Raw genomic sequence first — 115,343 nt, forward strand, 5'->3', positions numbered from 1 at the left:
AAAAACAACTAATCTTTTTATCAACTTCAGGGGGTCAGTTTGAAATGGCCGCAGGGGGTCACATTGGTCTGGCGAATGGGGGTCACATTAAGCCGGTAGCAGGGGGTCAATTTGAGTGGATTTTCCAATTAGTTTAAGGCTTTTAACCAAAAACATCTTGCAATGGCAGACAATCCAATTTACCGTGACGGGCGTGATGATACACGCATCAATCTTAACCAAGCGCATGAGGTGCGTTACTGGACAGGAAAGTGGGGTATAACAGAAACAGTACTGCGTGCTGCTGTAGCAGCAGTTGGGGTGTTGGTGAAGGATGTGGAAGCATGGTTACGCAGAAACGGGCATGTTTAATAAGGGGAAGAAAGAAGTAAGAAAAAATAATGTGTGAATCCCGTGTCTCTTGCGGAAGATCCTTGGCAGAAAGAAATGACGATTTTCAAGCAGCATTAAAACTGAATGTACTGAACAGCTACCTGATCGGTTAACCACACCCCGTTATCGGATAAGAAGAAGGAATAACCATCGGTTTGCATTGTGCTCTATAATTGTTCAGCCTGCTGCAGCGTGCCGACCAGGAATGGGTGAGGAGTGGCAAATGGTTTCAGAATTCGGTCAGACCGGTAAACCGGGCCGACCGGGAAGCGTTCAGCCGGCTGGTACATACTTCTATTTTTGAGCTATGGTTATTTACTCTGCGCTCTAAAAAAACTCCGCAACATTTCTTCATGCAGCTGAAGAAGGTCAACGCTGTTATAAGCTATCCATGCATCGTTTAACCGGTGGTACAGTTCGGTAGCATTCAGATCGGGAAATAATTTGTAATCGAATTTGGGTGTGTGCAAACTAACATAGCCGGGATAGAAATAGGTTTTGTGCTGTTGTATTGCTTCATCGAGTTTCAGCAATACCAATGTTTTTCCCAGGCTGTATTTTTTATAAGCAGGATCGTACATGTTGAGGATACCCATGGTTGTGGTTTCCCCTTCATCGTAACAACCTGCAGCAATCAGTTTGCCTTCATGACGGATACTGATCATTTTCGTTGCAAATACCGATTCAGTTTTGTCGCCCAATAAATACCCCTGAATGGTTTCACTCATGTCAAAATTGATTGCACTGCGGTAACAGGTAAATAGCTGTTCCAGTTCATCCGTTATTTGTAAAGGCTCTATTGTTATGGAAAAGTCTGCAATTGCTTTGAGCAGTTTCCTGCTTTTGTTGCTGTGTTGATAGTCTGCTAAACGGTAACGCAACCAGAACACAGCAAGAAAATCATTTTCTTTTGTAATAAGATCGGTGGTGATCAACATCTGCTGTATACGGTACCAGCCTTTGCTGAGATAAACATCAAGCAACGCAGGATCGATGGACGCAGGGTAAAAATGTTGGTAGTAGATCATACAGGTAAATCAAAACTCCGGCTGTAAGATACTTCATACCATGTTTTGCAGAAGAGTAAACATTACATACCTGTATCAATATCCAGCAGCAGTGTTACCTGTTCCTTATCCTGCAACACATAGTCACCGGTGTTCAAACAAAACTCTTTTAGGTTGTGTATACTGCCTGGCTTCACAGTTGTTATGGGTTGCAGCTGGTAACTGTAGCCGGCCTCATCACCAGGGGTAAGTAACAAACAATCGGGGCTGGCAGCTGTTTGCGAACGGTCGATGATACGCCAGCCGATGTTGAGTGGTGGCTGGTTGGGATCGTTGCTTTGTACTTGTTTACTAAGAACCAACGCATCTACATACGCTCCATGCATTAATAATTTTAGTTCGGGGGTTGTGGCGGTAAGTTGAACAATGAGCAGCATAATAAATTTTTTATGCTACGAAACTAAACAGGCACTTTGCAGTGTATTTGCGGAGTAGAAAGAAACAAGGAACAAGAACCAAAATCCAAAATTCAAGGCACAAGGAAGATGACACAAGGCGGAAGGCAGAAGAAAATCAAAATCCAAAACAAAGCCCAAAAAGCAAGGGGCAAGAGCATACTGCGTGCTAAAACTTCGGAGCATCAAAAGAACAGGTAACCGGCAATCGCAAATAAAAGTGCTGTAACTATTTTAGATGGCATCGCAACTTTTTAAGCTGCACATTCGTCAATATATACAGGTAAAAGAAGAAACCTTTTTTAATAAGAAGGCTGGTTTGAAATGTGCTGTTCGCAGCACATTTTTGTGCGTTTGCACTTCCAGTAAGCAAGTATGATCCTGATTAATTATCTATTCCATAAGCATCGCCGCATTAAAACAACTCTTTTGTTTTACAGGGCGGTCTTGTTTTTAATACCGTATCCTGTTTTTTATTTATTAGCTGTTAGCGGCCACATGGTCAACACAACAATTACTCAACCCAAATACACATTTACTATGCATACTCATCATTAACAATCAGCAATACCTGTTTAGTGCTTTATAAAAATGTCTTTGTCCTTATGAATGCTGCCTTTGCAAACGAAAAACATGCACTGTCTTGACGATTTTCTTTGCCTATAAGTTTCGTCGTAAAACTGTCATACAAAGAAGAATGAAAAAAAAGGAAACCGAAGGCGACCCTAACACTGAGATTGGCGTCTTAATTAAACAAAGCATAGCGGGCGACGATAAATCCTTTAAAACCCTGTACGATCGTATTGCCGGAAAAATGTACAGTCTTTGCCTGCGGTATATCAAAAACCAGGAAGATGCAAACGATGCATTCCAGGATGGATGCACCCGGCTTTACGCCAATTTAAAAAATTACAGATCGGATGGTGTGTTTGAAGGATGGGTACGCCGCATTTTTGTAACAACCTGTCTCGACCATTTAAAGAAAAAAGAACTGCAGCTTGTGGAGATAGATGAACAGGCACCTGTAAAATCGTCGGACCTGTCGGCTGTTTCCCGTCTCGAGCTGTCGGATCTTTTTCATAAGATCAAACAACTGCCCGATGGGCAACGGGTAATATTTAACCTTTACATGGTGGAAGGGTATAGTCATAAAGAAATTGCTGCTATGCTGAATATTTCAGAAAGCGGAAGTAAATCACAGTTTCACAGAGCCAAGCTGTCGCTAAAGCATATTTTGTCGAATGAGCAAGACGCCAACTGATATTTTCAAACAACTTCAGCAATACGAAGTAACCGTTCCTGCAAACTTGTGGGAACAGCTTCGTATTGCATTGTTTGAACAGGATGAACAAAGCAGTCTGCATAAACTGCAAATGCTCGAAGTGCCTCCTCCCGATCATTTGTTTGAACAGGTAATGGAAGAAGTTGAAGACCTGCGTTTGAAAGAGGAAACAAGTAAGCTTACTCAGTTTGAGCTTGCGCCACCTGTATTACTTTACGATCGGCTTAAACAGAAACAACAGCCTGCAACTGTATGGACATTATTCAATTATAAACGTAGATTCTTTTATTATGCAGCAGCGATCCTGTTGTTCATGCTTGCTGTGGCCATAGCATTTCGTATAAGTTTTACAAAAGAGAAAACGGATGCAACAGCAGATGCTCCCAAACAAAACCAATCGGTTTCTCCTGTAAGCGATACAGCTACAGTAGTAACAACACCGGTACAAACAAAGACAGCTGTTGCGGCAAATAAACGGACCGTTTACTTAAATAGTGGAATAAAAGAAAAGTTCTATATGGATGTGCCTTCTGTTTTTATTGGAAGAAGGCGGGTGCCTGTTTATAACAATGATCTTTTGTTTTCATTTACATCCATGTCGTTTTCAGAGGGACGTTCTGTATTTAAAGAAAAGAACAAACCTGTAATTGTGAAAGTGGATGACTACACCAACATCCGGGTGTCGGATTTTATGAGTAAGCAATTGAGTGATGTATTTAGAACAAAACGAAACGGGAAACCTGCACATGCAGCAAAAAGAGCAAAAGCCCGAATTAATAACTGGCAAAAGGCCGATCGGAAAGCGTTTGATAAGAGTAAAACAAAAAGTCCGCATGATATTATTGATCTTACTGAAACAATTTTTTAAACTGCAAAGATCTGTTTGTGTGCTGCTGTTTTTTGCAGTTGCAGGAGTATGTATACCTGTATATGCCCAGGAGAGTAATGCGGTGCAGTTGAAGGGCACAGGTCGTGTATCAACATTAACCATTACCTACGAACTGCAAATTGCATCTGCAAAAAAGCGGGGGCATGCAGAGAGTTATAATGGCAGCATTAAAACCATTTTTATTCAGGATGGAAAAGTGCGCAACAGGCTTGTAGCGCTGATGCGTATACAGAGTTTGTTTTATTTTCAATCGGCTATACAAGGTGCAGATACCATTATCAGCGTAAAGGAAACAGGCAAGGATCGGATTGTAAACAGGTTTTCAAATACCGAGTGGGATGATCTTAACAGGAAGTACCGGAACAAACGGCTTGCGTTTTTCTCCGACTCGATACTGATCTTGAACTATACCTGTTACAGAGCTGTTGTTTCATTAAGTGATGGGAAAGAAATTACGGTCTTTTATACAACAGCTATACAAAACGAAATGCTGCAACTTACAGAGCCAGCCTTTGCCGGTATTCCCGGTGTTGTGTTGCAATACACTTATCAAAACAAAGAAGCAACTGTTGTTTATAAGGCTACCAATGTTACTACAGATGCAATTGACCCTGCAGTATTTCAATTACCTGCAGCAAAATAAAATCAACACATTTTTGTGTAACATAAAAGAGGGACCGTAAAGAATTACAGTCCCTTCACTCTTTGCATAGGTAGCACTAAAATGAAAACCAAATTCGAGTCTCAAAAAAATCTTTGAATAAACATTACCCTTTTTAAAGACGATCCGATAAAACAAAAAGTTGCGGTTCGTTATCAAAAAGAAGGATTGTAATGAAACTGAAGAATACAATTACATGTATGCAGTTATAACAGCAACTTTTGCATTGTTGCGGTCGTCTATATTTATTAAAGCACTTTCAAAAAATACTGCAAACAACAGCATGTGTCAATGGAGAAATTTATTGTGTGTTTAAAACGAAATGGTCTTTTCCAGTTTAAGCTGGTAAACGAACAGGAGCAAACACTGCTTGCAAGTTTAAGCTATACACATAAACAAACATGTTTGAATGATATTGAAATGTTACGATCCGGCTTTGATTTCACAAACCGGTATTTTGTAACCGAAGTAGCGGCAAATAAATTTTGCTTTGCGCTTTTAAAGAGTGATATAGAGTTGTTGGCAGTAAGCAAAGAATTTACATCCGAATCGGATTGCGAAAACTATATCAAAAGAATGCAGGAAACAGTAAGCGGCATGATCATCGATGAACAGATCCATTAGATAATTTTGATGTTGGTCGACCGACCAACTATAGTCAATCATTCACTCAATATCTTCTTTATAGTTTCCAACGCAAACGCAACTTCTTCCTCAGTTGTAAACCTCCCCAGGCTGAACCGGATACTTCCACCGGCAGCTTCATCATTTATTCCCATTGCTTTTAATACATGCGAAGGTTCTGCAAGTGCACTGCTGCAGGCCGAACCTGATGACAGCGCCAGTTGTTGGTTTAAACGGGCAATCAGTTGGTTTGCTCCCGGAATGGTAAAAGAGAGATTTGCAACATGCGGCAAAAGAAAACTACGGCTACCGCTTAACGTACAGGAACCTGTTTGCAGTAAACCATCGAGCAGTTGATTGCGGACTGTTGTGAGTCGCCCGGATTCTGTTTGCATCAAACCGCCTGCGAGTGCACAGGCTTTACCCAACCCAACAATGCCAGGTACATTGAGTGTGCCGCTGCGCAACCCTTTTTCATGACCACCACCATAAATAAGCGGAGTTAGTTTTACACGGGGATTTCTTCTTCGCACATACAATGCGCCAACTCCTTTTGGTCCGTAGATCTTGTGTGCTGATAGAGCCAGAAGATCGATACCATCCGCTTGCACATCTACCGGAACTTTGCCTACAGCTTGTGTTGCATCGCAGAAAAAAAGCACTTGTTTTTCTTTTGCCATTGCCCCGATTGATCGGATAGGAAACAATACACCTGTTTCGTTATTGGCAAACATGCCTGCAATTAAAATGGTATCAGGTCTGATGCTTTGATTCAGCAAATCCAGATCGGGGCGACCGTTGCTGTTTACCGGCAAATAGCTGATGTCTGCACCCTGCTTTTCAAGTGCCGCACAGGTATCCAGCACAGCTTTGTGTTCGGTTTGCCAGGTGATGATATGCTTGCCCTTATTGGTATACGTATGAAATACAGCTTGTATGGCCAGGTTGATGGCTTCTGTAGCGCCTGAGGTAAACACAATTTCAGAAGCATCGGCTTTTAACAGCTGGGCTACCTGTTCTCTTGCAATACTTATAGCCTCGTCTGCCTCCCAGCCATAGCGATGGGTTTTGCTGGCGGCATTCCCAAACCGGGTAGTAAACCAAGGCAACATGGCTTCCAACACCTGCGGATCGCAGGGGGTAGTTGCATTGTAATCGAGATATACAGGTAATTGAAGCATCTAACTATCTGCAAGTTACGCTATTCTTCAAACCGCTATATCCTGAGCGGCTTGCCCTCCCTTACGAAGTGAAGGAGAGAGTTGAAGGGTGAGCGTTAACTGAATCTTTTCACCCGATGCAGGCAGATTCTTGCCCCATCAGGCGGCTATTTTAACAAATCGGCCCCGGCGAAACAGCCTAACTTTGCCGCACTTCACCACCCATCAGGCTATAGAAACCCTTAGTTTCCCAATTCTTCTGCTGCGAGAGATACTATTAAATTTAAAAAATCGTTACCGGCTATGAGTTTGGTGAAAAGAATCAAATTATTATTTTTACGTATCCTTTATCCGACAAAAACCTATTCTATGAAGCTATTACGTACCAACGTACTCTACATCGTTATTACCGCCATTATTACTTTACAAATTCCTATTGCTATTGCCGGTAACAGTCCCGAAGCCGGTACTTTACAATACTATACCGACAACAACAAAGCCGCCGAGCCGGTAGCTCCTGCGCTTAGTGCGGAGGAAATGTTGCTGGCTACCGCCGACAGCATTTATGATACACTGCATTTACTCAATGCAGGTTTGGAGGAAGAAGCATTTGAACAGGCTTATAAAGGCTATTTCAAATTAAAGGAGCTGGGGCAGATCAGTAAAACAGATGTGTTGACCATTGCCGATTTCTCAAAACCATCTTCTGCAAAGCGTTTGTTTGTGCTGGATATGGAAGAAGGGAAGATCCTTTTTCAAACACTGGTAGCCCATGGCCGTAACAGCGGCTTGATCTATGCCAAAGAGTTTTCGAATAAACCCGAATCGAACAAAAGCAGCCTTGGTTTTTACCGCACTTTACAATCGTATTATGGCGAAAAAGGTTATGCCATGCGTTTAGAGGGATTAGAGAGAGGCATCAACGACAAAGCATTTGAACGTGCAATTGTATTTCACGGTTCCGATTATGTAACCAACAGTTTTCTGCAAAGCAATGGTTACCTGGGCCGCAGCCTGGGTTGTCCCGCAGTGCCTATGCAACAGACAAAGCCCATCATCAATACCATTAAAAACGGAAGCCTTTTGTTCATTTATCACCCGAACGAGCAATACAAAACAAAATCAACCATATTAAACAGCTGACGCTGTAAATCATTAACCTGTTAAGATTCGGAATTTCTGATGATGATAAACCCTGGCTTTTGCCGGGGTTTATTTTTAATACACGATCATCCATGCAACAAACTGAATCAATGCACCGGCGATAAGCCCTACTGTTATTTCGGCTTGTTTATGATCGCTAACCAGTAAGCGGCTGGTGCAGGTAATACCTGTAATGAGTATGGCCAGCAGCAGTGGCAGTACATCATCGAGCAGGTTGCCAAACAAAAGCAGCAGAAAAAAACTAAACATACCCCCAACACCCGTTGCATGCATGCTCACTTTTATATAATTGTTGATGAGGAGCGAAGCTGATGCTGCAATAAATGCACTTAATAAAAATGCTCTCAGTGGTAATGGGTCGTTCAGTTGTTTGGACACATAATAACTCCAGAAGAAAAAGGTAATACAAGCTACATAAGGTATAATGCGGTCTTTTTGTGTACGCAGTTGAATTGATTGGATAAAGCCCAGCCCTTTTAACAACAACACTGTAACAAGCGGCAGAAAAATGCTGGTGCTGAATACACGCAGAAAAACAGTAATGCGCATATCCTGCTCCATGCCCACAAACACATTATTGTTTCTGTACAGCAGGAATAATACAACCCATGCAATAACAAATACGGGATGAAATAGGTAAGAGAAAAATACAGCGAACGCTTTTACAACAGGATTGATCTTGCCATCTTTTACATCAAGATTCCCTTCTTCTGTAACCACCAGTTGTTCCATAACAGCTTATAATTGTTTACGCAAACGGGCAACAGGTATATTCAGTTGCTCACGGTATTTCGCTACCGTACGTCGTGCAATATTATAGCCTTTTTCCTGAAGTAATTCGGTTAAACGTTCATCGCTGAGGGGTTTGCGTTTTTCTTCTGCTTCCACCAGGTCGAAGAGGATCTTTTTTACCTCACGGGTTGATACCTCTTCACCGCTTTCTGTACTCAGCGATTCACTGAAGAAGAACTTCAATCGGTAAGTACCAAACTCTGTTTGCACAAACTTACTGTTGGCAACACGGCTTACGGTGGAGATGTCGAGATCGGTCTTTTCAGCAATATCTTTTAAGATCATAGGCCTCAGGTTGGTTTCATCGCCTGTGAGGAAAAACTCTTCCTGGTGCTGCATAATGGCACTCATGGTATGCAGTAATGTATTTTGCCGTTGCTTGATGGCATCAATAAACCATTTGGCCGCATCAATCTTTTGTTTGATGAAGAGTACGGCTTCTTTCTGACGCTTGTCTTTTTTGCTGCCACGGTCATATTCTTTCAACATATCCCTGTATCCTTCACTGATGCGCAGATCAGGGGCATTGCGGGAGTTGAGTGTTAACTCCAGTTTGCCATTATTGTTCAGTATAAAGAAGTCGGGAACGATATAGGTTTCGGCTTTGTTCACCTCGCCTACATTACCACCCGGTTTAGGATTCAATTTAATGATTTGCTGAATAATGGCTTTGAGGTCTTCATCTGTAAGCGACAGACTCCTTTGTATTTTCTCGTAATGTTTTTTCGTAAACTCGTCGAAGTATTTTTCAAGAATTACAATAGCCTGTTCAAGATCTTTTGATGAATTGTTTTTTTGTTTGTGCCTTAATTGAATAAGCAAACATTCCTGCAGATCTCTTGCACAAATACCGGGCGGGTCGAATTGTTGAATAAGCAGTATGATGTCTTCCACTTCCTGTTCAGAAGAGTCGATGTTTTGACGAAAAGCCAGGTCGTTTACAATTGCACTGTTTTCACGACGGAGATAACCATCATCATCAATACTTCCCACAATCTGTTCTGCAATAACACTTCTTTTTTCATCGAGTTTTAACATGCCCAGCTGTTGCAATAGCAATTCGTAAAAACTGGTCTCCAGTTTAACCGGAGTTGTTTTCTGTTCTTCATGATCGCCGTAGTTATCATCACGTGTGCGGTAATCGGCAATATCATCATCACTATCGCTTACATATTCAGCTATATCAATATTCTCGTATTCATCTTCGCTTCCATCCAGATCATAATCTTCTTCATCTGAAGAATCGAACTCATCTTTTGGTTCTTCCATAGCCTGGTCATCGTTCTCTTCGTTCGATTGCTCAAGAGCGGGGTTTTCTTCCAGTTCTTCTTTGATTCGTTCTTCAAGATTGGCCGTAGGTACCTGGAGCAACTTCATTAGTTGAATTTGCTGAGGCGATAATTTTTGCAGTAATTTTTGATGTAGTCCCTGACTCAGTGCCATTTTCTCAATACATTTAGGTGTACAATGCAAATTTCGTATGGCTAAATTAGGGAAAAATTACACCCGTTTTAAAAATTGGAACAATTTTTGCTGTTTGGCTGCTGCCTGCCTGCTGAATCTTCCCAATTCAACTTCGCAAACAATTGATTCTGTTAAACTTAAAGCAAGTGTAAATAATCAGTCAGATTTTAAATACTTTAACAGTTCACTGCCTCTATTACCGATAAACAACGCAATCGGCAAAAAAGTTCAAATAAATTTTGGCAGTCCTTTTTCGCACTGGGGCTTTATATGCGTGGGTGAGTATAAACTGGAACAGAAAACAGGTATTCCATTCCGTTTCCGGCTTGGTTCGCTTGAATATGTAAACAAACTCGAAGGGAAACGATAAACTTATACCTCACTTAATTTTAAAAAGGCCAGGTGATTTTGCACGGCCCTGACATCTGTGAAACTATAAGCATCACCTAAGGCAAGTTTATGTTCGGTATTTGTTTGTTCGGGATAGAGTTCAATACGGTTAAGAATAGTTTGAAGCTTCTCTGCTGATAATAATTGGTTCACTTTTACACTGCCTGTTTTAATAAGATCCACCAAATGGCCTTCAATTGTTCCGGCGGTAAGATTTCTCAAGGTTGCAATCTCAGTAATGGATTTGCCTTCGGTAAAATAAGTGAGGGTAGTGGTCTTCGTATCAACTTTCGCTTCCGTTGATTTTTCTTTTCGTTCTCTTTTTGGTGCTGCTTTTTTTGCTTCGATATTGGTTGTAAGATTGTGCTCTTCGCAGTAATCAATTACTAATTCCAATATTTCATCGCCATATTTATCAACCTTGGCTTTACCAAACCCTGAAAGTAACAGAAGATGTTCTTTTGTAAATGGCAGGTAGGTACAAATATCCTGCAGGCTGTGGCTGTTCGCCAGCATATAAATGGGCAAACTGTTTTCGTCGCAAATACGATCACGCCATTCTTTTAACTGGAAATACAGTTCCGGGTTTGTAATGCCGGTAGCTGTTTGTTTTTTATTGGCAGCATAACTGCTAAGATTAGCCCTTGTTGTAACCAGGTTTAATTTATGTTTCAGGTGTTGCGTAATACCAAAAGGTTGTTTACACGACTGTAAAAAATAAATTTCTGTATGTAATATAACATATAAGTTGTTGAGCTGTTCGTTCACTTCATCGGCTGCCGTTTTGTGTTCGGTTATAAGCGGATGTTGTTTCAGTTGCTGCTGCAATTCTTCCAGGCGGGGAATAAAATAATTGCCGGCATCCTGCACCCGCTTTTGTAATGGTGCATTTTCTTCTACCAACGGATGTTGTTTGCTGAGTTCATTTAACTGCAGCAAAAACTTTTGTGCAACAATGCATAGTTGCTGCAGTTGTTGTTGCCAATTGCTGATCCAGGTTTCGGCTTCTTCATTTAAATCGAACTTATGTTTGCTGATGCTTTGCTGCAATTGTTTTGTTGCAACATTTGTTTGTGGAAAGGAGAATAATTCTTCGAGCAACTGTTGTACAAATACTTTTCGGGCTTCTTCGAAACGTTGTGGCAACGAACCCTTTGGCAATAATGCTTTCTGTCCGTCTACTACCTGTTGATTACTGAAGATGACTGAAGGTTGAATTTTCGATAACAATACTATTCCATCCAGACTTGTACAACGACTCAATGCCACATACACTTGTCCGCTGGTGAACGAAAGCCCTGCATCGATCATTACTTTTTCAAACGTCAATCCCTGGCTTTTGTGAATGGTGATGGCCCATGCCAAACGCAGCGGATACTGTTCAAACGTACCCAATACATCCTGCTCTAGTTTACCATCGGTTCGGTTAAGCGTATAACGTGAATGATCCCAGGTTTCTTTTTGCACACGGATGTTTTCGTTACCGCAACGGACAATGATTTCATCATCGGTTAAAGAATGCACAACACCGATCTTGCCATTAAAGAAGCGACGGCCAACCGTATCATTCTTTAAAAACATCACCTGTGCACCTTCACGCAGTACCAATTCGGCATCGGCAGGATAACTGTTCTCAGGAAAGTCGCCCTCAATTTTTGCAGTGTATGTATAGGGTGGAGCAGTTAAACGTTGCAGCTGCTGACGATTGATGAGCTCTGCCTGGTTATTATGCGATGTGAGTGTAATGTATGTTTCATCACGATCGGGTTGAAAGCCGGGTATGTAGCGTTCATTTAATATTTCCAGGTCTTCAGCATCGAGTTGATTGTTGCGCACTTTATTGAGCAGTTTTACAAACAACTCTTCTTTTTGCCGGTAGATTGTGGTTAGCTCAATCAACAAAGGCATTTGTTCCTGTATCACTTTACTATCAAAAAAGAAAGTAGAACTGTAGTATTCCTGCAGCACCTGCCATTCCTGGTTTTGAGCAACAGGCGGTAACTGAAACAGATCGCCAATAAACAAAACCTGCACACCACCAAACGGAACAGCATGTTGCCAGCGCACACTCCGCAGAATGGTATCGATCGCATCCATCACATCGCAACGCACCATACTTACTTCATCAATTACCAACACTTCCATTTTACGTAACAGCTGCAGCCGTTGTTTGTTGTAACGGATCTTTGCAAGCAGCTCCTGTTTACCGGCATTGGTTGGTAAGAAAGGATGAAAGGGCAAATGAAATAAACTGTGCAACGTAACGCCACCTGCATTAATAGCTGCCACACCGGTTGGCGCTGCCACAATGGTATTTTTGGCTGTATGCTCTTTGAGGTATTTTAGAAAAGTGGTTTTGCCTGTACCAGCTTTGCCGGTAAGAAAAATACTTTCCTGTGTTTCGGTTACAAAACGATAAGCCAGTTCAAACCGTTCGTTGCGTTCCACAGATTGCATAATCTATAAATTAATAAATAAGACGTTTGTAATTAAGCGATGTTCCGCCAAAGTTAACAACCAGGCCTAATTTCATTCCGGAAGCTTTTAAATAATTAAGTGTTTGCGCCACAGCAGAATCGGCAATACCATCTTTATTCACTTTAACTTCTACAAGAAATTTCTCATGAATGGTAAAGTCTGTATTAAACGTTCGGTTTAATTGCTTCCCTTTATATAATACGACTAATTTGTTTTCACGTACATATTTTATTCCTCTTTCCAGAAACTCAATTTCCATAGCGTCTTTATACACTACTTCCTGAAAGCCAAAGCCAAGAGTTTTGTAAACTTCAAGGCAAACGCCAATAATCTGGTATACTTCCGTTTTGTATATAATCCCTGTCATAAAATTTGTTTAACAATGCCACGAAATGCACAAAAGGACACGAATTTGTTTCGTGTAATTCGTGCATTTCGTGGTCAAATAATTATGCGGTAGTTTTTTCTCCCAACATCAACAACTCATTCACCTGTACTTCACAGATGTATTTTTTATTCCCTTCTTTATCGTTGTAACTGCGGTTGATGAGTTTGCCTTCCACTAAAATTTCTTTGCCTTTCGCTAAATATTTTTCAGCAAGCTCAGCTACCTTACCCCAGGCCACCAACGTATGCCATTGTGTTTCGGTTATTTTTTCACCTTTAGCGTTGCGATAGCTTTCGCTGGTTGCTAAACTGAAACGGGCCATTTTCTTACCACTTTCCAATGTTTTTACTTCGGGAGCATTACCCAGGTTACCGATCAGCTGCACTTTGTTTTTTACTGCGTACATAGTTTTGAAATTTGCCGCCTGATTCTGCTGCAGGCGAGGTTTTAAAATTTGTTATCTCAGTCGAACAGTTTGTCCCGTCGACAGAACAAAGTTGTTACAGCAACAAAGCCTTATTCGGTTTTTAACCGTTTCTACCCGAAGCTAAACGTGTATAAACGTTTGCACACGGATAAATTAATTGTATCTTATCCTGCAAAAGCTTTACTATGACTGCATCTGACAGCAAAACCTGCCTGGCCTGTGGCAAAGCATTAAAAGGAAGAATTGATAAGAAGTTCTGCGATGATTATTGCCGCAACAACTACAACAATCTGCAAAAAGCAAAAGGCAATTACAGCAGCTTTGTACGCAATATCAACAACACATTGCTGAAGAACAGAAAGATCATGGAAAGTATTTTGCCCGATGCAGAAGAAACTGCCAAAGCAACAAAAGACAAACTGCAGCGCATGGGTTTTCATTTCAAGTACTTCACACACCTGTACACAACTAAAGGTGGTAAAACGTATTTCTATTGTTACGATTATGGCTATCTGCCACTCGAAAACGAATGGTATTTGATTGTAAAGAAAAAAGAAGAGTAACGCTTATCGTTTGATAGCTGATTCACGCACCTGCAGTTCGGGTGTAAGCACACGTTTTTCAAACTCTTTTACAGGCCGTTTACTTTCCACCAATTGCAATAAAAGATCGGTAGCAGCTTTTCCCATTTCTTCGGCGGGTTGGCGAATAACAGTAAGCGGAGGGTCAACCAGCTCGGCAATATCGTAATTGGAAAAGCCGATCATACCCAGCTCGTCCGGTATTGAAATGCCACGGCGTTTCACTGTTCGTAAACAGTTTGTAGTTAATTTATCGCTGGTGGTAAGAATGGCATCGGGTTTTTGTTTTAACGTAAGCAACTTGTTTACGGCTTCTTCCACTTCCGAAAAAATCATTCCGCCATAATAACAATGCTGCACATATTCTTTACTGTATTCCAATCCGTGTGCTTTTAATGCATCGTTATAGCCGGCTAAACGTTCGGAAGTGATCGATAAAAATTCTGAACCGGCTAATGCTGCAATACGTTTATATCCGTTTTTGATGAGGTGTTCTGTTGCATCGTAAGCACCACGATAATTATCAACAATCACTTTATGTGTATTGATCTCTTCGGTTATACGATCGAACAACACAATAGGCATACCCCGATCGTGCAATGCTTTAATATGGCTTAGATCGGTTGTTTCTGTTGCGAGTGAAATAATTAAACCATCAACCGAACGGGAAGAAAGAAACTGCAGATCCACTACTTCCCGATCGTAACTTTCGTGGCTTTGCGATACAATTACATTGTAACCTCTGTCGTAAGCTATTGATTCAATACCATTGATCACCTGCGAAAAGAAACTGTTGGCAATTTCGCATACCACCACACCAATTGAACGGCTGCGTTTTTCTTTTAAACTTAACGCAATGGGATTGGGTTTGTAGTTGAGCTTTTCTGCACACTCCAAAACAAGTTGTTTTGTTTCGGCACTGATCTCGTGACTGTCACGCAGCGCACGTGAAATCGTGGAGGTAGAAAGCCCTAATGCCTTTGCAATATCTTTAATGGTGACAGCTTCAAACTTCATATAAACAATCTTGCGTTAAAGATAGCTGATTAAAATCTTACTTACTAAACGGCCTTGTGATGATTTTGTATAACCGATTGTTAATCATTAAAAAGCAAAATACAGACAGCACAGGACAGTTGCGGAAAAATGGCATCGTTCTCGGGAACGATTGCGTAAATAAACCCCTTTACAAGCCTTTAGGATTCGTTAAAAACAGAGTAGACTTGTTTTGTTAAACGAACGGATTTGCTTGTGTTGAACGTAGTTCAGAAGATGCTTTTACAACGGCCATTAAATAGTTAACGATTCAAAACAATCACCAAAACATTCAACTTTTTTATTGCATCCCCTTGCAGTAAAAGTCTATTGATTATTTTAAAACTAAACACAGTATGAAACAGTTTTTCTCTCTGTTTTTGCTTTGCATGTGTTGTACGATTGCATTTGCCCAAAACCGCCAGATAAAAGGAAAGGTTACGGACGAAACCGGTGCCGGTTTAGCAGGTGTAAGTGTATTGCTGAGTGGAGCCAACAACGGTGTGCAAACAGATGCCAATGGTAATTTTTCTATTACTGCGCCGGGTACAGGTGCTGTAACATTAACCATCAGTTATTCGGGTTACAAACAACAAACAGTTAAAACCGATGGCAAATCGGAACTAAACATCAGTCTTGAAAAAGATGTTACAGCATTAGAAGATGTGGTGGTAATTGGTTATGGAACAATTAAACGTAAAGATCTTACGGGTACTGTTTCATCAATTGGTGCGAATGAATTATCAAAGATCCCGGTTTCAAGTGCAGCCGAAGCAATTACGGGTCGCTTACCTGGTGTACAGGTAACATCTGTTGATGGTGCACCCGGTGCTGAAATCGTCATTCGTGTACGTGGTGGTGGTTCGGTTACACAGGATAACTCGCCGCTTTATATTGTTGATGGTTTTCCTGTTAACAACATTAATGATATTGCCCCCTCCGATATTGCGAGCATCGACATCTTGAAAGATGCGGCTACAACAGCGATCTACGGTGCACGTGGTGCGAACGGTGTTGTTATTATTTCTACCAAAAATGCAAAGGCGGGTAAAACAACGATTACGTTTAACTCGTTTGGTACTGCACGCACTTTACCCCGCCAGCTCGAAGTTTTATCGCCTTACGAATTTGTATTGGCCAACTATGAGTATGCACGTTTGCAAAACCAAACAACAGTTGATGGTTTCACCAAATACTTTGGTGCTTATGAAGATCTTGAATTGTATAAATATCAGAAGGGTACCAACTGGCAAAAGGAGTTATTTGGTAAGCCGGTGTATTCGCAACAACATAATCTTGGTATTACAGGGGGTACTGCTAAAACAAAATTCAGTTTAAGTGCAACCAACAATACCGATCAGGGTTTAATGCAGGGATCGGGCTACCAACGCAACTACCTCAACTTTAAATTAAACCATGAAGTTGCAAAGAATTTAAAGCTCGACTATTCCTCCCGTTTTGTACATACTGTAACTGATGGTGCAGGTTCATCCGGTTCATCGAATTTCCGTATTGGAGATGCCATCACTACACGCCCTGTAAATGGTATTGCCGATTTTATCCAGATCGATCCAAATCCGGGTGGTACAGATGATGATTACGAACAGTTCCTGAAGAGTCTCATCAGCCCAACCCAACTGCTTGCACAGGATTACCGTAAGCGTGTGGCACATACATTAAATATGAATGCTGCTGCAACATGGAACATCATTCCAAGTCTTATCTATCGCACAGAGTTTGGTATGGATCTTACATTCGGTCAGCTGAAGCGTTATTACGGTCCGTTAACTTCTGTTTCACGTAACGAAGGAAGTAATTTGCCAATGGGCGAAATTACAAACTCCAATGCACGTAGCTTCCGTTGGGCAAATACACTTACATATAAAAAAGAAATTGGTAAGCACGATTTTACTGTGCTTGGCGGACAGGAGATCAATATCCTCAACAAAGGATTTTCTGAATATACACGTGCAAAACTGTTTGTTGAAAATACAAGCCCTGAACGCATGTTTGCCAATATGCAATTGGGTACAACAGACAGACATACAACCAATATTGCAGCCGGACAAAAACTTGCTTCTTTCTTCGGACGTATCAACTATCAATACGATTCACGTTACCTGCTTACGCTTACACTTCGTGCAGATGCCTCAACCAAATTTTCGCCAGAAAAACAATGGGGCTACTTTCCTGCTGCTGCGTTTGCATGGCGTGTGTCGAGAGAAAACTTCATGAGCAATATTAAGTGGATTGATGATCTGAAATTCCGCATCAGCTACGGTGCTGCAGGTAACGACCGCATTGCCGATAATATCTGGCGTGTACTCTTCCAGGCAAGTGATAACAGAACAATTGGGTTTGGTGATGTTGCCAACCCTTATTATACCTACGCAACAAGCTCATTGCCCAACCCGTTTGTACAATGGGAAACAAATATTACCCGTAACACAGGTCTTGATTTTACATTGTTTAAACAACGCTTAACCGGTGCGTTAGATTTTTACTGGAACAGTGCAAAAAATCTGCTGGTATTAACAGATATTCCGCAAAACACAGGTTTCAGTACACAGCAACAAAACATCGGTCAAACATCAAACAAAGGTGTTGAGCTTGGTTTAAATGCTTCAATTATTCAAAAAAGAGATTTTCAACTGAATGCTACATTCAACATTGGTTTCAATAAAGCAAAAATTGACAACCTTGGCGGCCCTTCAGAAAAATCATTGCAATCGAACTGGGCAAGTACCGATCTGAAACAACAGGACGATTACCGTGTTTATGTTGGACAAACAATTGGTTTAATGTATGGCTATGTAACAGATGGCTGGTACACAGCAGACGATTTTGCATCGTATAACCCAATTACAAGAACATATACACTTAAAGCAGGTGTACCAACTGTTGGTTCTTTACTGGGTGGTGTAATTGGTGTGCGCCCCGGTACAATGAAGTTGAAAGACCTCGACAGCAATGGTGTTATCAACGCTTCCGATCGTAAAGTAATTGGCAGTGCCTTACCAAAATACTCAGGTGGTTTTGGTTTAAGTGCTACCATTAAAAACTTCGACATCAGTGCATACTTCAATTTTGTTGTAGGTAACGATGTGTACAACACAGGTAAAATTTCATTCAACCAGTTTTACCGTACCAACTATGGCAACATGCTGAATACTGTTAATTCTGATAACCGTTATAAATACATTGATGCATCAGGTAACCTTGTAACAGATCTTACAGAATTGAGCAAGTTAAATGCAAATGCAAAAATCTGGTCGCCATTTTCATTTGGTAATGCTACACCTGTGTTTCATTCATGGGCTGTGGAAAATGGATCGTTCCTTCGTTTAAATACATTAACGGTTGGGTACTCATTACCAAAACGTATTACATCGGTTGTACACATGACCAAAGTGCGTGTATATGCAACTGTTTACAACGCATTCCTCTGGACAAAATATTCCGGTTACGATCCTGAAGTGAGTTCTACAAGAAGCGATGGCTATTCACAATTAACTCCCGGTGTTGATTATTCGGCCTATCCTAAGAGCCGCAACTTTACAGCGGGTATTAACGTAACATTTTAAAGCAATTGCCATGAAAAAAATATATTTCATTTTATTATTAATAGCAATTACTTCGCTGCAGTCGTGCAAGAAGTTTTTAACGGCCGATTCGCCTTCGTTAACCGATCTTGAGTATGTATTTAATACAGAAGCCGATGCAAAAAAAGCGGTGAATTCGGTTTATGCATTGTTTAATCAGGATGCATTTACTTCACGTCTTTCCAATAATTTTTCGGGCAACTCCGATATTGAATGTGGTGGTGTTTCTGCATCGCCCGATAACTCACGCCGTGACATTTGGTCGTTTGAATGTACACCTGCCAATGGCGATTTGTTAACAGTATGGAACAATGGTTACAATGCCATTAACCGTGCCAACGAATGTGAAAAGGGTTTGAAAGAAGTATCGTTGGTAAAAGATCCTACGAACAAAGTATTTAATAACCTGCTTGGCGAAACAAGAGCATTGCGTGCTCTTTGGTTTTATTGGTTAATGAATCACTGGGGTGATGTTCCGTTTAAAACAACTCCTTCACGTGCGGGTGATAATTTTTATTTAGGAAGAACAGGAAGAGATACCATACTTACATTCCTGATCAATGATCTGATTGAAATAGAACCCAAAATGTCGTGGGCAGATGAACTTGATTTTGGTATCGAGCGCATCAACCGTGAGTTTGTAATTGGAATGATAGCACGTTTATCGTTAATGCGTGGTGGTTACTGGTTATATCCTGATAAAACCATGAAGCGTAAAGACGATTATTTGAAGTATTACGAGATAGCAAATACATATACGAAGAAACTGATGGATCTGAAGCCCCGTGCTCTTCCTGATTATGCAACTGTTTTCCAAAACGTAAACAAATACATCAAACCATTAAACAGCGATGTGTTGTACGAAGTAGCGTTTCATCCCGGTTTTGGTGATGTGGGTTGGAACCATGGTATAAGAGTAGATGCAGGTACACATCCATACGGTTCGGGTTCAAACTATTTGTCTTTGCCCATCACGTATTATCACTCGTTCGATACAACTGACAAACGCTTACCGGTTTCCTGTTTTCTTGTTTATTACGATAAAGATCTTATTCAGCAACCTGCAGGTGCAACTTCTGTTGCTCCGGGTAAATGGAACAGGTTATTGGTGCCAACACCACTGGGAGCATCTACTGCAAAGGGTACAGGCATTAACTGGCCGTTGATGCGCTATTCCGACATTTTATTAATGTTTGCTGAAAGTGAAAACGAATTGAACGGACCAACTGCCGCTGCACAAAATGCGTTGCGTTTGGTACGTCAGCGTGCATTTTCTGAAAGCTTGTGGAGCGATAAAGTAACTGCTTACATTACTACTGCAGCTGCAGGCAAGCAAACTTTCTTCGATGCTATTGTAAACGAGCGTGCATGGGAATTTGGCGGTGAATGTTTACGCAAATATGATCTTGCCCGTTGGAACCTCTATGGGAAAAAAGTAGCAGATGCAAGAAATGCATTGATTCAAATGGGTATTGATGGTACCACAAACACAGGTACATATGCCAACTTACCAGACTATATGTATTATAAGAAAAGTGCCAACGGTGTAATTACCTGGTTAAACTTATACAGAAGACCGGCAGTGGAACCTCCTGTAAAAGATGTGCCTACAGTTGGCAGTAACCCCGATGGTTATACACGTATTGCATGGACCAGATCGATGTACAACACAACTACCAGCGGCCCGGCAAACTTTCCGCTTTGGACCTGGAGAGGTTATTCCGATTATACAGGTGCTACAGCTGTACGTTATATTTTGCCTTTACATAGTTCGGTTGTAACAAGCAGCCTTGGTGCACTGCAAAATCAATATGGGTACTAATTAAACTGATTGGCCATTCTAAAAAAACAGCAATGAAAAAATTACTTTTTATATCACTGGCTGCAACATTGGTATTCATCGCTTGTAAAAAAGTGGAAGACCTTGGTGAAGCGCCACGTTTATTCCGACCTGTTATTAAAGATGCCTTGCTGTCGGAAGGTAACTGGATAAAGGTATCGTGGCAGCCCATTAAAGGTGCAGCATCGTACACAGCAGAAATAAGTGTAGATAGTTTTAAAACAGTTGCAGGAAGAATAACAACTGATACCAATGTGCATGTGTTTGAAAATCTTTATTGGGAAAAATTATACCAGGTAAGGGTGAAAGCAGTTGCAGCAGATACATCGCACAACTCGAAGTTTGCCGATCTGGGTGCAATTAAAACAGCACGTTTTCCTACCATCTTAAACATACCGTCTCTCAGCGAAGTAAATGATAACTCAGTAAAAGTTAGCTGGACAACAAGTGGAGCAGCAGTAACAGAAGTAAAGATCTTACTTGCTGCCGATAGTTCTGTTGTAAAAACTGCAACCATGAATGGTACCGATGTAGCAAACGCCTACAAACTTGTTTCCGGGTTGAATGCATCAACTGCTTATATCATTTTTCTGTATAGTGGTACAACAGTTCGTGGTTGGGCAAACTTTACAACCAAGGCAGCCTTAACGGGTGCGTTAATTGATCTTCGCAATATTACCGGTGTGCCAAGTTTGTTAATTGATACCATTCCTGATATTGCATCGGGTAGTATTATCTTACTGAAACGTGGTGAAACTTATAATATCAGTACATCCCTCAGCCTTAATAAAACGCTCACCTTTATGGCAGGCGATGATTTGTTGAACCCGGCAAAACCAATCATCTTAATGCCATCAAATTTCAATATTGCATCAGGTGCAGTAATTGACTCTATCGTATTTAATGATGTGGTGTTGCGTGGTACTGATTATGCATCGAAATATGTATTCAATATCAATGCTGCCTGTACCATTGGCAAAATACGTTTTGAAAACTGCGTTGCAGAAATTTTCAGAGGTGTACTTCGTGCCCAAAGTCAGCCGGTTATTATCACAAATCTGGAAATGAATAATTGCATTGTTGACAGCATTTCTAATTACGGAGTATTTAATATTGATGTAGCAACAAGCCGTGCGGACTATATTAAAATAACGAACAGTACTATTTATAAAGCAGAAAAAGTTATCACAAGTCGTAACAACTCCATTGCTGTTTTAGTAGAAAACTGTACGTTCAACGAGGCACCTGCAGGTAACAGCTCTTCATATTATATCGATTACAGTACGTCCGGTACCAATAACGTAACAAACGGTATTACTGTAAATAATTGCATTTTTGGAATTGGAAAAAACAGTTCGGGTGCATACACTGTACGAGATGTGCGTGCAAATGCGGCTACAATAATCAATACAAGTAATAACTTTCGTACTTCCGATCATTTGTCGGCAGGTAATGATTTTCCGAGTATCACAACGTTAGGAATATCTGCAGCACAATTATGGCAAGACCCTGCTGCGGGCAATTTCAAAATAATTAATACTTCCTTCACCGGCAGAAGTAACTCAGGTGATCCACGCTGGAGATTGTAAGCATCATTGAAGAAAAACCATAAAACGCCGCAGCAATTGTTGCGGCGTTTTCCCCAAAATCTGTTGTTAACGAAAATGCTGCCGGTATGATTAATACCGATAAGAATGTTATTGTAAAAATTGATTCAACAGAAAGACGCAGTTAATGAAAACAAAACAGGTTACACTTGCACTTGCAGTATTGCTGCAGTTTGCAACCGGTGCATGTGCACAAACAAAACAGGTAACAGGCAACAATACAACAGCTATCGCTTTCCCCGGTGCCGAAGGCTATGGCAAATACACAACCGGTGGTCGTGGTGGAAAAGTGATGGTCGTTACTAATCTCAACGATAATGGCGCAGGTAGTTTTCGTGAAGCTGCTGAAGCAAAAGGCAAACGTATTGTTGTGTTTGCTGTTTCAGGAACCATTCATCTCGAAACCAAATTATTTATTAAAGGCGACATCACTGTTGCCGGGCAAACTGCTCCCGGTGATGGCATTTGTTTTGCTGATCAGCCGGTGAGTTTAGCTGGTGATAACATTATTGTGCGTTACATACGTGTACGCATGGGCGATAAATATCAGCGACAAAAAGGAATGGTGGATGGTAGCGGTGGCGATGATGCATTTGGCGCTTCGGGCCGCAAGCATATCATCATCGATCATTGTTCGTTCAGCTGGAGTACTGATGAAGTATGTTCTGTTTACAAAGGCGATAGCACTACATTACAATGGAATATCATTACCGAACCACTCAATTACTCTTATCATTTTGAAACAGGTGATAAGGATTGGGAACATCATGGCTATGGTGGTATCTGGGGCGGACAGCATTTATCAGCACATCATAACCTGTTTGCACATTGTGTAAGTCGCAATCCACGCTTCAATGGCGCACGACTTGGTGCTGATGCAGAGTTTGTTGATTTCAGAAACAATCTTATCTACAACTGGCAGGGCAATAATGTGTATGGTGGTGAAGGTGGCACTTACAATATGGTGAATAATTATTATCGCTATGGCCCCTCCACAAACAAAAACGTTCGCTTTCGTATTGTGAATCCTTCCAAACTGGATAAACAACCATACGGACAATTTTATGTAGAAGGGAATTTTGTTGAGGATGCACCCGATGTAACAAAGAATAATGTTGCTGGTGTACACATTGATCCGAAAGGAACAGAAGAAGAAAAGAAAACAGTTGTACAAACAAAAGCATTCCCAACAGATGCTATTCCTGTACAAAGTGCAGAAGATGCCTACAAAGCAATTCTGTTGCAAGTGGGTGCTTCGTACAAACGTGATACAATGGATGCACGCATCATCAACAACGTCATTAACCGTACCGGAGCGATCATTGATGTGCAGGGGCACTACCCACATCATTCAGCTTTTGAAATCACCACGAATGCATGGCCCGTTTTAAAATCCGTACCTGTGCTAACCGATACTGATAAAGATGGTATGCCTGATGAATGGGAAAAAAAGAATGGATTAAATGCAAATGATGCTGGCGATGCAAGTACAAACAAGCTGCATCAGCATTATACCAATATTGAAGTTTACATCAACAGTTTAGTTAAGTAACATGAAGAAGATTATTGTATGTATGGCACTGCCACTGTTTGCATTGGTGCTGCCGCCAAAAAAGAAGATCAAAGTTTTTATTGCAGGCGATTCTACTGCAAGCATTAAAGATGTAAAAGCGTTTCCTGAAAACGGCTGGGGAATGCCCTTTGTTTATTTCTGGGATTCAACTGTAACTGTGGTGAACAAAGCAAAGAACGGCAGAAGTACATCTTCGTTTCAAACAGAAGGTTTGTGGAAGCAGATCATGGATGAAGCAGGCGAAGGCGATTATGTATTCATCCAGTTTGGACATAACGATGAAGTGCCCACCAAGAAAACGGCTACTACTCCTGAACAGTTTAAAAACAATCTCAAAAAGTTTATAACAGAAACAAGAGAGAAGAAAGCAATTCCTGTGTTACTCACTTCAATGGCCAGAAGAAAATTCGACAGCACAGGTAAGATCGTTGGTACACACGATGAGTATATGAAGATTACAAGAGCAGTTGCCGCAGAAGAAAAAGCTATACTCTTTGACATGGATGTATTGACGCAACAGCTCTATCAACAATTCGGGCCTGAAAATTCTGCATGGTTGTTTCTGCAATTAAAACCCGGCGAACACCCCAATCATCCGCAGGGTAAAGATGACAACACACACTTTAATGAATTTGGTGCAAGACAGGTTGCACAGTTGGTATTAAAAGAGATCCGTTCGCAATTGCCGGAACTCGCATCAAGAATTGTAAATACAAAAGAATAACTACTGCCAAATGAAACTGCTTGTTAATGCTTGCTTGCCAAAACGTATTGTAACTATTTTTTCAATGCTGCTGTGCATGTGTACCATGTATGCACAACAGATTGCTTTTCCCGGTGCTGAAGGTGCCGGTCGTTTTACTTCCGGTGGACGGGGAACGGTAAGTGTTCCAACAACTGTATTTGAAGTAACGAATCTCAACGATGATGGCAGTGTTGGTACGTTGCGTTATGCTGTAAATCAAACAGCAACACATCGTACGGTTGTGTTTCGTGTATCGGGCACCATTCATCTTACATCAAAACTTAACATTCGTGCAAATACAACCATTGCGGGACAAACTGCTCCCGGTGATGGTATTTGTTTAGCTGATTATCCCGTAGTGATCAGTGGCGATAATGTGATCATGCGTTATATCCGTTGTCGTATGGGTGATAAAAATCAGTTGAAAACATCACCTGCAAATTGCGGTGTGCCTGTTGCGCCATTCACTGCAGCCTGTATGCCGTTGGATGGAAGTGGTGGCGATGATGCATTGGGTAATCTCGGCAATAAAAATATCATCATCGATCATTGCAGTGTAAGCTGGAGCAGCGATGAAGCGTTGACGGTTTACCGTGGTGACAGTGTAACGATGCAGTGGAATATTATTTCCGAGCCGTTGAACTATTCTTATCATTTCGAAACGGGTGATACTGATTTTGAAAATCATGGTTACGGTGGCATCTGGGGTTCCTTGCATGGAAGTTTTCATCATAACCTTATTGCACATTGCCGCAACCGTAATCCACGTTTTGCAGGTAACAGCACTTATCCAGCAGGTTCTGTTGAAAGTGCTGACTTTCGTAATAACGTTTTATACAACTGGGGCATCAATACGATTTATGGTGGCGATGGCGGACAATACAATCTTGTAAACAACTATTACAAGTACGGTCCTAACACCAGCAGTGGTGTGCGTTACAGAATTGTGGGTGTTGACAGTACTGCAGAGTTTGGTTATGCAAAATATTTTCTTTCGGGTAACTATGTAGATGGTTCAACAACCAATACCAATAATAACTGGCTTGGTGCAAGTATGAATACCGGTGTTGTGGCCGATACGGTGAAATCAAAATCAACATCCGCATTTTTATCTGCTTACTTACCAGTAACAACACACACTGCACAGGAAGCGTATGAATTGGTATTGCAATATGCAGGCGCCAGTTTAAAGCGTGATACATTGGATGCACGTGTTGCTAATGATGTACGCAACCGTACAGGAAAAATTATTGATGTGCAGGGTGGCTTTCCACACGGCACGCCGTATGCAAGCACCTTAAATGCATGGCCAACGTTGAGTTCAACAGCAGCGCCAACCGATACCGATCATGATGGTATGCCTGATGCATGGGAAACAGCCAATAGTTTAAATCCGAACGATGCAAGTGATCGTGGCATTTTTGCAGCGAACAATTATACCAACTTAGAAAATTATCTCAACTCTATCCTTGAATCGCAACAGAATAATACCCCCACCATTTATTCTTCCGCATCATTCACTGCATTTGCACAAACAATCGGCTCGCCTTCAACCTCACAATCATTTACAGTTTCAGCATTGAATCTTACAGCAGCGTTAAACATTACAGCACCTGCATCCTACGAAGTGTCATTGAATAATACAGCATGGGGCAATAACGTATCACTCACACCAAACAGCGGTGTTGTTGGTTCCACTACCATTTATGTTCGTTTGAACGCAACAACCGCAGGATCTTATGTAGGGAATATTGTTGGAACAAGTACAGGCGCAACAAACATGTCGGTTGCAGTAACAGGTACAGCATCACAAAATTTACAGGATGCTGCCATTGGCTATTTCCCCAATATTGATGGTGGTTTTGAAAACCAAACTGTGGGCACTTATTCAACTGTTACCTCACACACATCAGCAACCAATTGGGAAGTATCTGCTGCATGGGATATTAAAACCGGTGATGCACGCACAGGTAATAAGATCATGTATTACAAACAGGCAAGCACCAGTGTAAAGTATATGTTCTCACCGGTGCTGAGCAATCCGGCACTAAGTCAGAATACAGATTATGTGATTCAGTTTTGGTATAAACCTGTTGGAACATTAAGTGCAGCAACTGTATTAACAGGTTCAGCAACGCTTGTTGGAGCAACCGGCGGAACAGGTACTTCGTTAACAACAGCAACTGCTACATTAGATGCATCTACTCCGCAAGACTGGCAATTGTTTACAGGCACATTAAAAACAGCGGCCACAACTCCAACGAGTACTTACTTCGGAATGAAAATTTCAAATCCGCAGTCGCCCTATTTTTATATTGATGATTATGTAGCGTATCCCGGCACTGCAGTTGATAATACTGCACCCGATGCAGTTACAAATCTTGCAGCAGTTGGTTCTCCAACTGCTGTTGCATTAACATGGTCGGCTCCGGCAACAGGTATTGATAACGGTGGTTATTTGATTGTTAGAAGTACAGTGAGTGCAGCGCCTTCTTTAAATACAAAAGGTGTGTATGCAGCCGGCAATACCATTGGTGCTGATTACACTGTTTTATATACCGGAACAAGTACATCGTTTAATGATGGTACGGTTACTACTGGCGCAACTTATTATTATCATGTGTTCACTGCTGATAAAGCCTTTAACTATGCACCTGTTGCAACAATATCAGCACTTGCAAATAATTCAAACACCCCAACCATTCTTGCAACTGCAAGCTTTACCAATTTCACACAAACAATTGGTTCAGCATCAGCAGTGCAAAAAGCAACAGTAAGCGGAACAAATCTTACAGGTGATGTTACGGTTACAGCCCCATCAAACTACGAAGTGTCTTTGAACGGAACCACCTGGACAAGCAGTGTTACATTATCTCCTTCATCAGGAACAATTGCCGCAACAGAAATTTCTGTTCGGTTAAATGCAGCAAGTGCAGGTATCTACAACGGCAACATTACTGTTGCAGGTGGTGGCGCTACTTCAAAAAACTTAGCTGTAAACGGTGTTGCATCAAATCCTGTTGTTACACCAGCGTATGATGTGCTCGTTGCAAAAGATGGTTCAGGAAATTATACATCGGTACAGGCTGCCATCACTGCAGCACCAACAAACCGCACAACACCGTGGAGAATTTTTATTAAGAAAGGAAAGTATGTGGAAACAGTTGTCATTCCATCAAACAAACCATTCATGCAGTTGATGGGTGAGAACATGGCGGAGACAATTATTTCTTACGATAACTATTCAGGCAAAGTAAATCCTGCAGGTGGTACCTATGGCACATCAACATGCGGCACTATGATCATTAATGCAGCGGATGTGATGTTGATGAACCTTTCTGTTGAAAATGCAACGGGTTATGGTATCAATGCCAACGCAATTGTTCCGGCACCGGGCGATGGTCCGCAGGCAGTTGCTGTGTACACTACATCAGACAGAGTTGTATTCTTCAATGTTCGTATGAACAGTGGGCAGGATACTTACTACGGTGGTAACAACAGGGGTACACGGGTGTATATGAAGAACAGTTATATTGATGGTAATACTGATTTCATTTTTGGATCATCTACGATCATCTTCGATACTTGTGTGATATATCCCCGTACACGTTTGGATAATGGTAGCGGTGGTTTTGTAACGGCAGCGAATACAAAACTTGAATCGGGTTATGGTTATGTGTTCCGAGATTGTAAGCTCACGAAAAACCGTGGCATTACATTCTATACATTAGGCCGCCCATGGCAGAACGATGCAGGCACAGCCGATGCATCAAAGTCACGCAACAAAACGGTATTCCTGAATTCATTTATGGGTTCATCAATTAAACCCGAAGGTTGGAGTGCATGGGATGCAGGTACCAACACATCATACATTACCTATGCAGAATACAATACAAAAAATTATGATGGCACAGTGAAAGATGTAAGCGGTCGTGTAAACTGGAGTAAACAATTAACTGCAGGCGAAGCGGCAAAGTATTACAATAACGATACAGTATTTGTGAATGCGAACACTCCGGTAATGGCAACATGGAATCCATACAGCACATGGCCCGAACTGAACAATACATTTGTTCCGGAGTTATCTGCATCAAACCTTATTGCACGCAAACCCAACGTTACATCCGCAACAGTGAATGTAACATGGAATATTACATGGCCGATGTCGGGCATTAAATGCGAATTGTACAGAAGTGCAGATAAACAGAATTTCAGTTTGATCGATACACAACACAGCAGTGAAGATTCTGCAGCCAACTTCAGCTTTGCAGATGTTGCACCTGCCGCAGGAACAAGTTATTATTATATTGTACGTTTATCGAAAACAGGATTTACAACTACCACTTCTGATACTGCTTTTGTATCGAGCAAACCAACCATTACTGTAACAGGTGCTTTGTCCGATTTCTTACAGGGAATCGGTACGCCATCAACCACACAAACTTTTTTAGTTTCAGGTTTGAATATCATCGACAGTATTAAAATTGCGCCGCCTGTTAACTATGAAGTATCGGCCAATGGCGGTACTACCTGGTATAACAATGCAACGCCGTTAGGATTGAAACCAACAAGCGGAACAGTTGCGAGTACAACCATCACACTTCGTTTAAACGGAACTGTCGTTGGCACTTACAACGATAATATTATTCACAGCGGTACATTGGCCGATACAGTGAAACTTGCAGTGAGAGGAACAATTCAATCACAAGCGGTACAGATCTCAAGTGTGTTGCAACACTGGCCGTTTACACAAAACAACCAGGACAGTGCAGCCATCCGTTCAGCAGCTGTTATTGCAAGCGCTCCAACATTCAACAAATTTGCAGTGTCTGATGGTGTAACAGTTGCGGGTTTGTTGTCTTACTCATTAACACGTGGACAAGCATTTGCAGCAACTGCAGATGGTTACTGGACAACTGCATCAGGCGGGCCCGGTGGTAATTTAAACCGAACAAACTACCAGCAATTCACTATTACTGCCAATGCAGGTTATACTGCAAGGGTTGATAGTATGTTATTCAATCATGCATTTTATGCAACCAGCAGTAATACAAAAATTGCTGTTGTGTACTCACGCAGCGGATTTACAACTGATTCTGTTGAGGTAACCGGCTATGAATTTGCTACGGGAAAAACAGTGGCACAGGATAACAATGGTCCATCAATTGTAAATCGCTTTCCACTGAATGGTTCAACAGGTGTAACGTTAACCGAAGGACAAACGCTGAGCATTCGTCTTTACTATAGCTGCGGAAGCACAAGCGCAGGCAGGTACTTGCAATTGAAAGATTTTATTGTAAAAGGAATTCCAACGCAGAATGTTCCTACATCTGTGATTGATAATCTTGCAGCACGTGGGTTTGCATTATATCCAAACCCTGCAAGCAGCAGTGTGATCATTAAGCATCCACGTAGTGGCAGCAATACAAGTATTGCGTTGTATTCATTACTTGGAGTGAAAATAGCGGAGTGGAAAGCAACGCCGAATACAACACAAACGTCTGTGGATGTACAGGCTTTACCACAAGGCCAGTATTTTATTCATTATAATTCCGGAAAAGAGAAAGCCGTTTTAAAATGCATCGTAGTACATTAGTTGGTATGAAAAATTTATTGTTGATCGCTTTGATCTTTACTTGCCATTTCGCTATTGCACAAACAGCCAATCCGCAACAGTATAAATATGTGTTCACTGTAGCGAAAGATGGCAGTGGCGAATTCAAATACATACAGGATGCCATTGATGCCATGCGTGTTTACCCGTTGGCATCGATCACATTGTATATTAAGAATGGTGTGTACAATGAAAAGATCGAGATCCCTGCCACCAATACTGATGTAACATTTATTGGCGAAAGTGTAGAGAAGACGATCATTACCTTCAACGATTATTCAGGAAGAGGAAAGCACACCACCTTTACTTCGTACACTGCAAAAGTTTCGGGCAACCGGTTTTATGCCGAGAACATTACGTTCGCCAACAGTGCAGGTCCTGTAGGACAAGCTGTGGCTTTGTATGTTGATGCTGATAAAGCCGTATTCAAAAACTGCAAGTTCCTCGGCAACCAGGATACCATTTTTGCAGCAGGCGAAAACTCACGTCAATTATTTCTTGATTGTTATATTGAAGGAACAACCGATTTTATTTTTGGTCCATCAACAGCAGTGTTTCAAGGTTGCACTATCCGCTCCAAAACAAATTCCTACATCACTGCTGCAAGTACCACTCCGGGTAAAAAGTTTGGCTATGTGTTTATTGATTGTAAGATCGTGGCGGATTCATCAGTAACGAAGACAATGCTTGGTCGTCCTTGGCGTGCACATGCAAAAACGGTGTTCATCCGTTGCGAAATGCCTAAACAAATTGCACCTGAAGGCTGGAGCAACTGGAGTAATCCAGCCAATGAACAAACTGCATTCTATGCCGAATATAAATGCACAGGCGAAGGTGCAGCAACTGATAAGCGTGTTGCATGGAGCAAACAGCTGAGCGATAAAGAAGCAAGAGAGTACACACTCGATAATATTTTTTCTAATAACAGTCTGGTGAAAGATGAAAGTGGATGGTTTATGCAATTGCGCAGCAAGGCATTTGAATGGCCGGAGCTAAAAAAACAATAGGGAAAAGACAACGGGCAAATAAAAATGAAAAAGTCATTTTACATAGCATGTTTTTTACTGTTGAATTTGTTTGCAAAAGCGCAGGAGTTTATTCCCTTGTGGCCTGCAGGAAAAATGCCCAACTACAATGGCAAAAAAGTAACCGACAGTTTGTTCAACGAGCGCATTTGGCGTGTGGCAACACCGGGCATGTATAGCTTTCTTGTTCCGAAAGCTGAGAACAAAGGCACAGCCATTCTCATTGTTCCCGGTGGTGGTTACGAACGCTTATCATATATCTATAACGGATTCAATTTTGCAAAGTGGTACAACAGCATTGGTGTAAATGTATTTGTGCTCATTCATCGTTTGCCGCATCAGCAGGATCTTATCAATAAACAAATTGGTCCGGTGCAGGATGCACAACGGGCCATGCGTATCATTCGTGCAAATGCTGCACTATGGAATATCAAAACAGATAAAATTGGTGTGATGGGTGTTAGTGCCGGTGGTCATGTGGCAAGCACACTTGGTACACATGCAAAAGATGAAAGTACTATCAATGATTCATTAACGGCTCACAGTTTTCGTCCCGATTTTATGGTACTGCTCTCTCCTGTTATAACAATGGGTGAATTTGCACATCCCGGCAGCAAGAAAAATTTTCTGGGTGCAGATACAACGAAGGCCAATATCCAGAATTATTCTGGTGAATTGCAGGTGAGTTCCTTCACACCTCCAACATTTTTGGTGCATGCACAAAACGATAGTACTGTGAAGGCGCAGAACAGTGTATTGTTTTACAATGAATTACTCAATAAAAAGATCAATGCAAGTCTGCATATCTTTCCACAAGGTGGACATGGAATACGATTGGATGACAATCCCGGATCAACCGATCAGTGGATGAATTTGCTGGAAGCGTGGTTAAAAGAAATGAATTTTATCATCCCTATTCCGTTTAAATAAAATGCATACACACAAGATCATATTCATTTGCTTGCTTGGATTAGCACCACTTGCATTGGTTGCACAAAAACCTGTGCCGGTGAAGCCACGCATTCTTATCAGTACAGATATTGGTGGCACCGATCCCGACGATAATCAATCGATCACACATTTTCTCATGTACAGTCACCTGTTTCAAACAGAAGGATTAATTTCTTCACCTTCTTACGGACAAGGAAACAAACGGGAATTATTACGCATGATCGATCTGTATGAAAAAGATCTTCCTCTTTTACAAAAACATCAACAAGGATATCCTTCGCCTGCTTCATTAAAAGCAGTTTGCAAACAAGGAAGATTAGGCGCTGCTCCGTTTAAAGGATATTCAACTGCTACCGAAGGATCAGATTGGATCATTAAGTGCGCAAAGAAGAAAAGCACACAACCACTTTGGATACTTGTGTGGGGTGGATTAGAAGATGTAGCACAAGCCTTGCATGATGCACCGGAAATTCAAACCAACATTAAAGTGTATTGGATCGGTGGACCAAACAAAAAATGGAGCGCCAACAGCTATGCATACATTGTTGCAAATTTTCCCAACCTCTGGTTTATAGAAACCAACAGTTCATACTATGGCTTCTTTTCTGATAATGTGCCGGATAGTTTGCATAACAAAAACTATTATGATCGTTTTATTAAAGCTGCGGGATTTTTAGGGAAAGACTTCAAACAATATTATAAAGGAAACATCAAGATGGGCGATACACCTTCTTTACTTTACATGATGGATGGTGATCCAAATGATGCATCTAAAGAAAGTTGGGGAGGCAGTTTTGAAAAATTTACACATAGTCCGAGAATTGTATTTAGCCGCAACACAACACTTGCAGATACGGTTACAGTCTATTCGGTGATTGAATTACATTTCAAAGGACCCGTTATTAATATCCCTGCTGATTCAAGTTGCTTTACCATGAGTGTGAAAGCCAAGATCGGTGAACAAAAATGGGCCGGTTATTATTTAGGCAATGGCGATTATGCAGTAAGATATTGTCCCAAACAAACAGAAACGATAACTTACAACATCACATCAGATGTGAAAGGTTTTGCAGAGCAAAGCGGACAATTTGTAGTGGATAATATTTGGCCGGGCAAACCCCGTTCAACCGATTATCAATTAGGCGCAAACTGGTTCACTGATCGTGGTAATCCTGAACTTTTTGATGAGATCTATCAAGGAGGGCAAACAGTATTGAAATGGAGAACTGAAATTTTATTAGATTGGGCAAAGCGTTGGTCGTGGCTACAGGAAAATTAAACCGTTAAAAATATTTTATGAAGAAACTGATTTTATTGATGGCAATTTTTACAGGCTTAAAAACGTATGCGCAAACAGAAATGCCTTTGTATACTGCTGCGGTTCCCAATTCAAAACCCGCACCGAATAAAGAAAAAGCAGAAACAAGGGACAATGTTACACGCATTTCAAAAGTGAGTGTTCCAACCCTTACCGTTTACAAACCTGCAAACCCGAATGGTATGTCGGTGATCATTTGCCCAGGCGGTGGTTATGGTATTTTAGCATTTGATAAAGAAGGAACACGTGTTGCAGAAGAAATGAACAAGTGGGGCATCACTGCATTTGTGTTGAAATACCGTTTGCCTGATGATACAACCAATATCGATCGCAGCATTGCTCCGCTCATGGATGCACAGCAAGCCATTCGTTTGGTGCGCAACAAAGCAACTGAATGGGGATTGAAAAAAGATAAGATAGGCATCATGGGTTTTTCAGCAGGCGGACATTTAGCTTCAACTGCTGCAACACATTTCAGCAGCAATGCAGATGTTACAAACAAAGACACAAGTTCTGTTCGTCCTGATTTTGCAGTGTTGATCTATCCTGTCATCAGTTTCGATAGTACCATTACACACAAAGGATCAAGAAATAATTTAGTGGGTGCAACTGCGTCGGCCGAACAAATCAAACTCTATTCAAACGAATTGCAGGTAACAGCAAAAACGCCTCCCTCCTTTTTAGTGCATGCAGGCGATGATGGTTCTGTAGTTGTTGAGAACAGTATCCGTTATTACCAGGCTTGTATAAAATATAAAGTGTCTGTTGAAATGCATCTCTATCCAAAAGGCGGACATGGTTTTGCTATGTACAATAAAACAACAACTGATAATTGGATGGAGCGATTGAAAAATTGGTTAACAACATTGAACTAACAATTGTGTTTTTGTTTGGTGTTACCTTGTAAGCAAAATAGAAACAGATGCAACCGATCAATACAGCAATATGTTCTTTCGGCATGAGTGGATGGGTGTTTCATGCGCCGTTCATTACTGCGCATCCCGGCTTTAATTTTTATGGCGTGTGGGAACGAACAAAAAACCTGGCGCAGGAAAAATATCCATCGGTAAAAACATTCCGCACACTGGAAGAAATGCTGGCTGATGAAAACATTGAATTAGTGGTCGTGAATACTCCCAATGTTACGCATTACGATTATGTGAAGCAGGCATTGTTGGCGGGTAAACATGTGGTGTGTGAAAAACCATTTACTGTTGAAGTAAGTGAAGCAGAAGAGTTGATTGCATTAGCGGCTGAAAAAAATCTGAAGCTTTCTGTTTTCCAAAACAGAAGATACGACAGTGATTATAAAACCATCAAGTCTGTTCTCGATCAAAAGTTGTTAGGCAATATTGTAGAAGCAGAATTTCATTTCGATCGGTATAAAGAAGAGATCAGTCCCAAAGCACACAAAGAAGTACCAATGAAAGGCACAGGTGCCTTGTACGATCTTGGTTCGCATCTCATTGACCAGGCATTGCAGTTGTTTGGTAAACCAACAGCAGTGTTTGCTGATATCGCCATCATACGACCGGTATCGTTGGTAGATGATTATTTCGAGATACTCTTATACTATCCATCATCAAGAGTACGCATCAAAGGCAGTTACCAGGTACGTGAAGCATTACCCGGTTATGTGTTGCATGGCAGCAAGGGTTCGTTCATCAAGCCAAAGACAGATATGCAGGAAGCGCAACTGCAGGCCCATATGTTGCCAACCGATGTGGCTTATGGCATCGAACCTGAAAGTGAAAATGGTTTGCTGCATACAGAGGCAGATGGAAAGATCATCAACGAAAAAATTCCTTCGCTAACAGGAAATTATACAGCGTATTACGAAGGCATTTATCAAGCCATCCGTAACAATGCGCCTTTGCCTGTAACAGCAGAACAGGGAACAGATGTAATACGGATTATTGAAGCAGCATTTAAAAGTAACGACGAAAAAAGAGTGATAACATTATGAAGTTAATAGCAGTAGTTGGGTTTGTATTGACAGGCATTTGTGCATCGGCACAAACAGTTTCGAATGTTTGGGTAAGCGATCAGAAAAATGGTACGTATAAAAATCCGGTAATAGATGCAGATTACAGCGATCCCGATGCTATTCGTGTAGGCGATGATTTTTATATGGTCTCTTCATCGTTCACACATATTCCCGGCTTACCTATTCTTCATTCAAAAGATTTGGTGAATTGGAAATTGATCGGTCATGCATTGAAACGTCAGCCACCATTCGATCATTTTTCAACAGTGCAACATGGTGGTGGTGTGTGGGCTCCAGCGATCCGTTATTACAACAACGAATTTTATATCTATTATCCCGATCCTGACTTTGGCATTTATGTAACGAAAGCAAAAAATATCACAGGTCCATGGACAGAGCCTGTTCTTATTGAAACAGGAAAAGGTTTGATAGATCCTTGTCCGTTGTGGGATACTGATGGTAAAGTTTATCTCGTACATGCATACGCTGGTAGTCGTGCAGGTTTCAAATCGATCATTGTTGTAAAAGAACTCAATAAAGAAGGAACAAAAGTGATTGGCGATCCGGTGTTGGTGTTCGATGGTCATGCAACAGATCCTACATTGGAAGGACCGAAGTTTTATAAACGCAATGGCTACTATTACATTTTTGCTCCGGCGGGTGGTGTTGCCACAGGTTGGCAATTAGTAATGCGTTCAAAAAATGTATATGGACCTTATGAACGTAAAGTGGTGATGGATCAAGGCTCATCGCCGGTAAATGGTCCGCACCAAGGTGCATGGGTAAACACACAAACAGGTGAAGATTGGTTTTTGCATTTCCAGGATAAAGATGCGTATGGACGTGTGGTGCATCTGCAACCCATGACATGGAAAAATGATTGGCCGGTGATTGGTATTGATAAAGACGGCGATGGAAAAGGTGAACCGGTAATGGTTTATAAAAAACCAAATGTTGGAAAAGCATATCCTGTTGCAACAGTTGCCGACAGCGATGAATTCAATACACCCAAACTTGGTTTGCAATGGCAGTGGCAGGCCAACCCGCAACAGGGCTGGGCATTTCCAACTGCAGAAGGCGTGTTGCGTTTGTTCTCTGCGTTGTTGCCCGATAGTATTAAACTGGCATGGGATTATCCCAACCTGCTGGCACAAAAATTCCCGACAGAGGAATTTACAGCCACAACAAAAATCTCCTTTCAACCCAAACATGAAAAAGAACGTTTTGGCTTGATGATACATGGCGCCAGTTATGCATACATCTCTATAGAAAAAAGAGCCGATGGAAACTACATCAGCTTTGTGAAATGTGTGGATGCAGACAGGAAGGGAAAGGAAACAGTGCAGGATGGTGAAAAACTGAAGAGTAAGGATATTTATTTGCGTGTGCAGGTGCGTCAAAAAGCTGTTTGCACATTCAGTTACAGCGAAGATGGAACAAACTTTAAAACGATCGGTGAATCGCTAACTGCAAAACCCGGTCGTTGGGTGGGTGCAAAAATTGGTTTCTTCTTTAACCGCAGTAACAAGACAAACGATGCTGGTGTGGTGGATATTGATTGGTTCCGCATCGAAAAATAAGGGTTCGTAAAAAATATAATTGCCATATGGAAAGAAGATCATTTGTAAAATACACTGCAGCAGCAGGCGCATCGCTTATGCTGCACCCGTTTACTTCAATCGCCTCATCAAAGCCCGGACAAAAAATAAAACTTGCACTTGTTGGTACAGGTTCACGTGGCAGCAGCCTCTGGGGTAAAACCATTCTCACCGAATTTAAAGATGTGTGCGAATTTGTTGGCTTGTGCGATATCAATCCAGGCCGTGTGGCGTATGTAAAACAATACATGGGTGTAACCTGTCCTACTTTCACCAGCATTGATGCCATGTTGAAAGCGGTAAAAGCCGATTACATTATTGTAACAACAGTTGACGCTACACACGATGAAATGATTATAAAATCCCTCAACGCAGGGTTTAATGTTATTACTGAAAAACCAATGACAACCGACGAAGATAAATGTCGGAAGATCTTAGAAGCAGAGAAGAAAACCGGAAAAAAAGTAACTGTTGCTTTTAACTATCGCCACAGTGTACACGCTATGCAGTTGAAAGAATTGCTGGCAGCTAATCGTGTTGGAAAGATCACTTCTGTTGATTTTAATTGGTACCTCAATGTGCATCACGGAGCCGATTATTTCCGTCGCTGGCATGGCCGTATGAACAAAGGCGGCTCCTTATGGGTGCATAAGGCAACACATCATTTCGATCTGCTCAACTGGTGGCTTAACAGTGAACCGGTTGAAGTAAGTGCTTATGGTTCATTGGAACATTATGGAAAGAACAATGAGTTCCGTGGTACAAAATGCCGTGGTTGTGAACACAAACCCAATTGCAAATTCTATTGGGACATTACCAGCAACAAACAAAATGTAAATCTCTATGTAAACAACGAACAGCACGATGGTTATATCCGTGATGGTTGTGTGTGGAGCAATGAGATCGACATTTTTGATAAGATGAGTGCACAGATCATTTATGCAAATGGCGTAACGGTTAACTATTCACTCACAACTTATTCCCCTTATGAAGGCTGGCAGATTGCTTTCAATGGTAAGAAGGGACGCATTGAAACATGGGAAGACATTCCTTACCTGCAAAAAACAAAGGTGGATGAAGAGAAACGTCATGCTATTGAAATGAGCAATGCCGATGATGCTATTGCAGGTGAAGCAAATGAAATACTTGCCTGGGATAATTTCGGTAAAGATTTTGAAGTGTACACCACAGCAAAGATCCGTGGCGGGCATGGTGGTGGCGATATTCGTATGCAACGCAGAATGTTTACCAACACCAACGACAATCCACACCATGTAATGGCCGGAACAAGAGAAGGCGCCATGAGCATACTCATTGGTATTGCTGCAAGAAAGAGCATTGCCTTAAAACGTCCGGTAAAAATTTCTGAATTAACCGATCTTGTGCCCAAAGCAAACAGACACGAAGTATGAAACAGTTAATCCTATCAGTATTACTAACAATTGTTCTTGGTTTTAACAGTATAGCGCAATCAAAGCAAGAAACAGCAGTTGCTAATGCAGTTGAAAAACTCCGCCTGGCAATGATCAGTGGTAACGAAGCTGAGTTGCGTGCTGTTACAAGTGATAAACTCAGCTACGGACATTCAGGAGGTTTGGTCGAAAACCAAGAGCAGTTTCTTGAAAAATTCAAAACCGGTGCTTCCGATTTTGTAACCATTGAGCTAAAGAATCAAACCATTTCTGTCAGTGGAAAAGTGGCTATTGTCCGTCATGAACTACACGGCACCAACAATGATAATAACAAACCCGGCGAAGTGCATTTACGCATTTTGCTGGTGTTTGAAAAGAGCGGCAAAGAATGGAAAATGCTTGCCCGGCAGGCGGTTAAAATTACACCGTAAATAACCCGTTTGCTCGGTAACGATTGCGTAAATAAACCCCTCCCCGAGGGGACATAACCTTGTCTATCAAGGTTAACTTGTGGCCTGTTTCAAAAACAACGAACAAGTATGCTGTCATTTAAAAAAATATCTTCTCTTGCCGTTCTGTTGCTTGCAGCATTTGCATCAACAGCACAGTGGAATAAAAAACTACCGGTTGTTATTTCACCTAAGTTCAAAAAAGATACAGTCAGCATTGTAAAGTTTGGAGCGGTTCCCGATGGTAATAAACTTAACACAAAAGCCATCAACAATGCCATTGAAACATTGGCAAAAAAAGGTGGCGGGGTTGTATTGGTGCCCGCCGGTTTGTGGTTAACAGGCCCCATTGTTTTAAAGAGCAACATTAATCTCCATGTTGCAGCGAGTGCTACTTTGTTGTTTACTGCCGATAAATCGCAATACCCATTGGTAAAAGCAAACTGGGAAGGCTTAGCGCAAATGCGTAACCAATCGCCCATTTCTGCTACAGATGCAAGTAACATAGCCATTACAGGTAAAGGTATTATTGATGGTAATGGAGATGTTTGGCGTTCGGTAAAAAGCGATAAGCTTACGGCAACACAATGGAAAAACTTAGTAGCATCAGGTGGTGTGGTAAGTGAAGATAAAAAAACATGGTACCCTTCCGAAGCTTTTATGAAAGCGAGTAAAGGGCCAGCCAATCCCGGACAAATCACTCCTGAGCGTGATGCTGCTTATTACGAAAGCATCAAAGACTTTTTACGTCCCAATCTTTTTTTGGTTACCAACTGCAAATACATTTTGCTGGAGGGTGTCACCTTTCAAAATTCAGCTGCATGGTGTTTACATCCGCTGATGAGTGAGCATTTAACTGTTCGCAATGTATTTGTAAAAAACCCATGGTATGCACAAAATGGGGATGGTATTGATGTGGAAAGCTGCAGCAATGTGCTTATCGAAAATTCAACATTTGATGTAGGTGATGATGCGTTGTGTATGAAGAGCGGTCGTGATGCCGATGGTCGTAAACGTGGTATGCCAACACAAAATGTCATCATCCGTAACTGTACCGTTTATGCATCGCATGGTGGCTTTGTAATTGGCAGCGAAATGAGTGGTGGTGCACGCAACATGTACATCAGCAACTGCACATTTATTGGAACCGATATTGGTTTGCGTTTTAAAACAACCCGTGGTCGTGGTGGTGTGGTAGAGAATATCTTCATCAAAGACATTTACATGAAAGATATTCCTGCAGAAGCTATTTTGTTCGATATGTATTACATGGCTAAAGATCCTGTTGCGTTGGCAGGTGAAAAAAGAGAGTTGCCAAAAGTGGAGTTTAAACCGGTTGATGAAACAACTCCTGTGTTTAAAAACTTCCATATCAGCAATGTGTATTGCAATGGCGCAGCCAAAGGAATTTTTCTGCGTGGTGTACCCGAAATGCATGTAAAAGATATTGTACTGGAAAATATGGTACTGCAGGCCGATAAAGGAATTGATGTGCAGGAAGCAAGCAATATCACATTCCGCAACATCACCATCATTCCAACTAATACAAATCCTGTTGTGGATGTTATCAACAGCGATAATCTTGTATTCGATAACCTCAAGTATAAAGATGGCAGCGAGGTACTGTTTCGTGCAGGTGGCGAACGCACAAAAAATATTCTTGTAAAAAATACCGATGCATCAAAAGCAAAAGAGAAACTGGTAGTAGAGTTTGGAACCGATGCAAAGGAAATTAAATTATAATACTTGCCAAACAGATAAAAAAGGAACATGAAATGAGCCGAAAAAAACAGTCAATTTATTACCATACAGTAATGAATATTTTTTGGGCGAATAACATGTGGCAAAAAGCAAACTAAAAAATGCACATGAAAAAACTGACCTTACTTGTATTACTGGCTATAGCCCTGCAGTCGTCTGCACAAACAAAATGGAGCGAAAAGGTTGCCGCAACAGTTGATAAGATATGGCCCGACAGCTTACCTATTGGCAGCCGCACAAAATGGAGTTACGATATGGGTGTGGTGTTGAAAGGTTTTGAAAGTTTGTGGATGCGTACAGGTAATGTTGCGTACTATAACTCGCTCAAAAACCGCATGGACTATTTTGTGCAGAACGATGGTAGTATTAAAGGTTACGAGCTTGAAGAATACAATATCGATCATGTAAACAACGGCAAGCTGGTGTTAATGCTCTACCGCATCACCGGTGCGGAAAAGTATAAGAAAGCAGCAATGCATCTGCGTGATCAGTTGCGTACACATCCCCGTACAAAAGAAGGCGGTTTCTGGCATAAGAAAATTTACACCAATCAAATGTGGCTCGATGGTTTGTACATGGGTGCTCCGTTCTATGCAGAGTATGCCATGCTCTTTCACGAAGACACAGCCTTTAACGATATTGCCAACCAGTTTATCTGGATGGAAAAAAATGCACGTGATCCAAAAACAGGATTGATCTATCATGCGTGGGATGAAAGCAAAGAGCAACAATGGGCCAATAAAACAACCGGTACATCACCACACTTCTGGGCAAGAGCAATGGGTTGGTATTCTGATGCATTGGTGGATGCATTGGATTATTTTCCAGCTGATCATCCAAAACGCAAAGACCTGATCGCAATTCTCAACCGTTTGGTCAATGCCATCGAAAAGCAGCAAGATCCAACAACAGGTTTGTGGTACGACGTAATGAATTATAACGGTCCCGGTAAAGAAAAAAATTATTTTGAAGCATCGGCTTCGTCACAATTTGTATATGCAATAGCAAAAGGTGTACGCAAAGGTTATTTGCCTGCTGCTAAACTTGCTATTGCAAAGAAAGGCTACGATGGTATTGTAAAGCGTTTCATTAAAGAAGAAAACGGACAAACCAATTTACATGGTACAGTAAAAGTATCAGGACTTGGTGGCAAGCCTTACCGTGATGGCAGCTTTGCTTATTACATGAGCGAAGATGTAATTGTAAACGATGCAAAAGGTGTTGGTGCATTTTTATTAGCTGCGGGAGAAATGGAACAGTTGCCAACACAGGCAGTTGGTAAAGGCAAAACTGTTTTACTCGATCGCTGGTTTAACAGTGAGAAGAAAAAAGATGCAGGTGGCGAAATGAGCTACTGGCATTATACATGGGAAGAAAGAAGTCATGGTGGTTATTATACATGGGGGACTATTTTTGAAAGTTATGGTGCAACCTTAAAATCATTGGATGTTGCGCCAACAGCAAGTAACCTCAGCAAAGCTTCGGTATATATTATTGTTGATCCTGATCATGTGCGTGATAATCCTAACCCGAATTATGTTACTGCAACAGATGTAACAGCAATCAGCAATTGGGTAAATGCAGGTGGTGTGTTGATTTTATTGGCAAACGACAGCAACAATTGCGATCTGAAACATTTCAATCTGCTGGCACAAAAGTTTGGAGTAACCTTTACAGATAACAGTCTGAACATGGTGAAGAATGATACCTATGTTCAAGGCGAAGTTTTACCCGGCGCTAACAACCCTGTTTTCAAAACAACAAAAAAAATGTTCCTGAAAGAGATCAGTGAACTAAATGTAAAAGCTCCTGCAAAAGCAATTGTAACAAAAGACGGTGCAGCCATCATCGCTGTTGCAAAATATGGCAAAGGAACCGTGTTTAGTGTTGGTGATCCATGGATCTATAACGAGTATATCGACAACCGGAAATTGTTACCGGCCGATTTTGAAAATTATAAAGCAGCAGAAGATCTTGCAAAATGGCTGCTGCAAACTGCAACGAAGAAGTGACGGCGTTTCTACGATATGGCTGGATGGGTTTAATGTTCCTGTGTAGTATAACTATACAGGCGCAAAAAAAGATTATTGTCGACGCAAAAGGTAAAGGCGATTTTAAAACCATACAAGGTGCAATCAACAGTTTAAGTGATTCGGCTGCAACAGCCCGGATCATTTTTATTAAGAAGGGTGTTTACAAAGAGAAACTCTACATCGAAAAACACAATATTGTTTTTGAAGGCGAAGACAAAGCTTCAACTGTTATTACTGCAGCTATTGCAAGAGATGAATGGCGTTGCGAACACAACGACGATTGGGGCGTAGCAACAATGAACGTAAGCGGTAACGACATCACCCTTAAAAATCTCAGCATCAACAATACCTACGGTTTCGACTATGTGCAGGATCGTGTGGTCAACTGTCCGCAGGATACCATCAACAAACAAAAAACCATTTCACGTAACAGTCACCAGATGGCGTTGCGTACCATGCATTGTACAAGGTTAAAAGCCGTCAACTGTCATTTCAAAGCCTACGCAGGCGATACCGTAAGTCCTTGGGAAGTGGAGAATGGTTTGTGGTATTTTAAAGATTGTGTAATGGAAGGTGGTGTTGATTTTTATTGTCCTCGTGGATGGGCATGGGCCGAGAACTGTGAGTTTGTAGCACTCACCGGCAGTGCTGCTATCTGGCATGATGGATCGAGAAACAAAGATTCAAAAACAGTATTGCTCAATTGTCGCTTCAAAGGTTATGATGGTTTTTTACTGGGCCGCTATCATCGTGATGCACAGTTTTATCTCATCAACTGTTTGTTTGCCGATAACATGAAAGATGCTGCTATATACAAAGCAGGAGCAAACAATCTGCAATGGGGCGAACGGATTTTTTATTACAACTGTATACGCAAAGCCGGCAATTACCGCTGGTTTGCCAATAATATTTCGAAGGATTTAGTTGATATGATCACAGTGCAATGGGTTTTCGGCAATCGCTGGAAACCGATTGCATCCTAACAAACCATAAAACAGGCATCGGTGCAAACCGGTGTAGCAAAACAATCGATAACGTTATGCAATTAACGAGAGAAGCGTGCAAACAATTGCAATCAAAAACCGGTCTGCAGGTTCCTGCCGATCATTTATTGGAACTGCCTGAAAAAGTTCTGCAGTTTGGTACCGGCGTATTGCTGCGAGCATTACCGGATTATTTTATTGACAAAGCCAATAAACAAGGCATCTTTAACGGGCGCATTGTTGTAGTAAAGTCAACCGAAAGCGACAGCACCGCATTTGATATGCAAAACGGATTGTACACAGTTTGTGTACGGGGTATTGAAAGCGGCAAAAGCGTTGAAGAGAATATCATTAACGCATCTGTAAGCCGTGTATTGAGTGCAAAAAGTGAATGGCAGATCATTTTGAAATGTGCGTACAATCCCGATCTGAAAGTTGTGATCTCGAACACAACAGAAGTAGGTATCCAGTTAGTGGAAGATAATATCCAGGCCGACCCGCCAATTTCATTTCCCGGAAAATTATTGGCGTTTTTATACGAACGTTTTAAAGCGTTTGGCGGTACACCCGAAAGCGGACTGGTGATTGTTCCTACCGAACTCATTACCGACAACGGCACCAAACTCGAAAGCATTGTACTGGAGCTTGCACATCTTAATAAACTCGAATTTGCATTTATTGAATGGCTGGAGCAACACAATACTTTTTGCAATTCGTTGGTAGATCGTATTGTGCCGGGCAAACCCAATGCAGCCGAACTAAAAAAACTGGAAGATGAATTAGGTTATGCCGATAATCTTTTAACCATGAGCGAAGTGTTTCGCCTCTGGGCTATTGAAGGTGATGAAAAAGTAAAAGAAACATTATCGTTTGCACAGGTTGATACTGCAGTGGTAATTACTCCCGACATTACTTTGTTTAAAGAGTTGAAATTACGTTTGCTCAACGGCACACATACCTTCAACTGTGGCATTTCATTTTTAGGTGGTTTTAATATTACACGTGAGGTAGTGCAGGACGATGTATTTGGGCGTTTTACAAAAGAGTTGATGCACAAAGAAATTGCGCCATCCATTCCCTTCGATATTCCGGTAAAACAAAAAGAAGATTTTGCCAACAGTACGTTCGATCGCTTTTGTAATCCGGCAATCGATCACCAACTGTTGAGTATTACTGTGCAGTACACATCAAAAATGAAGATGCGTAATCTGCCGCTTATTCAACGTCATTACGAATTAAGCAGCAATGCGCCTTTGCGTATGGCTGCAGGTTTTGCGGCTTTCCTGCTATTTATGAAAGTAACACGTAAAGACGGGAATAAATACTTTGGTGAACGTGATGGCGTAGAGTATGAAATTAAAGACGATAGTGCTGCTTACTTCTACGAAGTATGGCAACAGCACGAAGCTGCTGCAGTACCTGCAGTAGTTATGCAAAACACCGCATTGTGGGAAGTGGATCTTACAGCATATCCAGGTTTCTTACGTGCCGTTGAAGAGCAGCTGAACAGCATGCTTACCAAAGGTGTTGCACAAACCGTAGCCGAACTGGAACAGGCAAGTGTAACGTTGTAATTGTTCATCGCTGCAGTAATGCAGCATTAGCTAAAAGGAAACAAACACATGAAACAGTTTTTGAACGAAGATTTTTTACTGCAAAGTAAAACAGCACAGCGTCTCTATCACGAGTACGCAAAGCAAATGCCTATCATCGATTATCATAACCATTTGTTACCCGACCAGGTGGCAAACAATATCAACTTTGAAAATCTTACACAAGTATGGTTGTATGGCGATCACTACAAATGGAGAGCCATGCGTACCAATGGTGTGAATGAAAATTTTATTACCGGTACTGCAAGTGATTGGGAAAAGTTTGAACAATGGGCTGCTACTGTTCCTTACACGTTACGTAATCCATTATATCATTGGACGCATCTTGAACTGCAACGCTATTTCAACATCAACGAAGTATTGAATGCAGACAGTGCTAAACGTATTTATGAGGATGCCACTGCACAATTACAGCATGCATCGCACAATGTGCAGGGTTTGTTGCAAAAGATGAATGTAAAACTCATTTGCACAACAGATGATCCTGTTGATGATCTGAAATACCATCAGCAACACAGGGCACAAGGTGGCTTCACCAAAATGAATCCTGCTTTTCGTCCCGATAAAGCAATGAATGTAGATGATACCATCAGCTTCAACAATTATCTCACCTTATTGGAAAAAGCTGCTGATACTTCTATCAGCACCTTCAACGATTATTTAGCAGCGTTGAAAAAGCGTCATGATTATTTTGCAGAAAATGGTTGTGCTGTTTCTGATCATGGGTTGGAAGAGATCTATGCAGAAGATTATACACAAACAGAGATCGTTGGCATTTTTGCACAGGTACGCAGTGGCGGCAACTTAACACTCGAAGAAAAGAAAAAATTCAAGAGTGCCATGCTGGTGATCTTTGCTGAATGGGATCATGAAAAAGGTTGGGTGCAACAATATCATCTTGGTGCATTGCGTAATAACAATAGTCGTATGTTAAAGCAATTAGGCCCTGATACTGGCTGGGACAGCATCGGCGATTTTTCACAGGCACGTGCTTTATCAAAATTCCTGAATCGTTTAGATACAAATGATAAACTGGCGAAGACCATTATTTACAATTTGAATCCTGCCGATAATGAATTGTTCGCAACCATGATCGGTAACTTCAACGATGGTTCTGTTGCAGGTAAAGTGCAATGGGGCAGCGGCTGGTGGTTCCTCGATCAGAAAGATGGTATGATCAAACAAATCAACGCACTCAGCAACATGGGCTTGCTCAGTCGCTTTGTTGGTATGTTAACCGATAGCCGTAGTTTCCTTTCGTTCCCACGCCACGAATATTTCCGTCGCATACTTTGTAATATGTATGGCGAAGAAGTAGAGAATGGTGAATTGCCGAACGATATTGATCTTATTGGTAAAACCATTCAGGATATTTGCTACAACAACGCAAAAGAATATTTCAATTTGCAGCATCTCGATGCTGTACAAACAGCAACTACTAATAAACTATAATTAAGAACAAAATGCAAACATTGGATCTATTTAATCTCGCAGGTAAAACCGCAGTAGTAACAGGTTGCGATACCGGTTTAGGTATGGGTATGGCAACAGCTTTGGCCGAAGCCGGTGCAGACATCATCGGCGCATCAATCGTTGAAGATTACAGCGATGTAAAAGCTGCAGTTGAAGCTACGGGAAGAAAATTCACCTATCACCGTGTTGATATTTCAAACAGAGAAGCATTGTATGCTTTCATCAATAAAGTAAAAGCAGAAAACGAACGCATCGATATTCTTGTAAACAACGCCGGTATCATTATGCGTAAACCTGCTGCTGAACATCCTGATGAATATTGGGATAAAGTGGTTGACATTAACCTCAACGCACAATTCATCCTCGGTCGTGAGTTTGGAAAACATATGATTGAAAAAGGCGGTGGTAAGATTATCTTTACCTGTTCGTTGCTGAGCTTCCAGGGTGGTATTAATGTACCTGGGTACACTGCAACAAAATCTGCCGTTGCCGGTTTGGTGCGTGCATTTGGTAATGAGTGGGGAAGCAAAGGTGTTTGTGTAAATGGTATTGCTCCCGGTTATATCGCAACCAATAACACACAGGCTTTGCGTGAAGATGCAGACAGAAGCAAAGCAATTCTTGAACGTATTCCTGTTGGTCGCTGGGGTGTACCTGCCGACTTTAAAGGACCGGTTACTTTCCTTGCATCATCAGCATCAGATTATGTAAACGGAACTGTGTTGTTTGTTGATGGTGGATGGATGGCACGTTAATACAAGCCGATAGTTAATAGTAATTAGTCATTAGTAATAAGAAAGACATGGCAACGAAAAAAATAAAAGCTCCGGCAGTTCAATTAAAAGATTACAACAGCAACACTTACATGGATGGCGATATGGAAGTTCGTTTTGCTGTTGGGCCGGAAGAAACAAAAGGCTTCAATACACAACAACTCATCGATAATTTTTTGGTGAAGGATCTCATGGTGGCCGATAAATTGAAACTCGTGTATTCGCATTATGATCGTGTGATCATTGGTGGTGCAGTACCGGTTGCAAAAGCGATCACACTCAGCAATCATCCCGAATTAAGAGCGGAATATTTTTTAGAAAGAAGAGAACTCGGCATCATCAATATTGGTGGTAAAGGAACAATTACTGCTGATGGTAAGAAGTATGATCTCGAAAAACTTTCTTGTCTCTACCTCGGTAAAGGAACACAGAAAGTAAGTTTTGCTTCAGCATCGAAGAAGAATCCTGCTGTGTTTTATTTATTGTCGGCTCCTGCACATGCAACCTATCCAAATACATTGTACACAAAAGAACAGGCATCACCTGTTGAGTTGGGTGCAGTTGAAACAGCAAATAAACGTACTGTTTATAAATACATTCACCTCGATGGTTTAAAAAGCTGTCAGTTGGTAATGGGTTTAACGGTGCTTGCGCCAGGTAGTGTATGGAATTCTATTCCACCACACACACATACACGTCGTATGGAAGTGTATTTATACTTCGATTTACCCGAAGGACAACGTTTGTTCCACTTCATGGGCAACCCGATGGAAACACGTCATTTGGTTATGACCAACAACGAAGCGGTGATCTCTGCTCCATGGAGCACACACTACGGTTGTGGTACTACCAACTATGGTTTCATTTGGGGAATGGCAGGTGAAAATTTAGTGTACACCGATATGGATCCTGCTCCTGTTCCAACATTGAAATAGGTTATGAGTAAAGTGCTGTGTTTTGGTGAATTATTACTTCGATTACCGCCTGCCGACGGAGGTGAATGGTTGCGTGCCAACCAGGTGCCTGTGTTTGTTGGTGGTGCCGAATTAAATGTAGCCACTGCACTCGCTACCTGGCAAATGCCGGTAAAGTATTGCACAGCATTACCCGATAATATCATTACACGTGATATTATTTCTTTCCTGCAAACAAAGAACATCGATACATCACCCATCATTCTTTCAGGTGAACGCATTGGTTTGTACTATTTGAAAGAAGGTGCGGACATGAAGAGTGAAGAGAATGTATTCGATCGCAAATATTCATCCTTCTCTACACTGAGTATTGGCGTGGTGAACTGGGATGAAATTTTGAAAGATGTAAGCTGGTTTCATTTCAGTGCTATTGCACCTGCAGTAAGTGAAAAAGCAGCAGCGCTTTGTTTAGAAGCAGTGAAGGCAGCATCGCAACGCAACATTACCATTTCAGTTGATCTGAATTATCGTTCACTGTTGTGGAAGTATGGCAAGAAGCCCTGGGAAATTATGCCCGGTCTTGTAAAATATTGCGATGTGATCATGGGTAATGTATGGGCTGCAGAAACTTTGCTTGGCGTTTCTGTTGATGACAAACTGTTGGAGCCTCGCAGCAAAGAAGTGTTTCTGCAACATGCTACTTACACAGCAAAGCAGTTGTTCGATCGTTTTGCAAACTGTAAGTGGGTTGCCAATACATTTCGATTTGATGCTGATGCGGGTAACATTCGTTACTATGCTGCACTCAATACAAAAACAGAACAGGCAGTTAGTCCGGTGTTTGCAACAGATGCTGTTGTTGACAAAGTAGGCAGTGGCGATTGTTTTATGGCAGGCCTCATCTACGGATTAAAATCGCAACAGGCATTGCAGGATGTCATTGGTTTTGCAGCCGCTGCTGCATTTGCCAAGCTGCACGAAAAAGGCGATTCAACACGAAACACAGTAGAACATATTCAACAAGTAAAAACAACATTCGAAACAAAACAAGTATCAATTATTTAATCGTTAATAATTAAACCAATCTATATGTCGAAAAAAGTAGTAACACTCGGAGAGATTATGTTGCGTCTGTCAACTCCCGATTTCAAACGTTTTGTACAAGCCGATACATTTGATATCACTTACGGTGGTGGAGAAGCAAACGTATCTGCTGCATTGTGTAACTATGGTTTGAATGGAACATTTGTTTCGAAAGTGCCTAACAATCCAATCGGTCAATCGGCCATTAATCATTTACGTCGTTATGGTGTAGATACACAGTTTGTAGCAAGAGGTGGTGATCGTTTAGGTATCTACTTCCTCGAAACAGGTGCATCAATGCGTGCATCGCAAGTAGTGTACGATCGTGCAGGTGCATCAATTGCAGAAGTGGAAGCAAGCGAATTTGATTGGGATAAAATTTTTGATGGTGCTGACTGGTTTCACACAACCGGTATCACACCTGCATTGAGCGATAAAGCGGCTGCTTTAACAGAAGCTGCATTGAAAGCTGCAAAAGCAAAAGGCATTACAACAAGTATCGATCTCAACTACCGCAAAAAATTGTGGAGCAAAGAAAAAGCGCAAAAGGTAATGACGCATCTCTGCCAATGGGTTGATGTTTGTATCGGTAACGAAGAAGATGCGGAAACAACACTTGGCTTTAAACCCGGTGATACAGATGTTACAAAAGGTGAGCTTCACCTCGATGGCTTCCAGGATATCATGAAGCAGATGGTGGCGAAGTTTAATTTTAAATATGTTGCCTCATCACTCCGTGAAAGCTACAGTGCAAGTGATAATGGCTGGAGTGCATTGGTGTATGATGGTAAAGAATTCTATCACACAAAAAAATACAATGTACGTATTGTTGATCGTGTAGGTAGTGGCGATTCATTTGCAAGTGGTTTGATCTACGGTTTGGTAACCGGTATGCCAATGGGCGAAGCTGCTGAATTTGGTGTGGCTGCAAGTGCATTGAAACATACCATTCCGGGTGACCTCAACCACGCAACATTAGGTGATGTAAAAGACCTGATGAAAGGCGACGGCAGCGGACGGGTACAGAGATAATCAGTAATGAGTGATGAATGATGAGGGGTCGCTACTCATTATTCATCACTCATCATTCATTCATATAATTCACAACGATGATCATAGATACAATTCAGAATGCACACAAATACTTCAGCGTACACCCGTTGTTCGCAAAAGCATTTGAATACATTCAACAAACCGACCTGGCAAATGCTGCCGATGGTAAGAGTGATATTGCTGAAGGTTTAAAAGCCATCATCAGCAATGCACCCGGTAAAACAAAAGAAACCAGCTTACAGAAATTTGAATGTCATAACAAAAACATCGACATTCAGCTTTGCATTAAAGGTGTTGAAACCATTGGCTGGAAGCCAAGAGAAAAATGTGTTACACCCAAAGGTGAATACAACGATGAAAAGGATGTGTTGTTTTACGATGATGCACCCGATATGTATTTCCAATTAACCGATGGACAGTTTGCGATCTTCTTTCCTGAAGATGTGCATGCACCGATGATCGGCGAAGGCGAGATCAAGAAATTAGTAATTAAAGTAAAAATCTAATGACTGGCCCCGACATTCATGTCGGGATAAAAAATAAACACAATGAGCAATACACAAAAAATAACAGATGCTATTGTAGCACAGGGTATTCTTCCTTTGTATTTCAATCCAAGCGAAGAAGTAAGCCTTGATGTGTTGAAAGCAATTTACAAAGCAGGCATTAAAGCAGTGGAGTACACCAACCGTGGCGATGCTGCATTGGCCAACTTCACCAAAATGGTGCAACTGCGTAATGCAGAAATGCCCGGTTTATTATTGGGCGTTGGTACCATCAAGAACATGCAACATGCAACAGATTATATGGCTGCTGGTGCCGACTTTTTAGTAAGTCCCGGGTTCGTGCCTGATGTTGCAGCGTATTGCGTAGCCAATGATATTTTCTATGCTCCCGGTTGTATGACACCGAGCGAAATCATTGCTGCAGAAAATGCAGGTGTTAAATTCATCAAATTATTCCCCGGTAATATGCTGGGTACAGAGTTTTTAACGACAATAAAGGATATCTTCCCTAAATTATTGTTTATGCCAACCGGTGGCGTTGATACAACAAAAGAAAGTATCGAAAGCTGGTACAAAGCTGGTGTATGTGCAGTAGGTATGGGCAGCAAACTCATCAGCAAAAAATTAATGGAAGCAAAAGATTATGCAACCATTGAAACAGCAACAAAACAGGTGCTTGAAGTAATTCAGGCAGTGAAGGCTTGATTTACGTATCCACATAAAGCTTGTATATGATCAAAAAAATGTCGAATTACAGATGGAGCATCGTAGCACTCCTGTTTGTAGCAACTACTATCAATTACTTAGACAGACAGGTGTTGTCTTTAACCTGGGATGAATTCATTAAACCTGAATTTCACTGGAATGAAGATCACTACGGTACCATCACCTCCATATTCTCCATTGTGTATGCTGTTTCTATGTTGTTCGCAGGTCGGTTTATCGATTGGATGGGCACAAAGAAAGGTTTCCTTTGGGCAATTGGCGTTTGGTCTGTTGGTGCTTGTATACATGCCTTGTGTGGTGTTGTAACCGAGCAATATGTTGGCTTGCATACAGCTGCGGAATTGACGCAGGCAGTAGGAGATACTGCAGTAGTTATTTCTACAGTAAGTATGTACGCTTTTATTGTTGCACGTATTGTATTGGCCATTGGTGAAGCGGGCAACTTTCCTGCAGCGATTAAAGTAACTGCAGAATATTTTCCAAAGAAAGACCGTGCATTTGCTACCAGTATTTTCAATGCAGGTGCATCTGTAGGTGCGTTGTTGGCGCCACTGAGCATTCCGCCTTTGGCTAAAGCCACCAGTTGGGAAATGGCCTTCATTATCATTGGTGCTTTGGGTTTTGTATGGATGGCTTTTTGGGTATTCATGTATAAAAAGCCGGAAGAACATCCCAAAGTAAATGCTGAGGAACTGGCATACATTCTTTCCGACAAAGATGAAAATGGTGATGCTGAAAAAGCAGAAGACCCCAACAAGAAGAAAGTAACGCTTGGCGATTGTTTCAAGTACAAACAAACCTGGTCGTTTGCGGTTGGTAAGTTCATGACGGATGGTGTATGGTGGTTCTTTCTTTTCTGGACACCTTCTTATCTCAATACACAGTTTGGTATCAAAACATCGCAGGGATTGGGTATCGCACTGGTATTTACGTTATATGCCATTACGATGTTGTCGATTTTGGGCGGCAAGTTACCTTCCATCATCATTCGCAAAACGGGACAAAACCCATACGCAGCCCGTATGAAATCGATGCTCATTTTTGCCTTCATTCCATTGCTCGTATTGTTGGCCCAACCATTAGGTACAATTTCACCATGGTTGCCGGTTATCATGATAGGTTTGGGAGGCGCAGCGCATCAATCCTGGTCGGCAAATATCTTTTCTACAGTGGGTGATATGTTTCCAAAATCGGCCATAGCAACCGTTACAGGTATTGGTGGTATGGCTGGCGGACTTGGTTCCATGCTCTTACAAAAATCTGCCGGTAAACTATTTGTATATGCAGGTGAAACGAATCTGCAGTTTTTAGGGTTTGAGGGTAAGCCGGCCGGCTATTTTATTATCTTCTGTTTTTGTGCATTTGCTTATTTAATTGGCTGGGTTATTATGAAGAGCCTTGTGCCGAAGTATAAGCTTATTACTGATCTGTAAGCTAAAAGATAAACTCAATAATGTAAAGTTGCCAACCTGAGCCTGTTGAAGGATCGGGTTGGCAACTTTTTTTATGTGCCTGTTCACTCCGCAAATACACTGCAAAGTGAGTTTGTTCTTTTACATTCTAAAGAACAAACAATGCAACAGCTTTCATTTCCTTTCAGCAATAAATGTTACTTCAGTATTTGCGAAGGCAACCGCAGTTATGCCCCTGTTGAAGCAGAAGAAGCCGTAACAGCAGCTGAAATTTATCAATCGCTCAACTACCGCAGCCAACACCAGTTCCGCAAGCCAATGGTGTTGCACTTTCCGGGAGTTGATCAACAGAGTGCTGTTTGGTTTGGGTATAGTTTTGATGTGGAAGTGATTTTGGTTGATGCAACCGGCACCATCAGCAAAACCTTTGTTATGCCGAAGCGGAGAGAAGGTGATGCATTGTTTGTGCAGTTCTTTATTGATTGTGCATACGCCGTTCTTGTGCCGGTTGGTTTTTGCAGAAAATGGAATATCCGTGAGCGGCAGCATGCCGTGAAACTTACTTCGTTTGCCTTTCTGCAAAAACAAAAAATCGGTTAATTCGTTTAAAGCTGCATGAAGTATATGCGTTTTGTAGTTGTGTTTCTTTTGTTGTTGCCGTTGCCGGCCTTAACAGCACCTTCTTACACGCTTACAGGAAAAGCAGTTCGTATTGTTGATGGCGATACGTTTGATCTCTTGGTTGATAAAACCACCTATCGTATTCGCCTGGCAGGTATTGATGCGCCGGAAAAAGGACAGGATTTTGGAAATGCATCGAAACAACTGCTGGGTACTTTGTGCAAAGATGAACTGCTTACCGTTGTTGTAACCGATACCGATCGTAACAAACGGAAAATTGCCGAAGTGTATACTTCAAAAAAAGTATGGATCAACAAAGAAATGATTGCAAAAGGTATGGCCTGGCATTTTGTAAAATACTCCGCCAATAAAGAGCTTGCTGCTGCAGAACAACAGGCCCGCAAAAATAAAGTTGGCCTATGGAATGCAAGCAATGCAGTTGCACCGTGGGAGTGGAGAAAGAAGCGCCGTGGCTGACAGATTAAAAGTACGGTTTACGAAATTAGAAGTACGAGCCTGTTATCTAACAAATTAATAATACCCGATTGCTTTCTGTAATTCTTCTTTCATTCTTTTTTTAAGCGATGCGGGTTTTACAACTTTCATTTCGTTACAGATACTCAACATCTGATGAATAAATTCTTCGTTGATCGTTACCTGCAATTCTATCACCGATTTTTCTTTTCCTTCCTTAATAAGGGTTTGTGTATGGTGCATGGGACTCACCTTTAACATGCGTGCTGCAGGACCGAACACTTCCAGTACAATTTTTTCAGGAGGCTTTGAGCCTTCCATAATTCCGGTAGAGTATTGATAGAAATGATCTGCATTAAACGCACGGCGATACTTAAATGCTTTTGCACCTTTTTCCATACTTGTAATACGGTCGAGTGCATAGGTGGTAAAGTTGTTGTGTTTGTTCGTCCAACCGATCAAATACCATTTGTTGCGTACCTCCTTTAATAAATATGGTTCCAGCTCATGCGTACGAGTTTCGTTCTTATAAATGTTGAAGTAAGTAAATGTTACAGGCAGCCGGTTTACAATTGCTTCGTACAATGGTTTGATCCAGTCCTTACCGTTTTGTGTAACCGGTTTTTCAAACTGTACATATTGGTTAATGAAAGGGTCTTCCAGGTTTGCAGAGAGTGATAAGCGTGTGTTGATCTTTTCAATGGCTTCTTTTAAGTTTTCAAATAAAGGCACATCAGCAAACAAACTGAGTGTGTGTGCGGCACTACGCAATGCTTCACTTTCATCTTCGTTCAAACCCACTGCGTCAATGCTGTAAGTCTCATCTTCATAATAATAACCTTTATGTAACCGATGATATTTAATAGGGGCGAAGTAACCAAGTCCGGCATCATCACGCATGGCGATGAGATCTTTTTCTATTGTTGAAACAGAAAGATCATCGGCCATATCGCCGTATAACTCTTCCATACATCGCTGACGGATGAATTCTTTGGTGGGATATTTATGTTGACGGTTACGCAAACAACGATCGATGATGCGGTAACGGATGGCTGCACTTTTATTTGCTGGCATGTTACAAAGTTGCAGGAAGCATCTGCAATTTCAAACAGTAATATCAGCAGATTGAGGTCGCACAATCAGGAAAGCGTATTTTTCGAATTAATTTCAATATTTATTGTTTTTCAATAAATATTTATTTAATTTTGATTTTGTAATCAAATCATACAACTATGCCTGTTACAACAAAACGCATGCTTAGCATTTTACATGTGCTTTCGTGGATCATCTTTATTGGAGTTTGTATTGAAGCAGGAGCCATCCTGTTCAATATTGTGTTTTCGCTCTTTATTAATCCTTTATGGGCCGACACATTTGGAGGTATGGGCGATTTATCGGAGCTGTTAAAGTACGATCGTGGTTATTTCTTTGTCATTACTTTTCTTATGCTGATAGTAGCATTGTTGAGATCTGTCATGTTTTATGTGATCATAAAAATCTTTTTAGATAAAACGCTAAGTCTGTCGCAGCCCTTTAATTCTGCAGTTGTTCGTTTTATTCAACAGGTTGCTTATCTCGCATTGGGAATTGGTTTGTTTTCCGGCCTGGCAGTTAAGTATGCAAAATGGCTGGCACAAAAAGAAGTGGTATTGCCCGATGCTGAATCGTTACATGTAGCAGGAGCCGATGTGTGGCTATTTATGGGAGTGATTTTATTAGTAATTGCACATATTATTACAAGAGGAATTGAAATGCAAACAGAAAACGAATTAACAGTTTAAGTCATGGCAATAATTGTAAATCTTGATGTAATGATGGCCAAACGCAAAATGAGCTTGAATGAATTGTCGGATAAAGTAGGGTTAACGCTGGCCAACTTATCAATACTTAAAACAGGAAAAGCAAAAGCCATCCGATTCAGCACATTAGAAGCTATTTGTAAAGTGCTCGATTGCCAACCCGGTGATATACTGGAGTATAGAGCTGAATAATTTTTCTACTGATTTGGCATAAATAAAAAACCTCGCAGAAATTGCGAGGTTTTTTTGCTCCCCCTTCAGGACTTGAACCTGAGACCCTCTGATTAACAGTCAGATGCTCTAACCAACTGAGCTAAGGAGGAATGTTTTCCCTTTCGGGGATGCAAAAATAGGGGAATTTGCTTTTTTGTTTGTTATTCGAACGAACTTTTTTTTATTTAAAAAAGCTGAAAAAAGAATTTTCTTCCAGGCCTATGTAAATACCATCCTCTCTTTTTTCTATCGGATAAGTTTTAAGATAGTAACCTTCACCACTAACATTGCGCCCGTTACTTAAATTAAATTTATACCTGTGCAGCGGACAAACAATATTTCCTGTGGCATCAAGAAATCCATCGGCCAAATGCCCACCTGCATGCGGACACTTATGCGCACAGGCAAACACTTCTTCATTATGCTTCGCCACACAAATGGTTTTACCCTTTACTACAATTTCGCAGAGTTTGTTTTCTTCCCAAAGAAAATCATCAACGCTTTCTGCAATTTTATGCCAGGTATATTTTTTTTCCGCAGGCATTAATACAGATATTCGGTTTTATAGGGATAACGTATTCTGTAAAGCTGTCGAACGTTTTCAAGAATTTGCGTACGCAGTTCGTTCAGGTTTCTTTTTTCAGTAGCAGACACAAATACACATTGCCCCTGTGTTTCATTTTCCCAACGTTCTTTCAGTTCCTGTAAAATGGTTTCTTTTATTTCATCTTCCAGCCATTCGTCGAAATGCTTTTGCTCGTACAGATCCATTTTGTTGAAGATCGTAACCACGGGTTTGTCGTGGCACTTCAGATCCTGCAAGGTTTTGTTTACAACCGACATATGATCTTCATACTGCGGATGCGAAATATCTACCACATGCAACAACACATCACTTTCACGAACCTCATCGAGTGTACTTTTAAAACTTTCAACCAAATGGTGGGGCAGTTTGCGAATAAACCCAACCGTATCACTTAAAAGAAAAGGCGTGTTTTCAAACACTACTTTACTGGTAGTGGTGTCGAGCGTTGCAAAAAGTTTGTTTTCGGCAAATACATCACGCTTGCTTAAAATATTCATCAATGTACTCTTGCCTACGTTGGTATAACCAACTAATGCCACACGAATAAACTCGCCTCTGTCTTTCCGTTGCGTGAAAGCCTGTTTATCTATTTCAGCCAAACGTTTACGGAGCAATGCAATTTTATCTTTTACTATACGACGGTCGGTTTCAATCTCTGTTTCACCCGGACCTCTTGTACCTACACCACCACCTTGCCGTTCAAGGTGTTTCCACATTCCTTTCAATCGTGGTAAAATGTATTGGTATTGTGCAAGCTCAACCTGTGTTTTAGCTTGTGCGGTTTTTGCACGACGTGCAAAAATGTCGAGGATAAGATCACTTCGGTCAATGGTGTAAATACCCAGTTCTTTTTCAATATTCATAATCTGGGCACCTGTAAGCTCATCATCAAAAATTACCAATGTAATATTTCGCTCCTGTACATAGGTTTTAATTTCCTGCAGCTTACCCTTGCCCACAAATGTTTTGCTATCGGGGTGAGAGAGTTTTTGCATGAACCGTTTTATTGTAACAGCGCCTGCTGTTTCAGCTAAAAAAGTAAGTTCATCCAGGTACTCTTCTACCTGTAAATCTGTTTGTCCTTTTTGAACCACACCAACAATAACGGCACGTTCTTCCTGTTGTATCTCCTGTTTACGATCAATCACTTTGTATAAAATTCAGTGGGCAAAGGTAATTAAGTTGGCGGGTATGCCTAACAAAAAAGCCCCTGCATGTGCAGAGGCTTTGCTTATCGGAAAAATAAAATTATAACCCGGTTAATGTAATACCCACAGTCATCGGACGGATCATGTTTGGTCCCTGGCCTTCTTTGATCATATCGTTTAACTGGTACTGTCCAAAAATTCCGAAGTTGCCAAACCCGATTCTTGCAGTTGCTGCAAGGCGCAGGTTGTTGAAATTCTTACGGTCTTTTTCTTTTAATGTATAAGCAGTATTACCTGCTGCATCTTGTGTAAATCTTGTTTTGTCGGTAGCGCTGATCAAGGTACCCACCTTCATACCCAAAGCAAATTTGAGACTTTTGTTAGGGTTAGCAGGATCAACCATAAAACGAAGCTCAACCGGAGCCTCTAAATAAACAGTAGCCAGTTTGATTGACTTGTATTTATTGGCAGTGTCTTTACCCGTGTTCTTTGCAAAGCTGAAACCGTTGCTGTTTACAATATTAAGATTACGGCCTGCATTTCTATTAAAGAACATGTTGTCGGCTCCTACACCTGCACCTAAACCAACGCTGAAACGTGGATCTGTCTTAAACGGAAAGTCGAAGGAGAAATAAGCATTTATCGAACGGGCGAAACCTGCCGTTGCAATAGTATCCGGTTTCTGGAGCCAGTTTAAATAACCTACCTGGAAAATAAGATGATCTTTTGGACGATTGCCAAGATTTACTTTCGACCAATCTTTCTTTTTCTTCTTTTCTGTTTCCTGTGCGTTTACAGCAGCAACAGAAACAGCAATTAACATGAACAGTAATAGTTTCTTCATAATTGTAAAGAGGCAAATGTATCTGCTTATCGGTTAAGCAAAGGTTAAAGCCGTTATTAAAAAAATTGCCGGGAAGAAACTAAGGCGGGAAGTATTGCTGTTGCTTTCCGTCTTCCTGTCTTACCGGCATCTTTGTTTGTGGATCCTGTAGGATTTGAACCTACGACCCTCTGATTATGAGTCAGATGCTCTAACCGTCTGAGCTAAGGATCCGGCCTTTTGGGCGGGGGCAAAGATAGAAAAATCGATGTATCGGAAGTGGATTATTTATCAGCTAATTTTTTATGCCATAAAATCCGTTTACGAAATACTGCAGCCGATACATTTTCTTTGCAGCATGCAAACAGTAAAAGCAATCATCTTCGATTTGGGTGGCGTATTGCTCGATATCGATTTCCGTTTAACAGAAAAAGCATTTGCACATTTGGGTGTAAGCAATTTTACAAGCCTTTTCAATCAGTTTCATAGCAATGCGCTGTTTAAAAAACTGGAAACAGGTGTGGACGAAGAATTGTTTTACGACGAATTTCGAACAGAAACAGGCTTATCCTTAACAGATGAGCAGATACGTGATGCATGGAATGCATTGTTACTTGATTTTAGGTTGGAAAGCCTGGCAGTTTTACCAGTACTGCGCAGCAAATACCAACTCTATCTTTTAAGCAACACCAACGAAATTCATTTGCAGGAGTTTCAACGCAGGTATGCATTGTTGGGAAAAGATGAAAATTTTGATGCTTTGTTTGATGCAGCCTATTATTCGCACCGCATTGGTGAACGCAAACCAAATGCATCTGCTTTTGAATATGTTTTAAATAAACACAGGCTCGATCCTGCCACTACTTTATTTATTGATGATAGTATTAATAATATTGAAGCTGCTGCTGCATTAGGTATTCAAACAGTGCATCTTTTGCCTGGCATGAAAGTGGAAGAATTGGGTTTGTAAAAATCCAAAATTCAATGCCTAAAGTCCAAAACCAATAAATTTCATTAGGGATTTAATCTTGGTTTTTGGGTTTTGATACTTGGACTTTCCTCTTATGCCTTGTTCCTTGATTCTTGTCTGTTACTTCACTTCTTCAAAATCTATATAATCGCCTTCTTTTGCTTTGGGCGATTCCTTAACAGGTTCGGGGCGTTGCGGGTTAAAACCGTTTTGTTGCTCCTGCATGCGGTTTTGAAATTCGCTCATTTTACTCCGCATTTCACGTGTAGCTCTCGAAACGGGTATAATAAAGTTGAAAATGAATCGGTATAAAAAGTAAAGCAATATGCCGAAAAGCAAATAACGTATCATACTGCAAAGATAAACGAATACCCGGGCCGCTTTTGTGAAGAATCCCCTAAAGACCCCTTAGCAACAACTAAAAATAATTTTTCATTTCATCTGCATTATGCTACTTTTGCACCGGATAAAAGAAGCAGCAGAAGGGAACGGATACGTTCCCTTCTTTATTTCACCTACATGAACTTAGAACAAAAAGCAGCAAACATCAGGCAAATGGCCGAAGAACTCATTAGCAAAGATGCTGATGCCTTCCTGGTAGATATAAAACTGAAACCGGGAAATAATATCCAGGTTTTTGTTGATGGCGATGCTGGGATGCCCATTAGCCGCTGTATTGCGTATAACAGAGCATTATACAAGCAAATTGAAGAAGCGGCAATGTTTAACGAAGGCGATTTTTCGCTCGAAGTATCATCACCGGGATTGGAAGAACCGTTGAAACTTACCCGCCAGTATCTGAAAAATATCGGTCGCCCTGTAGAAGTACTATTAAAAGATGGCCGTAAAGTAAATGGAAAGCTGCTTGCAGCTGGCGAAACAGAAGTAACGGTAGAAGAAACAAGGGGAAAAGGTAAAAAGCAGGAAGTGTTGCAACATACACTTGCGTATGCAGATATTAAATCAACTAAAATTCAAATTGTATTTAACTGATTTCGGTTGCAAACATTGAAAACAACCGTTGTATTTAAAAAACAGAGTTATGGCAAGTATCAATCTTATTGAGAGTTTCCAGGAGTTTAAGGATGCGGAAAATATTGACCGCCCCACGATGATGAAGGTGCTGGAAGATGTGTTTAAAACCCTGCTTCGTAAAAAATACGGAAGCGATGATAACTTCGACGTGATTGTGAATACCGAAAAAGGTGACTTGGAAATCATGCGTCGTCGTACAATCGTGGAAGACGGACAGGTGGAAGATCCCCTGGCGCAGATTGCATACAGCGATGCTGTTAAGATTGAACCCGATTATGAAGTAGGCGAAGAGTTATATGAAGATGTGGATATTCACGATTTTGGCCGTAGAGCTATCCTTGCAGCCAAGCAAACACTCGCAAGCCGCATTGGCGATTTAAAGAAAAATGTACTCGTAAAAAAATACGGCGATCGCATTGGCGAAATCATTTCTGCAGAAGTTTACCAGGTATGGAAGAAAGAAGTGTTGTTGTTAGATGAAGAAGGTAACGAACTGTTATTGCCCAAAAGCGAACAGATTCCGCAGGATTATTTCAAAAAAGGCGAAAACATCCGTGCTGTTATTAAAAAAGTTGAATTAAAAAATAATGCACCCGTAATCATTTTATCAAGAACAAGTCCGTTGTTCCTTGCTAAATTGCTCGAAATTGAGGTGCCTGAAATTTTTGATGGCTTGATCGTAATCCGCAAAATCGTTCGTGAACCGGGCGAAAGAGCAAAAGTAGCTGTAGAAAGCTTCGACGATCGTATTGATCCGGTGGGTGCCTGCGTTGGTATGAAAGGTAGCCGTATACACGGTATTGTTCGTGAGCTGAAGAATGAGAACATTGATGTAATTAATTTTACAAACAACATCAATCTGCTTATTCAGCGTTCATTAACCCCTGCAAAAATTACCAGCATGGATATTGATCAGGATGGTAAACATGCAGAAGTATACCTCAAACCCGACCAGGTATCGCTTGCAATTGGTAAGCGTGGTGTAAACATTAAACTTGCCTGCGAGTTAACAGGCTTTGAAATTGATGTTTACCGTGATACAGAAGAAGAAACCAACGAATTCGATATCGATCTGGATGAATTTACAGATGAGATTGATGGTTGGGTAATTGATGAGTTGAAGCGTATTGGTTGCGATACTGCACGCAGCGTACTTGATCTTACAACCGAAGAGCTGGAACGCCGTACAGATCTGGAAAAAGAAACCATTGAAGAAGTGCGCAGGGTGTTGAAGGAAGAGTTTGAAAAAGAATAACCTTTACAGGTTATCGCAATAAGATTTATTTAAACAATTAAACAAGTTGTTCCCTTCATAAATAGCAGATGCAGGGAAAGAAATTATGTCAGAAAGTAATACACCACGTTTAATGGCCGCTGCCAAAGAGTTTAATATTGGTAAGGATACCCTTATCGACTTTTTGGCCGCAAAAGGTTTCAGTAAAGACGACTTAAAACCTACTGCAAAACTTACAGAAGCAATGTATCGTGCTTTGCAGTCGGAATTCTCATCTGATAAACTGGCGAAAGCAAAAAGTGATCAGATCGAAATTCCAAAAGGCGGTATGTCTGATCTGAAGAAGAAAAAGGAAGAAGAGGAAGTTTCTTTCAAAAAAGAAATTACAAAGAAGAAAGACGAACCAAAGGTAGAAGAAGTAAAACCTGTTACACCGGAAGAACAACAGCCGGTGGTAGCAGAAGAGGTAAAACCGGTAGTGGTAGAAGAGAAGCCGCCTGTAGTTGTTGTTGAAGAAACAAAAACAGAAGCAGCGCCGATAGTGGAAGAGAAAGCGGTTGCCAACGAACCTGAGGTAACGAAAATTGAAGCGCCGGAAGTAGAAGGTCCAAAGATCATTGCCAAAATTGATCTGGATAAAATTGATTCTTCTACCAAACCAAAGAAGATTGAAAAGCGCAAGCCAGAAGCTGAGTCGAGAATTGAAATAGTGAAGAAAGAAGAAGTGGTTGCAGAACAACCTGCACCGCAACCGGTAGCAGAGCAACAAGAATCTGCAGAAGACGAAGAAGTTGTTATCGAAAACATCAAGGCAGACAAACTGGAAGGTCCGAAAATTCTCGGCAAAATTGATTTGCCGGTTAATCCCGATACAAGACCTAAGCCCGCATCTGATAAAGAGAAGCGTAAACGTAAGCGTATTCCTATCGATAAAAAAGGATCGCAACCTGCGCAAGGCGAAGGACAACAAGGTGGTGGCGGACATCATCAGGGCGGTGGTTTCCAAAACCGTGGCGGACAACAACATGGCGGTGGCAATCAGCAACGCAGAGGTCCGGGTGGTCCTAACCAGGGCGGTAACAGAAACGATCGTGGGCGCATACAGGTTAAGCGTGAAGATAAAGTCATCGACGAAAAAGAAATTCAGGAAAAGTTGCGTGAAACGCAGGCGAAACTTGCCGGCCAGGGTGGTCGTGGTAAGAGCCTGAAAGCGAAGTACCGTAAGCTGAAGCGTGATGAAATGGCTGATAATATGAACGACGGTGCAGAAGATAACAAGCTGCAGGTAACCGAGTTCGTAAGTGCGGCAGAGTTGGCAAGCTTAATGGATGTTTCTGCAACCGATGTTGTGGCAAAATGTTTTGGTTTGGGTATGATGGTTTCTATCAACCAGCGTCTCGATGCCGAAGTAATTGAACTTGTTGCCGGTGAATTTGGTTTTGAAGTTGAGTTCATCGATATGGAAAAGCAGGCCGAAATGGAGGAAGAAGAAGAAGTGGATGATGTGGACAGTCTGCAGCCACGTGCGCCGATTGTAACCATCATGGGTCACGTAGATCATGGTAAAACTTCATTGCTCGATTATATCCGTAATGCGAATGTAGTGTCAGGTGAAGCGGGTGGTATTACCCAGCACATCGGTGCTTACGAAGTAAAAACAGAAAGTGGCAAAAAGATCACCTTCCTCGATACACCTGGTCACGAAGCGTTTACAGCGATGCGTGCACGTGGTGCGAAGGTTACAGATATTGCTGTAATTGTGGTAGCGGCAGATGATGCGGTGATGCCACAAACAAAAGAAGCGATCAGCCACGCTCAGGCAGCCGGTGTGCCAATGATTTTTGCGGTTAACAAAATCGATAAAGATGGGGCTAATCCGCAAAAGATCTACGAACAATTATCGCAAATGAACATTCTTGTAGAAGAGTGGGGCGGTAAATTCCAAAGCCAGGAACTCTCTGCGAAAAAGGGATTGAACGTTGATAAATTGCTCGAAAAAATATTGCTCGAAGCTGAGTTGCTTGAACTGAAAGCAAACCCTGACCGTGAGGCAACGGGTTCCATTATTGAAGCATCGCTTGATAAAGGCCGTGGTTATGTGGCAACAGCACTGGTATTGAACGGAACATTATCGCAGGGCGATCTTATCGTATCGGGCCAATACTATGGTCGTGTAAAAGCCATGTTTAACGAACGTAATCAACGTATCGAGAAAGCAGGTCCATCATCACCTGTGCAGATACTTGGTTTAAATGGTGCGCCACAGGCAGGTGAAAAATTAAGAATGTACGAAGATGAGGCTGAAGCAAAAGAAATTGCAGGCCGTCGTGCACAGATCCTCCGTGAGCAAGGTATCCGCACCAAGAAACATATTACACTCGATGAAATCGGTCGTCGTTTGGCACTCGGTAACTTTAAAGAACTCAACCTCATCATCAAAGGTGACGTGGACGGTTCGGTTGAAGCCCTTACCGATTCGTTGCAGAAACTTTCAACTGAAGAAATTGCGGTGAATGTGGTACATCGTGCAGTTGGTCAGATATCTGAGGCCGATGTTACATTGGCAAGTGCATCAGATGCCATCCTTATCGGCTTTAACGTTCGTCCTTCTTTACAGGCAAGCCGTTTAGCAGAACAGGAAGGTGTTGAGATCAAGAACTACTCCATCATCTATAACGCTATTGAAGAAGTGAAGAGTGCGATGGAAGGTTTACTTGAACCAAAGATCACAGAGAAAGAAGTTGCCACAGTTGAAATTCGTGAAGTGTACAAATTCGATAAAGCAACTGTTGCCGGTTGTTATGTACTGGAAGGTAAGCTGAAGCGTGATGCGAAGATCCGCCTATTCCGTGATGGTGTATTGGTGTACCCACGTACAGAAGGTGGTTTTGCAGAGTTGGGTAGTTTAAAACGTTTTAAAGACGATGCAAAAGAAGTTGCTTCAAATATGGAGTGTGGTTTAACCATTAAGAACTTTGCTGATTTGAACGTTGGCGATACCCTCGTTGCTTTTGAACAGGAAGAAGTAAAACGCACACTGTAAAAGCTTAAAGTATAGAAACAGAATGTTAAAACAGAGATGACTGTGTACACACTACAGTCATCTCTGTTACTTTTGACCCTCATCTTTTCTAACATGAAAAAAGTATTAACGGTTATAGCAGTATTAATTGCCTTTGCTGTACAGGCACAGGTAAAGAAAGTTACTGCCGATAAAATTATTGCAGTTGTTGGCGATCGTATTGTATTAAAATCCGATATCGATAACCAGATCAATGATGCAAAAAGTAAAGAATACGAGCTGCCTCCCGACGCCCCTTGCTATTTAATGCAACAGCTGGTAATTAATAAAATGCTGGCTATCCAGGCAGAAAAGGACTCATTGCCGGTAAGTGATGAAGAAATTGAAGCGGACTTAGATAACCGTATCCGTTATTTTATTCAGCAGTATGGTTCTAAAGAAGTGATTGAGCAGATCACAGGGAAAACGATTTACCAGTTTCGTGAAGAAATGAGAGATCCGATTCGTGAAAACAAACTGGCTACAGCCATGCGTGGTAAAATTGTAGAGAATGTAAAAATTACTCCTACAGAAGTGCGTGCATATTTTAATAAGATACCAAAAGATAGCCTGGCGTTTTATGAAACAGAATTAGAGATCGGCGAAATTGTAGTTTATCCGAAAGCCGGTCGTGAAATGGAAGAATATGCACAGGAAGAGTTGAAAGAGTTTAAACGCCAGATCGAAGCAGGAACAAAGAAAATGGAATTTCTTGCATCGCAGTACAGCGATGATCCCGGTGCAAAAGAAAATGCAGGTATGTATGTGTTGAACCGTGGCGACAACCAATGGGATCCTACTTTTTATAACACAGCCATGAGCTTGAAGGAAGGGCAGATTTCACGCATTATCAAATCAAAATACGGTTACCATATTATCCAGTGTTTATCCCGTAATGGCGATGAAGTAACAGTTCGCCATATTCTTAAGATACCACGTATTAACGAACCGGATATTAAAGATGCTATCAATAAACTTGATACAGTTCGTGCAAAGCTTATTACAGGTTCAATGAAATTTGGTGAGGCTGTAAACAAATATTCTGATGATGATAATTCGAAGTTTACTGCAGGGATGATGCGTGGTAAAGATGGTACTTCTATTATTACTATTGATGAATTGGATAAGGATATGGTTCCTTTACTGGAAAAATTAAAACCCGGTGATTATTCACAACCGGTTACGTTTACTGATCCGCAGGGAAAAAAAGGTGTGCGTTTAATTTACCTCGTAAGCCGTACAGCTCCTCATCGTGAAAACATAACCGACGATTATAGTAAAATTGCCGGACGTGCATTAGAAGAAAAAAAGGAAAAGGAGCTGGAAAAATGGTTTCTGAAAAACTCCAAAACCTTTTATGTGCAGATCGAAGGCGAATACCGCAGCTGTTCCACCATCAAAGCCATTCTTGGTGAGACTGTAAAAAACTAAAGAAATGTTATAAACCATCCCTCCGCCAGCCGGAGGGATTTTTGTATTTGGAAAATTGCATGTATGTACATATATTTGCATAGTGAAATTAGAACAAGCCATACAAAGCACAAATTTCAAAAACGAAAATCATAAAGCAGTGTTGAATGTATTATATACTGCCTGGTGGTTAAAAACCATTATGAGCAGAGAATTGAAGCAGTTTGGGCTTACGCATGAGCAGTATAATGTGTTACGGATATTAAAAGGAAAGTCACCGGAAGAAATGTGTGTAAAGGATATTGCAGGGCGCATGATTGAAAAAAGCTCAAATGTGCCACGTATCATTGACCGATTGGTATTAAAGAAGCTGGTAAAACGTACAACCGATGCAAACGATAAGCGCCACACCGTAATGTCGCTTACAGCTGCAGGCTTAAACATTCTTGAGTTGAGTACACAGCGAATTAATGCTGTTTTTGAACAAAACGTTCACCTTGCTGAAACAGATGCAGCCCGTTTGAACGAGTTGCTTGAAATTATCAGACAAAAAGAGAGTTGATATTTTTTTAAACAAATGCATGTATGTACATGCAATATAAAAGGAGTAAGTATGAAAAAGGTATTACACAAAGCAGGAACTAGAGGCCACGCAAATCATGGATGGCTTAACAGTTACCACAGCTTTAGTTTTGCCGGTTATTACAATCCGGAGCGTATACATTTTGGCGCATTACGAGTATTGAACGATGATACAGTTGCCGCAGGTATGGGCTTTGGAACACACCCGCATGATAACATGGAAATTATTTCTATTCCGTTAAGCGGCGATCTGAAGCATAAAGACAGCATGGGTAACGAAGCTGTAATTAAACAAGGCGATATACAGGTTATGAGCGCCGGTACAGGTATTGCCCACAGCGAAATGAATGCCCGTAAAGATCAGGAGGTAAAGTTTTTGCAGATATGGGTGTTTCCTAATAAACGAAATGTAGAACCCCGTTACGGACAGATTACAATTGATGAAAGCAAAACAAAAAACAATCTGCTGCAGATATTAAGTCCCGACGCAAATGATGAGGGTGTGTGGATCCACCAGGATGCCTGGTTTAGCCTTGGCAATCTTGAAAAAGGATTTTCTGCAGAATACAAACTCAAATCTACCAACAACGGCGTGTATGCTTTTGTTCTTGAAGGCGATGTAACCATTAATGGTGAAGCACTCAATAAAAGAGATGGTCTCGCCATAAGCGAAACAGATACACTGAGCATTAAAGCCGATACCGATGCGAAATTATTATTGATGGAAGTACCTATGTTGAACTAAAAGAAGTAAACAAGTTTTTTAAAAAATAAAATCTAAACACAATGGCAACGTACAAAATCGATGCAGCACACAGCGACATTATTTTTAAAGTAAAACACCTGATGATTACAACAGTAACAGGACAGTTTAAAACATTCGATGCTACTTTAACAACAGATAAAGATGATTTTTCTGATGCAGTAGTAACATTTACAGCAGACATTAACAGCGTAGATACCCGCAACGAACAGCGTGATGGTCACTTGAAGAGTGATGATTTCTTTGCTGCAGAAAAATATCCAGAGTTAAAGTTTGTTTCTTCATCTGTAAGCAAAACAGGCGATGGCCTGGTATTGAAAGGTGATCTTACTATCCGTGATGTAACCAAGCCGATTGAATTGAAAGCCGATTACAATGGTGTAGTGGTAGATCCATGGGGTCAGACAAAAATAGGTTTTGAAGCAGAAGGCAAAATCAAACGTAAAGAATTTGGTTTAGGCTGGGATGCTGTAACTGAAGCAGGTGGTGTTGTGGTAAGTGATGATGTAAAACTGCAATTCCATGTTCAGTTTGTAAAGCAATAACAAATGCAATCGTAAAAAAGGAAATTGTATGAAACAGATCAAGTACATCAGGAGAGCGGCTCCCCCTCATATGGTAGGAGATGGTTTTAAAGTAAGGACTTTTATTTCGTCGGCGATGTGGAAAGACATGAGCCCTTTCCTGATGCTTGATTACATAGAGCCCACAAATTATTTACCAACCGATCATCCACGTGGTGTGGATGTACACCCGCACAAAGGATTTGAAACGGTAAGTATTTTATGGGAAGGTGCTCTTGCACACGAAGACAGCAGCGGCGGCAAAGGAAAATTATTTGCCGGCGATGTTCAATGGATGACCGCAGGAGCAGGTATTCTCCACAAAGAATTTCATGAAGAAGAGTTTAGTAAAAAAGGTGGTGTATTGCACGGTGCTCAGCTTTGGGTAAATCTTCCTGCAAAAAATAAATCAACAGCACCTGCCTACCAGGATATAAGTTCAACCAATATTCCTGAAATAGCATTGCCTGATGAAAAAGGAAAAATCAGGATCATTGCCGGAACAATGAATGGCGTAAAGGGGCCGGCAAACACATTTACCCGCATCAATATTTTTGATGCACATGTACATGCAAACGCCGATTTTGAATTCAACGTAACAGAAGGAGATCATACCACCGTACTTGTTTTAAAAGGAACAGCATTGGTAAATGATGATAAAACAGTAAGGGAAGGCGATATGTTGATCTTCGACAATGCCGGAGAAAGCATTCGGGTACAAACAAATAACGAAACACATTTGTTATTGTTGAGTGGAGAACCAATTAACGAACCGGTGGCAGCCTATGGTCCTTTTGTAATGAATACACAACAGGAAATTATAGACGCAATCGATGATTTTAATGCCGGTAAATTCGGCCATCTCAATTAAAGAGGTGTTATTTTTGATCTTTATTTTGAAACAGCGGAAACAGAAGCGGGGAACCATATTATGAATATTGAAATTATTACAGGAAGTCCCAGAGAAAACAGCGTTACCAATCGTGTAGCCTTATTCCTGAAACAACTTCTCGAAAAAAATACTACACACACCGTAAATATTATTGATGTGCGGGAGTGGGATCTTCCACTTTTACAGGACGTATTTGTATCGGTAGATGCAACTCCGGAGCAATTTAAACCCTTAAGCAAACGGATGTTCGCAGCCAATGCTTTTATTCTGTTAACACCGGAATACAATGGCAGTTATACGCCGGCAATGAAAAACCTGCTCGACCATTATCCCAAACAAACGCACAAAGCATTTGGAATTGTTACGGCAAGTCCCGGCCCTTTGGGCGGTATACGTGCAACACAACAAATGCAATTGCTTATTAATGCCTTATTTGGTATAGCAAGTCCTTATATGTTGGTTGTGGGTGGTGTGGATAAGAAATTTGATGAACAGGGAAACCTTACAGATCAATCGTTTCAGAAAAATATTGATGTTTTTGTAAGAGAGTTTTTATGGCTTGCAGAAAGTCTTTATCCTGAAACGGTGCTTAATTAATGCAGGAATGTAGCAACAGGTTCTTACCTTTGCGCCTTCCACAACCGTAGTTAAATAGCGGTTGATTTCTGATACAATAATCATGAGCGACGAAATAAAACACGAGTGCGGCTTGGCCTTCATTCGTTTACGCAAACCCTTCTCTCATTACCAGAAACAATATGGCTCGGTGCTGTATGGCCTTAACAAGCTGTACCTCCTTATGGAAAAGCAGCACAACCGTGGGCAGGATGGTGCCGGTATTGCAGCAGTAAAGCTGGATGTAGAACCGGGTTATCCTTTCCTCCACCGTTTACGCAGCAGTGCGCCGCAACCAATTGCCGATTTGTTTTTTAAAGTTGGGCAGGAAGTGCAGGAGCTGGAAAAATATCAACCCGATATTAAGCAGCATGCAGGGTTAATGAAAGGTCATTTGCCGTTTTTAGGTGAGTTGATGTTGGGACATCTTCGTTATGGTACACAGGGTAAAAACAATGTAGAGTTTTGTCATCCGTTTATTAAGCGTAACACCAACACAGCCCGTAACCTTGCACTTGCAGGTAATTTTAATCTTGTAAATACAGATGAACTTTTCGGATTGGTGAATATTGATCCGGGTGAGTTTCAGCGCCAGAGTGATTTAGCAGCGATGATGGAAGTGGTGCATCATTTTCTTGTAAAAGAAGATGAGATCAATCCAAACAATCCATCGGTATTGAATGTGCTGAAGAAAGCTACTCCTTTGTTTGATGGTGGTTATACCATTGGTGGTATGACGGGTAACGGAGCCAGCTTTGTAATGCGTGATGCACACGGTATCCGTCCGGCATATTATTATATCGACGAAGAAGTAATTGTTGCAGCAAGTGAACGTGCAGCTATCCGTACAACATTTAATGTTGGCGAAAACGAAGTGCTGGAGTTAATGCCTGGTCAGGCATTGATTGTTGAGTCGAATGGCCATTATCATATTGAACAGGTAATTGAACCGAAAGAAAGAAGAGCCTGCTCGTTCGAACGGATCTACTTCAGCCGTGGCAGCGATGAAAAAATTTATCGTGAGCGTATTACACTTGGTTATAAACTCAGCAAACGTATTCTTGAGAATATCAACTACGATTTAAAGAATACCATTTTCTCTTACATTCCAAACACGGCCGAAGTTGCATTCTTTGGTTTGGTAAAAGGAATGGAAGACTATCTCAACCAGATCAAAGTACAACGTATTATGAGCTGGGGTAACGATTTTGATGAAGAGAAGTTGAACGAGATGGTTACCCGTAAGATTCGCCAGGAGAAAATTGCGATTAAGGATGTGAAGCTGCGTACGTTTATTACAGAAGACAGCAGCCGTAACGAAATGGTGCAACACGTTTACGATGTTACGTATGGTACTGTTCGCAGAGGAGAAGATACCTTGGTAGTAATTGATGATTCAATTGTACGAGGAACAACATTGAAGGAAAGTATTGTACGAATGTTGGGTCGCCTTGGGCCAAAGAAAATCATTATTGTATCAAGTGCTCCGCAAATACGTTATCCGGATTGTTACGGTATTGATATGAGTAAGCTTGGAGACTTTGTTGCGTTTCGTGCAGCAATTGAATTGCTGAAAGAACGTGGAATGGACGATGTAATTGCAGAAGCACATAGCACCATTAAAGAGCTGCAGCGCAACAATCAACTGCATACCGAAAATATTGTACGTAGAATATACAAGCCCTTTACAACAGAAGAGATCAGCGATAAAATTGCACAACTTATTACACCGGCAGGTTTTACAACTCCTGTGCAGGTAATTTATCAGAACATCGAAGATTTGCATGCAAGCTGCCCTACCAACACAGGCGATTGGTATTTTACAGGTAACTATCCAACGCCGGGAGGTAACAGAGTTTGTAACAAAGCACTGTTGAATTACCTCGATGGAAAAAATGTTCGGGGTTATTAAAATAATCTCAACTTTTTTTGAGTTTGGTAAAATTATTGTTGAGTAATACGCACCCGTCTTTAAAATCAGAATATCAAGCCGGAAAAATACTGAAGAGAGAACCATCTGTTACAACAGGTGGTTTTTTTATTGCAGTTGAATAACTACTTTCAACCTATGAAATCGTTATTTCTTATACGTCATGCAAAAAGCAGCTGGGATAGTCCCGATCAAAACGATTTTGATCGTCCGTTAAATGCAAGAGGTATTAAGGATGCGCCGGTAATGGCGAAAAAACTTGTGGATAGAAATGTACAGATCGATGCATTTTTCAGCAGCCCGGCTCTAAGGGCTAAGCAAACATGCGAGTACTTTATAAAAGCATTTGGAAAACAGAAAGAAGAAATAAAGTTTCTGTCGCAGCTTTATTTAGCGGAAGCTTCTGTTTTTGAAGAAACAATTCTCTTGCTCGATAATAAACTTGATGCGGTTGCTGTTTTTTCGCATAACAATGGTATTACTGAGTTTGCTAACCAGTTAACCAATGCAAAAATTGATAACATGCCAACCTGCTGCATTTTTGCTGTTAAAGTTGAAGCTGATGACTGGAGCAAATTTGCTAAAGCAAAAAAAACGTTCTGGTTTGTAGACTATCCCAAACTGATAAGTTAATTAAGCTACAGCTTTGTGAACTGTAACTCTTTGGTAGGATTTGTTTTATTGTTTTGAAATAAAACCTGGCGATAAGTAAGCAGCTTATTGAACCAAAGATGACTTATATCGGATAGTTCCTGTTCGGTACTGGTTATTTTAATTTCAAAATTATCGGCACGTGGATCTTCGTTCCATGTGCCTGCAAAGGTTTGCGTTCCGTTACTTACATCTACTGTTTTATCTGCATTAAAACGAAACTGCCATCCTGTATAAAGAAAAGTATTGTTGCTGTTGTTTTGTTTGTAGAGAGAGATGCGCCACACTCCATCTGTAAGAATACTTTGGAGAGGTGGAGTATCTTGCGGTTTTCTGCAGGAGCCGCATAGTGCCATTAATAACAAAAACGGCAAAAGTTTTTTCATGGTGAATTCAGGTTTCGGTAATGTGAAGATATAAACGTTTTTTATACCGTTTAAGTACGTAATAAAAAAGGTTGCCGATTTCCGGCAACCTTTTTTATTTGAATAAGCTGGCATTATTATTTTATTCCATACTTATACTTATAACGTTCATTGAGTTGTTTGTGTTTATCGTCGAGGCTTGGTTGGCGGCCCTGAATAAACACTGCAGTGATAATGCTCGTCTTCATATCGAGAATATCGCCTTCAGAAATAACAATATTTGCGTCTTTACCTACTTCGAGTGAGCCTGTAATATTATCAATGCCAAGGATCTTTGCAGCATTCAACGTAATTGCAGTAAGTGCTTGTTCTTTTGTAATACCATAAGCAGCGGCAGTACCTGCGTTGAAAGAAAGATTACGTCCTCTTGTTTGGCCATCTTCATCATTAATAGCATACAACACACCTGCAACCTGTAAATAAGTAGCCGATTTGTAAGGAAGATCCACATCGTCATCTGTCATGGTAGGCAATGCATGACGTTGTGCAAGAATAACCGCAATGTTATTTTGTTTCAGCAGATCTGCAATTTGCCAGCTTTCACTACCGCCCACAATTACTACATCAAAACCAAACTCTTTTGCAAAGTCAATTGCAATGAGCATTTCTTTCACCACATCGCAATGAACAAACAGTTTTTGTTTTTTCTCAAACAACGCTTTTGTTGCTTCGTATTTGAGGTTTGTTTTACTGTGCGATGTTTCTTTGAAATAAGCTTTTGCTTCACGAAAAAATGCTTTAATACTTTCTACTTCTGCTAACGCTTCTTTCACTCTGTCTGCACTGCTTCTTGTATCGGCACCACCGCCAAAACCACCGAAGCGTGTTGGGCGAGGTAATAACGAAGGCATGTTCATGTGCATTTGTCCATCGGCTTTGTAAATGGCATCTTCCCAGTTCCATGCATCGAGTTGCACAACTGTAGATGAACCACTGATGGTGCCACCCTGAGGTATAATGTTGGCAAACAGGATACCGTTGCTGCGCAATGTGCCGATCACTTTTGAATCGGTATTATAAGCAACAATAGAACGGATGTTTGGATTGTACAAGCCCAACTCTGTATGATCGATGGTTGCACGTACGCTGTTTACTTCAACTAAACCAAGTTGTGAAGTTGAAAGAATTAAACCGGGATACACATGCTTGCCTTTGGCGTCAATTACTTTGCCTGTACCGGCAGGAGCAGTTTGACCAATTGCTTTGATCTTTCCGTTTTCGAATGTGATAAATCCGTTGCTGATTACTGTACCATTACCCACATGAATTGTAGCATTGGTAATGGTAATTGTTTCGGTTTGTGCTTTTGCCGGGTAAACTGTTTCCTGCGCCATTGCAAGAACGCTTACCAGTAAAAGTTGTATGCTTAGAATTATTTTCTTCATTGCAGTAAGTTTTATTGGTTGCTGTTTTGATTAAGTTCATCGGCATCTACTACCAGTAAACCATGACTGTGGTTGTGATCGGAACAGGTATGCATAATTTCCATACTTGGTGCAAATGGAACTGTTGGCATGCCCATACGTTTTTCACCAATCATTTTTGCCATTAAACGGGCACGTTCTTTTGCAATATCCAAACGCAGTTGCTTATCTTTTTCACGATCGTAATAAACAATACCATCAACAATTGTTTTTTCTGCTTTTGCATAAATGCTCAGCGGATGATCGCTCCACAAAACAATGTCTGCATCTTTACCAACTTTAATGCTGCCGACTCTGTCATCAACACGCAGCATTTTTGCAGGATTGAGTGTAACCATTTTCAGCGCATCTTCTTCGCTCATGCCGCCATATTTTACGCTCTTTGCAGCTTCATGATTAAGATGGCGTGCCATTTCAGCATCATCAGAATTGATGGCAACATTAATACCTACTTGCTGCATAATGCTTGCGTTGTATGGAATAGCATCTACCACTTCCATTTTGTAATTCCACCAGTCGCTGAAAGTAGAAGCATTAGCACCGTGTGCTTTCATTTTATCGGCTACTTTATAACCTTCGAGAATATGTGTGAAGGTGTTTAAGGTAAATCCGAATTTATCTGCAACACGGAGAATGTCTGTGATCTCACTTTGTACATAAGAGTGACAAGTGATAAAACGTTTTTTGTTGAGAATTTCAACCAATGCATCTAACTCAAGATCACGACGGGGAGCTGTTGCTTTTGGATTTTTCTTTTTCTCTTCATCATATTTCTTCCAGCTTGCTTCGTAATCTCTTGCACGGGTAAACGCATCAATCAATACCTGGCTTACACCCATACGTGAATCGGGGAAGCGATTGTTTTGTTGCGATGAAGAGCGCTTAACGTTTTCGCCCAATGCAAATTTGATATAGCCTGGCCAGTTCTGGAATTTCAAACCTTCATCATTGGCACCCCAACGGAGTTTGATCAACTGTGTTTGTCCGCCAATGGTATTTGCAGAACCATGTAAGATGTGCGATGATGTAACACCACCGCTTAATTGACGGTAGATATTAATGTCCTCCGGATTGAGGTTATCGGTAATACGCACTTCCGATGTTACACTTTGTCCGCCTTCGTTAATAGAAGCAGCAGCAATATGCGAATGTTCATCAATAATACCTGCAGTAACATGTTTGCCTGTACCATCAATTACTTTCGCACCTGCATCGCTTAAGTTTTTACCAACAGCAGCTATCTTGCCATTTTTGATCAACACATCGGTGTTTTGCAAAACACCCTCTTTTTCATTGGTCCAAACTGTTGCATTTTTAATTAAGATGGTTTCCTGTTTCGGCATTTCGGTATAACCATAACCATTGAAAGGATATGTTACTGCACCGATTTTAACCGGAGGTTTGCTGCGGGTACTGTCGGGCTTAACGGTTGTTTCTTTACTGTAAACCGCAGTCCATGTAAAGCGACCACCATTTACATCATCACCAACACCACTCCATAAATTATCGTTTGCAATACCACTTAAGCGAATATTATTACGGCTGCCTTTTGCTTCGGGAAAGTTGAGGCGAACCTGCTTACCATCAAATGTAAAGCGACCGGTAAGCGTATCTTTTCCGATAACACTTGCAGTTGTACTGTTCTTTACATCGAGTACAAATGTTTTTGTGCCACCGGGTGTGTTAATCGTTAAGTTGTAAATGCCTTTTACATCATTCCACAACTCATCCTTTACACTGTACTTTTCACCTTGTACCCAGTTTTGATAGATGGTTGTTTTTTCGGCGAAAACAGGACCTGAAGTAATAAGGAAGTTGGCAATTTTACCTGCTTCTAAGCTACCCACAACATCATACATACCTAATACTGTTGCAGGAGTTTTTGTTAACGCTTCCAATGCTTTGCTTTCGCTTAAACCATATTCAATTGCTTTGCGAAGATTGGTAAGAAACTGGCGGGCATCACGCAGGTCGGAAGTAGTAAGCACAAAACTGATACCTGCTTTTTCAAACATCGCTGCATTTGCCGGTGCCATTTCCCAATGTTTCATATCGGTAAGCGAAACAAAACGTGCATCAAGCGGATCTTCAATATCCATTGCAGCCGGATAGTTTAATGGCAGAATGAATGTTGCTTTTGTACCAGCCATTTCTGCTACACGTTGGTATTCGTTACCACCTGCTTTCATAATATATTGCACACCAAATTCATCGCCTATTTTATCGGCACGAACAACAGCCCATTTATCATTTGCTTCAAAAATCTGCGGAAGTGTTTGCTGTTCGTTCCAGAAGCGCAGCGAAAGATTTACACCCTCTGCTGCCGGATTGTTTTTATACCATTGTGCATCGAGATATGTTTGACGCAACAATGAAATACTGCCCATGATAGAACCGGGATACGATTGTGTAGATGTTCCTTTGTTGAAGGAATAATGTGCAGATGCTTTTTCTTTAAGTACAGTTTTGTTTTCTTTTGAATCGGAGAGTGAAACAAATACACCTGTACCACGTGCAATACCATCACGCTGGTGTGTAAGTGCTGCACCAAAGCCGCTTTCACGTAAAGCTTTTGCCTTAACATTATCGCCTGCAAAAATGCGTACGCCCTGTACATCGGTACGAATGGCCTGGTTCCAGCCATATGCGCCTTTTTGATTTGAGGTAATTTGTGCAGGAGCATTAAAGTTAAATCCACCCTGTGTACGTTGTGCAACAGGCATGCCGTACTCCGCATACAGATCAATAAACGAAGGATAAATGAATTTGCCTTTACAATCAATAATCATTGCATCGGCAGGAATAGTTAATGCTGCACCAACTGCTGTGATCTTTCCATCACGAACAATCATGGTGGCGTTACTGATGCTGGTAGCTGCATCCTTTACAATTGTTGCGTTGGTAAATGCGTAGCAACTTGCTTTAGGTTCGGCTACGCCGTTTACAGGAAATGTTTCCTGTGCCCTGGTTGTTATTGTAAGCAACAACAGCCAGGCAAAGAGGACCTTTTTTCTCATGCTGTGATTTAGTTTATTAGCCGTTAAGGTAGTTTAAATGAACAAACGGGCGCAAAAGTTTGGATGAATGGATTTATTTAATGTTAATCATACACTTAAACAATCGTTAGCAATAAAATACTTTTATCCGTTTCGTTTTTTTCCAGTTATTTAGCAACAGGCTGTTTAATTACGGAAATACAGATTATTGAAAAACCGTAAGTGTTACCGCAGCTTAATAGGATTTTGTACTACAATACCGATAGGTGTTTTAGTTTAATTTTGAACTATCCAATATTAATGAACAGAATCGCCCAAATACCCGCCATTTTTCAAGAAAGCCGTCAGTTATATTATGTACTGATTGGGCTGGATGGTTATTATGCTGCTGTTAATTCTTGCTTTGCAGAAAAATTTCAGTTGAGTCAAGGGCTTATTTCAACAATACATGCTTTCGAAACTATTCATCCGGCAGATCATGCAGATTGTTCTGCTGTAATCGAAAACTGTACACAACATCCGGGCAAAACATTTCCGATTGTATTGCGCAAATTCATTCCGCTTAGTGGTTTCATTTATACAAAATGGGAGTTTACATGTATTAATTCCGATAATGAACAGCAGATACAATGTATTGGCTTCGATTTTTCCGGCCACATAGAAAAAACAAATGAGTTTGCAGTTGTACATTCTGCAACAGATGGTAAAAAAGAAATGCTTGCACACATGCTAAGCAATAGTGTGGATGTGTTTATTCTTGTAAACAGGGAAAATGAAATACTGTATTGCTCGCCTAATATAGAGCAGGTATTGGGTTATAACGATGAAGAGTTGCTCGGTAAAAGCGGATTTGAAATGCTGCATCCGGATGATATTCCTTCTGCGTTAGCCATTTTTGAAGCAGAGCTTCTTAACCCTGGCAAAAACAAATCGGTCGATCTTCGATTCAGAAAAAAAGATGGCGCATGGTTATGGGCAGAAACAAAAGGCAAAAACCTTTTTGGCAATCCGCATATTCGTGCTATGCTCATCAACCTGAATGATATTTCAATAAGAAAGCAATCGGAAGAAGCAGTAAAGCTGAGTGAGGAACGCTACAAAGCATTTTTTAATAATCTCTCGTTACCGTTACTGGTTATTAGCCAGGATCACCAACAAATACTGGATGTAAACAAGAAAGCTTTAGACCGTTATGGTTACACAGCAGAAGAATTTAAGAACATCAACATCCGCAATTTATTTACACAGGAAGTTACCTGCGAAGAGCTAAGCGATATTTATGCTAATAATACAGTAGTTGAACATTGTACCAAAGATGGCGAACTTATTCTGGTACGTATTTCACGCCACGAAGTAGCATACGCAACAACAAATGGTTACTTATTGCAGATAACGGATGTAACTGAAACATATCGTACGCAACAGGAAAACGAATTAGGGTTTGAAATTTCTGATATCTTAATTCAGCCAAGACCATTAAAAGAGAATCTGCAATTGGCATTGCAAAAGTTGCGGAAATTTACAAAGTGGGATTTGTGCGAATTCTGGCTTCCGAGTTACGATGGTGTTTATCTTAAAAGTGAAGTGGTTGATTATGCAGATAACCTGGATAAGCAGGCAATGGAAGAATATTTTGTTGCTACAAAACAGTTCGACTTTCCGATACTTGACTATGTTGAACCGGAACAAATAAGTGCACTTAAACCTTATTGGATTGAAGACCTTTCAAAATCGAGTTTGGAGTTTAAGCGGTTTAAACAAATGCAAAATTGCGGTTTGCAAACAAGTTTAATTATTCCTGTTGTAAACGAAAACAAAGTGACTTGCTGTTTAGCGCTCATGAGTCGTAGTTTAAAAAGCTATAACAGGCATGAGCTTAACCTCATTAATACAATGGCCAATTTGTTTGGAGCCGAAGTATCGAAGCAGGTGAACAGCTCTATGCTCAACAATTTCTTTCTTATCAGCAGAGATATTCTCACAATTGCAGGAATGGATGGACGATATATTCGTGTAAACCCTGCCTTTGTAGAATTTAGCGGATATACTGCAGAAGAAGCTAAATCTATTCACCCGTTAAGCTATGTGCATGATTTTGACAAGCCCGCAGTTTACAACAAACTGTTAGAGCTTAGCGAAGGCAAGAGTATTGATTATTTTGAGAACAGAATTGTTACCAAAGACGGAAAAACAAAATGGCTTGCATGGACTGCAACACCACTCATTGATGAAGGTATTGTAATAGCATCGCACAGGGATATTACATCGCAAAAAGAAATGATTGAAGCCCTGGCGGTAAGTAACGAACGATACCAATATGTGAAACGGGCTACCAACGAAGCTATTTGGGATTTTGATCTTAAGAAAAATGTTATACTTAGAAGTGGTGGTTACAAACAACTCTTCGACTACGATCCGGATAGCGAACATACCAGCCTTGATTTCTGGGAATCGAAATTACACCCCGAAGACAGGGAAAGAGTAAAGGGGCAACTGCATAGCTTTCTGAGCCAATCGATCAGTGACCAATGGGAATGCGAATACCGTTTTCTGAAAAATGATGGTTCTTACGCTTATGTTAGCGATAAAGGATTCAAAATTCACGACCGGGATGGTATGCCCATTCGTTTTGTTGGTGCTATGCAGGATATTACCGAACAAAAATTATTTGCCGAAAAATTACGACTCAGTAACGAGCGATATATGCTGGTTGCAAATGCAACAAGAGAAGCCATTTGGGATATGGATTTTGAAACTCAGGGCATTACCTGGAGCGATGGCTACAGGGTTTTGTTTGGCCATGGCTTTGAAGATGCAGATGCAGACAAAGATTTTTGGGAGGCAAATATTCACCCCGATGACAGGCGTTATGTTACCGAAAGTTTCAGCCGATTTTTAACAGAACACAACACCCCTTACTGGGAATGTGAGTACAGGTTTCAAAAAAAGGACGGTTCGTTTTCAAATGTGTCAGATAAGTGTTATCTTATATACGATAACGAGGGCAAGCCAATTCGTGTAGTAGGTGCAATGCAGGATATAACACGACAAAAAAACCTTGAAAAAGAAATAATTGAAAAGGAACGTAGCCGGCAAAACCAGATTGCACAGGCTGCAGTATTTGCACAGGAAAAAGAACGTGCAGAAATTGGTAAAGAGCTGCACGATAATATCGGACAGTTACTTACTACAACAAAGCTCTACCTCGAAATGCTGAAGAATAACCAGGAAAACCAGGAAGTTCTTATCGATCGCAGTACTAACCACATTAATTCGATTATAGGGGAGGTGAGAAATCTTTCCAGATCCCTTGTTCCGCATAGTTTGAAAGATCTTGGACTTATTGCATCAATAAACGATTTGATTGATAGTTTCAGACTGTTAGGAACGTTTGATGTTGAGTTAATTTCATCTGACGAAGTAGAAGAAATAACCAATAACACGGTGCAGCTAACGATCTATCGCATTATTCAGGAAACACTGAACAATATTGTACGACATGCAGAAGCAACACATGTATTGGTAAAGCTTACTATCTCGAGTAATCAAGTGTTACTCTATGTTGAAGATGACGGTAATGGCTTCGATTTGCAGAACATTAAAAAAGGGCAAGGCATTGTGAACATTAAAAGCCGTGCAGAATTACACGAAGGAACCACAGAAATAATTACAAATCCAGGGCAAGGGTGCAAATTATCCGTGCTTATTCCAATAACTAAAAACTAAAAAAAACTACACTATCATGGAAAAGATTACTGTCTTAATTGCAGATGATCATAAGCTGATCAGAGAAACATGGACCTTTATTTTAAACAGTGATCCACGATTCTCGGTTGTTGCCCAGTGCAGTAACGGGGAAGAAGCAATTCTTTTGGCGCAAAAACTCCGCCCAAAAATTGCTATGCTCGATATTAATATGGCACCTATAAACGGTATGGAAGCTACGGAGCAGATTCGCAAATTTTCGCCCACAACAAAAATTATCGGTGTATCCATGCACTCACAACCGGCATATGTTAAAAAGCTTCTCAAGCTTGGAGCAATGGGTTATGTAACCAAAAACTCGCCTCAGCAGGAAATGTTTGATGCTATTGTTGCGGTAAGCGAAGGCAAACGTTACATCTGTGCAGAAGTAAAAACAATTTTGAGCGAACAGATTTTTGAAGAAGAAAGTTCGGGTGCTAATACGCTATCAGCACGTGAACTGGATGTAATCAAATACATTAAACAAGGTCTTTCGTCGAAAGAGATTTCTGCAGAGCTGAGCATTTCTTTAAAAACGGTTGAGGTACACAGACACAATATTCTCAAGAAGCTGAACTTAAAGAACAGTGCTGCGTTGGTGAATTACATCAACTCTTCGGGCCTGGTAATTTAATCGGCATTGCCTTTTCGGTAATATCGCTGGATTGTTTTTCTTTGCAGTAAATCTGTAAAAAAGCATTCCATGGCAATCCGCATTTTTATTACCGGAGGCACGTTCGATAAAGAGTATAACGAAATAACCGGTAAGCTATATTTCAACGATACACATATGCACGACCTGCTTGATATGGGCAGGTGCCGTGTGCCTGTTGAAATTCGTACATTAATGATGATCGACAGCCTTGAAATGACCGATCACGACCGTGGGCTTATTGTGCACCAGTGTGCCAATGCCGATGAAGATCGTATTGTAATTACACATGGTACCGATACCATGAGCGAAACAGCAAGCATTATTGCCCAAAAGATCAGCAACAAAACCATTGTACTTACAGGTGCAATGATTCCTATTAAATTTGGTAGCAGCGATGGCCTTTTTAACCTTGGAAGCGCCATTGCATTTGCACAAACCTTACCGCACGGAGTTTATGTTGCTATGAACGGGCGCTACTTTCATGCCGACAATGTGCGTAAAAACAAACAAACCGGCATGTTTGAAGAATTGAAATAAACCCGCTTCTTTATTTTTTCTCTTCTAAAGTTGGGTAGGTAATACCTAACTGTTCCAGGTAACTGTTGTATTTCGAGGGATCGTAGTAAAATGCTTTCAGCTTTGGCCGAAACAGTTGCATGATCTCTGTATTTAAAAACACAGCAGGCCTTGTATCTGCATCTACAAACGATTTATACTTCACATCTTTTGTTTGTACGTTGTTATGATAGGTCCACGCATCGGCAATGATCTTTGGATTGGTAAGCATATCAATTAAAGTAGCAGCAACCGTTTTACTTCCTGCAACCACACCTTTGTGTGCTATGGGCGTAGCCATGGCAATACCATCTACCCAACTATGACCGGGTGTGCCGGGTATATTACTTGGAAACCGTAATACAACTGTTGGTACATTCCATGCAATATCTGCAATATCATCGCTGCCGCCACCCATCGAAAACTGAACCGGTCCGTACAATGTATCAAGTTTAACAGCTAAGCCGTCAATAGGGTTGCCACGGAAATCTTTCTTTGGTGCGCCACTCATTTTCTGTACAGCTCTTGCAAGTGCCTGGTCGTCGGTGCTCCATGTTGGTAAGCCAACAGTTTGAATGTTTTTATACATAGCTTCGGCAATGGCTTTGTTAAAATGACCGGGCCATGCTGTACCAAGCAAACGATGTTTAACAGTTGTATTCGTCATCATTGCTGCACCGTTGGCAATGCGTATACCATCATCATACATGGCTTTAATATCTTCGTATGTACGTTCACGAAAGTAATACCATACTGCAGCTTTCGACGGTACAACGTTTGGCTGATCGCCTCCATCGGTAACAACATAGTGCGAACGTTGAGTGGGCTTTAAATGTTCCCGTTTATAATTCCAGCCGATGTTCATTAACTCCACAGCATCTAATGCACTCTTTGCACGCCATGGTGCACCTGCTGCATGTGCAGCGCTTCCTTCAAACATAAATTCAACAGACACCAGTCCGTTATTACCTGCATCGCCCCAGCTTACGCCTAAATTATTTCCAACGTGTGTAAAAATGCAGGCATCAACATTTTTAAAATAGCCATCACGTATGTACCATGCTTTACTACCCACCAATTCTTCGGCAACTCCCGGCCATAGCATCAACGTGCCCGGTAATTTTTCACGCTCCATAATTTTCTTTACTTCTATAGCGGAAAGAATAAGCAAAGGCAAACCGGAATTATGCCCTTCGCCATGTCCAGGTGCATCTTCTACAATGGGCGATTTAAAAGCAACACCTGGTTTCTGCGAAGCTTTGGGTATACAATCTACATCACTGCCCAATGCAATAAACGGTTTGCCATTTCCCCAGCTCGCTGTCCATGCAGTAGGCATACCTGCAATACCACGTTGAATGGTAAAACCATTTTCTTCCAGAATTTTTGTGAGGTAGGCTGCTGTTTCTGTTTCATGAAAACCAAGTTCGGAAAAGCTGAACACCATATCAACCATTACCTGCGCATCTTTTGCACGGCTATCAATTGCTTTGATCACTTCTTTTTTCCAGAGTTCGGCTTTGGGATTAACGATGGGTTTTGTTTGTGCAAGAACCTGCACACAAAAAAGCGATAGCATTACTGCTGAAAAAATTCTCATGCTGTTAAGTTTTGGTTGAAGGATACAGGAAGTTAGTATAAAATTGAATGCATTTAACTTGAAGCAGGAATTGTTACATTTGGTTCAATCTATTTTTTATGAACCGTGTTGACCGACTGCTGGGTATCATCACCACTTTACAATCGAAGAAATTTGTTACTGCAGAAAAAATTGCAGCTAAGTACAACATCAGTGTCCGTACGGTTTACAGAGATATGAAAGCTATTGCTGAGCAGGGCATACCTGTAAGCTTTGAGCAACATCGTGGTTATTTTTTAGTGGAAGGTTTTTTTCTACCGCCGGTAAGTTTTACCAATGAAGAAGCCAATGCGTTGTTGTTAATGCAAACAGTAGTTGAACGTTTTGCCGATAAATCTATTCTTATAAACTACAATGCTGCATTGGATAAAGTAAAGGCAGTTATGCGTCATTCACAAAAAGAAAAACTGGAACGGCTACAGCAACAAACAAAGTTTCAAACATCTCATCCCGGCTATACCGATTTTGAACATCTTTCTGTTTTGCAAACAGCAATTTCATCTAAAACAAAACTCCTTCTTGATTACAAGAATAACAACAATGAGGTAAGCAAAAGGGAAGTAGAACCCATCGGTCTTATTTTTTATGCTTACAACTGGCATTTGGCCGCATGGTGCCATATGCGTAACGATTACCGTGATTTTCGTGTTTCACGGATATTAAAAGTGAAAGACACAGGAATGGCTTTTTCAAAGAACGATCATATCGATATTAACGATTACATGAAGCAGCTGCCGGTTAATTATTAATTTTTTTACTGGCAAAAAGTACACTGCCATAGGGTTGTCAGTGGGCGGTTGTTTTTTTGAATTCTAAAAACAATCAGCTATGAATCTTACACAAATGCTCCTTAAAGAAATGGAGCAGGAAATTGCTACAACACGTAAAATGCTTGCACTGGTTCCAAACGATAAGTTCGACTGGAAACCACATGAAAAGAGTATGAGTATGAAAAGCCTTGCCATACATATTGCAGAAATACCCGGCTGGCCCGAACATATTCTTGAACACGAAGTGCTCGACTTTGCAGCACAACCTTACACACCTGCTGCAGTAAGCAATAACAAAGAATTGCTGAACCTGCTCGAAACATCGTACAACAAAGGAAGAACCTTAATGGAGAAAACAGATGATGATACACTTGTAAACAAACACTGGAAAATGTGTATGGGCGAAACCTTACTGGCCGACTTAACAAAGTATGAAGCCATTCGTCATGCGTTTGCGCAAACAACACATCACCGTGCACAGCTAGGCGTTTACCTGCGGTTGAATAATATTCCTATACCGGGCAGTTATGGCCCAAGTGCCGACGATCAAAGTTTTTAATTGTTGATTTAGCAAGTGCTGTGCTGTAGTTAATACGGCATGGCACTTTTAATGCAGCATATGTTGCATGCCCATTTCTTTGTGCTTGCCTTCTACCCCTGCAAAAAAAGTAAGGATCTGTTTAAAATCATTTGCTTCATCGGCCGATGGATAAATTAACGGCCCCATAATTACTTCCCGTTTTGTAAAATCAAACCCAACTAACTGTATTGGTACATTTGCTTCTTTGGCTATATAATAAAAACCGGTGCGTAGTTTATCTACTTTCTTTCTTGTTCCTTCTGGGCTCATGGCAATGCGAAACACAGCATGCTCGTTAAATTTATCGGCCACTTGCTTTACTAACCCATGCGATGAAGAACGATCGACAGGTGTACCGCCAATTGCACGAAAGAACCAGCCAAAAGCTCCATCGAATAACTCTTTTTTACCAAGAAAATAGGCATGTTTAATCGGGATAATATAGCGTGCTGCTATTCCAACCACAATATCCCATGCGCTGGTGTGCGGCCCAACTGCCAATACCATCTTTGGTATGTCATTCCTAAATGTGCCGGTAACTTTCCATCCTTTCAACTTCCACCAAAGCGAAGTAATCCATCCTGCCATGTGTTAGGTTTAAGACAAAAAGGTAATACCATTTAAGCAGGCAACAAAAAATTATCTGTTTATTACAAATATGACTTAATACACATAATTAGTGTTTAAAGGAATAACTGACACAGATTGGGCAGCACACTTATATTCATCATTCACTAAAAAACAGTTTAGTCTTTACTTGCGAACGAATTACAGGATATTAAGTTTGTTTAACTAAAACTAAATTAAGATGATTGCCCCCGACAAAACCGAGTTTAAAGAGTGGGTCCTTAAAATGCAGGATCATTTTCAACCCGAAAAAATACATTGGTGCAGCGGTTCGCAGGAAGAGTACGATGCACTTTGCCAGCAACTGGTTGATAAGGGTACATTTATTAAGCTCAACGAAGAAAAACGACCCAACAGTTATGCTTGCTTCAGCGATCCCAGCGATGTTGCCCGTGTGGAAGATCGTACTTATATCTGCAGCCGCAGAAAAGAAGATGCCGGTCCTACCAACAACTGGATGGATCCAAATCAAATGAAAGCGTTGCTCGAAGGCTTAACCAAAGGAAGTATGAAAGGAAGAACCATGTATGTAATTCCTTTTTGCATGGGACCTGTTGGTTCATCCCTATCACGTTATGGCGTGCAGATTACCGATAGCGAATATGTTGTAATTAACATGCGTATTATGACCCGTATGGGCGACCAGGTAATGCCGTTCATTGACGATTCGTTTGTAAAATGCGTACATACTTTAGGTGCACCTTTACAAGAAGGACAACCGGATGTTAAATGGCCTTGTAACCCGCACGAAAAATACATTACACATTTTCCCGAAGAACGATTGATTATTTCTTACGGCAGCGGCTATGGTGGCAATGCATTGCTGGGTAAAAAGTGTTTTGCATTACGAATTGCCAGTGTTATGGGTCGTGATGAAGGATGGCTTGCAGAGCACATGCTTATACTTGGTGTTGAATCGCCTGAAAAAGAAAAAAGTTATATCGCTGCCGCTTTCCCAAGCGCATGTGGTAAAACCAACTTTGCAATGATGATTCCTCCACAAGGTTTAAACGGATGGAAAGTAACTACTGTTGGTGATGATATTGCGTGGATACACAAAGGAGAAGATGGACGACTTTACGCCATCAATCCCGAAGCAGGTTATTTTGGTGTTGCACCCGGCACAAACCGGAAAACAAACCCCAATGCAATGGACAGCATCCGTGCCAATACCATTTTTACCAACGTAGGTATTACACCCGATGGCGATGTATGGTGGGAGGGTATGAGCAAAGAAGCTCCGGAAGGTTTGATTGACTGGACAGGAAATGTTTACGATAAAGCAAGCGGCAAACCTGCAGCGCATCCGAACGCACGCTTTACTGCACCTGCTTATCAAAATCCTGTAATTGATTCTGACTGGGATAATGCAGAAGGTGTACCGATTACTGCCTTTGTATTTGGTGGCAGAAGAAGTTCTGCAGTGCCATTGGTGTACCAATCTTTCAACTGGAACTTTGGTGTGTACCTCGCAGCAACGATGGGTAGCGAAATGACAGCTGCTGCGTTTGGAGAGCTAGGTAAAGTACGTCGTGATCCGTTTGCAATGTTACCGTTCCTTGGTTATCACCTCGGCGATTATTTTAACCATTGGTTACAGTTTGGTCGTGATTTGCCTAATGCACCACGCATCTTTGGTGTTAACTGGTTCCGTAAAAATGAGAAAGGAGAATTTGCATGGCCCGGCTTTGGTGAAAACATGCGTGTACTCAAATGGATCGTACAACGTAGTAAAGGCGAAGCAAGTGCTGTTGAATGTCCTATCGGCTGGCGCCCACGCTATCGTGATCTGGACTGGAATGGTATGGAAGAATTATGCAAAGATGAATTTAATAATATCATGCATGTTGAACGTGAGTTGTGGAAGAAAGAATTGTTAGGGCACGAAGAGTTATTTGAAAAAGCATATGATCGTTTACCCAAAGAGTTTTTCTTTATGCGTGAACTGTTGCTGAGTGCATTGTGGCGCAGTCCGGATGATGTAAAACTTGCTCCCGAGCATCATTGATTGTTGCTTTTGATTGAGGGATGATTAAAAAGAGCCGCTGTTGCGTAGCGGCTCTTTGTTTTACTATACTTATACAGTTTTTAAAAGTACATCAAAGTTTAAGTTTTAAACCGCCGTTAATTACAAATCCATCGAGTGGTGCATACACATCACGGAAAACAGGATAGTTAACAGAACCTGTGTAAATACTGTCGAAACGTGTTTGCCTTGCATCAAGAAAGTTTTCGAAGTTGATGTACAGCGAAAATTTTTCCCATAAACGTTCAACCATAAAACCACAGATCCAGTAAGGTTTACCAGTGCTGCCATCGCTGAGTAACTGTTTGTCGAAATAATAACCTTCCAGTCCGGCTTTCCATTTTTCTTCTATTTCATACATCAACACTGCATTAATACGGTTGCGTGCGGTTAATGGATTAGTACGCTTTACACTGCCTTCATGAATTTCAGTATCGGTAAACGTATAGCCAAGAAAGAGCTTAAAATCTTCGTACCCGATTTTGATGTTGGTTTCAATACCTCTTGTATCAATATGCCCGCTGCTGTTTACAAACTTGTAGCCATTACCGGTATTCTGTAACAGCAAAGGTTTATCAATACGGGTATAAAAAAATAATTGATTGATGCTGAAACTTACTTCATCAAACAGTTTTGTTTTATAGTTTACATCTGCATTAAAGCCATAGCTTTTTTCAGGTTTGTTGGATGCGTCAATACCCAAAACCTGGCGGTATTGCAAACGCTCACTTTCTTCGGTGAAAATGGTTGGGGCTTTATAACCCAATCCACCACCAATGCGTGAACTGAAAGAAGCAAATGGTTTAAACAAAACAGCAACACGGGGCAGAAAAGCAAAACCATAATTATTTACATGATCGCCACGGATGCCACTTTCAATATGCAGCCATTCTTTTGCTTTAAATGTGTTTTGCACAAACACACCAATCGTGTTTTGTTTGAAATTGCGTGACGGAAAATTGATTAGTCCGAGATCTTTAAAATTTTCGTTCCATAAATTAATACCAGCAATCCATTCTGTTGTTGTGCGGGTATGAACATAATTGGCTTCGGTAAAACTGTTTAGCTGACGCCCCCAAAAATAATAACCCGGCGATCCTATTGAGCGGTTGAAATAACTTACACTTTGTTTAATTGTAAAATGGTTTGTTTCGTTAAATGCATGATCGAGCGAAAACTGTGTTGAATAGCGTTGCGAACTATTTTCTTCATAATACCTGTTGGCAGTTTCGGTTTTTATATAATCCATATTGCCACCCAGCCGTTCTTCTGCAACTGCATTTAACCCCAATACAATTTTTGTTTTGTTCGATGGATAAAAAAACAACCGTGGATTAACTGTGTACCGTTGAAATTTTGGAATAGCCGAGAGATTGATTTTTGCAGGATCATATGCTGCATTACTGTTTCGAGAAGTAAAAATGGTGATACCAAATTTGTTGAAACGTTTGCCATAAAAGAGGTTTGCATCAAGTCCGCCTGCAGTTGTACCGTTGAGATGAATTTTAAAATCTCTTTCTGCTGTTGGAGTTTTTGAAATAAGATTTACCAATCCTGCAATAGCACCACCACCATACAAGGTAGATGCAGAGCCTTTGATTACTTCTACTTGTTTAAGATCGAGTGGTGCAATCTGTAATAAACCCAAACCACCTGCTGCACCATTGTACAAAGGAAAACCATCTTTGAGTATTTGCGTATAACGGCCATCCAGGCCCTGAATGCGGATAGATGCATTGGCAGATGTTGCAGATGTTTGCTGTGTTTGAATACCGGTGCTTTCGGTAAGTAACATGCGGATGTCGCCGGGTTTCATATTGCTTTTTTCATCGAGTTCTTCACCTGCAATAAACTCCACACGGGTAGGTATGTTTTGAAATGTTCTTGTGCTGCGGGTGGAGGTAATGATGATCTCTTCTTCTTCCTCTTCCTCCGGTTCAAGAAATACAACAAACGGTTCGTTGTTTTGAAGCGGAACAGTAATGTTGGTCTGTTGTGTTGCATAACCAATATGCGACACTTCTGCTTTGTAAGTTCCGGGTTGAAGATTTTTGAATGTAACAAAGCCGCTGCTGTCGGTTACCGAAGTGCGTTGTGCAAGCTGTACGGTAGCTGCAGATAGCGCCTCTTTTGTTTGTTTATCTTTTACTATAATAGATAAGGTATGTTGTGCCATACTGCTGTTGCTGATGCATACAAACAACAACAGCAAAAAAACTTTTTGCATAATTTATATTGAAATGTTGAGTTAAGAAATAATAAGAAGGCTTAACTCAATTGCGGCGGTTGCCAGATAGGGCGGTAGATTTCGGAAATAGATAGAGTTTGTATAACGGGATGGTGAACTGCAAACTGTACCGGGCTTTTAATTTGAACACAATTGCAGGTACGCATCATCTGCACACCACAACAGGCACAGGAACAAAACGGCGGACAGTCATCTTCACAATTATCATCTGCCGGCGTTTGTGCAACAGCTGCAGTTTTTATTTCTTTACCCAATGAGAAAACATCTTCCGGGCATGGAAACATGCTCAGCAGTAAAATGTAAATGGTAAGAACTGTGGTAAACAATTTCACAATGCAAAACTAATAACTGCATCATCATTCTGAGAAATTATTACTGTTGCCATGTTGCAAAAAATAATATTAATTGCAGCAATTAAAGCAGTAAGCGTTTAATAGCTTGTTACACATTATATGCGTCAATTCTATTTATTTTATATATTGGTCTTGCGTATGAAGTTTTTCAAAACCCAACTCCTCCGGATATCTGCTGTATTTTTTTTAGGCATTTATTGCGCTGCAATGGTACAGGCGCAAAATGTGTTAAGTAGCCTTGCGCAAATAGAAAAAGCAGTTGCCGATCCGTCGCAAGAATTTAATACCATTATACACAATACCTGCAATACTGTTGTTAAAAACGAAAACTGGCAGCTTACTTTAAATAAGTTGGAATCTCAAACAAACAACCATATTTCCCGGGCACTTTTTTTTACAATAAAAGCAACCTCTCTTTATTTATACAATACACAACCAGCTACAGTAGAATTAGAGCCCAGAGTAAAAGCCGACGCAAAACCTGAAATTTTAGCGCTGCATATGAAGGCAATGAACGAAGCCTATCTGTCGGGCAACGACAGGTTAATTGCACAGATCAGTTTGTATTACGGTCAACGATGCTATGTTATGAAAGAACTTGAATTGGCTGTTACATATACAATGAATGGGTTAGAATTGAATGAGAAACTGAATATCAGCAATAGTCCTGTTGATTACATGGTTGTAGGAGAAATTTTGTACAGAATAAAAGAGTATCAAAAAAGTATAGCGCATAGTTTAAAAGCCTTTTACACCTGGCAAGCCATGGGTAATACAAAGGATACCTTGCGCATGATGTGGAGCAGCAATACGGCAGCCATTGCTTATCAACGGCAACAGAAGTACGATTCTGCTTTTTTATGGCATAAGAAGTCCATGCAATTGGCAAATGAATTACATCACGATATCTGGAAAGGAATCATCTGCGGTAACATGGGACAGATTTATTATGAACAAAAAAAGTATGACACTGCACTATCACTTTTGGAAAACGATTACATCATCAGTAAAAGAGAAGGACTTTATGATAATGCAGCTAATTCATTACAATGGGCAGCACGCACACATCTCCAGATGGGTAATACCGCAGCAGCATTGGAACAGGTACGTGCAGCATTTGCATTATTGAGAAGAACTTTTGATGCACACTATTTCCGAAACGCCTGTTATACTGCAACAGAAGTGTTTAAAGCTGTCGGCATGTACGATAGTGCGTTCTATTACAATACACGTTATTCGACTTTAAACGACTCGCTTGAAAAAGTAATTGCAGTAAGCGGTATTGCTGTTTCCAGGGCAAGAGCAAACGATGAAAAAAGCAAGTACCATATTCAATCATTGCAGAAAGAAAAGCAAACACAATTGCTTCAGCGAAATATCTTAATTGCAGCTGTTGTATTGTTAGGCATCCTGGGTTTTTTATTTATCAGCCGTCAACGCCTTAAGGCAAAGCTCCAACTGGAAAGGATGGAAGAGGAAAAGAAACAGATGGAGAAGGAAATTGCCGTTGCAACCGAACAGTTGAAAATGTTTACCGAAAATATTGTTGAAAAAACCAATCTTATTTCCAAACTGGAAGAGCAAATTAAAGATGAGGGAATATCTGCCGAAAGACAATTACTCATGAACGAGTTGAGCAGGCAAACCATATTAACAGAAGTCGACTGGTTGAAGTTTAAAGAACTCTTTGAAAAGATTTATCCTGCTTTCTTTCAGCAGTTGAAACAAAAGGCTGCAGATATTACATTGGCCGAACAGCGTATGGCTGCTCTTACACGCCTGCAACTAACCAGCAGGCAAATGGCAGCAATGCTGGATATTTCTGTTGATAGTGTACATAAAACAAGGCAGCGGTTACGGCAAAGATTTCAATTGGAAGCCGGTGCAAATCTTGAAAAGTACATTGCCGAAATATAGTGGCTCATGCTGCGGACAGGCCACGGTAGAAGTTTGTGTTCACTCAGATTTTTTGTTGTCACCATATAATAGTTTATTCTGTGCAAATATTTTTTCAATAAACAGGTAAACCGTTGAACAGGCATTTTCTGTTGATCAGATTCGGGTATTCTTTTAAGGCCCCTGTGCATATCAGTTGATAATTCCATCTCCATTACTCACCGCTTTTCTTATTTTAGCTGGTTATATGCCCCCACGAAAAATCATTGATCACATCCTCCTGCTTATAATTTGTATTATAACCTGTGTAATGGTGTCGGCCCAGAACAAACTTGGTCTCGACCCTGCTAAATGGGCGTACGAATTAAGCAAAAAAGAGCTTACGGAAGTGAACAGCATGGGAAGCCTCAGCCTTCAGTTAATGGAAACCGATTCGGTAAAAGCACTTCATTTTTTAGATGCCGTAGAAAGATCAGCCAATGCAAAAGGATATTTTTTTACTGCTCACTTCTGTATGGTAAAAGCTAAATTTCTTTACGATAAGTGTATTATGCAGGACAGCACCCGAAGTAAACAACCGGGAGATGTTAACAGGATCGCCGATCAAATGCGAAAGCTTTTTGTAACAGCACTTGATGCAGCTTATCATACCGAAGATGATAAAACAATTGGGTGGGTGAGTTTTTATTCTGCAAAAACAATGCGCAAACTCGGCGAAACCAGTTGGGCAGTAATGTATTCAAAAAACGGAGTGGACCTGTTTGAAAAAATTGGCTACGAAGTAGAACCCACAGTATATACCGATCTTGCCGATTTACTCCTTTATGTAAAGGAATACGACCAGTGCATCAGGTATGCTGAAAAAGGAATTGCAGGATGGGCAAAAGTGCAGGACGATAATGTATTTATAAATACAAAAACATACAAAATCAGGGCATATAACATACCTGGTGTGGCGCACTACGAAAAGCAGCAGTACGATTCTGCCTTTTATTATTATCAAAACGCATTAACACTTGCAAAACGCTACAACGATACTTTATGGACGGCAATACTCCTGGGCAACATTGGTAAACTTATGTTTACACAAAACAGATACGATTCTGCCTACGCATTGTTTGTTAACGATTATAAAAACAGCAAGCAAAAAGGAGCGTACGATAATGCCGCCAATGCTGCACAATGGGCTGCAAGAGCTAACCTGGCAATGGGTAATAAAATTGTTGCTTTAAATGAAGCGAGAGATGCCTTGAAGCTTTTGCGCTTTCATCCGAATGATATCTATTTACGAAATACCTGCTATACACTAACACAGGTGCATCGTGCTTTGAATAATTACGACAGTGCTTTTTATTACAACGAGCTGTACAATAAGCTAAATGATTCGCTCGAAAGAGAAGCCGTTATTAACAGCCTTGCAATTTCTAAGGCAAGGTTAAATGATGAGGTGAGCCGCTACAATATTCAAAAAATAAACAAAGAGAAAAAAGAACAGTTTTTTATCCGTAACGTTTTAATAGCAGCAATAATCGGTTTGTTTTTAATTGTGCTTTTGATTATTAACAGGGGATGGCTGAAACAGAAAATAGCTGTTGAAAAAGCGCAGCGTGAAAAAAAGATGATGGAGCAGGAGATGCTTTCAGCAAAAGAACAAATGAACAGCTTTACCAGCCATATCATTGAAAAAACAAACCTTATCGAAAAACTTGAATTACAGATCGCAAGTCGCCAGGCTACAGAAGAACAAACCACCGTTATTGCAGAATTAATACAGTACACAATATTAACCGAAGACGACTGGATTAAATTCAGATTATTGTTTGAAAAGATTTTCCCGCAGTTTTTTCAAACCCTTAAACAAACAGTTGCAGAAATAACAGTGGCCGAGCAGCGTATGGCTGCACTAATCCGCTTACAGTTAACAACCAAACAAATGTCTGCCATGCTGGGCATTTCGATAGATAGCGTACACAAAACAAGGCAGCGGTTACGCCAGCGGTTGAAGTTGAATAGTGAAATAAACCTCGAAGAATACATCGCTTCTGTTTAAACAGGGATATGTTTCTCTCCAACTAAAGTCAATGTTTTTTTAGTACCAGCTTTTCGCTTGTACATAAATCTTTGCGTTACTACTCAAGTATCAAAGCCGGTTTTTTAACAGGCTTCCTGTTTTTTGCTGTCAAAACTTAACGTCATGCAAATGTTCGCCTAACAGCATTAACTCATTGAATATAAAAGACAATTTCAAGCCTGTCCGGTCTTTGTCCGGTATACTGTCAGCCGTTTGTACGGGTGACTGTCAGCGCTTTGTCGCTTCAAATACTTGTACATGCCTCTTGTTACAGGCTACCTTGGTACAATTATTTTTTCATTTGAAACTGCATGTATGAGAAAGAAAGACTGGACCATTGCTGTATTGATTGTAACTGTCCTGCTCCTCATACTCCTAGTGTATTTCATTTTCGAAAAAAGAATTGAGGCCATAACCGATAAGATCAACTGACAGTAGCCTGTATCCTGGATAAGCCACCCACTTTTCTTAATCATCAAAGCTAAATGTATGTACAAGGCTAAAACTATCTGCCCTGATTTTTTCTTTAAACAGCGTTTATATGTTAAACCGCTCTTAGCAATACTACTGATAGGTAGTGGTATTGCCGCTTTTGCCGGGCTGTATGCAAACCCGGGAACAAACCTGTTTCAGTTTATTGAAACGAAAAGCATTTTTAGTGTAGCAACGGATAATGCAACAGCAGATACGATCGGTAAGCTGAAGGCAACAAATATTACTGCAACAGGAGTAACGCTTAGCTGGGAAAAATCAGCAGCAACAGAAAAGTATACGGTAACGATCTATAAGAAGGGAGTAAAAATAATCAGCAGCAACACGTCTTCATCTACAACAAATATTACCGGGCTTGAAGCAGCTACTTCTTACCAATGGGATGTAGCCGATATGTTTGGAAATAGCAAGTCGTCTATGCATTCGTTTACAACAACTGTAAGTGCAGATGTTGTTAATGATGGAGATGCAATTGGTTTACTGGCGGAGCCTGGTGACCCTATTGGTGGAGAATGCGGATCGAACCCGGTTTATAATTATTATATCGACAAAGATGGAGATGGATATGGTGATGTAAATGCAACGGCGATTAGCCGATGTCTTCAAAGCGTAAACGGATACAGTCGGAATAAATTGGATTGTAATGATAACAATGCAGCAGTAAAACCCGGGGCAACAGAAATTTGCGACGGTATTGATAATAATTGTGATGGTGTAACAGATGGACCTGATGCACAATTAATAACTTTTTACCTTGATGCTGATGAAGATGGATTTGGTACTTCAACTGTAACAAGTCAAAGTTGTACTCAACCTGCAGGTTTTGTAACTAACTCTGCAGATTGTAACGATAGTGATCCGGGTGTTAATCCGAATGCGGTAGAAGTTTGCGATGGAAAAGATAATGATTGTGATGGGCAAACAGATGAAAATTTAACTGCAGTATGGTACAGAGATGCAGATGCCGATGGTTTTGGAGATCCCGGTATTATAACGAATGCCTGTTCTAAACCTGCAGGGTATGTAGCAAACGATGATGATTGTGATGACGGGGACAGCAATATTAACCCGCAAACAATTTGGTACAAAGACACTGATAATGACCGTTATACTGATGGTACAACTATTGTAAGCTGTACAAAACCTCAAGTGGCAATAGGACAGGATGCTTTTGGAAATCCCATTTTTGACAACTATGTACTCAGAACACAATTAATTGGCCCATCACTGGCACTGGATTGTAATGACAATAATGTGCTTGACTTTCCCGGAGCAACAGGCTCTTCCTGTCTTGTAACATGTCCTGCAACTACTATCATATATGTAAAAGCAGATGCAACCGGCAGCGGTAATGGTTCAAGCTGGGCAAATGCATTAACAAAATTGCAGGATGCTTTATTCCAGGCTTGTCCGGGCATAACACAAATTTGGGTGGCCAAAGGAACATATTACCCCGATGAAGGTGGCGGTAAAAGCAATAATGATCGCAATGCTTCATTTACTCTAAAAAATAACGTGGCCATTTATGGAGGTTTTGCCGGCACTGAAACACAAATTAGTCAGCGGAATGTTTTACTCAACAAAACAATATTGAGTGGAGATGTCGATAAAAACGATGGCGTTAATTTCAGTAATAACAGCGGAAACAGCTTTCATGTAATTGCCAACATAAACAATGCACTCAACAATTCTGCATTGCTGGATGGCTTTACTGTATCTGGGGGCAATGCCAATTCAACAAGTAATATACCTGCAAATCAGAAGAACGGCGGAGGTATGTTAAACATTCATGCATCACCCACAATAAAAAATTGCGTGTTTACAGCAAACACAACACAATATAACGGCGGCGGTATGTTCAATGAAGGAGGGCAACCAATTATTACTGGTTGTACGTTTTCCGCAAACAATGCTTTGGTTAACGGTGCCGGTATCTATAATACAGGCAATGAAAACTGGAAGATTTCAAATAGCAGGTTCATTGCAAATGCCAATGGAGGTATTTATAATTTGGGTGATTTATATGTAGTGAATACTGAGTTTTCAAGGAACACAGGAACAGGATTTGAAAACGGGCAAGTGGGAGTTGATAAGGCTTACGGTAAAATTGTGAATTGCGTTTTCAGTTTAAATGGTATCTCTTTAGCGAACAACTATAGCAATATTGAAATTTATAATTCAATTTCAGATAAGTTGTTTATAAATAATTCGGGTCCCGATGCTGAAAATCCTTTGGATCCGGTTTATGTATTCACTGTTCGTTATTCACTTGCTCCCGGTATTGGTGGCAGTAATAATAATCTGTCTGCAAATCCATTGTTTGTAGATGCTGCAAACGATAATCTGCAATTGCAAACAGGTTCACCTGCTATTGATGCAGGGTTAACTAGTGCAAATACAGAACCAACAGATTTGGCCAATAATGCACGCATCATCGGCACAATAGATATGGGTGCTTATGAGTTTGGTTCTAAACCATGTCCTCCGGGAAATATTCTGTACGTAAACAAAAATGCAACAGGTGCCAACAATGGAACTTCGTGGGCCGATGCCTATATAAGTCTCCAGGATGCGCTTGGCAACACCTGCTCGCAGGTTACACAAATATGGGTGGCAAAAGGCACGTATTATCCCGATGAAGGAGCAGGTGTAACCAACAACAACAGAAGCGCTTCATTTGTAATGAAAAATAATATTGCTGTTTATGGTGGTTTTGCCGGCACAGAAACCAGCCTCAGCCAACGTAACTGGAATACAAATGCAACTGTGTTAAGTGGCGATATTGATCAAAATGATGCTCCATCAATTGCTACAGCCAACCTGTTATCCGAAACAAGCAGAAGTAATAACAGTTACCATGTAATACGCAACAGCTTTACAACCGATAATCCGTTAACGAATACAGCTGTGCTCGATGGATTTGTAATAACAGGTGGAAACGCCAGCGGAACGAATCCGGATAATGCAGGTGCAGGTATGTACAATTCATATGCTTCACCTGTTGTAAAAAATTGTTTGTTTACCCGCAACGCAGCAAATGGAGGAGGCGGTATTTATAATCAATATGCTTCTTCAACAATTGTTCAATGCATTTTTACTAATAATTATGCTACTAACCTCGGGGCAGGCATCAACAACTTCAATGTTACAGCTGCACTTACCATAACAGGCTGCACATTTAATGCAAACACAGCATATAGTGGTGGCGGTATCGGAAATGCATTTGCCACACCTGTTATTACTAATTGCATCGTCTTTGGAAATACTACAAATTTCAATACAGGTATTTTCGATCAATCAGCTGCCAGCAATACAACTTACAGTATTGTAGAAAGTAACAGCGGCGTGTTTCCGGGTACAGGCAACCTCAATGTAAACCCATTATTTGTAAATGCAGCTGCGGGCAACTTACGTCTTCAGCAAACTTCACCTGCAATCAATAAAGGAAATGATGCTGCTAATAATGAGTCGGTAGATTTTGATGGTAATGCACGTGTTGTAGATGTAATTGATATGGGAGCATATGAATACATTGTACAGTCCGGATGCTCGCCTGTAAGTGTAACAAGCAACAGCTTAACCGCTTTACAAATAAACGGATGCGGAACAGCTGCAATAGCAACAGTTAGTTTTTCATACAGCACAGCAGCAACTACATTAACCCAGGCGCAATACAATGCGCTTAACTTACCAATTGAAGAAGGAAGTTGTGATATAGCAAAAGTGACGTATACGGATGTGATCGATCAAAACCTCAGCGCAGAAGGTAAATGGGTAGTTATAAGAACATTTACAATAACAGACATTAACAGTGCAAAAGCTACTGTAACACAACAAATCACTGTTGAAGATAATGCTGCCCCAACTGTTATTACCCAAAACATAACAGTTAATTTATTACCGGGGGGTAAAGTAACAATTACACCGCAACAGGTGAATAATGGCTCTAACAGCACATGCGGCATTCAGTCTTATAGCTTAAGTAAAACCGATTTTTATTGTAGCAATGTAGGACCCAATACCGTTACACTTACTGTAACGGGTGTTAATGGTAAATCGGCAACGGGTACTGCTGTTGTAACAGTAGCAGATAATGTATTGCCTATTGTAATTACAAAAAATATAACTGCACAAATAGGTGCTTCCGGAATTGTTACTATTGCAGACAGAGATGTAGACAATGGTTCTTACGATCCTTGCGGCCTTGTTTCTTATGAACTCGATAAAACAAGCTTTAACTGCAGCAACATTGGATCCAACACAGTAACACTTACAGTAAAAGATGCCAATGGTAACACAGCTTCGGGCACAGCCATTGTAACAGTAGAAGATAAAACAGCACCCATTATAATAACAAAGAACATTACCGTACAGTTAGCCGATAATGGAACCGTTACTGTTGCAGACAGAGATGTAGACGACGGTTCTTACGATCCTTGCGGTCTTGTTTCCTATAAACTAGATCGCACCGATTTTTCATGTCTTGATTTGGGTGATAATACAGTTACGCTTACGGTAAAAGATGCCAATGGTAACGAGGCTTCTAAAACAGCAATCATAACAGTACAGGGAACAGGTGGCAGAAGCTGGGTTATTGACAATGACGGTGATGGCTATTATACCAATGCTGTGCTTTTCCAATGTGGTGTTCCCTCAGGATATGTGCTTTTAACTAATCAGCTTCCCGGCGATTGTAACGATAACAACGCTGCAATAAATCCTGCTACTGTTTGGTATAAGGATGCAGATAATGATGGCTACAGTGATGGTGCCACAGTTACAGCTTGTACACGACCTGCAAACTATAAGCTTGCATCAGAATTAACAGCAACAAGTGGCGATTGTAATGATAGTGATGCGGCAGTGCATGCAGGTGCAACATGGTACCTGGATGCAGACGGTGATGGTTACGCAGCTTCATCTGTTTTATCATGCACTGCTATGGGAACAGGTTATACCAAAACAGTGCTGCCTTTAGGCGATTGCGATGATGCAAATGCAGCCATTAATCCTGCTACTAAATGGTATATCGATGTTGATAACGACGGATATCCGGGTCAGATGTCAGCTACACAATGTACCCGCCCTTCGTTTATGTATGCACCATTCCTTTATTCAACCGGTAAACTGGCATCAGAATTAAAAAGCCTAACACCGGATTGCAATGATATGAATGCGGGCTCATTCCCCACAACCTATTATAAGGACTATGACAATGATGGCTTCAGTGATGGTACCTCTGCAGAAAATTGTTCGTTCAGTCCGTATCCATATTACAAACTGCCATCACAGCTAAGATCAATTCAGGGAGATTGTGATGATAACAATGCTGCAATCAACCCGCAAACAATATGGTTAAAAGATGAGGACAATGATGGCTTTACAGATGGAACAACTAAGCAGCAGTGTACACAACCGCAGTATTATAAACTTGCATCCGTATTTTCAGGAAAGCCGTTAGATTGTGATGATAACAATGCATCCATCGATCCGCAAACAACATGGTATAAAGACACTGACGATGATGATTACAGCGATGGTACTACCAGGACACAATGCCAAAGACCAGCAGGATACAAACTGTCTTCAGAACTGAAAGCAGGATTGGATTGTAATGATGCAGATAATACTATCAATCCGCAGACAGTATGGTATAAAGATGAAGACAATGATGGTTACAGTGATGGTACAACCAAAACACAATGTACACAACCGGCCGGCTATAAATCAGCTGCAAACTTAACAGCTACAGCAGGTGATTGTGATGATACAAACAGTGTACTGAACCCGGCTACCGTTTGGTACGAAGACAGGGACGGTGATGGTTATCCGAGTGGTCGTACAGCAGCAGGTTGCTTATCGCCGAAGTTTTATTACGGCGGAATATTTGAACTGAGTAAGTTTACTTATGGCGTTCTCCAATCTGAGTTGATCAGCTTAACGGAAGATTGTGACGATGCCAGTGCTGATAACAACCCGGGAGTTATTTGGTATAAGGATGCAGATAACGATGGCTTTAGCGACGGTACAACACAACAAGGTTGTTACCAGCCATCGGGTTATAAACGCCAGGGTACAGTAGCGCCGGGCGGCGATTGTAATGATGAAGTTGCGGCAATTAATCCCACAACCAAATGGTATCCCGATCTGGATAACGACAGGTACAGTACCGGAAATTATATTGTACAATGTACAAGACCGGAAGGATATAAATTACCGGGTGAGCTGATAGCTGTTACAGGCGATTGTAATGATAACAATGCAATACTTAATCCGAATACGCTTTGGTATAAAGATGCAGATAATGATGGATACACAGACTTTACAACACAACGCAGTTGTTTGCGACCAACCAATTACAAACTGTACACCGAATTAACCAGCACTTTTGCAAGCGACTGTAACGATGCAAATGCAATTATTAATCCTGCAACCAAATGGTATAAAGATGCAGATAATGATGGTTACAGCGATGGTACTTTTAAGATACAGTGCGTACAGCCGGAAGGTTATAAACTTACATCGGCATTAACTGCAATCAGTGGCGATTGTGATGATGATAATAAGTTATTAACACCAGTTGCTGAATGGTATAAAGATGCAGATAATGATGGGTACAGCGATAATACCTGGAAGATACAATGCACCCAACCTGATGGATATAAGTTAGCTGTAAACTTAACTGCCACTGCAGGAGATTGTAACGACGACAACCCGGTGCTTAATCCTGCAACCGTTTGGTATAGAGATGCAGATAATGATGGTTACAGCAGCGGCGATGTATTGGTACAATGCACCCAACCCACATTGTACAAACTGGCAGCAGAATTAAGTTCCACATTTGGCGACTGTAACGATGTAAATGCTTCAGTAAATCCGGGAGCAGCTGAAGTATGCCGCAATGGAATTGATGATAATTGCAACGGACAAACAGATGAAGGAACTTGTGAGCCATGCAAAAATGCAACAGCACTCAGAACAACGAATATCACTTCAACCGCTGCAACGTTTGAATGGTCGGCTGCAGCAAATCCCGATCAGTGGCAGATACAATATAAAACAACCAAAAAAGGTTCGAAGTGGATCGATGTATTTGTTACGGGTAATAAACGTTCGGTTACAATTTACGGATTGCAGCCGAACCAGAATTACAGCTGGCAGATACAGGCAAAATGTGGCAAATCGTGGACTGGTTATTCAACAGCTATTGCGTTTATAACAGAAGGAACAGCAGGGCTTGTTGAAGCGAAAACTTCGGTTGTAACAACTACTCCAAACTTCGAGGTCATCACAGCTCCCAATCCAAGCGATAGTTACTTTACCTTAACTGTTAAGAGCAGCAACACAACCGACCGCATCCTGGTAAGAGTAGTAGATGGGTTGGGAAGGATTGTTGAACAAAAGGAAAATGTAATGGCCGGTACCACTGTTCGCTTTGGCGACAAGTATATACCCGGTATCTATTTTATCTCTGTTCAACAGGGTAGCAATCTTAAAACAGTGAAATTAATTCGACGATAGTTGATTTGGTTTAGATAATTACAACGCCGCCTGTTTTAACAGGCGGCTTTTTTGTAAGGGTGCGTAAACCTGTTAAAACATTGCAAACACTTTTTTATGTGTATGTATTCAAGCACTGTTGTGCATCCATGTAAAAAATCAACGTTATGCAAAACAATCGTAAACCTCTGCTGGCTGCTGTAACGGTATTCGCAGCTATTATTCTTGCAAGTGCTTTTAATAAACCGGGCGAACGTACACAACAATTGGCTTCCGCTCCGCATCCCACCACTGATCAAAAAATTCAGGTAGCTATTCTGCTCGATGTGAGCAACAGCATGGACGGCCTTATCGACCAGGCAAAAGCACAACTCTGGACAATGGTTAACACACTTGGCGGTGTACATTGCGAAAACAAAGCCAATCCCAAAATTGAAATTGCTTTATACGAGTATGGTACACCACGTAATGATGTTAAGAAAGGTTACATCCGCCAGATCAATAATTTTATTACAGACCTTGATTCGCTTTCAGAAAATTTATTTGCGTTAACTACAAACGGCGGCGATGAGTATTGCGGTCATGTTATTTATTCATCTATCAACGAATTGAAATGGGATGCTAATCCCAATTCGTACAAAGTAATTTTTATTGCAGGTAATGAAAGTTTCCGCCAGGGGAATGTAAGCTTTACACAGGCCTGTACTGCAGCAAAAGGAAAGGGCGTAATTGTAAATACCATTTACTGCGGCGACAGACAAACCGGTATTCGTGAATACTGGAACCTGATGGGCGAATGTGGTAATGGCAGCTTCTGTAACATTAACCAGGATCATAAAATTGAAGACATTGCCACGCCTTATGATGATGAGATCACAAAACTCAACGAAAAACTGAATACAACCTATATTACTTACGGCGCAAGAGGTGAAGAGTTTTATCAGAAACAACAAAAAATGGATGCAGCAAATGCAGCTATGAGCAAAAAGGCCGCAATGAAACGTGCCGAAGCAAAAAGTAATGGAGCAATGTATAATAACTCCGGGTGGGATCTGGTTGACAGAGTAGGTGATAATGAAGCGGAAATTGAAAAGATCGATAAGAAAACATTGCCCGACAGTTTGCAGCATAAATCAACTGCCGAATTGAAAGTAATTGTACAGCAAAAGAAAAAAGAACGGGCAGCGATCCAAACAAAAATCATTGCACTGAATCAACAACGTCAGCAATACATCAACGATCAGAAAAATAAAACCGGTGGAGCAACAGTTTCAACAATGGAAACAGAAGTAGAACGCATTATTAAAGAACAGGTAAAACGTTTTAAGATGAATGTGAAGTAGAGTAGTTTGTAGTTTATGGTTTTTAGTTTGTAGTTAATGCTCCTTCTTCCATGAGCTTTCCCGAAGAAGGAGCATTTGCTTTATGACAAAAACGCTTTTTTAAACGATGGTTTTACACGATGCTTTGTTGCCTGTTCGTACGCATAAGCCATACCAATAAGTTCAGCTTCTTTATAAGCTGTACTGAAGAATGAAAGACCAACCGGTAAATCGTAAACCAATCCGCAAGGAACAGAAATATGCGGATAGGCACTCATTGCTGCAGGGCCGGTTAAAAACACATTGCCCCACCTGTCGCCATAAATAACATCAATACTGCAGGATGGGCCCATGGTTAAACCAATCAATGCATCGAGTTTGTTTTGTTGCAATACATCATCGATCATCTTTTTTGAACCAAGATGACTTTTTGCATAAGCTTCCTTGTATGCCTTATTGTCGAGCCCTTGTTTTTCTGCACTGGCAATCATTGTTTCCTGCTTAAACGTAGGCATCGATTTGTCTTCATTTGCCTTGTTGAAAGCAATTACATCATCAATACTTTTCATTTTCGAATTAGAAGCTGAGAGGTATTTATTCAACCCGTCTTTAAATTCAAATTTCAACACATCAAATTCAGCATCGCCCAATGCATTGAGTTTATCGAGATATTCCAGCTCTACTATTTCAGCACCTTGCAGTTTTAAATCAGCAATCGCTTTTTCGAGCAAGCGGTTTAAAAACTGGTTGTCGTATTTCTTTTTTTCAACGCCTAAACGTTTTCCTTTTAAAGCATCGGTTTTGCAAAATGCAGTATAATCAGTTACTGTTTTACCTTCACTTTCTTTTGTTACAGCATCATGTTCATCAATACCTGTCAGGCTTCCTAATAAAATGGCCGCATCTTTCACTGTACGTGCAAGTGGCCCTGCTGTATCCTGCGTAGCAGAAATTGGAATAATACCACTGCGGCTTAACAAACCAACAGTTGGTTTAATACCAACTGTTCCGTTTACAGATGCAGGACAGGTAATAGAACCATCTGTTTCTGTACCAATAGCAACTGCACATAAATTAGCAGAAACTGCAACACCCGAACCCGAACTTGATCCGCATGGATTATGATCGAGTATGTAAGGCATTTTTGTTTGTCCGCCACGGCTGCTCCAGCCCGAACAGGAATTAGATGAACGGAAGTTTGCCCACTCCGATAAATTGGTTTTGCCCAGCAACACAGCGCCGGCATTGCGCAGCTTAGTAACAATAAATGCATCTGCTTTTGCAATATGATCCATTAATGCAAGCGAACCTGCGGTGGTCATCATTTTATCTGCAGTATCTATATTGTCTTTGATGAGAACCGGAATGCCGTGCATGGGTCCACGTAGTTTTCCTGCCTTGCGTTCATCATCCATTTGTTTGGCTATTGCGAGTGCATCAGGATTTAGTTCAATAACCGCATTAAGTTTGTAACCGTTTTTATCAATAGCGTTAATACGATCGAGATAGCGTTGTGTTATTTGTTCTGATGAATAAGTACCCTGTTTCATTTTTTCCTGTAACTCATCAATGGTTACTTCGTTCAACACAAAATCATCAACAGTTGTTTCGTTTGCTTCTGTTGTTGAATTATTGTTGGTTGATGAATTACATGCGGCACTAACCAGCGTGGTTGCACCTGCAAGCGTACTGTTGAGGAGAAAATCTCTACGTTTCATAATGCAGTAGTTAAGCGTTTGCTTAAATATACTGATGAAAGCGGAGATTATCTCAACAGTAGATAAGCAACTGTTGCAATAGCAGTAAGTACCGTTTGAACGATGTACGAACATGCAAAAACTGCAAGGCCGAGCAAAAGCGATTTAATCCACGATAACTGAAAGAATTGCTTATAGCTTACAGTAAACGTATACAATATTACAAGCAACGACAGGAACGACAGAACAATGAAATGTGTATCTGTTTTGCCAATGAGCATGAGCAGTGTTGTGGCAATAGCAAATGTGTTACTCTGTGCACTGCTGGCAGCATGCAGTACAATGTTCTCAGCATAATTTCTTTTTCTGCTTCTGCCAATAAACAGCCAGGAAAAAAAGGCAAACAGTGGAATTAATATTAACTGAAAAATGTTATTGTATTTCTGAAGAAAGGCGGCAACAGATTGTTGCAGTTTTACCAGCTCTGAGCTTTGCACAGTGCTGGTACCTTTGCTCATGGTAATGACGGTCTTTTCAATAAGATGTGTTTGCGTAACCAAAAATGTAGTAATACCAACAATGATCAACAGGTATTGAAACAAATTGAAGTAACGTTTACGTCGGCCTTCTACAAGATCGAGTGCAACGATGCCCGGCTTTTTAATAATATTCCATGCAAAGGAAAAAATACCTTTATCGGCATGTGTAAACACATGTACCAGTTCGTGAAAAACATGGCCTACTGTATATCGGTGAGTTTCTTTTTGACCGCAGTTGTTGCAGAAATGTCCGGTATAGGCTGTTTCGCAGTTAAGACAGGTTTGGTGCATTGGTTTTGATTATGCGGCAATATAATATTTTTACGTAAGTAATTTTTTAACGTGTGTAAAGACTCTAAGAAATCTGAGGAAGTGAGAAGGGATAGATTACTCATTTCTTTTTTTCTTGGCTTCATCTTCAACTGATTTAAGTATGTCTCTTAACAATTTGGTTCTTTTTCTTTCTTGGTCAGCAATTCTTTTCTTGTCAGAATCACTCAGAAGAATATTATAGTAAACCATCTTAGCTGCTGCATTATAAACAATGAAATCAGCTTTGTATTCTTCTGCTGAATTGTATTTAGAATACATCAGCCTGATATAACGCATTTTTTGTTTTGTGTTTTCAATAGTTGTGTCTATAACATCGGACATACTACCTGTAATTCTTATATCGTTTGGATTGGAGAATCTGGTAATCAGGGTATCAAACGAAATTTTGTAATCTGTCATATCCACGTGCCCATAATTTCGGAAGTAGTCTTTATTCGCTTCAACATTCCCATATTTTCTATTGTGATTCCAACTGGAAAAGAAAGTAAAGCCTATAAAGAGGGAAAAGATTAAAGTGCAGCCTGTATATGTAAATGTGAAGACTTTAATACTTCTATCAGTTCTAGACAGCACAGTATTGATAATAGCTCCAAAAAAGATGGCTGGAACAACGGGGATCAACGGCATCAATACAAGGAGAGGATTTTTAATAACATAAATAATATCTCGTCCAAATAGAATGATGAGTAGCAAAAAAATCGCCAGGTTCAGGAAATAAAATAATAGGAATTTTTTAAAAAAGGTCATAAACGAAAATATTATTAAGTCCTGGTATAAACAACAACGCCACTACAATACTGCAGTGGCGTTGTTGCGTACTTCTAACTTCTCAACTTCGCCAAGGCTATGTTGAGCAAGCGTACCTCGTACTTATTTTGTTTCCTTCATCAATTCTTTCACAGCTGTTTCTAATTGCTGATCGGTACCTGTACTTACTTTTTCATTTTCAGGTTTCACTTTTACATCGGGTTCGGTTTGCGCATTTTCAAGATAATTACCCTTGCTGTCTTTACAACCAACAGTAGGTGCACCCCAACGGATGCCGGTATCCATCAATGCTTCCCATGCGGCAAACGAACAAGTGCCCGGCACAGGCATACCAACGAGTTTACCAATGCCCACTTCTTTTACCATGTAGGCATAACAATGTCCATCGCTGTAGTTGCCTTCGTTGGCAAGCGAAATGCTTGGTTTTGTCCAGCGGAAATTTGGTTCGTAACCATTGCTGCGGGTATCGGTGGTATAATCCATAAACTTTTTACCGCTTAAGAACATGGCTAAATCGGCAACAAGATCACCACCACCATTGTTACGTGTATCAACCACAATTCCTTTTTTCTGGAAATGCTTACCCATGATCTCTTCATACGTTGTACGGTAAGCACCATCGTTCATACCCGGTATGTGCACATAACCCAAGGTACCATTGCTCATCTTTGTTACTTCATCTGCATTACGTTTTACCCAACGTGCATACAGCAAGCGGTTTTCTTCGCCCAATGTAACCGGTTTAATTATGAGTTCACGTTTGGCTGTTCCTTCTGTTAATACAACCAATGTATTTTTTCCTGCTTTACGGTTAAGATATTGTGCAAGATCTTTCTCAGGGGTAATCAGTTCACCATCGATGCTTTCAATAATGGTTCCTGCTTTTACATTCATGCCTGCTTTATCCAGCGGACCATCTTTGATCACTTCAAGAATTTTAACGCCATTGCCTTTGTGTGTATAATCGAAGAAGATACCCAAAGCAGCAGTTGCATCTGCATTTGCATTAAAGGTGCCACCAAATGCAGCACCGCTATGGCTTACATTTAATTCGCCCAGTAACTCACTCAGCATTTCGCTCATTTCGTAATTGTTGCCGATATGCGGTAAGTATTTTTCGTAATCAGGTTTGTAACTGTCCCAATCAATGCCATGGAACGATTTTGTATAGAATGTATTTTTTGTTCTGCGCCATACATGATCGAACTGGTATTGACGTTCTTTCAAACCATCAACCATCATTTCTCCATTGATGCTGATGCGGTCTTGCTTGCCGCTGGCAGGATCAAGTTTCATAAAGCCGCCATCGGTATTCAGGAAAATACTTTTCTGCTCTTTATCCCAAACCATGCTTGCAAAACCGGCATTGAGTGGAACCAGCATTTTTGTTTCTCTTGTGCGGAGATTGGTCGTCCACAAGTTCATGCCACGTTCAAACCTTGCCAGATAGTAAAGTGTTTCACCATCTTTACTTACCAGGGCATCACCCATGGATGAAGAATGAATAGTGAGTTTTGCTTTACGTTGATTAAGATCATCCCAATCGATCATCACCGAATCTTTCGCAGGTTTCTTTTTGCTTGTATCTGCTTTTGCTTTGTTCTCTTCTGTTTCTTTTAATAATGCTGCATCTTCTTTTGTGAGTTTGAAACGATCGAATGCATCCTGTGTAAAGAACATGGCGTATGCATCGGCCTGTGCGCCGCCACTCATTGCAGCTGCACGCAAACCATCTCTGTTACTGAACCATAACATCGCTTTACCACCCATGATCCATTTTGCATTGTAATCGCCAAAGCCACTTTGTGTAAGGTTTTCAATTTTCTTACCATCGGCACTAACAATACCTACTTCGCCAACTGCACTGCCGGGCATTGCATAATCAAATAACAACCATTTACTGTCGGGACTCCATTGGAAGTACTGATCGTTTTCTGTCCAGGCAAATAAATGATCGCCTGTTAAAATAGTGCGTGTTTGTTTGCTTGCAAGATTATAGATGCGGAGTTGATTACGGTTTTCGATAAACGCCAGTTCTTTTCCATCGGGCGAATAAACGGGTTGTGTATTGGTGTTTTTATTTTCAATAACAGCCGTTTCTTTCAATAAAGTAGAAGTGTAGAAATAAGATTCTTCTTTACGTTCTATTCTTGTTTCGTAAATACCCCACTTGCCATCACGTTCGCTGCAATAGATAATACTTTTACCATCGGGTGCAAAGCTTACACTGGTTTCTGCTTCGGGTGTATTGGTAATGCGTTTGGTAATACCACCATCCACACTGGTTACAAAAACTTCACCACGGTAAACAAATGCAATTTCTTTTCCGTTGGGTGCAACATTCATACCGCTGCCGCTTGTTACACGATATACCTGCTCACGGTTGTTGCGTGCATCGGCAAGGATAGTAATGTTTATTTTTTGTGCAGCTGAACCGGGCTTCATCGTGTACAGATCGCCATCGTAACTGTAGCACAGTAAACCATCGTTGCTGCTGCTGAGAAAACGAACAGGATGTTTTTTGTACGATGTGAGTTTTTCCGATTTGCCACCGCCAACACTCATTTTATGAATATTGAACGACCCGCTTTCTTCGCTCAGATAATAAAAGGCTGTTTCATCTGCTGTAAAAACAGGGCTTCTGTCTTCGCCGTTGAACGATGTAATTTGTTTGTGTGTATTGTTTTTAAAATCGTACAGCACAACATCTCTTGTAATAGCAGATGTATGATGTTTACGCCATTGATTTTCGCCACCCACTTTGTTATGGTAAATGAGTTTGCTGCCATCTTTGCTGAACTTCACATCTTCTGCAGGCGTTGTAAAGAGTTGGGTTACTCTGCCTCCGTTCAATGAAACACTGTACAGTTCGGGCATATAACCTGTAGGAAACTGACGGTTCGTTGGCAGATCCATCCGTGCAGCACCAAACACAACAGCCTTGTTATCGTTGGTAAAGCTATAAGGATATTCTGCAGATGAATGATAGGTGAGGCGTTTGGCTTCACCACCTTCAACCGGAATAACAAATACATCGAAGTTGCCATAACGATCGCTGGCAAAGGCAATGCTTTTACTGTCTTTACTCCACACGGGCATAAAGTCGTGTGCTTCGTGAATGGTTAGTGCTGTTGCTGTACCACCGGTGGAGGCCACTTTGTACAGATCGCCTTTGTAAGTAAACACAATGGTTTTACCATCGGGCGAAATGGAAGGATAACGCAACCAGGAGGGAGTTTGGGCTTTTGCAATAAAGCCAAGTGCTGTGAGGCAAATGCTCAACGCCAGAAATTTTCTCATAAACTTTTTGCTTAAGCAATAAAGATAATGGGAAAACAAAATGCGTAAAAAGAATTTGATGGGTGGCTGGGCTGAGAGATGAAGCAGAGAAGAAGTAAAAGAGGGGAGAGGGTTGTAAGACTCTGATGTATTTATTTTTTTCTGCTGATCAGTAATTTCAAATTCTTTGGATTTTGCCTGTTGTTAAACACTGTTACAATTTCTATAGCTCTTACGGATGGTTTGTAAACGATAAGCGTTTTTGGATGAATAGCATATTTGCGAAGATTTTTTTGTTTGTTTAGAATTGGGAAAAGGCGAGGATGGGTTGCGATAACTGCAAGAAATGAAATCCATTTTTTATTGAATTTTTCTACAGCAATTTGCTCAAATTCCGACTGTAAGTAATGGTAGAGTTCATCAAGGTCTTTAGCGGCAAGTGGCGATACAATTATTTCCTTAGGCTTTGATGCCATATTTCTTTTGTAGTGAGTCGGTTACTTTTTTTGCACTGATACCTTTCCCTTCTTTCAGTTGTTTAAGGCCCATGTCAATTTTCATTTTCTGTACATCAGAGAGATCTTTCCACGAAGGGCTGTTCTTTTGCTGACTTACCATTTTAAAAACATCATACATGCTTTTAATTGTGCTTTCATCAGCTTTGTCAAGTTCTTTCAATAACTCACTTTTCATTTGCTTAATACTCATCTTCCTGAATTTTATACAAATTACTTTTCTTCCGGCAGAAAAAAAAGTCTTCGTGGTTCAAAAAAACAAAAAGCGAACCCATGCAGATTCGCTTTCGCTGATAATTATCTGTACAAACGTTTATCCTTTCTTCTCATTAAATTTCTTTTCGGTTTCTTTTGCTTTTTCAAAATCGAGAATTACACCGTTAATGCAATAACGCAAACCTGTTGGTGGCGGACCATCTTCAAACACATGTCCCAAATGTGCTTTGCATCGGCCACATTGCACTTCGGTACGTTGCATACCATGGCTGTTATCGGGTGTGTAAATGATCGACCCTTTGCTGATGGGTTCGTAAAAGCTGGGCCATCCGCAACCACTATCGAATTTTGTATCGCTCTTAAATAATGGATTGCCACAAGCCGCACAGTAATACGTTCCAACTTCTTCAAACTTTTCAAACTTGCTTGTCCATGGTCGCTCCGTTCCTTTCTGCCGGGCAATATTATATACATCCGAAGGAAGAATTTTTTTCCACTCTTCTTCACTCAGGTTTACCTTGGTTGAATCTGTTTTGGAGTAAACAGGATTCTCCGTTTTTTTTGTTTCACTCATAGTCGTCTTTTTTTCAGTTTTTGATTGGCTGGTTTGTGCCTGGCAACTTACCCAGGCCAGTTGCACAAACAACAACAGGAATACAACACATTTCATAGTAACTGCATTTGTTTGGTAAAGGTACGTAAGGTTACAGGCTAACAGATGTCTGCTTAACGACAGTTGTTTTTTCTTAACAAAGTCTTGATTTGAACAATTTCGAAGCAAAATAAGTTGAAGATTGACGATTTTTAAACCTTGGGGACTATCTTTACAACTTCATCAAGGTTACGACGAGCTTATGTTTAATTTGATTTTGTTTGGCCCTCCCGGTAGTGGAAAGGGCACCCAATCCGAAAAACTTATTGTGCAGTATGGCCTCAAGCATTTGAGCACAGGCGATTTGCTCCGCAGCGAAATTGCAGCGCAAACACCGCTTGGCATGGAGGCAAAAAAGCTGATGGATAAAGGTCAGCTGGTGCCCGATGAAGTGGTAATTGGCATGATCAGTTCGGCATTGGATGCAAATCCGCAGGCAAAAGGATTTTTGTTTGATGGTTTCCCACGCACTGTAGCCCAGGCAGAAGCATTGGATAAATTATTAAAACTGAAGGGTACACAAATTTCTGCCATGATCGCTTTACTGGTAAGTGAAGAAGAACTGGTAAAACGTTTACTCAACCGTGGATTAACCAGCGGCCGCAGCGACGATACCAACGAAGAAGTGATTCGTGCACGTATTGTTGAATACCGTAACAAAACTTCGGTTGTAGCAGATTACTACAAACAGTTTGATAAATTCTCTGAAGTAAAAGGCGAAGGAACCATCGATGAAATTTTTGCAGCACTGCAACAAGAAATAGATGCCTACATGGAAGCTTAAGCATTCTGTTGAAATAAGTAAGCCCTTCGTTTAACGAAGGGCTTTTTTGTTGAAAGAACTTTGGTTCTCATTAACTTCATTACATGAAATAACCATTCAAACGAAGTTTTGCAATAATTGGTGATGATTAGTTCTGCAGTCGGGCAAAGCACAAAGCTTGGTTATACATGTGTTCCATTAAAACAATAACAAATACACACATGAAACAATTTCTTTTCCTGCTGTTGCTTTTTGTAACAACAGTCGCAACTGCACAAAAAACAAAAGAAGAATCAGCTACGGAGAAATTTGTGTTGAAACTGCACGAAACAAAATTTCGCTGGATGATCAATAAAAAACTTGATTCGTTAAGTACTATTCTTGATGAGCGTGTGCAGTATGTTCATTCCAACGGATGGATGGAAACAAAGAAGGAGATCATCGACGATCTGCGATCGGGTAAACTTGTAATGAATAACGTAACTGTTACTGAAGCCTCTGCACGTGTGTACAAAGGTTTTGTAATTGTAAATGGTAAAGGCGTTTTTAACGTAGTGCTTGAAGGTAAAAAGGTTGATATCAATTTGCTTTACACAGAAGTATATGCGAAGCGGCAAAACGGATGGCTGCTGGTGAGCAGGCATGCAAATAAGTTACCATAGAAGCGTAATAAGTAAATAAATCAACATGAATCTTTATTTGAACGATCAGTTATTTATGGTTGGCGGAGCTACCAGCGGTTTTGGTAAAGCGGTTGCACAGGCGTTACTGAACGAAGGGGCAAACGTTATTGTAGTTGCAAGAGGTGAAGAAAAACTGCACGAACAATACGATATGCATAGTAATGCAGAAGTTGTAATTGGCGATATTACTGAATCAACAACTATTGAAGCTTTGAAATACATTGTTGCAGATCGTGAACTGCATGGCATATTGGTAAATGCAGGCGGACCACCTGCTAAAACTGTACTGGAAACAACATTAGCTGATTGGGATGATGCGTATAAAAAACTTTTGCGTTGGAAGGTAGAACTGACACAGGCTTTTGTACCTGCAATGATCAATGCAGGTTACGGCCGTATTGTATATGTTGAAAGCAGCAGCGTAAAACAACCTATTGAAAACTTAGTCCTCAGCACATCGCTTCGTTTGGCAGTGGTTGGTTTTGTAAAAACATTAAGCCAGGAAATTGCAAAGAGTGGTGTTACATTAAACATACTTGGCCCGGGTAGTCATAACACGCCTGCTGTTGACAGATTGTATCACAAGAAAAGTGAACAGACAGGTTTGCCGTTTGATGAAGTAAAGCAAGCAGCTATCAAACAAATACCGGTTGGCCGCTTAGGTGATCCTGATGACTTTGCATCATTGGCTGTTTGGTTATTAAGTAAACAAAGCGGTTTTGTAACAGGACAAACAATTATGGTTGATGGGGGAGCAGTACGATCGACTTTATAATGAGATCAACATACATGAAAATAAAAACGGAGCCGATGAGGCTCCGTTTGTTTTAACAACATCCGCCGCCGCAGCAGCCGGGATCATTTTGATTTGTGTTCATGACGCTAAGGTTTATATGTGAAAAAAGAGTTAACAGCAACCGCTGCCCGGAGCACAACAGGCAGGCTTTTGTGCATACACCGTCACAGAGAAAATGCCGGTTGTTCCGCTTTTGAAGGAAGCCAGTTGTTCTGCATTTAAGTAGTTGCTTAAAATATCATCAGGGATTATAATTGCTTTTTCTTTTTGAACAATGATGTTGGTAAAACCGTTTTGTGCAATCAGTTCCAGATACACTTCTTTCTGAATAGCACCTGCCACACAGCCTGCATACATTTCGGCATCCTTGCTTAAAGCATCAGGTAATGCACCCACCAACACCACATCTGATATACTAAAGTGTCCGCTTGCTTTCAACACACGAAACATTTCTTTAAACACGCCATCTTTATTCGGCACCAGGTTCAATACACAGTTGCTTACAATTACATCTGCAACGCCGGAAGTAACAGGCATGTGTTCAATATCACCCTGGCGAAACTCCACATTGTTAAAGCCAAGCTTTTCTGCATTAGCTCTTGCTTTATCGATCATGGCAGGAGTAAAATCAATTCCAATTACTTTTCCGTTTGCACCGGTTTCGGCTCTTGCAATAAAGCAATCGTTACCTGCACCACTGCCAAGGTCGATCACGGTATCGCCGGGTTTAATTTTTGCAAACTGTGTAGGCAAACCACAACCAAGGCCAAGATCGGCATCGGGGTTATAACCATTCAGGTTGGTATAATCATCACTCATGATGTTATATACTTCGGTTGAACAGCCACCTGCACCGCAGCAGGATGATTGATTGGTTTCCTTGTCCTGCAAAGCAATTTCACTGTACTTCTGCTTTACAATTTCCTTCAGTTGCACATCGTTTGTCATGTTGTTTGTTTTTTGATGATGAGGTTTAATGATTAACAGCACTTCGCATTCGCTTCTTTCAGTTTTTCAAAAAGCGAATTAAAATCGGTATTAAATTTTTCGAATGCTTTCCAGTTGATGCAGTAACAGCTGCGTGGTCCATCGGTTTCACCATCGATAAGTCCGGCATTTTTTAATTCTTTCAAATGCTGGCTTACGGTACTTTGTGCCAGGGGTAGCACTTCAACGATCTCTCCACAAA

At 40.8% G+C, this 115,343-nt stretch carries 93 protein-coding genes and 2 tRNA genes (1 of these 95 running past the window's edge); 64 read left to right on the plus strand and 31 right to left on the minus strand.

What is annotated here, in order from left to right; all coding sequences use genetic code 11:
• The first annotated feature begins 162 nt into the window (after nucleotides 1-162).
• A complete protein-coding gene (locus tag ESA94_RS11095; protein WP_129130985.1) occupies nucleotides 163-351 on the plus strand; it encodes a DUF3606 domain-containing protein in 189 nt (62 codons plus the stop codon).
• Nucleotides 352-683: 332 nt separating this feature from the next.
• On the opposite strand, the gene ESA94_RS11105 is transcribed toward ESA94_RS11095, so the two are convergent.
• Nucleotides 684-1,400, minus strand: a complete 717-nt coding sequence (locus ESA94_RS11105) for an arginine-tRNA-protein transferase (RefSeq protein ID WP_129130986.1) — start codon at nucleotides 1,398-1,400, stop codon at nucleotides 684-686.
• A 62-nt stretch (nucleotides 1,401-1,462) separates the two neighbouring features.
• Nucleotides 1,463-1,816, minus strand: a complete 354-nt coding sequence (locus ESA94_RS11110; RefSeq protein WP_129130987.1) for a hypothetical protein — start codon at nucleotides 1,814-1,816, stop codon at nucleotides 1,463-1,465.
• Between the two features lie 715 nt (nucleotides 1,817-2,531).
• Here ESA94_RS11110 and ESA94_RS11115 point away from each other — a divergent pair.
• The 4 genes from ESA94_RS11115 (at nucleotide 2,532) to ESA94_RS11130 (ending at nucleotide 5,290) form a co-directional block, all read left to right on the plus strand.
• Nucleotides 2,532-3,095 (plus strand): RNA polymerase sigma factor, encoded by a 564-nt coding sequence (locus ESA94_RS11115; RefSeq protein ID WP_129130988.1) that lies wholly within the window; start codon nucleotides 2,532-2,534, stop codon nucleotides 3,093-3,095.
• Nucleotides 3,076-3,984 (plus strand): hypothetical protein, encoded by a 909-nt coding sequence (locus ESA94_RS11120; protein WP_129130989.1) that lies wholly within the window; start codon nucleotides 3,076-3,078, stop codon nucleotides 3,982-3,984. Before ESA94_RS11115 ends, ESA94_RS11120 begins: the two co-directional genes overlap by 20 nt.
• Nucleotides 3,950-4,648, plus strand: coding sequence for a hypothetical protein (locus ESA94_RS11125; RefSeq protein WP_129130990.1), 699 nt, complete (start codon nucleotides 3,950-3,952; stop codon nucleotides 4,646-4,648). Before ESA94_RS11120 ends, ESA94_RS11125 begins: the two co-directional genes overlap by 35 nt.
• Nucleotides 4,649-4,957: 309 nt before the next feature.
• Complete coding sequence (locus ESA94_RS11130) at nucleotides 4,958-5,290, plus strand: YegP family protein (protein ID WP_129130991.1); 333 nt, start codon at nucleotides 4,958-4,960, stop codon at nucleotides 5,288-5,290.
• Nucleotides 5,291-5,328: 38 nt separating this feature from the next.
• Here ESA94_RS11130 and ESA94_RS11135 read toward each other — a convergent pair whose 3' ends face one another.
• Nucleotides 5,329-6,471: a cysteine desulfurase family protein gene (locus tag ESA94_RS11135; protein ID WP_129130992.1), complete on the minus strand. Its 1,143-nt coding sequence runs from the start codon at nucleotides 6,469-6,471 to the stop codon at nucleotides 5,329-5,331.
• Nucleotides 6,472-6,819: 348 nt separating this feature from the next.
• Here ESA94_RS11135 and ESA94_RS11140 point away from each other — a divergent pair, with 348 nt between their 5' ends.
• On the plus strand, nucleotides 6,820-7,593 hold the full coding sequence (locus ESA94_RS11140) for a murein L,D-transpeptidase catalytic domain family protein (RefSeq protein WP_205755963.1): 774 nt from the start codon (nucleotides 6,820-6,822) through the stop codon (nucleotides 7,591-7,593).
• A gap of 75 nt (nucleotides 7,594-7,668) precedes the next feature.
• Here the strand turns inward: ESA94_RS11140 and ESA94_RS11145 are convergent, their stop codons facing one another.
• Nucleotides 7,669-8,346 (minus strand): hypothetical protein, encoded by a 678-nt coding sequence (locus tag ESA94_RS11145; protein WP_129130993.1) that lies wholly within the window; start codon nucleotides 8,344-8,346, stop codon nucleotides 7,669-7,671.
• Between the two features lie 6 nt (nucleotides 8,347-8,352).
• Complete coding sequence (gene rpoN / locus ESA94_RS11150; protein WP_129130994.1) at nucleotides 8,353-9,849, minus strand: RNA polymerase factor sigma-54; 1,497 nt, start codon at nucleotides 9,847-9,849, stop codon at nucleotides 8,353-8,355.
• Nucleotides 9,850-9,886: 37 nt separating this feature from the next.
• Between rpoN and ESA94_RS11155 the strand changes: the two genes are divergently transcribed.
• Nucleotides 9,887-10,240, plus strand: a complete 354-nt coding sequence (locus tag ESA94_RS11155; protein ID WP_129130995.1) for a hypothetical protein — start codon at nucleotides 9,887-9,889, stop codon at nucleotides 10,238-10,240.
• Between the two features lie 2 nt (nucleotides 10,241-10,242).
• Here the strand turns inward: ESA94_RS11155 and ESA94_RS11160 are convergent, their stop codons facing one another.
• The 3 genes from ESA94_RS11160 to ESA94_RS11170 form a co-directional block, all read right to left on the minus strand.
• Complete coding sequence (locus ESA94_RS11160; RefSeq protein ID WP_129130996.1) at nucleotides 10,243-12,717, minus strand: helix-turn-helix domain-containing protein; 2,475 nt, start codon at nucleotides 12,715-12,717, stop codon at nucleotides 10,243-10,245.
• A gap of 10 nt (nucleotides 12,718-12,727) precedes the next feature.
• On the minus strand, nucleotides 12,728-13,105 hold the full coding sequence (locus ESA94_RS11165; RefSeq protein WP_129130997.1) for a GxxExxY protein: 378 nt from the start codon (nucleotides 13,103-13,105) through the stop codon (nucleotides 12,728-12,730).
• A gap of 82 nt (nucleotides 13,106-13,187) precedes the next feature.
• Nucleotides 13,188-13,532, minus strand: coding sequence for a single-stranded DNA-binding protein (locus ESA94_RS11170; RefSeq protein ID WP_129130998.1), 345 nt, complete (start codon nucleotides 13,530-13,532; stop codon nucleotides 13,188-13,190).
• 206 nt (nucleotides 13,533-13,738) lie between these two features.
• On the opposite strand from ESA94_RS11170, the gene ESA94_RS11175 reads away from it, so the two are divergent.
• Nucleotides 13,739-14,116, plus strand: coding sequence for a hypothetical protein (locus ESA94_RS11175; RefSeq protein ID WP_129130999.1), 378 nt, complete (start codon nucleotides 13,739-13,741; stop codon nucleotides 14,114-14,116).
• 3 nt (nucleotides 14,117-14,119) lie between these two features.
• Here the strand turns inward: ESA94_RS11175 and ESA94_RS11180 are convergent, their stop codons facing one another.
• The gene (locus ESA94_RS11180; protein ID WP_129131000.1) at nucleotides 14,120-15,151 is read right to left on the minus strand and encodes a LacI family DNA-binding transcriptional regulator; all 1,032 of its coding nucleotides are present in this window, start codon (nucleotides 15,149-15,151) and stop codon (nucleotides 14,120-14,122) included.
• Nucleotides 15,152-15,525: 374 nt separating this feature from the next.
• Here ESA94_RS11180 and ESA94_RS11185 point away from each other — a divergent pair, with 374 nt between their 5' ends.
• The 28 genes from ESA94_RS11185 to ESA94_RS11320 all read left to right on the plus strand — a co-directional run bounded on the left by ESA94_RS11185 (nucleotide 15,526) and on the right by ESA94_RS11320 (nucleotide 54,318).
• Nucleotides 15,526-18,753: a SusC/RagA family TonB-linked outer membrane protein gene (locus ESA94_RS11185; protein WP_129131001.1), complete on the plus strand. Its 3,228-nt coding sequence runs from the start codon at nucleotides 15,526-15,528 to the stop codon at nucleotides 18,751-18,753.
• Between the two features lie 10 nt (nucleotides 18,754-18,763).
• Nucleotides 18,764-20,593 carry a RagB/SusD family nutrient uptake outer membrane protein gene (locus ESA94_RS11190; RefSeq protein WP_129131002.1) on the plus strand — a complete coding sequence of 610 codons (1,830 nt, stop codon included), beginning with the start codon at nucleotides 18,764-18,766 and terminating at the stop codon, nucleotides 20,591-20,593.
• A gap of 32 nt (nucleotides 20,594-20,625) precedes the next feature.
• Nucleotides 20,626-22,200 carry a DUF5123 domain-containing protein gene (locus ESA94_RS11195; protein ID WP_129131003.1) on the plus strand — a complete coding sequence of 525 codons (1,575 nt, stop codon included), beginning with the start codon at nucleotides 20,626-20,628 and terminating at the stop codon, nucleotides 22,198-22,200.
• Nucleotides 22,201-22,345: 145 nt separating this feature from the next.
• Entirely contained in the window at nucleotides 22,346-23,770 is a 1,425-nt protein-coding gene (locus ESA94_RS11200; RefSeq protein WP_205755964.1) for a pectate lyase family protein, read from the plus strand.
• A gap of 1 nt (nucleotide 23,771) precedes the next feature.
• A complete protein-coding gene (locus tag ESA94_RS11205) occupies nucleotides 23,772-24,515 on the plus strand; it encodes a rhamnogalacturonan acetylesterase (protein ID WP_129131004.1) in 744 nt (247 codons plus the stop codon).
• A 10-nt stretch (nucleotides 24,516-24,525) separates the two neighbouring features.
• A complete protein-coding gene (locus tag ESA94_RS11210; RefSeq protein ID WP_129131005.1) occupies nucleotides 24,526-30,132 on the plus strand; it encodes a pectinesterase family protein in 5,607 nt (1,868 codons plus the stop codon).
• Entirely contained in the window at nucleotides 30,114-31,157 is a 1,044-nt protein-coding gene (locus ESA94_RS11215; RefSeq protein ID WP_129131006.1) for a pectinesterase family protein, read from the plus strand. Before ESA94_RS11210 ends, ESA94_RS11215 begins: the two co-directional genes overlap by 19 nt.
• A gap of 24 nt (nucleotides 31,158-31,181) precedes the next feature.
• Entirely contained in the window at nucleotides 31,182-32,105 is a 924-nt protein-coding gene (locus ESA94_RS11220; RefSeq protein ID WP_129131007.1) for an alpha/beta hydrolase, read from the plus strand.
• Nucleotide 32,106: 1 nt separating this feature from the next.
• Nucleotides 32,107-33,405 (plus strand): nucleoside hydrolase-like domain-containing protein, encoded by a 1,299-nt coding sequence (locus ESA94_RS11225; RefSeq protein WP_129131008.1) that lies wholly within the window; start codon nucleotides 32,107-32,109, stop codon nucleotides 33,403-33,405.
• Between the two features lie 17 nt (nucleotides 33,406-33,422).
• Complete coding sequence (locus ESA94_RS11230) at nucleotides 33,423-34,319, plus strand: alpha/beta hydrolase (RefSeq protein ID WP_129131009.1); 897 nt, start codon at nucleotides 33,423-33,425, stop codon at nucleotides 34,317-34,319.
• Between the two features lie 47 nt (nucleotides 34,320-34,366).
• Nucleotides 34,367-35,410 (plus strand): Gfo/Idh/MocA family oxidoreductase, encoded by a 1,044-nt coding sequence (locus tag ESA94_RS11235; protein ID WP_129131010.1) that lies wholly within the window; start codon nucleotides 34,367-34,369, stop codon nucleotides 35,408-35,410.
• Nucleotides 35,407-37,011: a glycoside hydrolase family 43 protein gene (locus ESA94_RS11240; RefSeq protein WP_129131011.1), complete on the plus strand. Its 1,605-nt coding sequence runs from the start codon at nucleotides 35,407-35,409 to the stop codon at nucleotides 37,009-37,011. The genes ESA94_RS11235 and ESA94_RS11240 overlap by 4 nt, the downstream gene beginning before the upstream one ends.
• A gap of 26 nt (nucleotides 37,012-37,037) precedes the next feature.
• A complete protein-coding gene (locus ESA94_RS11245; RefSeq protein WP_129131012.1) occupies nucleotides 37,038-38,441 on the plus strand; it encodes a Gfo/Idh/MocA family protein in 1,404 nt (467 codons plus the stop codon).
• Nucleotides 38,438-38,872 (plus strand): nuclear transport factor 2 family protein, encoded by a 435-nt coding sequence (locus tag ESA94_RS11250; RefSeq protein ID WP_129131013.1) that lies wholly within the window; start codon nucleotides 38,438-38,440, stop codon nucleotides 38,870-38,872. Before ESA94_RS11245 ends, ESA94_RS11250 begins: the two co-directional genes overlap by 4 nt.
• A gap of 108 nt (nucleotides 38,873-38,980) precedes the next feature.
• Nucleotides 38,981-40,633, plus strand: a complete 1,653-nt coding sequence (locus ESA94_RS11255; RefSeq protein WP_129131014.1) for a glycoside hydrolase family 28 protein — start codon at nucleotides 38,981-38,983, stop codon at nucleotides 40,631-40,633.
• Between the two features lie 125 nt (nucleotides 40,634-40,758).
• A complete protein-coding gene (locus ESA94_RS11260; protein WP_129131015.1) occupies nucleotides 40,759-42,663 on the plus strand; it encodes a glycoside hydrolase family 88 protein in 1,905 nt (634 codons plus the stop codon).
• Complete coding sequence (locus ESA94_RS11265; RefSeq protein WP_205755965.1) at nucleotides 42,633-43,667, plus strand: pectinesterase family protein; 1,035 nt, start codon at nucleotides 42,633-42,635, stop codon at nucleotides 43,665-43,667. Before ESA94_RS11260 ends, ESA94_RS11265 begins: the two co-directional genes overlap by 31 nt.
• Nucleotides 43,668-43,723: 56 nt before the next feature.
• On the plus strand, nucleotides 43,724-45,241 hold the full coding sequence (locus ESA94_RS11270) for a tagaturonate reductase (protein WP_129131016.1): 1,518 nt from the start codon (nucleotides 43,724-43,726) through the stop codon (nucleotides 45,239-45,241).
• A 48-nt stretch (nucleotides 45,242-45,289) separates the two neighbouring features.
• On the plus strand, nucleotides 45,290-46,732 hold the full coding sequence (uxaC, locus tag ESA94_RS11275) for a glucuronate isomerase (protein ID WP_129131017.1): 1,443 nt from the start codon (nucleotides 45,290-45,292) through the stop codon (nucleotides 46,730-46,732).
• 11 nt (nucleotides 46,733-46,743) lie between these two features.
• A complete protein-coding gene (gene kduD, locus ESA94_RS11280; protein ID WP_129131018.1) occupies nucleotides 46,744-47,508 on the plus strand; it encodes a 2-dehydro-3-deoxy-D-gluconate 5-dehydrogenase KduD in 765 nt (254 codons plus the stop codon).
• A gap of 47 nt (nucleotides 47,509-47,555) precedes the next feature.
• Nucleotides 47,556-48,461 (plus strand): 5-dehydro-4-deoxy-D-glucuronate isomerase, encoded by a 906-nt coding sequence (gene kduI / locus ESA94_RS11285; RefSeq protein ID WP_240671036.1) that lies wholly within the window; start codon nucleotides 47,556-47,558, stop codon nucleotides 48,459-48,461.
• A 3-nt stretch (nucleotides 48,462-48,464) separates the two neighbouring features.
• Nucleotides 48,465-49,505 carry a sugar kinase gene (locus ESA94_RS11290; protein WP_129131019.1) on the plus strand — a complete coding sequence of 347 codons (1,041 nt, stop codon included), beginning with the start codon at nucleotides 48,465-48,467 and terminating at the stop codon, nucleotides 49,503-49,505.
• 24 nt (nucleotides 49,506-49,529) lie between these two features.
• The gene (locus ESA94_RS11295) at nucleotides 49,530-50,555 is read left to right on the plus strand and encodes a sugar kinase (protein WP_129131020.1); all 1,026 of its coding nucleotides are present in this window, start codon (nucleotides 49,530-49,532) and stop codon (nucleotides 50,553-50,555) included.
• 77 nt (nucleotides 50,556-50,632) lie between these two features.
• Nucleotides 50,633-51,082 carry a YhcH/YjgK/YiaL family protein gene (locus ESA94_RS11300; protein WP_129131021.1) on the plus strand — a complete coding sequence of 150 codons (450 nt, stop codon included), beginning with the start codon at nucleotides 50,633-50,635 and terminating at the stop codon, nucleotides 51,080-51,082.
• Between the two features lie 42 nt (nucleotides 51,083-51,124).
• Nucleotides 51,125-51,787, plus strand: a complete 663-nt coding sequence (locus ESA94_RS11305; RefSeq protein WP_129131022.1) for a beta/alpha barrel domain-containing protein — start codon at nucleotides 51,125-51,127, stop codon at nucleotides 51,785-51,787.
• A 38-nt stretch (nucleotides 51,788-51,825) separates the two neighbouring features.
• Nucleotides 51,826-53,241 carry an MFS transporter gene (locus tag ESA94_RS11310; RefSeq protein WP_240671037.1) on the plus strand — a complete coding sequence of 472 codons (1,416 nt, stop codon included), beginning with the start codon at nucleotides 51,826-51,828 and terminating at the stop codon, nucleotides 53,239-53,241.
• A 141-nt stretch (nucleotides 53,242-53,382) separates the two neighbouring features.
• The gene (locus ESA94_RS11315; RefSeq protein WP_129131024.1) at nucleotides 53,383-53,820 is read left to right on the plus strand and encodes a DUF192 domain-containing protein; all 438 of its coding nucleotides are present in this window, start codon (nucleotides 53,383-53,385) and stop codon (nucleotides 53,818-53,820) included.
• Between the two features lie 24 nt (nucleotides 53,821-53,844).
• Nucleotides 53,845-54,318: a thermonuclease family protein gene (locus ESA94_RS11320; protein ID WP_164972713.1), complete on the plus strand. Its 474-nt coding sequence runs from the start codon at nucleotides 53,845-53,847 to the stop codon at nucleotides 54,316-54,318.
• A gap of 54 nt (nucleotides 54,319-54,372) precedes the next feature.
• Here ESA94_RS11320 and ESA94_RS11325 read toward each other — a convergent pair whose 3' ends face one another.
• Complete coding sequence (locus ESA94_RS11325) at nucleotides 54,373-55,389, minus strand: helix-turn-helix transcriptional regulator (protein WP_129131026.1); 1,017 nt, start codon at nucleotides 55,387-55,389, stop codon at nucleotides 54,373-54,375.
• A 179-nt stretch (nucleotides 55,390-55,568) separates the two neighbouring features.
• On the opposite strand from ESA94_RS11325, the gene ESA94_RS11330 reads away from it, so the two are divergent.
• Both ESA94_RS11330 and ESA94_RS11335 read left to right on the plus strand, forming a co-directional pair.
• Nucleotides 55,569-56,096, plus strand: a complete 528-nt coding sequence (locus ESA94_RS11330) for a DUF2975 domain-containing protein (RefSeq protein WP_205755966.1) — start codon at nucleotides 55,569-55,571, stop codon at nucleotides 56,094-56,096.
• A 3-nt stretch (nucleotides 56,097-56,099) separates the two neighbouring features.
• A complete protein-coding gene (locus ESA94_RS11335) occupies nucleotides 56,100-56,306 on the plus strand; it encodes a helix-turn-helix domain-containing protein (protein WP_129131028.1) in 207 nt (68 codons plus the stop codon).
• Between the two features lie 57 nt (nucleotides 56,307-56,363).
• Here the strand turns inward: ESA94_RS11335 and ESA94_RS11340 are convergent.
• From ESA94_RS11340 to ESA94_RS11360, 5 genes are all read right to left on the minus strand, one after another.
• Nucleotides 56,364-56,437, minus strand: a tRNA-Asn gene (locus ESA94_RS11340).
• 71 nt (nucleotides 56,438-56,508) lie between these two features.
• Nucleotides 56,509-56,871 (minus strand): Rieske (2Fe-2S) protein, encoded by a 363-nt coding sequence (locus tag ESA94_RS11345; protein WP_129131029.1) that lies wholly within the window; start codon nucleotides 56,869-56,871, stop codon nucleotides 56,509-56,511.
• On the minus strand, nucleotides 56,871-58,061 hold the full coding sequence (hflX, locus tag ESA94_RS11350; RefSeq protein WP_129131030.1) for a GTPase HflX: 1,191 nt from the start codon (nucleotides 58,059-58,061) through the stop codon (nucleotides 56,871-56,873). The genes ESA94_RS11345 and hflX overlap by 1 nt, the downstream gene beginning before the upstream one ends.
• Nucleotides 58,062-58,161: 100 nt before the next feature.
• On the minus strand, nucleotides 58,162-58,905 hold the full coding sequence (locus ESA94_RS11355) for an outer membrane beta-barrel protein (RefSeq protein WP_129131031.1): 744 nt from the start codon (nucleotides 58,903-58,905) through the stop codon (nucleotides 58,162-58,164).
• Nucleotides 58,906-59,044: 139 nt separating this feature from the next.
• Nucleotides 59,045-59,118, minus strand: a tRNA-Ile gene (locus tag ESA94_RS11360).
• Between the two features lie 124 nt (nucleotides 59,119-59,242).
• On the opposite strand from ESA94_RS11360, the gene ESA94_RS11365 reads away from it, so the two are divergent.
• Nucleotides 59,243-59,854: an HAD family hydrolase gene (locus tag ESA94_RS11365; protein ID WP_164972714.1), complete on the plus strand. Its 612-nt coding sequence runs from the start codon at nucleotides 59,243-59,245 to the stop codon at nucleotides 59,852-59,854.
• 120 nt (nucleotides 59,855-59,974) lie between these two features.
• On the opposite strand, the gene ESA94_RS11370 is transcribed toward ESA94_RS11365, so the two are convergent.
• Nucleotides 59,975-60,205, minus strand: coding sequence for a hypothetical protein (locus ESA94_RS11370; RefSeq protein WP_129131033.1), 231 nt, complete (start codon nucleotides 60,203-60,205; stop codon nucleotides 59,975-59,977).
• 168 nt (nucleotides 60,206-60,373) lie between these two features.
• On the opposite strand from ESA94_RS11370, the gene ESA94_RS11375 reads away from it, so the two are divergent.
• From ESA94_RS11375 to ESA94_RS11425, 11 genes are all read left to right on the plus strand, one after another.
• Complete coding sequence (locus ESA94_RS11375; RefSeq protein WP_129131034.1) at nucleotides 60,374-60,847, plus strand: LSm family protein; 474 nt, start codon at nucleotides 60,374-60,376, stop codon at nucleotides 60,845-60,847.
• A gap of 49 nt (nucleotides 60,848-60,896) precedes the next feature.
• Nucleotides 60,897-62,144, plus strand: coding sequence for a transcription termination factor NusA (gene nusA / locus ESA94_RS11380; protein WP_129131035.1), 1,248 nt, complete (start codon nucleotides 60,897-60,899; stop codon nucleotides 62,142-62,144).
• 85 nt (nucleotides 62,145-62,229) lie between these two features.
• Entirely contained in the window at nucleotides 62,230-65,166 is a 2,937-nt protein-coding gene (infB, locus tag ESA94_RS11385) for a translation initiation factor IF-2 (RefSeq protein ID WP_129131036.1), read from the plus strand.
• Between the two features lie 93 nt (nucleotides 65,167-65,259).
• Complete coding sequence (locus ESA94_RS11390; protein ID WP_129131037.1) at nucleotides 65,260-66,615, plus strand: peptidylprolyl isomerase; 1,356 nt, start codon at nucleotides 65,260-65,262, stop codon at nucleotides 66,613-66,615.
• An 82-nt stretch (nucleotides 66,616-66,697) separates the two neighbouring features.
• Complete coding sequence (locus tag ESA94_RS11395) at nucleotides 66,698-67,156, plus strand: MarR family winged helix-turn-helix transcriptional regulator (RefSeq protein ID WP_129131038.1); 459 nt, start codon at nucleotides 66,698-66,700, stop codon at nucleotides 67,154-67,156.
• Nucleotides 67,157-67,207: 51 nt separating this feature from the next.
• The gene (locus ESA94_RS11400; RefSeq protein ID WP_129131039.1) at nucleotides 67,208-67,921 is read left to right on the plus strand and encodes a pirin family protein; all 714 of its coding nucleotides are present in this window, start codon (nucleotides 67,208-67,210) and stop codon (nucleotides 67,919-67,921) included.
• A 41-nt stretch (nucleotides 67,922-67,962) separates the two neighbouring features.
• Nucleotides 67,963-68,484 carry a YceI family protein gene (locus ESA94_RS11405; RefSeq protein WP_129131040.1) on the plus strand — a complete coding sequence of 174 codons (522 nt, stop codon included), beginning with the start codon at nucleotides 67,963-67,965 and terminating at the stop codon, nucleotides 68,482-68,484.
• 28 nt (nucleotides 68,485-68,512) lie between these two features.
• Nucleotides 68,513-69,373: a pirin family protein gene (locus tag ESA94_RS11410; protein ID WP_129131041.1), complete on the plus strand. Its 861-nt coding sequence runs from the start codon at nucleotides 68,513-68,515 to the stop codon at nucleotides 69,371-69,373.
• Between the two features lie 60 nt (nucleotides 69,374-69,433).
• A complete protein-coding gene (locus ESA94_RS11415; protein ID WP_129131042.1) occupies nucleotides 69,434-69,991 on the plus strand; it encodes an NADPH-dependent FMN reductase in 558 nt (185 codons plus the stop codon).
• Nucleotides 69,992-70,073: 82 nt separating this feature from the next.
• Nucleotides 70,074-71,921, plus strand: coding sequence for an amidophosphoribosyltransferase (locus tag ESA94_RS11420; protein ID WP_129131043.1), 1,848 nt, complete (start codon nucleotides 70,074-70,076; stop codon nucleotides 71,919-71,921).
• A gap of 156 nt (nucleotides 71,922-72,077) precedes the next feature.
• Nucleotides 72,078-72,572, plus strand: a complete 495-nt coding sequence (locus ESA94_RS11425; protein WP_129131044.1) for a SixA phosphatase family protein — start codon at nucleotides 72,078-72,080, stop codon at nucleotides 72,570-72,572.
• A 5-nt stretch (nucleotides 72,573-72,577) separates the two neighbouring features.
• Here ESA94_RS11425 and ESA94_RS11430 read toward each other — a convergent pair whose 3' ends face one another.
• From ESA94_RS11430 to ESA94_RS11440, 3 genes are all read right to left on the minus strand, one after another.
• Nucleotides 72,578-72,976 (minus strand): hypothetical protein, encoded by a 399-nt coding sequence (locus ESA94_RS11430; RefSeq protein WP_129131045.1) that lies wholly within the window; start codon nucleotides 72,974-72,976, stop codon nucleotides 72,578-72,580.
• 116 nt (nucleotides 72,977-73,092) lie between these two features.
• Entirely contained in the window at nucleotides 73,093-74,400 is a 1,308-nt protein-coding gene (locus ESA94_RS11435; protein ID WP_129131046.1) for an amidohydrolase family protein, read from the minus strand.
• Nucleotides 74,401-74,411: 11 nt separating this feature from the next.
• The gene (locus tag ESA94_RS11440; protein ID WP_129131047.1) at nucleotides 74,412-77,456 is read right to left on the minus strand and encodes an amidohydrolase family protein; all 3,045 of its coding nucleotides are present in this window, start codon (nucleotides 77,454-77,456) and stop codon (nucleotides 74,412-74,414) included.
• 279 nt (nucleotides 77,457-77,735) lie between these two features.
• Between ESA94_RS11440 and ESA94_RS11445 the strand changes: the two genes are divergently transcribed.
• The 3 genes from ESA94_RS11445 (at nucleotide 77,736) to ESA94_RS11455 (ending at nucleotide 82,371) form a co-directional block, all read left to right on the plus strand.
• Nucleotides 77,736-81,161: a PAS domain S-box protein gene (locus ESA94_RS11445; RefSeq protein ID WP_129131048.1), complete on the plus strand. Its 3,426-nt coding sequence runs from the start codon at nucleotides 77,736-77,738 to the stop codon at nucleotides 81,159-81,161.
• A 16-nt stretch (nucleotides 81,162-81,177) separates the two neighbouring features.
• Nucleotides 81,178-81,813 (plus strand): response regulator, encoded by a 636-nt coding sequence (locus ESA94_RS11450; RefSeq protein WP_129131049.1) that lies wholly within the window; start codon nucleotides 81,178-81,180, stop codon nucleotides 81,811-81,813.
• 69 nt (nucleotides 81,814-81,882) lie between these two features.
• A complete protein-coding gene (locus ESA94_RS11455; RefSeq protein WP_129131050.1) occupies nucleotides 81,883-82,371 on the plus strand; it encodes an asparaginase domain-containing protein in 489 nt (162 codons plus the stop codon).
• A 10-nt stretch (nucleotides 82,372-82,381) separates the two neighbouring features.
• Here the strand turns inward: ESA94_RS11455 and ESA94_RS11460 are convergent, their stop codons facing one another.
• Nucleotides 82,382-83,989 (minus strand): amidohydrolase, encoded by a 1,608-nt coding sequence (locus tag ESA94_RS11460; protein WP_205755967.1) that lies wholly within the window; start codon nucleotides 83,987-83,989, stop codon nucleotides 82,382-82,384.
• A gap of 98 nt (nucleotides 83,990-84,087) precedes the next feature.
• Here ESA94_RS11460 and ESA94_RS11465 point away from each other — a divergent pair, with 98 nt between their 5' ends.
• Nucleotides 84,088-84,777, plus strand: coding sequence for a helix-turn-helix transcriptional regulator (locus ESA94_RS11465; RefSeq protein ID WP_129131051.1), 690 nt, complete (start codon nucleotides 84,088-84,090; stop codon nucleotides 84,775-84,777).
• 79 nt (nucleotides 84,778-84,856) lie between these two features.
• Nucleotides 84,857-85,357, plus strand: coding sequence for a DinB family protein (locus tag ESA94_RS11470; protein ID WP_129131052.1), 501 nt, complete (start codon nucleotides 84,857-84,859; stop codon nucleotides 85,355-85,357).
• A 48-nt stretch (nucleotides 85,358-85,405) separates the two neighbouring features.
• Here the strand turns inward: ESA94_RS11470 and ESA94_RS11475 are convergent, their stop codons facing one another.
• Nucleotides 85,406-85,966 carry a 1-acyl-sn-glycerol-3-phosphate acyltransferase gene (locus ESA94_RS11475; RefSeq protein WP_129131053.1) on the minus strand — a complete coding sequence of 187 codons (561 nt, stop codon included), beginning with the start codon at nucleotides 85,964-85,966 and terminating at the stop codon, nucleotides 85,406-85,408.
• 220 nt (nucleotides 85,967-86,186) lie between these two features.
• On the opposite strand from ESA94_RS11475, the gene ESA94_RS11480 reads away from it, so the two are divergent.
• Entirely contained in the window at nucleotides 86,187-88,013 is a 1,827-nt protein-coding gene (locus ESA94_RS11480) for a phosphoenolpyruvate carboxykinase (GTP) (protein WP_129131054.1), read from the plus strand.
• Nucleotides 88,014-88,104: 91 nt separating this feature from the next.
• Here ESA94_RS11480 and ESA94_RS11485 read toward each other — a convergent pair whose 3' ends face one another.
• Nucleotides 88,105-90,258 (minus strand): TonB-dependent receptor, encoded by a 2,154-nt coding sequence (locus ESA94_RS11485; protein WP_129131055.1) that lies wholly within the window; start codon nucleotides 90,256-90,258, stop codon nucleotides 88,105-88,107.
• 153 nt (nucleotides 90,259-90,411) lie between these two features.
• On the opposite strand from ESA94_RS11485, the gene ESA94_RS21435 reads away from it, so the two are divergent.
• The 5 genes from ESA94_RS21435 to ESA94_RS11505 all read left to right on the plus strand — a co-directional run bounded on the left by ESA94_RS21435 (nucleotide 90,412) and on the right by ESA94_RS11505 (nucleotide 103,934).
• Nucleotides 90,412-90,582 (plus strand): hypothetical protein, encoded by a 171-nt coding sequence (locus ESA94_RS21435; RefSeq protein ID WP_164972715.1) that lies wholly within the window; start codon nucleotides 90,412-90,414, stop codon nucleotides 90,580-90,582.
• Between the two features lie 188 nt (nucleotides 90,583-90,770).
• Nucleotides 90,771-92,549 carry a tetratricopeptide repeat protein gene (locus ESA94_RS11490; RefSeq protein WP_129131056.1) on the plus strand — a complete coding sequence of 593 codons (1,779 nt, stop codon included), beginning with the start codon at nucleotides 90,771-90,773 and terminating at the stop codon, nucleotides 92,547-92,549.
• A gap of 289 nt (nucleotides 92,550-92,838) precedes the next feature.
• Entirely contained in the window at nucleotides 92,839-94,578 is a 1,740-nt protein-coding gene (locus tag ESA94_RS11495; RefSeq protein WP_164972716.1) for a tetratricopeptide repeat protein, read from the plus strand.
• A gap of 510 nt (nucleotides 94,579-95,088) precedes the next feature.
• On the plus strand, nucleotides 95,089-102,612 hold the full coding sequence (locus ESA94_RS11500) for a MopE-related protein (RefSeq protein ID WP_129131058.1): 7,524 nt from the start codon (nucleotides 95,089-95,091) through the stop codon (nucleotides 102,610-102,612).
• Nucleotides 102,613-102,758: 146 nt separating this feature from the next.
• Nucleotides 102,759-103,934 carry a vWA domain-containing protein gene (locus tag ESA94_RS11505; RefSeq protein WP_129131059.1) on the plus strand — a complete coding sequence of 392 codons (1,176 nt, stop codon included), beginning with the start codon at nucleotides 102,759-102,761 and terminating at the stop codon, nucleotides 103,932-103,934.
• 80 nt (nucleotides 103,935-104,014) lie between these two features.
• Here ESA94_RS11505 and ESA94_RS11510 read toward each other — a convergent pair whose 3' ends face one another.
• The 7 genes from ESA94_RS11510 to msrB form a co-directional block, all read right to left on the minus strand.
• Nucleotides 104,015-105,631, minus strand: coding sequence for an amidase (locus tag ESA94_RS11510; RefSeq protein WP_129131060.1), 1,617 nt, complete (start codon nucleotides 105,629-105,631; stop codon nucleotides 104,015-104,017).
• Nucleotides 105,632-105,678: 47 nt separating this feature from the next.
• Nucleotides 105,679-106,440, minus strand: coding sequence for a DUF3667 domain-containing protein (locus ESA94_RS11515; RefSeq protein WP_129131061.1), 762 nt, complete (start codon nucleotides 106,438-106,440; stop codon nucleotides 105,679-105,681).
• A gap of 96 nt (nucleotides 106,441-106,536) precedes the next feature.
• Nucleotides 106,537-107,229, minus strand: a complete 693-nt coding sequence (locus ESA94_RS11520; protein WP_129131062.1) for a hypothetical protein — start codon at nucleotides 107,227-107,229, stop codon at nucleotides 106,537-106,539.
• A gap of 123 nt (nucleotides 107,230-107,352) precedes the next feature.
• Nucleotides 107,353-110,550 (minus strand): S41 family peptidase, encoded by a 3,198-nt coding sequence (locus ESA94_RS11525; protein ID WP_129131063.1) that lies wholly within the window; start codon nucleotides 110,548-110,550, stop codon nucleotides 107,353-107,355.
• A 131-nt stretch (nucleotides 110,551-110,681) separates the two neighbouring features.
• Nucleotides 110,682-111,005, minus strand: a complete 324-nt coding sequence (locus tag ESA94_RS11530) for a type II toxin-antitoxin system RelE/ParE family toxin (RefSeq protein ID WP_129131064.1) — start codon at nucleotides 111,003-111,005, stop codon at nucleotides 110,682-110,684.
• A complete protein-coding gene (locus ESA94_RS11535; protein WP_129131065.1) occupies nucleotides 110,989-111,237 on the minus strand; it encodes a hypothetical protein in 249 nt (82 codons plus the stop codon). Before ESA94_RS11535 ends, ESA94_RS11530 begins: the two co-directional genes overlap by 17 nt.
• Before the next feature lie 120 nt (nucleotides 111,238-111,357).
• A complete protein-coding gene (msrB, locus tag ESA94_RS11540) occupies nucleotides 111,358-111,834 on the minus strand; it encodes a peptide-methionine (R)-S-oxide reductase MsrB (protein ID WP_240671038.1) in 477 nt (158 codons plus the stop codon).
• Nucleotides 111,835-112,114: 280 nt separating this feature from the next.
• Between msrB and ESA94_RS11545 the strand changes: the two genes are divergently transcribed.
• From ESA94_RS11545 to ESA94_RS11555, 3 genes are all read left to right on the plus strand, one after another.
• On the plus strand, nucleotides 112,115-112,696 hold the full coding sequence (locus ESA94_RS11545; RefSeq protein WP_129131067.1) for an adenylate kinase: 582 nt from the start codon (nucleotides 112,115-112,117) through the stop codon (nucleotides 112,694-112,696).
• A 200-nt stretch (nucleotides 112,697-112,896) separates the two neighbouring features.
• On the plus strand, nucleotides 112,897-113,337 hold the full coding sequence (locus ESA94_RS11550) for a nuclear transport factor 2 family protein (protein ID WP_164972717.1): 441 nt from the start codon (nucleotides 112,897-112,899) through the stop codon (nucleotides 113,335-113,337).
• A gap of 25 nt (nucleotides 113,338-113,362) precedes the next feature.
• Nucleotides 113,363-114,133, plus strand: a complete 771-nt coding sequence (locus ESA94_RS11555; protein ID WP_129131069.1) for an SDR family oxidoreductase — start codon at nucleotides 113,363-113,365, stop codon at nucleotides 114,131-114,133.
• A gap of 132 nt (nucleotides 114,134-114,265) precedes the next feature.
• Here the strand turns inward: ESA94_RS11555 and ESA94_RS11560 are convergent, their stop codons facing one another.
• Both ESA94_RS11560 and ESA94_RS11565 read right to left on the minus strand, forming a co-directional pair.
• Nucleotides 114,266-115,102 (minus strand): arsenite methyltransferase, encoded by an 837-nt coding sequence (locus ESA94_RS11560; RefSeq protein ID WP_129131070.1) that lies wholly within the window; start codon nucleotides 115,100-115,102, stop codon nucleotides 114,266-114,268.
• Nucleotides 115,103-115,134: 32 nt separating this feature from the next.
• Nucleotides 115,135-115,343, minus strand: partial view of an ArsR/SmtB family transcription factor gene (locus ESA94_RS11565; protein ID WP_129131071.1) — the 3' portion only. The gene runs 124 nt beyond the window's last position; only the last 209 of its 333 coding nucleotides appear in the window; its start codon lies beyond the right edge, outside the window; its stop codon occupies nucleotides 115,135-115,137.

Origin of the sequence: Lacibacter luteus (genome assembly GCF_004118265.1) — a bacterium.
In the GTDB taxonomy this organism is placed as follows: Bacteria; Bacteroidota; Bacteroidia; order Chitinophagales; family Chitinophagaceae; genus Lacibacter; species Lacibacter luteus.

Coding starts and splice junctions, on each gene's coding strand:
- ESA94_RS11095 (WP_129130985.1), top strand. CDS start 163: ATGGCAGACAATCCAATTTACCGTGACGGGCGTGATGATACACGCATC.
- ESA94_RS11105 (WP_129130986.1), bottom strand. CDS start 1,400: ATGATCTACTACCAACATTTTTACCCTGCGTCCATCGATCCTGCGTTG.
- ESA94_RS11110 (WP_129130987.1), bottom strand. CDS start 1,816: ATGCTGCTCATTGTTCAACTTACCGCCACAACCCCCGAACTAAAATTA.
- ESA94_RS11115 (WP_129130988.1), top strand. CDS start 2,532: ATGAAAAAAAAGGAAACCGAAGGCGACCCTAACACTGAGATTGGCGTC.
- ESA94_RS11120 (WP_129130989.1), top strand. CDS start 3,076: ATGAGCAAGACGCCAACTGATATTTTCAAACAACTTCAGCAATACGAA.
- ESA94_RS11125 (WP_129130990.1), top strand. CDS start 3,950: ATGATATTATTGATCTTACTGAAACAATTTTTTAAACTGCAAAGATCT.
- ESA94_RS11130 (WP_129130991.1), top strand. CDS start 4,958: ATGGAGAAATTTATTGTGTGTTTAAAACGAAATGGTCTTTTCCAGTTT.
- ESA94_RS11135 (WP_129130992.1), bottom strand. CDS start 6,471: ATGCTTCAATTACCTGTATATCTCGATTACAATGCAACTACCCCCTGC.
- ESA94_RS11140 (WP_205755963.1), top strand. CDS start 6,820: ATGAAGCTATTACGTACCAACGTACTCTACATCGTTATTACCGCCATT.
- ESA94_RS11145 (WP_129130993.1), bottom strand. CDS start 8,346: ATGGAACAACTGGTGGTTACAGAAGAAGGGAATCTTGATGTAAAAGAT.
- rpoN (WP_129130994.1), bottom strand. CDS start 9,849: ATGGCACTGAGTCAGGGACTACATCAAAAATTACTGCAAAAATTATCG.
- ESA94_RS11155 (WP_129130995.1), top strand. CDS start 9,887: ATGGCTAAATTAGGGAAAAATTACACCCGTTTTAAAAATTGGAACAAT.
- ESA94_RS11160 (WP_129130996.1), bottom strand. CDS start 12,717: ATGCAATCTGTGGAACGCAACGAACGGTTTGAACTGGCTTATCGTTTT.
- ESA94_RS11165 (WP_129130997.1), bottom strand. CDS start 13,105: ATGACAGGGATTATATACAAAACGGAAGTATACCAGATTATTGGCGTT.
- ESA94_RS11170 (WP_129130998.1), bottom strand. CDS start 13,532: ATGTACGCAGTAAAAAACAAAGTGCAGCTGATCGGTAACCTGGGTAAT.
- ESA94_RS11175 (WP_129130999.1), top strand. CDS start 13,739: ATGACTGCATCTGACAGCAAAACCTGCCTGGCCTGTGGCAAAGCATTA.
- ESA94_RS11180 (WP_129131000.1), bottom strand. CDS start 15,151: ATGAAGTTTGAAGCTGTCACCATTAAAGATATTGCAAAGGCATTAGGG.
- ESA94_RS11185 (WP_129131001.1), top strand. CDS start 15,526: ATGAAACAGTTTTTCTCTCTGTTTTTGCTTTGCATGTGTTGTACGATT.
- ESA94_RS11190 (WP_129131002.1), top strand. CDS start 18,764: ATGAAAAAAATATATTTCATTTTATTATTAATAGCAATTACTTCGCTG.
- ESA94_RS11195 (WP_129131003.1), top strand. CDS start 20,626: ATGAAAAAATTACTTTTTATATCACTGGCTGCAACATTGGTATTCATC.
- ESA94_RS11200 (WP_205755964.1), top strand. CDS start 22,346: ATGAAAACAAAACAGGTTACACTTGCACTTGCAGTATTGCTGCAGTTT.
- ESA94_RS11205 (WP_129131004.1), top strand. CDS start 23,772: ATGAAGAAGATTATTGTATGTATGGCACTGCCACTGTTTGCATTGGTG.
- ESA94_RS11210 (WP_129131005.1), top strand. CDS start 24,526: ATGAAACTGCTTGTTAATGCTTGCTTGCCAAAACGTATTGTAACTATT.
- ESA94_RS11215 (WP_129131006.1), top strand. CDS start 30,114: ATGCATCGTAGTACATTAGTTGGTATGAAAAATTTATTGTTGATCGCT.
- ESA94_RS11220 (WP_129131007.1), top strand. CDS start 31,182: ATGAAAAAGTCATTTTACATAGCATGTTTTTTACTGTTGAATTTGTTT.
- ESA94_RS11225 (WP_129131008.1), top strand. CDS start 32,107: ATGCATACACACAAGATCATATTCATTTGCTTGCTTGGATTAGCACCA.
- ESA94_RS11230 (WP_129131009.1), top strand. CDS start 33,423: ATGAAGAAACTGATTTTATTGATGGCAATTTTTACAGGCTTAAAAACG.
- ESA94_RS11235 (WP_129131010.1), top strand. CDS start 34,367: ATGCAACCGATCAATACAGCAATATGTTCTTTCGGCATGAGTGGATGG.
- ESA94_RS11240 (WP_129131011.1), top strand. CDS start 35,407: ATGAAGTTAATAGCAGTAGTTGGGTTTGTATTGACAGGCATTTGTGCA.
- ESA94_RS11245 (WP_129131012.1), top strand. CDS start 37,038: ATGGAAAGAAGATCATTTGTAAAATACACTGCAGCAGCAGGCGCATCG.
- ESA94_RS11250 (WP_129131013.1), top strand. CDS start 38,438: ATGAAACAGTTAATCCTATCAGTATTACTAACAATTGTTCTTGGTTTT.
- ESA94_RS11255 (WP_129131014.1), top strand. CDS start 38,981: ATGCTGTCATTTAAAAAAATATCTTCTCTTGCCGTTCTGTTGCTTGCA.
- ESA94_RS11260 (WP_129131015.1), top strand. CDS start 40,759: ATGAAAAAACTGACCTTACTTGTATTACTGGCTATAGCCCTGCAGTCG.
- ESA94_RS11265 (WP_205755965.1), top strand. CDS start 42,633: ATGGCTGCTGCAAACTGCAACGAAGAAGTGACGGCGTTTCTACGATAT.
- ESA94_RS11270 (WP_129131016.1), top strand. CDS start 43,724: ATGCAATTAACGAGAGAAGCGTGCAAACAATTGCAATCAAAAACCGGT.
- uxaC (WP_129131017.1), top strand. CDS start 45,290: ATGAAACAGTTTTTGAACGAAGATTTTTTACTGCAAAGTAAAACAGCA.
- kduD (WP_129131018.1), top strand. CDS start 46,744: ATGCAAACATTGGATCTATTTAATCTCGCAGGTAAAACCGCAGTAGTA.
- kduI (WP_240671036.1), top strand. CDS start 47,556: ATGGCAACGAAAAAAATAAAAGCTCCGGCAGTTCAATTAAAAGATTAC.
- ESA94_RS11290 (WP_129131019.1), top strand. CDS start 48,465: ATGAGTAAAGTGCTGTGTTTTGGTGAATTATTACTTCGATTACCGCCT.
- ESA94_RS11295 (WP_129131020.1), top strand. CDS start 49,530: ATGTCGAAAAAAGTAGTAACACTCGGAGAGATTATGTTGCGTCTGTCA.
- ESA94_RS11300 (WP_129131021.1), top strand. CDS start 50,633: ATGATCATAGATACAATTCAGAATGCACACAAATACTTCAGCGTACAC.
- ESA94_RS11305 (WP_129131022.1), top strand. CDS start 51,125: ATGAGCAATACACAAAAAATAACAGATGCTATTGTAGCACAGGGTATT.
- ESA94_RS11310 (WP_240671037.1), top strand. CDS start 51,826: ATGTCGAATTACAGATGGAGCATCGTAGCACTCCTGTTTGTAGCAACT.
- ESA94_RS11315 (WP_129131024.1), top strand. CDS start 53,383: ATGCAACAGCTTTCATTTCCTTTCAGCAATAAATGTTACTTCAGTATT.
- ESA94_RS11320 (WP_164972713.1), top strand. CDS start 53,845: ATGCGTTTTGTAGTTGTGTTTCTTTTGTTGTTGCCGTTGCCGGCCTTA.
- ESA94_RS11325 (WP_129131026.1), bottom strand. CDS start 55,389: ATGCCAGCAAATAAAAGTGCAGCCATCCGTTACCGCATCATCGATCGT.
- ESA94_RS11330 (WP_205755966.1), top strand. CDS start 55,569: ATGCTTAGCATTTTACATGTGCTTTCGTGGATCATCTTTATTGGAGTT.
- ESA94_RS11335 (WP_129131028.1), top strand. CDS start 56,100: ATGGCAATAATTGTAAATCTTGATGTAATGATGGCCAAACGCAAAATG.
- ESA94_RS11345 (WP_129131029.1), bottom strand. CDS start 56,871: ATGCCTGCGGAAAAAAAATATACCTGGCATAAAATTGCAGAAAGCGTT.
- ESA94_RS11355 (WP_129131031.1), bottom strand. CDS start 58,905: ATGAAGAAACTATTACTGTTCATGTTAATTGCTGTTTCTGTTGCTGCT.
- ESA94_RS11365 (WP_164972714.1), top strand. CDS start 59,243: ATGCAAACAGTAAAAGCAATCATCTTCGATTTGGGTGGCGTATTGCTC.
- ESA94_RS11370 (WP_129131033.1), bottom strand. CDS start 60,205: ATGATACGTTATTTGCTTTTCGGCATATTGCTTTACTTTTTATACCGA.
- ESA94_RS11375 (WP_129131034.1), top strand. CDS start 60,374: ATGAACTTAGAACAAAAAGCAGCAAACATCAGGCAAATGGCCGAAGAA.
- nusA (WP_129131035.1), top strand. CDS start 60,897: ATGGCAAGTATCAATCTTATTGAGAGTTTCCAGGAGTTTAAGGATGCG.
- infB (WP_129131036.1), top strand. CDS start 62,230: ATGTCAGAAAGTAATACACCACGTTTAATGGCCGCTGCCAAAGAGTTT.
- ESA94_RS11390 (WP_129131037.1), top strand. CDS start 65,260: ATGAAAAAAGTATTAACGGTTATAGCAGTATTAATTGCCTTTGCTGTA.
- ESA94_RS11400 (WP_129131039.1), top strand. CDS start 67,208: ATGAAAAAGGTATTACACAAAGCAGGAACTAGAGGCCACGCAAATCAT.
- ESA94_RS11405 (WP_129131040.1), top strand. CDS start 67,963: ATGGCAACGTACAAAATCGATGCAGCACACAGCGACATTATTTTTAAA.
- ESA94_RS11410 (WP_129131041.1), top strand. CDS start 68,513: ATGAAACAGATCAAGTACATCAGGAGAGCGGCTCCCCCTCATATGGTA.
- ESA94_RS11415 (WP_129131042.1), top strand. CDS start 69,434: ATGAATATTGAAATTATTACAGGAAGTCCCAGAGAAAACAGCGTTACC.
- ESA94_RS11420 (WP_129131043.1), top strand. CDS start 70,074: ATGAGCGACGAAATAAAACACGAGTGCGGCTTGGCCTTCATTCGTTTA.
- ESA94_RS11425 (WP_129131044.1), top strand. CDS start 72,078: ATGAAATCGTTATTTCTTATACGTCATGCAAAAAGCAGCTGGGATAGT.
- ESA94_RS11430 (WP_129131045.1), bottom strand. CDS start 72,976: ATGAAAAAACTTTTGCCGTTTTTGTTATTAATGGCACTATGCGGCTCC.
- ESA94_RS11435 (WP_129131046.1), bottom strand. CDS start 74,400: ATGAAGAAAATAATTCTAAGCATACAACTTTTACTGGTAAGCGTTCTT.
- ESA94_RS11440 (WP_129131047.1), bottom strand. CDS start 77,456: ATGAGAAAAAAGGTCCTCTTTGCCTGGCTGTTGTTGCTTACAATAACA.
- ESA94_RS11445 (WP_129131048.1), top strand. CDS start 77,736: ATGAACAGAATCGCCCAAATACCCGCCATTTTTCAAGAAAGCCGTCAG.
- ESA94_RS11450 (WP_129131049.1), top strand. CDS start 81,178: ATGGAAAAGATTACTGTCTTAATTGCAGATGATCATAAGCTGATCAGA.
- ESA94_RS11455 (WP_129131050.1), top strand. CDS start 81,883: ATGGCAATCCGCATTTTTATTACCGGAGGCACGTTCGATAAAGAGTAT.
- ESA94_RS11460 (WP_205755967.1), bottom strand. CDS start 83,989: ATGAGAATTTTTTCAGCAGTAATGCTATCGCTTTTTTGTGTGCAGGTT.
- ESA94_RS11465 (WP_129131051.1), top strand. CDS start 84,088: ATGAACCGTGTTGACCGACTGCTGGGTATCATCACCACTTTACAATCG.
- ESA94_RS11470 (WP_129131052.1), top strand. CDS start 84,857: ATGAATCTTACACAAATGCTCCTTAAAGAAATGGAGCAGGAAATTGCT.
- ESA94_RS11475 (WP_129131053.1), bottom strand. CDS start 85,966: ATGGCAGGATGGATTACTTCGCTTTGGTGGAAGTTGAAAGGATGGAAA.
- ESA94_RS11480 (WP_129131054.1), top strand. CDS start 86,187: ATGATTGCCCCCGACAAAACCGAGTTTAAAGAGTGGGTCCTTAAAATG.
- ESA94_RS11485 (WP_129131055.1), bottom strand. CDS start 90,258: ATGCAAAAAGTTTTTTTGCTGTTGTTGTTTGTATGCATCAGCAACAGC.
- ESA94_RS11490 (WP_129131056.1), top strand. CDS start 90,771: ATGAAGTTTTTCAAAACCCAACTCCTCCGGATATCTGCTGTATTTTTT.
- ESA94_RS11495 (WP_164972716.1), top strand. CDS start 92,839: ATGGTGTCGGCCCAGAACAAACTTGGTCTCGACCCTGCTAAATGGGCG.
- ESA94_RS11500 (WP_129131058.1), top strand. CDS start 95,089: ATGTACAAGGCTAAAACTATCTGCCCTGATTTTTTCTTTAAACAGCGT.
- ESA94_RS11505 (WP_129131059.1), top strand. CDS start 102,759: ATGCAAAACAATCGTAAACCTCTGCTGGCTGCTGTAACGGTATTCGCA.
- ESA94_RS11510 (WP_129131060.1), bottom strand. CDS start 105,631: ATGAAACGTAGAGATTTTCTCCTCAACAGTACGCTTGCAGGTGCAACC.
- ESA94_RS11515 (WP_129131061.1), bottom strand. CDS start 106,440: ATGCACCAAACCTGTCTTAACTGCGAAACAGCCTATACCGGACATTTC.
- ESA94_RS11520 (WP_129131062.1), bottom strand. CDS start 107,229: ATGACCTTTTTTAAAAAATTCCTATTATTTTATTTCCTGAACCTGGCG.
- ESA94_RS11525 (WP_129131063.1), bottom strand. CDS start 110,550: ATGAGAAAATTTCTGGCGTTGAGCATTTGCCTCACAGCACTTGGCTTT.
- ESA94_RS11530 (WP_129131064.1), bottom strand. CDS start 111,005: ATGGCATCAAAGCCTAAGGAAATAATTGTATCGCCACTTGCCGCTAAA.
- ESA94_RS11535 (WP_129131065.1), bottom strand. CDS start 111,237: ATGAGTATTAAGCAAATGAAAAGTGAGTTATTGAAAGAACTTGACAAA.
- msrB (WP_240671038.1), bottom strand. CDS start 111,834: ATGAGTGAAACAAAAAAAACGGAGAATCCTGTTTACTCCAAAACAGAT.
- ESA94_RS11545 (WP_129131067.1), top strand. CDS start 112,115: ATGTTTAATTTGATTTTGTTTGGCCCTCCCGGTAGTGGAAAGGGCACC.
- ESA94_RS11550 (WP_164972717.1), top strand. CDS start 112,897: ATGAAACAATTTCTTTTCCTGCTGTTGCTTTTTGTAACAACAGTCGCA.
- ESA94_RS11555 (WP_129131069.1), top strand. CDS start 113,363: ATGAATCTTTATTTGAACGATCAGTTATTTATGGTTGGCGGAGCTACC.
- ESA94_RS11560 (WP_129131070.1), bottom strand. CDS start 115,102: ATGACAAACGATGTGCAACTGAAGGAAATTGTAAAGCAGAAGTACAGT.